This window comes from Streptomyces sp. NPDC012474 (assembly GCF_042955185.1).
In the GTDB taxonomy this organism is placed as follows: Bacteria; Actinomycetota; Actinomycetes; order Streptomycetales; family Streptomycetaceae; genus Streptomyces; species Streptomyces cahuitamycinicus.
The window spans coordinates 874196-989538 of the sequence record NZ_JBIBEP010000001.1 but is presented as its reverse complement, the minus strand read 5'-3'; the positions used below and the strand labels follow the sequence as shown (position 1 = coordinate 989538).

Sequence of the window (115343 nt, the reverse complement as noted above, 5' to 3'; positions counted from 1 at the left end):
GCAAGGTAGGTGCCGGGGTGCTTCGCCGTGCGGTCCGCCACGGAGAAGTCCCGGATGTGCAGCTCCTGGATCTGCGCGTCCCTCAGCGGTACGGCTTTCGGCTTGGTGTAAGCCGACCAGCCGGAGGGCTTGAGCGCCTTGTCGCCCAGGTCGACGACGAGGCTGCTCTTCGAGTCGGCGGTGAGGGCGAGGGCGTAGGGGTCGGTGACCTTGTTGGTGACGACCTTGCGGACGCTGGGCGCCCAGACCTTCACGACGTACCGGTAGGGCTTGCCCTTCCAGGATTTCGGGCCGGTGACGGACCAGACGCCGGTGGTGGCGTCGCGCTTCATCGGGACGGTCCTGGTGCCGAGCTCCAGGGCGACGGACTGCGCGGTCGGCGCCCACACGGACAGGGTGGGGCGGCCCTTGGAGAACGTCGGCCCCAGGTCGGCCTTCGTCGCGCCGGGGTACAGGTCGTCGAGGACACCGGCGATCTGGACACCGGTCGCGGCGAGCACCGCTCCGTTCGCGGCGTGCTGGGTGGCGACGACCTGGCCGCGCAGGGCCTTACGGACCCGGTCGCGGTCGCGCGGGTCGACGGTCCAGGCGTCGTACGCCTTCACATGCGGGAACTTCGCCTTCTGGGCGTCGGTCAGCTCGCTCTTCGACAGGCGCAGCCACTTCGCGTCGCCGGTCAGGGCGCCGTCCTTCACCGCGATCGAGCCGTCGCGGGTGTAGAGCAGCTGGGTGGAGGCGGCGGCGTCGGAGCCGTTCCAGGCGAGGGTGTCCCGGTCGATCCAGACGGCCTTGGAGGTGGTCAGGTCGAGGGCGGCCGCGCTGCCCGCCGGCTGCGGGAGCAGGTACTTCTCCTGCCCGCTCACCAGCCACACCTCGTGGCCGTTCGCCATGAGGTCGAGCGACCGGTCGGTGGGCAGGTCCTTCTCGTCGCCTTTGTGCAGGATGTAGCTGAGGCTGGTGGCTCCGTCGGTGAGCGGTACCTCGAAGACTGCGCCATAGGAATCAGTCTTGACCGGTTCGAGGGGCTTCGACCACTCGGTGGGGTTCGCGGCGCCGGTCCAGACGTGCAGTCCCCAGCCGTCGTAGTGCCTGTCGGCCCGGTGGTAGTGCAGGACGGCCTTGCTCTTGTCGGGAGCCGGGTACGCGGGCCGCTCGGTGGTGACGGTGTCCTTGCCCTGCTCGATCCAGATCTCGCCGGTCTCGGTGACGTCGATCGTGCGGTCGGCGGCGACGTCCTTGGTGCCGTCCTGGTCGATGACGAGGAAGCCGACGTTCGAGGCGCCGGGCTTGAGTTTGACCCAGGCGAAGGCGCCGTAGGCGTCGCGGCCGGTGAAGGGGTGGCTGTCGGGCCACTCGGTGGCCTCACCCTCGGCGAGGTCGCCCCAGGCGTACAGGCCCCAGTCGGCGTAGTCCCCGTCGGCGCGCTTGTAGTGCACGATCGCGTAGTCGCGGGAGGAGGCGGTGGGCGGCTCCGGGGCGGGCGGGGTGCCGGTGGTGGAGGCGGCCAGGGCGCTCGCGGTGCGTCCGGCCGAGTCGATGACGACGGCCTTGTAGCGCAGGGCCGTGCCGGGCGCCACGTTCTTCCCGATGGTGTGGGTGACCTTGAACGGGGCGTGGTCGGCGGAGCCGAGGGTCTGCCACCTGCCGTTGCCGGTCTGCGCGGCGAAGACGACGCGGTTGAGCTGTCCGCCGTCCACGTCGGCGGTGACCTCGACGGTGCCCGTGGCACCCGCGGGCGGGGCCTTCAGGGTGATGGCCGGTTCGGTGGCGGGCTTGGCGAGCCTGCCGGACGCCTTGAGGACGATCGCCGAGCCGGCCGGGACGGTGACGGTGAGCTTCTTGTCGCCGTCGCTCTTCACCGAGGCGCCGGTGCCGTGAATGCCCTTGAAGGTCATACCGGCCGAGCCGGTCGGAAAGGTCGACGTCTTCGCCTCGGCCGCATTGTTGAAGGCGACCACGTACTCGGTGCCGTTCTTCGCGTCGGTGCGGGAGAAGGCGTAGACGCCCGGACCGTCGGCCGCGTACCGCTGCTGCTGGACGCCGTCGGTGAGCGCCGGGTTGGCCTCGCGGAGCTCGGCGAGGGCGCTGATCTGCCGGTAGAGCGGGGCCTTGGTGTCGTAGGCGTCCTCGGCGTGGGTGCGGTCGGTGCCGATGCGGTCGTCGTCGAGGTAGTCGGCGGTGCGCGAGGCGAACATGGTCTGCCGGGCGTCCTTGTCGCCGCCCGGCCCGGTGAAGCCCTGCTCGTCGCCGTAGTAGACGACGGGGTTGCCGCGGCTGAGGAACATCAGCTCGTTGGCGAGCCTGGCCTTCGCGAGCAGTTCGGCGTCGGTGGCCTTCGGGTCGTCCTGCTTCAGGAAGGACCCGATCCGGCCCATGTCGTGGTTGCCGAGGAAGGTGACCTGCTCGTAGGCGTTGGCCTTGCCGGTCGTGTACTTGTAGTCGTCGCCGAAGACGCCGGCGAGCTTCTGCGCGCTCGCGCCCTGCGAGGCGTACTGGCGGGCCGACTCCTGGAAGGGGAAGTCGAGCGTGGCGTCGAGGCGTCCCTGGGTGACGTACGGGGCGGTGACGTCCGTGTCGGCCGAGTACACCTCGCCGAACATGAAGAAGTCGTCACGGCCCTGCTTGGCCGCGTAGGCGTCGAGGGCCGTGGCCCACTGGGTCCAGAACTCCATGTTGACGTGCTTCACGGTGTCGATCCGGAAACCGTCGATGTCGAAGTCCCGCACCCAGCGCTGATAGATCCGCTCCATGCCCCGCACGACCTCGGGCCGCTCGGTCCACAGGTCGTCGAGGCCGGAGAAGTCCCCGTGGGCGGAGCTCTCACCGGCGAAGGTGGAGTCGCCGCGGTTGTGGTACATCGTCGGGTCGTCGAGCCACGACGGGACCTTGTTGTCGCTGGTGACCTTCGGCGTGCGCGGGAAGGAGTCGCTGTCGACCTCCGGGAAGCCCCGTCGTCCGTCCGCGTAGTCCGCGTCGTCGAAGGGCCTGCCGTCCTTCGTCAGGTACGGGAACGCCCCTTTGGAGAGGTAGTCGTAGGACTTCTCCTCGTAGTCGACGACGTCCGCGGTGTGGTTGGTGATGACGTCGAAGAAGACCTTCATGCCCTTGGCGTGGGCCTTGTCGATGAGGGTTTCCAGGTCCTTGTTGGTGCCGAAGTGCGGGTCGACCCGGGTGAAGTCGGTTATCCAGTAACCGTGGTAGCCGGCCGAGGCGTTGGCCCCCGTCCCCTGCACGGGCCGGTTCTTGAAGATCGGGGCCATCCAGAGGGCGGTGGTGCCGAGGCCCTTGATGTAGTCGAGCTTCTTGGTCAGGCCCTTGAGGTCGCCGCCCTGGTAGAAGCCCTTGTCGGTGGGGTCGTAGCCGGTGGCGAGGCGGGTACCGGTGAGTCCGCCCTTGTCGTTGCCGGTGTGGCCGTTGGCGAAACGGTCCGGCAGGACGAAGTAGAACTGCTCACGGGTGGCGTCGTGCCGGGCGGACTCGGCGGCCAGCTTGGCGTCGGACGGGGGCGGGGGCGGGGTGTCCGCCCGCGCCGCGAGGGGTTGGACGAGTGCTGCGGCCAGCGCGGTGGCGGTGACCGCGGCGACCCGTCCGGCACGGGCGGTTCTGCGCCTTGCGGGCGCACGCCATCTCGGTATCACTGACGTGGACTCCTTGCATCGCGGCTCTCTCGGGTCCGACCCCGCGCGACCGTATCGCCGCCGAAACGCTTACAGCAAGAGTCCTGAAAGCATTGGAAAGAACTTTCAACCACCGGAGTCGGCCGGAACCGGAGACCCCCGCCGCACGGGACGTGCCGCAGGGGCCGCTCGCACCGCGAACGGACGTCCGCTCGCACCGCGAAAGGCGTCCGCGTCTAGCAGTCGGCCTTGCCCGCATAGATCGCCAGGGCCGCGTCGGAACCCAGCGTGGCCGTGAACTGCCCGCTGGGGTTCACCGTCACGGTCCTGTTGTTCTGCACATCGCAGTACGTCCCCGCAGCCAGCGACGTCTGATACGTACGGCTCAGCGAACCCGGCTCGTGATTGATGGCCACGAAGCCCTTGGAGCCCCGGCCGAACGCGATGGCGTCGCCGCCGTTGTCCCACCAGTCGGTGACCGTCTGGCCCCGGGCGGCGTTGCGGAAGCCGACCATGGACTTGATCTCCGGCCACTTGTGCTGGCACTTCCAGCCGTCCTGCCAGCAGGCGCCGACCTGACCGCCGTTCGGCGGGCCGGCGTCGTGGTCGGAGAACTCGTAGCCCGAGTTGATGTCCGGGGCGCCGTAGGGCCAGGCCAGCATGAAGACGTTGGCCAGGGTGTAGTTGGCGTTGTCCTTGTAGCTGAGGGTCGAGCCGTTGCGCTCGGTGTCGTGGTTGTCGACGAAGACGCCGGAGACACCGCTGCTCAGGTAGCCCCAGCCCTCGCCGTAGTTCTTCAGGTAGGCGAGGTTCTCGTTGTTGAAGACCCGCTTGAGGTCGTAGGCGTAGCGGAACTCCTGGACGTCACCGTTACTCGTGTATTCAGTGGGCTGGACGGCCTCGCCGGAGCCGTGGATGACCTCCTGCTTCCAGTACGCCGACGGGTTGTCGAGCCGGGACTTGATGTTCGCCAGGTCGGTGGCGTCCATGTGCTTGGCCGCGTCGATGCGGAAGCCGTCGACGCCGAGCGAGAGCAGGTCATTCAGGTACCCGGCGATGGCGCCACGGACGTACGACTCGCTGGTGTCCAGGTCGGCCAGGCCCACCAGTTCGCAGTGCTGGACGTTCCAGCGGTCCTGGTAGTCGCTGATCCGGCCCGTGCAGTCGTCGAAGTCGGGCGCCGAGTAGAGACCCGGGTAGCTGTACTTGCCGTACGACGAGCCGCCGGTGCCGGTGCCGCCGCCCGCCGACATGTGGTTGATGACGGTGTCCACGACGACCTTCACACCGGCCGCGTGACAGGTGTTCACCATGTTCTGGAAGGCCGCGCGGTCGCCGAGCCGGCCGGCGATCCTGTAACTGACCGGCTGGTACGAGGTCCACCACTGCGGGCCCTGTATGTGCTCGGCGGGCGGGGAGACCTGGACGTAGCCGTATCCGGCGGGCCCGAGGGTGGTGGTGCACTCGCGGGCGACCGAGGCGAAGTTCCACTCGAAGAGGACGGCGGTGACGTCCTTGGTGCCAGGTGGGGAGGCCTGCGCACCAGTCGGGTTCATGACAACCGCAGCCGCGGCGAGCGCGACGGCGGTGGCGAGGAATCTGCGTGCCATGTGGGGTTTCCTTCTTCGTTGAAGGTTCTTGCAGCAAGGTTCAGAAACCTTGCGGTGACGCAGATAGTAGAGGCCGCCACCCGAAAGGGCAGCGGGCCGTACGAAATTCAAAGGAAAATCAGGCGCGGGCCCCCGCGGTGGCGGTGGTCCACCACACCGTGGTGTCGGCGGGCACCTTCGCCTCGTCGTCGACCTCGACGATCTCCCCGCTCGCCACCAGCACCCGGCCGTACGCCGGCATCGCCACCGACTCGCCGGTGGTGTTCGCGACGCACACGAACTCCCCGCGCCGGAAGGCCAGCACGCCCTCGGGCGCCCGCAGCCACTCCACGGAGGTGCCGGCGCCGAGGTCGGGCTGCTCGCGGCGCACGCGCAGCGCGGTCCGGTACAGCTCCAGGGTCGAACCGGCCTCGCCGGTCTGCGCCTCGACGCTCAGCTCGCCCCAGCCCTCCGGCTGCGGCAGCCAGCTGCCACCGTCACCGAAACCGTAGGAGGATCCCGTCCGGGTCCACGGGATCGGCACCCGGCAGCCGTCGCGGAACCCGTCCTGGCCCGCGCCCCGGAAGTACGCCGGGTCCTGGCGCACCTCGTCCGGCAGGTCGACGACGTCGGGCAGGCCGAGTTCCTCGCCCTGGTAGACGTAGGCCGAGCCGGGCAGCGCCAGCATCAGCAGGCTCGCGGCCCGGGCCCTGCGCAGCCCCAGTGCGCGGTCGCCGGCCAGGCGGATCTGGGTGCCGAGGCCGGGCGGGTTGGCGAACCGGGTGGCGTGCCGGGTGACGTCGTGGTTGGACAGCACCCAGGTGGCCGGGGCGCCGACCGGGCGCATGGCCTCCAGGGTGCGGTCGATGACCTCGCGCATCTCCTCGGCGTCCCAGTGGGTGCTGAGGTACTGGAAGTTGAAGGCCTGGTGCAGCTCGTCGGGGCGGACGTAGTGGGCGGTGCGCTCGATGGTCGGCGTCCAGGCCTCGGCGACGAAGATCCTCTCTGGGGGTACCCCCTGCACGGAGTGCTTGGGGGAGTACTCGTCGAGGATCAGCCGCCACTGGCGGTAGATCTCGTGCACGCCCTCCTGATCGAAGAAAGGCATGACATCGTTGCCCAGCAGTTTCACCTGGTCGTGGGATCCAAGGTCGGGCAGCCCCTCAGCCTTCACCAGTCCATGGGCGACGTCGATACGGAAGCCGTCGACGCCGATGTCCAGCCAGAAGCGCAGGATGGAGCGGAACTCGTCACCGACCGCCGGGTGCTCCCAGTTGAAGTCGGGTTGCTCGGGGGCGAAGAGGTGCAGGTACCACTCACCGGGCCTGCCGTCCGGCTCGGTGACCCGGGTCCAGGCCGGGCCGCCGAAGATCGACTCCCAGTCGTTGGGCGGCAGTTCGCCGTTCGCGCCCTTTCCGGGGCGGAAGTGGTAGCGGTCCCGCAGCGAGGAACCCGGGCCCTCGGCGACGGCCCGCTTGAACCACTCGTGCTGGTCGGAGGAGTGGTTGGGCACCAGGTCGACGATGATGCGCAGGCCCAGCCGGTGGGCGTCGCGGATCAGCGCGTCGGCGTCCAGGAGGTTGCCGAACATGGGGTCGACGGCACGGTAGTCGGCGACGTCGTAGCCGGCGTCGGCCTGTGGCGAGGCGTAGAAGGGGCTGAGCCACACGGCGTCCACGCCGAGGTCGCGCAGGTACGGCAGCCGGGTGCGGACACCCTCCAGGTCGCCCATGCCGTCGCCGTTGCTGTCGGCGAAGCTGCGCGGGTACACCTGGTAGATCACCGCGTCCCGCCACCAGTCGCGGCGCTTGGCGACGGCCGTGGCGGACGTGGGGGTGGGGGCAGGTGCAGCTGAGTGCTGGCTCATGTCGTCCTTGATGCGTAACAGGATGTCGGTCATGGGAAGCGTGGAGGGGTTCGGGCGGCCGCGGCACAGCGGGGTCGGATGGGCACCGCGGCCGCCCCCACGCGCCCCCGCAGGGGCGCGGGGCTCGATGGATACGCGGCTCCGCCGCGCGGGCGCGACCGGCCACGACGGGGCCGCAGCCGATCGCTCGACGAAGGTCACCCCTTCGTGCCACCGGCGGTGAGGCCCGTCACCAGGTTCTTCTGCACGAGGTAGAAGAACGCGGCGGCCGGTATCGCGATCAGCACAGCCGTCGCGGCCATCAGGTTGCGCTGCGCGTCGTGCTCGCTCACGAACGTCTGCAGACCGACGGCGAACGTGTACTTGTCGTCGCTCAGCAGGAACGTCGAGGCGAACGCGACCTCACCGAAGGCCGTGAGGAAGCTGTAGAAGGCCGCGACCGCGAGTCCCGGCTTGGCGAGCGGCAGGATGAGCCGCGCGAACGTGCCGAAGGGGGTCAGCCCGTCGACGCGCCCGGCCTCGTCGATCTCGAACGGGATGGTGTCGAAATAGCCCTTCATCAGCCAGGCGCAGTACGGCACGATCGTGGTGCAGTTGACAAGGATGAGACCAAGGTAGCTGTCGATGAGCTGCAGATCCGAGAGAATCTGGTACATCGGCACGATCAGTACCGCGATGGGGAACATCTGGGTGACCAGCAGCGCCCACATCAGCTTCCGGTAGCCCGGGAACCGCATGCGGGAGACCGCGTAGCCGGTGGACGCGGCGACGACGACACCGATGAATGTCGTGCCCAGCCCCACGATCAGCGTGCTCTTCAGCCAGTCGAAGAAGCCGGTGTCCTGCAGGACGAACGCGTAGTTGTCGAGGGAGACCTTGCCCCAGATGCGTCCGGGGTGGAGGTAGTCGTCCTTGTCCGGGCCGAGGGACAGGAAGACCAGCCAGGCGATCGGGAAGAGCGCGGTCAGGCTCGCACCGATCAGCACGGCGTGCGAGGCCACGGCGGCCGCGCGGCTCTGCTCGCCGCGTCGGCGCGTCCTGCCGGAGGCGCCCGAGGGGCGTCGCTCGCCCGCAGGGGCGGGGGTCTCGACGGTGGTCTTGCTCATTTTCGGACTCCTGCCTCAGATCGCGAGCTGCTGGTCGTTGCGGTTCAGCCAGCGGCGGTAGAAGGACGTGAAGACGATCAGGATGGACAGGAGCAGGATTCCGTAGGCGGCGGACTGGGCGTAGTCGCGCGGCTGCTGCCCGAAGCCCAGCTGGTAGGCCCAGGTGACGAGGATCTGGGCGTCCGGGGCGGTGTTGCCGAACAGCAGGAAGATGATGGCGAACTGGTTGAACGTCCAGATGACGCCGAGCAGGACGACCGTGGTGCTGACGGACCGGAGGCCGGGCAGGGTGACGTAGCGGAAGCGCTGCCAGGCGTTGGCGCCGTCCATCTCGGAGGCCTCGTACAGGCTCGCGTCGATCGACTGCAGGCCGCCGAGGAGCGAGACCATCATGAACGGCACACCGCACCAGGTGTTGACCATGATCGCTGAGAATCGCTGCCAGAAGGTGTCCTCCAGCCACGACGGCGTCGGCAGGTGCAGGAATTCCAGACCCGAGTTGATGATGCCGCCGTCGGCGAGCATGAACCGCCAGCCGAACACGGTGACGAAGGTCGGCACCGCCCAGGGCAGCACCAGGATCATCCGGTAGAGGGTGCGGCCGCGCAGCTTCTGGTTGAGCAGCAGGGCGAGACCGAGACCGATGCCGTAGTGCAGGGCGACACAGGCCGCCGTCCAGAAGACCGTCCACAGGACGTGCGACCAGAAGCGGTCGTACGCCGTAGAGCCCCACAGGATGTCGGCGTAGTTGTCCAGGCCGATGAACTTGTAGGTGGCGTCGATCTCGTTGACGCCGATCGTGCGGGCGGTGTTCAGGCTGGTGGCGTCGGTGAGGGTCAGGTACAGGCCGTAGCCCAGCGGGTACAGCACGAGGACGCCGAGGACGATCGCCACCGGGGCGATCATCGCGTACGCGTACCAGTGCTTGTGGAGGCCGTTCCTCAGCCGCTGCACCGGTCCGGGCCGTGGTTCCCGCTCACCGCGCCGCTTGCCGGTCGCTCGGTCGATGGCGACTGTCATGGTTCGACACCTTCTGGAAGTTCAAGGAGTTCGGAGGGGAGCTGCCCGGGTCGCAGGCGCAGGCGCGGGCCGGTGGCCGCCGGATCCCCTCCCCCGTGGCAGGGGGACCCGGCGGCCGCCCGGCGGTCACTTGGAGAAGCCGGGCACCAGCTTGGCGATGGCCGTCTCGGCGTCGCCGAGGCCCTTGTCCAGGGACTCCTTGCCACCCGCGATCTCGATCAGCTCGTCGTCGAGGGGGCCCCACAGGGAGCTGTACTCCGGCAGCGCCGGGCGCGGCTGGGCGGCGGACAGCACGCCCTGGTAGCCGGCGATGCCCGGGTCGGCCTTGACCTTGTCGGTGTAGGCGTCCTCGCGCGTGGGAAGCGTGGAGTTCTTCAGCGCGATGGTCTCCTGGGCCTTCGCCGAGGTCATGAACTTCACGAACTTCAGCGAGGCCTCCTGGTGGGCCTTGTCCGAGCCCGCGTACACGGAGAGGTTGTGGCCGCCGGTCGGGGCGCCCGCCTTGCCGGTGGAGCCGGCCGGGACGGTGGCGATGCCGAGGTTGTTCTTGTCCTTGAAGGCCGTGCCCTTGTAGAAGTTCGTGATCTCCCACGGACCCTGGACGATCGAGGCGACCTTGCCGCTGACGAACGCCTCCTGGATGTGGGCGTAGGCGTCTGCCGTGGTGTCGGCCTTGTGCAGGCCCTTGCCCTTGAACAGACCCTGCCAGGTGCCGTAGGCCTTCTTGGCCTCGGGCGAGGTGACGGTGATCTTCTTGGCCTCGGCGTCGACGGTGTCGGTGCCCTCGCCGTAGAGGAAGGACTGCGCGTAGTAGGCCTGGGTGGAGCCCCAGTAGCCGTCGACGCCGGTCTTGTCCTTGATGGTGGCGGCGGCCTTCTTCAGGTCGTTCCAGGTCTTGGGCGCCTCGACGCCGGCCTTCTCGAACAGGGCCTTGTTGTAGACGAGGGCGAGGGTGTCCGTGGTGAAGGGGGCGCCGTAGGTCTTGCCCTCGTACTTGGCCTGCTCGATCAGGCTGGGCTGGAACTTGTCCTGCTCGGCGAGGGCCTCGGTGCCGTCCAGCGGCGCGAAGAAGCCCTTCTTGGCGAAGGCGGGGGTCCAGCCGACCTCGGAGCGCAGCACGTCGGGGGCGCCCTGGGAACCGGCGGCGGTGTCGAACTTGTTCTGCGCCTGGTCGAAGGGGACGTTGACGTAGTTGACCTTGATGTCCTTGTTGGCGGCCTCGAACTCCTTGACCAGGGCCTGGTACGTCGGTGCCTCGTTGGTCGCGTTGGAGGTGTCCCACCAGGTGATGGTGACCGGGCCGCCGGCCTCGTCGCCGCTGTCGCTTCCGCCGCAGGCCGTCGCCGCCAGGGCGAGGGACGCCACCAGCGCGGTGGCCGCTATGCCACGCCGCATGAGTTCTCCTTGAGGGTGAAGCCCGTTGTGCTGCCGACTGCGCCGTTGGCGGCCGGGCGTCGGTGAGATTAGCCGCGCTGGAAGGACTTGCGAAAGACCTTGCAGCAAAATCATGCAAGACGTGCGGATGGTTACCCCGCCGTGACCTCTCCCTGATCGCCCTGAAGCCCGGAGTTACCGCTGTTCGACGGGGAGTCGGACAGCTGTGCAAGACTCTGCAAGCACTTGCCATCCGTCTCCGCCGGGGGAATCATCCGTTGCGGAGCGGACGCCGACACGACTTCGAGGGACCGCGATGACCAAGCAATCCGCAGCGGGCCGTGCGACGGCCCGCACCCGGCGTCCCGTCGGTGTGCAAGGAGATCCCCGGCCGCTACAGTCCGGTGCTGTGACCACACGGCTTGCCGACATCGCTGTGCAGGCGGGGGTGAGCGAAGCGACCGTCAGCCGCGTCCTCAACGGGAAGCCGGGCGTCGCCGCCACCACCCGCCAGTCCGTGCTGGCCGCCCTCGACGTACTCGGCTACGAACGCCCGGTGCGCCTGCGCCAGCGCAGCGAGGGGCTGGTGGGGCTGATCACCCCGGAGCTGGAGAACCCGATCTTCCCGGCCCTGGCGCAGGTCATCGGCCAGGCGCTGACGCGGCAGGGCTACACACCGGTGCTGGCCACCCAGACACCGGGCGGCTCGACGGAGGACGAGCTGACGGAGATGCTCGTGGACCGCGGGGTCGCCGGCATCATCTACGTCTCCGGACTGCACGCGGACACCACCGCCGACATGCAGCGCTACGACCGGCTGCGCGCCCAGGGCGTGCCCTACGTGCTGGTCGACGGCTTCTCGCCGAAGGTGCAGGCGCCGTTCATCTCCCCCGACGACCGCGCCGCGATGAGCCTCGCGGTGACGCACCTGGTGTCCCTGGGCCACACCCGGATCGGCCTGGCCCTCGGGCCCAAGCGGTTCGTGCCGGTGCAGCGCAAGATCGAGGGGTTCGTGCGCACGGTGCAGGACCAGTTGAGCCTGGGCGCCGAGACCGTCGAGAAGGAGCTGGTGCAGCACTCCCTGTACACCCTGGAGGGTGGTCAGGCGGCGGCCACGGCGTTGATCGAGCGGAACTGCACGGCCGTGGTGTGCGCCAGCGACATGATGGCCCTGGGCGCGATCCGGGCGGCCCGGCAGCTCGGTCTGGACGTGCCGAAGGACATCTCCGTGGTCGGCTTCGACGACTCCCCGCTGATCGCCTTCACCGACCCGCCCCTGACCACGGTCCGCAAGCCGGTCCCGGCGATGGGGCAGGCCGCCGTGCGCACGCTGCTGGAGGAGATCGGCGGGACGCCCGCGCCGCACAGCGAATTCGTGTTCATGCCCGAACTGGTGGTGCGCGGTTCGACCGCTTCTGCCCCCGGGGAACGCGCTCGCTCCTGAGGCCCCCGGCCAGGGGTCGCCGTTGAACATGCGGCGCGGACAGCGCCGCGGGATGATCGGTGGGGAAGTCCTTTTCTGGCAAACTCTGTGCCTATGGGTAATACGACCGTGACGACGCAGGAAGGGCGGAAAACGCCCCTTCCGCACCCCGCCACGGCTGTGACCCGGCCGGGTCCGCTGCACCGGCTGCGCACCCCCCACCGGCCCCGGTTCTGGTTCGAGATCCTGCTGATCGCGGTGAGTTACTGGACGTACTCGCTCGTCCGCAACGCCGTGCCCGAGCAGAAGGCCGAGGCCCTGCGCAACGCCGACTGGATCTGTCGGGCCGAGCACCACGTGGGCATCGCCGTCGAGGAGTCCGTCAACCGCGCCGTGAACTCGGTGCATTGGCTCATCGTCGGGATGAACTACTACTACGCGACGCTCCACTTCATCGTCACGCTGGGTGTCCTTGTGTGGCTGTACCGTCGTCATCCCGGCCGCTACGCGGCAACCCGGCTGGTGCTGTTCGCGACCACGGCCGTCGCCCTGGTCGGTTACTACCTGTATCCGCTGGCACCCCCGCGGCTGATGAACGGCGGCGGCTTCATCGACACGGTCATGGTCCACCAGACCTGGGGTTCGATGGCGTCCGGCGACCTGAAACACATGTCCAACCAGTACGCCGCGATGCCGTCGATGCACATCGGCTGGTCCGTGTGGTGCGGGCTGACGATCTTCGCCCTGGCGAGGGTGCCCTGGGTGCGGGTGCTGGGCCTGCTGTACCCGGCGCTGACGCTGGTGGTCATCGTCGCGACGGCCAACCACTTCTGGCTGGACGCGGTCGGTGGCGTGCTGTGCCTGGCCTTCGGGTTCACGGTGGCCCGGCTCTGGTACGGAAGGCAGCCGTACGCACTGCCCCGGACGGTGCCGGCCCGCAGGTGGGGCGCGGTCCGGGAAGACAACGTGCCGGGGGCCCGGACCGGCGGGACTCAGCGCTCGGCGGCCCCGTAGAAGAGTTCCTCCATCACGCCTCGCGCCCTGCGCGCGGTCCGCCGGTAGCCGTCGAGCATGTCGCCGACGTGGCCGGGGCCGTAGCCCAAGTACCGTCCTACGGCGGCCAGCTCCCGGGGATCGGAGGGGAAGGTGTCGCCGGCCCGGCCACGGACCAGCATCACCGCGTTGCGGACACGGGTCGCGAGGACCCAGGCCTCGTCGAGGGTCGCCGCGTCCTCGTCGGTGATCAGCCCGGCGGCGCGGGCCGCGGCCAGGGCCTCGCGGGTGCGGGTGGTGCGCAGGCCCGGCTCCGCCGCGCCGTGCCGCAGCTGCATGAGCTGCACGGTCCACTCCACGTCGGACAGGCCGCCCGGTCCGAGCTTGGCGTGCAGCTTGGGGTCGGCGCCGCGCGGCAGCCGCTCGGACTCCATGCGGGCCTTCAGCCGCCGGATGTCGCGCACGGCCTCGTCGCCGAGCCCGTCCGCCGGGTAGCGCAGCGGGTCGACCAGCTCGATGAAGCGACGGCCCAGCTCCTCGTCGCCGGCCACGGGCTCGGCCCGCAGCAGGGCGTGCGACTCCCACGTCAGGGCCCACCGGCGGTAGTACGCCGCGTAGGACGTGAGGGTGCGCACCATCGGCCCGGACTTGCCCTCCGGGCGCAGGTCGGCGTCGATGAGCAGCGGCGGGTCGGAGCTCGGGATCTGGAGCAGACGGCGCATCTCGGAGACGACCTTGCCGGCCGCCTGGGCCGCTTCCCGCTCGTCGACGCCGTCGCGCGGTTCGTGGACGAACAGCACGTCCGCGTCGGAGCCGTAGGCCAGTTCGTGGCCGCCGAACCGGCCCATGCCGATGATCGCGAACCGGGTGGGCAGGTCGCTCCCCCAGCCGTCCCGCACGACCGCGCGGAGCGTGCCGGCCAGGGTCGCGGCGGTCAGGTCCGACACCGCGCCGCCGACCCGGTCCACCAGGGCACCCTGATCGGCCTCGGCGGGCTGCTCCTCGGTGCCGTAGGAGCCGACGATGTCGGCGGCGGCCGTACGGAACAGCTCGCGGCGGCGCACACCGCGGGCGGCCGTGACCGCCTGGGCGGCGCCGTCGGCGCGTTTCACGGCGGCCAGTATCTCCTGCTCCAGGTGGGCGCGGGGCCGGGGTTCCAGACCACCGCCGTCCCCGTCGCCGAGCAGCGCGACCGCCTCCGGGGCGCGCATCAGCAGGTCGGGCGCGAGGCGGCCGGCGGACAGGACCCGGGCCAGGTTCTGCGCGGCGGCGCCCTCGTCCCGCAGCAGCCGCAGGTACCAGGGCGTCTTGCCGAGGGCGTCGGACACCTTGCGGAAGTTGAGCAGTCCCGCGTCCGGGTCGGCCGAGTCGGCGAACCAGCCGAGCAGGACGGGCAGCAGCGTGCGCTGGATGGCGGCCTTGCGGGTGACGCCGGAGGCCAGTGCCTCCAGATGGCGCAGGGCGGAGGCCGGGTCGGCGTAGCCGAGGGCGACCATGCGCTCCCTGGCCGCCTCGGTGCTGAGCCGGGCCTCACCGGTGGCGAGCTGGGCGACCGCGTCGAGCAGCGGCCGGTAGAAGAGCTTCTCGTGCAGCCGGCGTACGACGCCCGCGTGCCGCCGCCACTCGCGGTGCAGGTCGGCGACCGGGTCCGCGCGCAGGCCGAGGGAGCGGCCGATGCGGCGCAGCTCGGCCTCGTCCTGGGGGACGAGGTGGGTGCGCCGCAGCCGGAACAGCTGGATGCGGTGCTCCATGGACCGCAGGAAGCGGTAGGCCTCGTCGAGCTGGGCCGCGTCGGACCGGCCGACGTAACCGCCGGCGGCGAGGGCCCTCAGCGCGTCCAGCGTCGTACCGCTGCGCAGGGAGGTGTCGGCCCGGCCGTGCACCAGCTGGAGCAGCTGCACGGCGAACTCGACGTCCCTGAGGCCGCCCGGGCCCAGCTTCAGCTGGCGGTCGACCTCGGCGACGGGGATGTTCTCCACGACCCGGCGGCGCATCTTCTGCACGTCGGGGACGAAGTTCTCGCGCTCGGCGGCCTTCCACACCAGGGGCTGGACGGCGGCGACGTACTCCTCGCCGAGGTCGAGGTCGCCCGCCACCGGGCGGGCCTTGAGCAGCGCCTGGAACTCCCAGGTCTTGGCCCAGCGCTGGTAGTAGGCGAGGTGGCTGGAGAGGGTCCGCACGAGGGGACCGTTGCGGCCCTCGGGCCGGAGGTTGGCGTCGACGGGCCAGATGGAACCCTCGACGGTCGTCTCGGAGCAGATCCGCATCATGTGCGAGGCGAGCCGCGTCGCGGCGCGTACGGCCTTGGTCTCGTCGGTGCCCTCGGTGGCCTCCCCGACGAAGATGACGTCCACGTCCGAGACGTAGTTCAGCTCGTGGCCGCCGCACTTGCCCATCGCGATGACCGCGAGCCGGCACAGCCCGGCGTCCTCCGGTGCGGCCGCCTCCGCGAGGGCGAGGGCGGCGCGCAGGGTGGCGGTGGCGAGGTCGGCGAGCTCGGCGGCGGACTCGGCGAGGCCTGTCGTGCCGCAGACGTCCCGGGCGGCGATGGACAGCAGGCAGCGCCGGTAGGCGACCCGCAGGGAGACCGGGTCGGTGGCTTCCGCGAGGCCGGCCTCGAACTCCTCCACCCCGGGGTGCAGGTCGTACGCCTCGTACATGACGAGTGCCTGCCAGTCGTCCGGGTGCCGGGTGAGGTGGTCGGCGAGGGCGGTGGAGGCGCCGAGGACGCCGAGGAGGCGGTCGCGCAGGGGTTTGGCCGCGATCAGGGTGTCGAGCAGTTCCCGGCGGGCGGCGGGGCTCTGCTGGGCCTCCAGCAGCCGGACGAGGCCGAGCAGCGCGAGATCGGGGTCGGCTGTGGCGCCCAGCGCCTCCAGCAGCACCGGGTCGTCGCGCAGGGGCGCGAGCTCCGGGCTGTCCAGGAGCCGTTCGGCGGCGGAGGCGTCGGTGAAACCGTGCCGCAGCAGCCGCGTGAAGGTACTGCTCCTGCGCCCCGGCGCCGCCGTCATCCGGGCCCTCCCTCGCACTGTTCCTCGGACATGCATCGGATCAAGGTCGTACGGCTTCGAGCGTAACGGCACGGGCCGGGAGAAGCGCCGGTGAGGTCGGCAGGCGGACAGGGCCGCGCGCCCGCCCGGCAGGCGCCACGACGACGAGACGACGAGACGACGGCGGCCGTCGCCGGGGTGGGGAGGGCGGGCGGACGGGCACGGCTCACGGCGGCCGTCGCCGGGCTGGGCAGGGCCGGCGGACAGACACGGCTCACAGCGGCCGGACCGCTGTGGATCATGACGGGCAGGGCTGGACGGACGGCCGCCCGTCCAGCCCTTCGTCTGCGGCCGGGGCCCAACGCGCACGGGCCCGGTGGCCCGGGTGTGCGGCGCAACGCCGGGAGCAACGGGACCGCGCGCCCCGGTGTGGCCGCAGACGTGTGGCTACCCGATGTGGGTGTGGCCGCAGACGTGTGGCTACGGAGACTGGCCGGGTGTGGGAGACGGGGTACGACGGTTTCCGGTGCCACGGGGGACGCGAGGGCCATTTCCACCACGGCACGGGTCCGGTCGCCGTCCACTCGGTGGCGCCGCACGCCGTTATCGGCTTCGGTGAGGGGGAACCGTTCAGCCGGCTCCAGTCCGCGTCAGCCGACTTCCGCCGGACCAGGTGATCGGTTCTCATGCGGCCGGACGAAGGAGTCACGCCATGGACATCACCCTCGAAGTCATCCCGCTGCCCGTGAGCGACGTCGACCGCGCCCGGGACTTCTACCGGGACAAGGTCGGCTTCCACGTGGACATCGACCAGGAGGTCATGCCCGGGATGCGGATCGTCCAGCTGACCCCTCCGGGTTCCGGCTGCTCGATCGCCCTGGGCGAGTCCATCTGGCAGATGACGCCCGGCCCCACCCCGGCCCCGGGTTCCTACCAGGGCCTGCAACTGTGCGTCGCCGACATCAAGGCGGCCCACGCGGAGCTGCTCGCCCGCGGCCTCGACGTCTCGGAACCGGTCCAGTACTCCCCGGACGACGGCGCCACGTTCATGCACTTCCAGGATCCGGACGGCAACGGGTGGGCGGTGCAGGAGTACCGGCGCCGGGCCACCGAGCCGCTGCACCAGCTGCTGGCGGATCTGAAACGGCAGCAGGCCTGAGGACCCGGAGACGCCGGAGAACCGGTCAGGAATCGAGAAGCACGGGTGCCGGAGCGCGATTAGCGTCGTTCTCATGACTTCCATCGCATCCGTCACCCTCGAGGTGGCCGACCCCGCCGCCGCCGACCGCTTCTACAACGCCGCCTTCGGTCTGGGCGATCGGCTGCGCCTGCGGGCGTCGGAGGCACCGACCTCCGGCTTCCGCGGATTCACCCTGTCGCTCGTGGTCGCCCAGCCGGCTGATGTGGACGCCCTCCTCGACGCGGCCGTGCAGGCCGGGGCGACGACGCTGAAGCCCGCCGCCAAGTCGCTCTGGGGCTACGGGGGCGTCGTCCAGGCCCCGGACGGGACGATCTGGCAGCTCGCGTCGTCGTCGAAGAAGAACACCGGCCCGGCGACCCGGCGGGTGGACGAGTTCGTCCTGCTGCTCGGCGTCGAGGACGTGAAGGCCAGCAAGCAGTTCTACGTCGAGCACGGCCTGGCCGTGGGGAAGAGCTTCGGCGGCAAGTACGTCGAGTTCGCCACCGAGGGCCCCGTGAAGCTGGCCCTGTACAAGCGCCGCGGCCTCGCCAAGGTCGCCGGCGTCTCCCCCGACGGCACCGGCTCCCACCGCCTCACCATCACCGGCGACGCCGGGCCGTTCACCGACCCGGACGGATTCGCGTGGACGACGGCTTCGGAGAACGCGTCGGTGTGAGCGGCGCCGGCGGACACCCGCCGGCGCCGGCCGAGGGAACCTACAGCGCCGGAAGGTTCTTCCGCAGCTCGAACGCCGTGACCTCCGAGCGGTACTCCTCCCACTCCTGCCGCTTGTTGCGCAGGAAGAAGTCGAAGACGTGCTCGCCGAGGGTCTCGGCGACGAGGTCGCTGCGTTCCATGAGGGTCAGGGCCTCGCCGAGGTTCTGCGGGAGCGGCTCGATGCCCATGGCGCGGCGCTCCGCGTCGGAGAGGGCCCAGACGTCGTCCTCGGCGCCCGGCGGGAGCTCGTAGCCCTCCTCGATGCCCTTGAGGCCGGCGGCCAGCAGCAGCGCGTACGCCAGGTACGGGTTCGCGCCGGAGTCGATGGAGCGGACCTCCACCCGGGCGGAGCCCGTCTTGCCGGGCTTGTACATCGGGACGCGGACGAGCGCCGAGCGGTTGTTGTGGCCCCAGCAGATGTATGAGGGGGCCTCGCCGCCCGCACCGGCCGTGCGCTCCGCGCCGCCCCAGATGCGCTTGTAGGAGTTCACCCACTGGTTGGTGACCGCGGAGATCTCCGCCGCGTGCCGCAGCAGGCCCGCGATGAAGGAGCGGCCCACCTTGGAGAGCTGGTACTCCGAACCCGACTCGTAGAACGCGTTGCGGTCGCCCTCGAAGAGTGACAGGTGCGTGTGCATGCCGCTGCCGGGGTGCTCGGAGAAGGGCTTCGGCATGAACGTGGCGTGCACGCCCTGCTCCAGGGCCACCTGCTTCATGACGAGGCGGAACGTCATGACGTTGTCGGCCGTGGACAGCGCGTCGGCGTAGCGGAGGTCGATCTCCTGCTGGCCCGGCGCGCCCTCGTGGTGGGAGAACTCCACCGAGATGCCCATCGACTCCAGCATGGTGATCGCCTGGCGGCGGAAGTCCATGCCGACGTTGGTGGGGGTGTGGTCGAAGTAGCCGGAGTTGTCGGCCGGGGTGGGGCGGGAGCCGTCCAGCGGGCGGTCCTTCAGCAGGAAGAACTCGATCTCCGGGTGGGTGTAGAAGGTGAAGCCCAGGTCGGAGGTGCGGGCGAGGGCACGCTTGAGCACGTAGCGCGGGTCGGCGAAGGACGGGGAGCCGTCCGGCATGAGGATGTCGCAGAACATGCGGGCCGTGCCCGGGGCCTCCGCTCGCCAGGGCAGGATCTGGAAGGTCGACGGGTCGGGCTTGGCGATCATGTCGGACTCGTAGACCCGGGCGAAGCCCTCGATCGCGGAGCCGTCGAAGCCGATGCCCTCGTCGAAGGCCTGCTCCAGTTCGGCCGGGGCCACGGCGACCGACTTGAGGAAGCCCAGCACGTCCGTGAACCACAGGCGTACGAACCGGATGTCGCGCTCCTCCAACGTCCGGAGCACGAACTCCTGCTGCTTGTCCATCTTCCGCTTCCCCATCCTTGCTGGTCAGGCCGCCTTCTCTTCCGTACCACGGGAGGCGGTCGGGCACCAGAGCATCAGACCACACCACCATTTCGTGCGCGTTGCGGACCATGATCGCCCGGCCGGCCCGGGGTCGTACGCCCCACGTACGGCAGGTGAACTGCTCTTCCGCCCATAGTGCCTGCTCGCACCGGCATCCGTAACGGCCGGTTCCTTTCGCTGCACACCCACTTAATTTGCATCTCAGATGCAACTTTAAATATCGTGCGCACAATCGAGCCTTGAGGAGTTCCGATGCTGTCCGAGCAGTCCGCCGTCACCGTCCGCGCCACACTCCCCGCCGTCGGCGCGGCCCTCGGCACGATCACCGAGCGCTTCTACGCCGGGCTGTTCGCGGCCCACCCGGAGCTGCTGCGGGACCTGTTCAACCGGGGCAACCAGGCCGCCGGCACCCAGCGCCAGGCGCTGGCGGGTTCGGTCGCCGCCTTCGCGACGCACCTGCTGGACCGCCCGGAGCAGCGGCCGGACGCCATGCTCCAGCGCATCGCCCACAAGCACGCCTCGCTCGGCGTCACGCCGGAGCAGTACGGCATCGTCCACGAGCACCTGTTCGCCGCCATCGCCGAGGTGCTGGGCGACGCCGTCACGCCCGAGGTGGCCGCCGCCTGGGACGAGGTGTACTGGCTGATGGCGAACGCGCTGATCGCCGTGGAGCAGCGGCTGCGCGAGGAGCGCGGCGGGCACACCTGGCGGACCTGGGAGGTCGTCGAGCGGGTCACCGAGACCGAGGACGTCGCCACGTTCCGGCTGCGGCCCGCCGACGGCGGCCCGGTGCGGGACTTCCTGGCCGGCCAGTACGTCTCCGTCCGCGTGGCCCTCGCCGACGGCGCCCGGCAGATACGGCAGTACAGCCTCTCCGGGGCGCCGGGCCCGGACCTGCGGCAGATCAGCGTGAAACGCGTGCGCGAGCCCGGCGCTCCCGACGGCGAGGTCTCCAACCACCTGCACGCGCGCGTGCGGGTCGGCGACGTCCTGGAGCTGTCCGAGCCGTACGGCGACCTGGTCCTGGACGCCGGCCCCGACACGCCCCTGCTGCTGGCCTCGGCGGGCATCGGCGTGACCCCGATGACGGCGATGCTGGCGCACCTCGCCCACTCGGGGCACCGCGCCCCGGTCACCGTCGTGCACGCCGACCACTCCCCCGCGACCCACGCCCTGCGCGCCGACCACGAGGCCTGGGCGGCCAAGCTCCCCGACGCGGCCGTCCACCTCTGGTATGAGCAGGACGCCCCCGCGGGCACCCACACCGGCCTGGCCGACCTGAGCGGCGTCGCACTCGCCCCGGCCACGCGCGCGTACCTGTGCGGCCCGCTCCCGTTCATGCGGGCGATGCGGGCCCAGCTGATCGCCAAGGGCGTGGCCCCCGCCGACATCCACTACGAGGTGTTCGGCCCGGACCTGTGGCTGGCGGGGCAGGCCTAGGAGCCCTGTCGGTTCCCGATGACGGGGCCCTGGGCGCCGCGGGGCTCTGGACCCCGCGAGATCCCCAGCAACAGCGCGCCCGTCGGCGCCGCCACGATGTCCTCCACCGTGACCGGGTCCAGTGAGGTGAAGAACGCCTCCTGGGCCCGGCGCAGGGCGGTGCGCAGGCGGCAGGCGGCGTTGAGGGGGCAGGGGGTGGGGCCGTCGCAGTCGACGACGTCGCCGTCGCCCTCGAAGGCGCGGACCACGGCACCGACCGAGGCCGTACGGCCCGCCTCGGTGAGCGTGAGGCCGCCGCCGCGACCGCGGCGGGCCTGGAGCAGGCCCAGGTGCTGGAGCTCGGCGACGACCTTCGCCAGGTGGGTGTACGGCACGTTCATGCCGTCCGCGACGTCCCGGGTCGTCGGACTGGACCCGCCCGCGACGGCGAGCCGCATCAGGACCCGCAGGGCGAGGTCGGTGGAGCGCAGCAGCCGCATGCAGGCAGCGTAGGTAATGGGAATCTCCGGTACAAATTTTCCGGGGGGAGAGCGGCGCCGGGAGCGGGGAAGCTGTCGTCCTGCTGTCGGTGCCGTATCGATTCGGCCCATTCCGGCGGCCGCTCTACGAGGCGCCCCGTCTCCCCCATTACGATCAGCCCACCCGACTGTCACTTTTCCCACGAAGGACACCCCATGGGCTCCGCCAAGAAGGCCAGCACGTCGCGCAAGGCTCGAATAGAGGAGATGCGGCGCGCCGAGCAGTCCCGTGAGCGCCGCAACCGGATCCTCACCATCGCGGCCAGCCTCGTGATCGTGACCGGACTGGTCGTCGGCGGTGTCGTGCTCGTGCGGTCCCAGGACGACGGGGCCAGTGACACCGCGGCGGCGAGCGACTCCTCCGGCAAGGGCACGTTCGTGACGGGCAAGGACGGCGTGCGGACCTGGGAGGGCAAGCTGGCCCGCAACCACGTCACCAAGGCCGTGAAGTACGCCTCCGAACCGCCGGTCGGCGGGGACCACAACCCCGTCTGGATGAACTGCAACGGCGACGTCTACACCGAGCCGGTGAAGAACACCAACGCCGTGCACTCGCTGGAGCACGGCGCGGTGTGGGTGACGTACAACGCCGCCGCGAAGAAGTCCGACGTCGACGCGCTCGCGGCGAAGGTGAAGAAGACGCCGTACACGCTGATGAGCCCGGTGGACGACCAGAAGGACCCGATCATGCTCTCGGCGTGGGGCCACCAGCGCACGGTGACGGGCGCGAGCGACCCGAACGTGGACAAGTTCTTCGAGAAGTTCGTCCAGGGCGAGCAGACCCCCGAGCCGGGTGCCGCCTGCACGAACGGGCTGTCCAAGTGAGGCATGCCGGCCTGGTCGCCGGGGCCGCTGCGACGGCGCTCGTCGCGGCCGGTGCGATCACCTACGCCGTCGCGGGGGACGACGGCGGCGGCAGGACGCCCTCCGCCGAGTCCGCGGACGCCGGGTTCGCGCGGGACATGGCGGTGCACCACCAGCAGGCGGTGGAGATGTCGTACGTCGTGCGCGACCGCACGGGGAACGAGGAGGTCCGGCGCCTGGCGTACGACATCGCCCAGACCCAGGCCAACCAGCGCGGCATGATGCTCGGCTGGCTGGACCTGTGGGGCCTGCCGAAGGTGTCCTCCGAGCCGCCGATGACCTGGATGGACATGGGCGGCATGGCCTCGGCCAAGGACGGCGCGCTGATGCCCGGCATGGCGACCAACTCCGAGATGAAGAAGCTCGGAGAGCTCAGCGGGAAGCAGGCGGAGGTCTTCTACCTGCAGCTGATGACGGACCATCACGAGGGCGGCGTCCACATGGCCCGGGGCTGCGCGGACCGGTGCGTGGTCGGGGTCGAGAAGCGGCTCGCGCAGGGCATGGTGGACGCGCAGCAGTCGGAGATCCTCCTGATGGCGGACATGCTCAAGGAGCGCGGCGCCGCACCGCGTTCCTAGGGGCGGTGGCCAGGTCAGCCTCCGCTCAAGAAGCGCGACCCGCACCGCGTTCCTAGGGGCGGTGGCCAGGTCAGCCTCCGCTCAAGAAGCGCGGCCCGCACCGCGATCCTGGGGACGGCGGGCACGCAAGCCTCCGCTCAAGAAGCGCGGCCCGCACCGCGTTCCTGGGGGCGGTGCGCACGTAAGCCTCAAATCGCCCTGCCTGGCGGCCTCTTGGGCTCTTCTTGGTCTGCGTGGGGCGCTTCTTGGGCTGCGCAATTCCCTTGCATGAACGGTTCATCGCGAGAGTGGCGACCGTCGAGTGATCCACTCGCGACGAACCGCACAGGGGGTTCCATGAGATCCAACCGCGCCTCGGTGCGCGCCGGGGTGAGCATGGCAGCGACACTGCCGATGCTCGTCGGTGCGCTGGCGCTCGGCATACCCGCGGCGCACGCCGCCGACCACCCGCTCCGTGACCTGCTGTCCGGGACCCGCCCCACGTGGGCCACGGCCCACGCGGACAGGGGCGCCACCGCCGACGGCGCCCGGGTCTCGGCCCGGGTCTACCTCGCCGGCAAGGACGCGGCGGGCCTCGCCGCCTACGCGAAGGCCGTCTCCGACCCGGCCTCGGGCTCGTACGGCAAGTACCTGACCGCCCAGCAGGCGCAGGCGCGCTTCGGTGCGACCGAGGCCCAGGTGGCGGCCGTGAAGTCCTGGCTGACGGCGGCGGGCCTGAAGGTCACCGGCGTCACCCGGCACTACGTCTCCGTCAGCGGTGACGTGGCCGCCGCCGAGAAGGCGTTCGGCACCCAGCTGCACGACTTCGCCAAGGGCTCGAAGACCTACCGCGCCCCCGCGGCCACCGCCTCCGCGCCGCAGAGCCTGGCCGACGCCGTCCTGACCGTGACCGGCCTGGACAACGCGCCGCACATGGCCACGCACGACGATCAACTGCCGCCGCCGGACACCGTGTTCCGCAACGCCGGGCCGTTCTCCTCGTACTACGGCTCGAACACCGCGAGCACGCTCCCGGACGCGTACGGCAAGAAGATCCCGTACGCCGTGAAGGGTTACACGGGCAAGCAGTTGCGGGCCGCCTACGGCGCGGGCAAGCGCACCGGCAAGGGCGTCCGGGTCGCCGTCACGGACGCGTACGCCTCCCCGACGATCGCCTACGACGCCGCCACCTACGCCAAGCGCCACGGCGACGCGGCGTGGAAGACCGGCCGGCTGCACCAGGTGCTGCCGAAGAAGTACACCGACACCGAGGACTGCTCGGCCTCCGGCTGGTACGGCGAGGAGACCCTGGACGTCGAGGCCGTGCACGCGGTCGCGCCGGCCGCGGACGTGACGTACGTGGGCGCCGCCTCCTGCGCGGACGGCGATCTGCTCGACGCGCTCGGCAAGGTCGTCGACAGCCACCTGGCCGACATCGTCTCCAACTCCTGGGGCGAGGTCGAGGCCGCGCAGACCCCGGATCTCGCGGCCGCCTACGACCAGGTCTTCCAGCTGGGCGCGGTCGAGGGCATCGGCTTCTACTTCTCCTCCGGTGACAACGGCGACGAGGTCGCGAGCTCCGGGACGAAGCAGGTCGACTCCCCGGCCGACTCGGCGTGGGTCACCGCCGTCGGCGGCACCTCGCTGGCCGTCGGCAAGGGCGACAGGTACCTGTGGGAGACCGGCTGGGGCACCGACAAGGCGACCCTGTCGGCCGACGGCAAGAGCTGGACGGACTTCCCCGGCGCCTTCACCTCCGGCGCGGGCGGCGGCACCAGCAAGACCGTCGCGGAGCCCTCCTACCAGCGGGCCGTGGTGCCGGACGCGCTGGCCGAGGCCAACGGCGCGGACGGCAACCGGGTCGTGCCGGACATCGCGGCTATCGCCGACCCGAACACCGGGTTCCTGGTCGGGCAGACGCAGACCTCGCCGGACGGGAAGACGCAGGCGTACGGCGAGTACCGCATCGGCGGCACCTCGCTGGCGGCCCCGACGATCGCGGCCGTCCAGGCCCTGGCCCAGGAAGCACGCGGCGGCAAGGCGATCGGCTTCGCCAACCCGGCGATCTACGCCAAGGCCGGCTCGAAGGTCTACCACGACGTCACCGACGACCCGACGGGCTCCGGCCTCGCTGTGGCCCGGGTGGACTTCGTGAACGGCTACGACGCCACCGGCGGTCTGTCCACGTCCGTGCGCGGTCTCGGCAAGGACAGCTCGCTGACAGCCGTGAAGGGCTACGACGACGTCACCGGCGTGGGCACACCCGCGAACGGCTACGTCGAGTCGTACCGGCGCGGCTGACCTCCGCAAGGGGACATGGGGTGGTGTGGGGTGACTCACACCACCCCATTGTGTCGCACTGACGATTACACTGGGCGGCGTGCCTCAACTACGTCTCGCCCTGAACCAGATCGACGCCGGCGTCGGCGACCTCGCCGGGAACACCGACTCGATCGTCCGCTGGACCCGGCACTCCGCCGAACAGGGAGCGCATCTCGTGGCGTTCCCCGAGATGGTGCTGACCGGGTATCCCGTCGAGGACCTGGCGCTCAGGTCGTCCTTCGTGGAGGCCTCTCGCGCGGCGCTCAGCGCTCTCGCCGCGCGTCTGGCCGAGGAGGGCTTCGGTGAGCTGCCGGTGATCGTCGGCTACCTGGACCGCAGTGCGACCGCCCAGCCGAAGTACGGCCAGCCGGCCGGCGCGCCGCAGAACGCGGGCGCGGTGCTGTACGGCGGTGAGGTGGTCCTGAACTTCGCCAAGCACCACCTGCCGAACTACGGCGTGTTCGACGAGTTCCGCTACTTCGTGCCCGGCGACAGCATGCCGGTGCTGCGGGTGCACGGCGTGGACATCGCCCTGGCCATCTGCGAGGACCTCTGGCAGGACGGCGGCCGCGTCCCCGCCGCCCGTTCGGCGCGGGCGGGCCTGCTGGTCTCGATCAACGCCTCCCCCTATGAGCGCAACAAGGACGACACGCGCCTGGAGCTGGTCCGCAAGCGGGCCCAGGAGGCCGGCTGCACCACGGCCTACCTGGCGATGATCGGCGGCCAGGACGAGCTCGTGTTCGACGGCGACTCGATCGTCGTCGACAGGGACGGCGAGGTCGTGGCGCGGGCGCCGCAGTTCGCCGAGGGCTGCGTGGTCCTGGACCTGGACCTGCCGGCGGCGTCGGCCGACGCGCCGACGGGCGTGGTCGACGACGGGCTGCGCATCGACCGCGTGGTGCTCTCCGAGGAGCCGCTGCCCGCGTACGAGCCGGAGCTCACGGGCGGTTACGCGGAGCGCCTGGACGACGACGAGGAGGTCTACTCGGCGCTGGTCGTGGGCCTGCGGGCGTACGTCGCGAAGAACGGCTTCTCCTCGGTCCTGATCGGTCTGTCGGGCGGCATCGACTCGGCGCTGGTCGCGGCGATCGCGTGCGACGCGGTGGGCGCGCGGAACGTGTACGGCGTCTCGATGCCGTCGAAGTACTCCTCGGACCACTCCAAGGACGACGCCGCCGATCTGGCCCGCCGCACCGGCCTGAACTACCGCACGGTCGCGATCGAGCCGATGTTCGACGCGTACATGGGCGCGCTGGGTCTGACGGGACTGGCGGAGGAGAACCTCCAGTCGCGTCTGCGCGGCACGCTGCTCATGGCGATCTCCAACCAGGAGGGCCACATCGTCCTGGCCCCCGGCAACAAGTCGGAGCTGGCGGTCGGCTACTCGACGCTCTACGGCGACTCGGTCGGGGCGTACGGCCCCATCAAGGACGTCTACAAGACGTCGGTCTTCCGCCTCGCCGAGTGGCGCAACCGGGCCGCCCGGGAGCGCGGCCAGACCCCGCCGATCCCGGAGAACTCGATCAGCAAGCCCCCGAGCGCGGAGCTGCGCCCGGGCCAGGTCGACACGGACTCGCTGCCCGACTACCCGGTGCTGGACGCGATTCTGGAGCTGTACGTGGACCGGGACCGGGGGGCCGACGAGATCGTGGCGGCCGGATTCGACGCGGAGCTGGTCGCGAAGACGCTGCGCATGGTCGACAGGGCCGAGTACAAGCGGCGCCAGTACCCGCCGGGGACGAAGATCTCCCCGAAGGGTTTCGGGAAGGACCGGCGGCTGCCGATCACGAACGGGTGGCGGGAGTCGCTCTGACGGGCACGCCGGGGAGGGACTTGATAGGCAAGTGAGCACTTGCCTATGCTGGGGTCGTGGCCGACGACCTCTTCAAAGCCTTGGCCGACCCCACCCGTCGCACCATCCTCGACGAGCTCGCGGAGCAGTCCGGGCAGACACTGTTCGAGATCTGCTCGCGGCTGAGCATGAAGCACCGGCTCGGCATCTCGCGCCAGGCGGTCTCCCAGCACCTCGCGGTGCTGGAGACCGCCGGGCTCGTCGAGACGAGGCGGGAGGGCCGCTGCAAGTTCCACGACCTGAACACCGCCCCGCTCCGGCAGATCACCGAGCGATGGCCGGTGCCCGACCCCTCCGGACCGGAAGAGAGCCCGTCATGAAGATCCACCTGACCAGCGTCTTCGTCGACGACCAGGCCAAGGCCCTCCGCTTCTACACCGAGGTCCTCGGCTTCGTGAAGAAGTACGACGTGCCCCTCGGCGAGACGGACCGATGGCTGACCGTCGTCTCTCCCGAGGAGCCCGGCGGCACGGAACTGCTCCTGGAGCCCGCCGGGCACCCGGCCGTCAAGCCCTACCGCGACGCGCTCGCCGCCGACGGCATCCCGCTCGCCCAGTTCGCCGTCACCGACGTCCGGGCCGAGTACGAGCGCCTGAGCGGCCTCGGCGTCCGCTTCACCCAGGAGCCCCTGGAGATGGGTCCCGTCACCACGGCCGTCTTCGACGACACCTGCGGCAACCTGATCCAGATCGCGACCCAGCCGCAGTAGCCTCTGTCACCTCCTTGACCGGTGACGGTGCCCGATGTCACCATCATCACCTGCCCAAGCGGTGACGCATCCGGGGGACGGACACGGGAGAGGCCATGGCGGCGATCCGCGACATCGAGGTCGTCGTCTTCGACGTCCTGGGCACCATGGTCGACGAGCCCGGCGGGCTCCGGTCGGCCGTACGGGAGGCGACCGGCCGGTCCGAGGCGACGGCTGCCGACGAGCTCGTCGCCCTGTGGCGGCGGTACTGCGAGCAGGAACAGGAACGCGTCCGGCGCGGGCACCGCCCGTATGCGGGCACTGAGGTCCTCGACGCCGAGGCCGCCCGGCTGGTGGCCCGGCACGCCGGGGTGAGCGACCCGGAGGCCGTCGCCCGGCTCGCCACCGCGGGCCGGCGCCTGCCCCCGTGGGACGACTCCGTCGCCGGGCTGGAGCGGCTCGCCCGGCGGTTCCCCGTCATCGGGCTGTCCAACGCCGGCCGCACGGCGCTGCTGCACCTCAACGCGCATGCGGGGCTTCGCTGGCATCAGGCCCTGTCCGCCGAGCCGGCCGCCGCCTACAAGCCGGCGCCCGAGGTCTACCGGCTCGCGCTCGACAGCGCCGGATGCCCTCCGCAGCGCGTGCTGATGGTGGCCGCCCACGCCTGGGACCTGCGCGGTGCGCAGTCGGTCGGCATGCGCACCGCCTACGTCCACCGGCCGGCCGGAGATCCGCCCACGGGCTCCGACGACTTCGACCTGCGGTTCGACGGCCTCGGCCGTCTGGTCGATGCGTTGACCGGCGGTCAAGTTGCGTGAGACCTCGGCGAAAGGGGGGCCGGTCGTGCGTGAGCGCGCTGTTCCGGCGCGGGTCGTGGCAGCCGAACGCCTCGCCGCCGAGGCGGGGTTCGAGAAGAGCTGCATCCGCGAAGTAGGAATGCTGCTGAGGGCGGTCGCAGCCGCCAAGCCCGGCGGGGTCGTCGCCGAGAGCGGCACCGGTTCGGGGGTGGGGACGGCCTGGCTGCACAGCGGGCTCGGGGTCGGTGCGCGGCTCGTCACCGTGGAGCGGGACCAGGAGCTGGCCCGTCGCGCGGCCGGGGTCTTCGCCGGTGACAGCCGCGTCAGCGTCCTCACCGGCGACTGGCGGCTGCTCGAACCGCACGCGCCCTTCGACGTGTTCTTCTGCGACGGCGGCGGCAAGCGGGACGATCCCGGCAGGGTCGTCGAACTGCTCGCTCCCGGCGGGATCCTCGTCCTGGACGACTTCACACCGTCGGCGGAGTGGCCGCCCCGGTTCGAGGGCGAGGTGGACGAGCTGCGCCTGTTCTATCTGACCCATCCGGACCTGGACGCGACCGAAGTTTCCACCACGCCCGTCAGTTCGGCGATCGTCGCGGCGCGGCGCCAGGCGCCCCGGTAGACGGAACGGCGGCTCGCGGGACCTGGTCCCACGAGCCGCCGTGTACCGGAAACCGTCAGTGACGCACCGCTTCCGCCTCCCGCGGGACGTGGCTCGCCACGATCCGCTCGCGCCCGGCGACCGGAGCCCGGCGCCGGTCCACCGCGTAGGCCAGTGACGCCACGGCCAGGCCGAGGACGGCCAGGGCCACACCGGCCACGGCCGGGGAGGTGACGCCGAAGCCCGCCGCCAGGGCGAGGCCGCCGATCCAGGCGCCGCCGGCGTTGGCCAGGTTGAAGGCGGCCTGGTTGGCCGAGGAGGCCAGGGACGGGGCCGAGGATGCCTTCTCCATGACCATCAGCTGGAGCGGGGAGCCGGTGGCGAAGGCGGCCATGCCGAGCAGGATCACAGCCGCGGCGGCCGTGAGCTCCGTGCGCATCAGCAGCGGGAACAGCGCCAGGACCGCCACCAGCGAGGCGAGACCGCCGAACAGCGTGCCCCGCAGCGAGTGGTCGGCCAGTCGGCCGCCCAGCAGGTTTCCGGCGGTCGCGCCGACGCCGAACAGCGCCAGCAGCAGGGTGACGCTGGCGTCGGCGAAGCCGGCGGCGTCCGTGAGCATCGGCGTGATGTAGCTGTAGGCCGAGAACAGGGCGCCGAAGCCCGCGACGGTCGTGCCGAGCGACAGCCAGACCGGCAGGGAGCGCAGGGCGGCGAGTTCGCCCCGCAGGCCCTTCGCGGTGGTGTGCTCGTGGTCGTGCGGGATGAGGAACGCGAGCGCGGCGATCGCCGCCAGGCCGATGGCGCTGACACCGAGGAAGGTCGCCCTCCAGCCGAGGTTCTGCCCCATGAGGGTGGCGACCGGGACGCCCAGGACGTTCGCGACCGTCAGGCCGAGGAACATCAGTGAGACCGAGCGGGCCTTGCGTTCGGGGGCGACCATGTTCGTCGCGACGACGGCGCCCACACCGAAGAAGGCGCCGTGCGGCAGACCGCTCAGGAAGCGGGCGGCCAGCAGCCAGCCGTTGTCGGGCGCGAGGGCCGACAGGGCGTTGCCCACGACGAACAGCCCCATCAGGCCGATCAGGACCGTGCGCCGGGACATCTTCGCGGTGACCGCGGCCAGCAGCGGGGCGCCGATGACGACGCCCAGCGCGTACGCCGACACCAGATGGCCGGCGCTGGGTATCGAGATGTTCAGGTCGTCCGCGACGTCGGGCAGCAGCCCCATCATCACGAACTCGGTCGTACCGATGCCGAAGGCGCCCACGGCAAGGGCGAGCAGGGCCAGGGGCATGAAGGAGCCTTTCGAGACTTGCTTGGAGATCCGTACGCTTATGTTCAAGTACGGAACAAAGTCTCGCAGGCGCACTATTCCGCGCGGTGACGCCGAGGCGGCAATTTTCTGTCGGAACTGCCCTGACCAGCGGTTTTCAGGAGCCGCTTGTGGTGACCCTCACACGAGCCGCGACCGGCAGATGGTCGCTGCCCGTCTGCGGGAGGGTCCACGAACTCTCCGGCTTCAGGCCCCGCACCATGATCTGGTCGATGCGCGCCATCGGGAACGACGCGGGCCAGCTGAAGCCGAGGCCGTCGCCGGCCGCGCCCTGCGTGGAGCGCATCTGGGAGGTGACGGCGTTGAGCGCGCGGTCGTTCATCGTGCCGTTCAGGTCGCCGAGCAGGACGACGTTGTTCAGCGGCTCGTTGGCGATGGCCTCGCCGAGGTAGTCGGCGCTCCGGTCGCGCTGGCGGGCCGTGAAGCCGGCCTCCATCTTCACGCGCACCGACGGCAGATGGGCGACGTAGACCGCGACCTGCCCGGACGGTGCGGTCACGGTGGCGCGCATCGCGCGCGTCCAGCCCATGTCGAGGTCGACGTCCCGCACACCGCTCAGCGGGTACTTGCTCCACACGCCGACCGTGCCCTGCACCGAGTGGTAGCGGTACGCCGGCGACAGCGCCTTCTCGTACGTCGGGACCTCGTCCGGCGTCAGCTCCTCCAGGGCCAGCACGTCCGCGCCGGAGGCGGCCACGTCACGGGCGGTGCCGCCCGGGTCGGGGTTGTCGGCGTTGACGTTGTGCGTGACCACCGTGAGGTCGCCGCCGGTGGCGGTCTTGTCGCTGAGCTGGCCGCCGAAGAGGTTCAGCCAGACCACCGATGGCAGCACCAGAGCGATCAGCGCGGTCGCGGACCTGCGGACCAGGGCGAGGACGAGCAGCACCGGGACGAGGAGCCCCAGCCAGGGCAGGAACGTCTCGGTGAGGCTGCCCAGGTTGCCGATCGTGTTGGGGATGCGCGAGTGCAGCCCCATGACCAGGGCCAGCAGGACCGCGCACGCGGCGACGACCAGTCCGCGCCGCCAGATCTTCGGGTCATCCCTCCAGGAGCCCGCCAGCCGGTCGAACAGGCGCCGAAGCCGGGTTCCTTGGTGCTCGGGTCCCGAGCCGCCGTTGTCCGTCTCCGTCATGTACGCCTGCTGCTGCGCCATACCGTCGCCTCACTGCCTGCCGTGCACACCATCGCCCCCCTGTCCTTACGACCCTAGGGGATGATCCGTTCCGTTCCCGCCGTCCTGTGACGGCCGTACGGGGGCGATGACGTTCGAGCCCCCGAGGGAAGTTCCGGACCCGCCCGCCGAAAGCGCCGTCTGTGACGAAACGCGCACACTCACCCGGGCCGGTGGCGCTCGGAACTGACGGGGCGTAGGCCTTCGAGGAGCGTGTCGACGACCTGTTCGGCGAGGTCGCCGGGGAGGTCGGCGTCGGTGCGCAGCACGGCGCGGACGAGCATCGGGCCGACGAATATGTCGTTCAGCAGTTCGAGGTCGAGGTCCGTGCGCAGTTCGCCGTTGTCCTGGCCGCGGCGCAGGACCTCCAGGCCGATCCGGCGGCGGGGGGCGACGACGGTGGCGTGGTACGCCGCCCAGAGTTTCGGGCTGCTCTTCATCTGGGCCTGCACGCTGTGCAGGATCGCCGAGGAGCGGTTGGCCAGGCCGCGCCGGCGCACCTGTTCCAGCAGGACCACGAGGTCGTCGCGCATGGAGGTGCCGGGGAGCGGCGGGTCCGGCGGCTCGGCGGCGCGTACGACGTCGACGAAGAGTTCCTCCTTGCCGCTCCAGCGGCGGTAGATGGTGGCCTTGCCGACGCCCGCGGTGCGCGCGATGCGCTCGATGGACAGCTCCGCGAGGGGCACGCCCTCCTCCAGGAGCCTCATCACGCCCTCGATGATGGCGCGCTCGACGGCCTCGCTTCTGGGGCGGCCCCTCGCGGGACCGTCGGGCGGGGTGTGCCGTTCGGCGAGGCTCACGTCGCTGCGTCCTTCCTGGCGGGGGTGGAGACCGTTCCCGGCTGCGCGAGGAGTGAATGAGGAGGGAATTCTCCCCCAGGTCTACGAACCCGTGTGCGACAACTCCTTGTCTCCCTGCGCCCGCTGGGGCGACGGCGGCCTGCCCGGCAGGAACAGCGCCACGACGACCGCGCCGATCAGGGCGATGCCCGCGCCCCACAGGGCGGTGACGTGCATCGCGTGCAGGAACGCGTCGTAGGCCGGGGCGACGAGGGACTCGCCCCGCCGGCCCAGCCCGTCCGCGACACCGAGCGTGGCCTCGATGGACTCCCCCGCGGTGTGGCGCAGGGCCGGGGGGAGCGCGCCGAGCTTGCCCTCGATGCCCGTGCGGTACGCCGTGGACAGCACCGAACCGAGGACGGCGATGCCCAGGGCGCCGCCGACCTGCCGGAAGGTGTTGCTGAGCGCGGAGGCGGAGCCGGCCTTCTCACGGGGCAGGGCCTGCATGATGACGACGCTGACCGGCGTCATGATGTGCGCCATGCCGGTGCCCATCAGGAAGAAGATCACTTCCAGGATCCAGATGGGCGTGCGGGCGTCCAGGGTGGCGAAGGCGGCCAGCATCGCGGCGATGACGAGCATTCCGGCCGTGGTCGTGACCTTGTTGCCGAAGCGGTCGACGGCCAGCCGGGCGCGCGGCGCGAAGATCAGCTGGGCGGCGGCCAGCGGCAGCATCAGCAGACCGGTCTGCAGCGGCGAGTAGCCGCGCACGCTCTGCGTGTAGAAGACGGAGAAGAAGGTCACGCCCATCAGCGCGAAGAAGACCAGCGCGATGGCGGCGATGGCGGCCGAGAAGACCTTGTTCCTGAAGTACGTGACGTCTATCGACGGATGGTCGCTGCGCTTCTCGAACACGACGAACACGACCAGCACGGCGAGGCCGGCGCCGATGGCCGCCAGCACCGTCACGTCGGTGAAGTCGGCGAGCTGGCCGCCCTCGATGATGCCGTAGACGAGCAGGACCAGTCCGACGACGGACAGCACGACGCCGACGGGGTCGATCCGGCCGGGGTGCGGGTCGCGCGAGTCGGGCACCAGCCAGAGCATCAGCGCGAGCGCGAGCAGCACGATCGGTACGTTGACGAGGAAGACCGAGCCCCACCAGAAGTGGTCGAGCAGCACACCGCCGGTGATGGGGCCGATGGCGATGGCGAGACCGACGCCGCCCGCCCAGATACCGATGGCCTTCGGCTGCTCCTCGCGCTCGAAGACGTTCATGAGGACGGCGAGGGTGGCGGGCATCACGAACGCGGCGCCCAGGCCCATCACGGCCCGGAAGGTGATCAGCTGGCCCGGCGAGCCGGAGAACGCGGCCAGCGCCGAGCCGATGCCGAACACGGCGAGCCCGCCGAGCAGGACCTTCTTGCGGCCCAGCCGGTCGCCGAGCAACCCGGCGGTGAACAGCAGGCCCGCGAAGACGAGGGTGTAGGCGTTGATGGCCCACTCCAGCTCGCTCTGCGTGGCGCCGAGGCCGGTCGGGGCCGGGGTGGAGATCGTCTTGATGGCGACGTTCAGGATCGAGTTGTCGAGCACGACGATCAGCAGGCTCAGCATCAGCACGCCGAGGATCGCCCAGCGGCGCCGGTGCACCGCTTCCGGTACGCGGGGGCCGGTGGGGGCGGCCGGATCGGCAGAAGTAGTCATGCCGTCGAGCCTAGAAGCATTTCGATACGAGACCGTCTCGTATTGGAATTCTCTTACCGGGAACTTACGCAACTTGTGCTTTCGGCCCCCTGCGGGCGGAACTCACAGGGGCTCCCCTAGCCCTCGGTGGCACGAGGTGCCACCATGGACGTGGTCCGGGGACGCCGTCAGGGCGCCTCGAGATGACGTGTTAGGAGCCGTGCAATGACGCAGCTTCCGGCTGCCCAGACTGCTCAGACGAAGCCCTCCGACAGCGGCAGGGCGCTCTACGGGGGCAAGGGCACCCGCCGTATCACCGTGCGCGACATCGCCGTAGCCAAGGAGCGCGGCGAGAAGTGGCCGATGCTCACCGCGTACGACGCCATGACCGCCTCCGTCTTCGACGAGGCCGGGATCCCGGTGATGCTCGTCGGCGACTCGGCGGGCAACTGCCACCTCGGATACGAGACGACCGTGCCCGTCACCCTCGACGAGATGACGATGCTGTCGGCGGCGGTCGTACGGGGCACCTCACGCGCCCTGATCGTCGGCGACCTGCCCTTCGGCTCCTACCAGGAGGGGCCGGTGCAGGCGCTGCGCTCGGCGACCCGGCTGGTCAAGGAGGCGGGCGTGCAGGCGGTGAAGCTGGAGGGGGGCGAGCGGTCGCACGAACAGATCCGGCTGCTCGTCGAGTCCGGCATCCCGGTCATGGCGCACATCGGCCTGACCCCCCAGTCGGTCAACGCGATGGGCTACCGCGTGCAGGGGCGCGGCGAGGAGGCCGCCCAGCAGCTGCTGCGGGACGCGAAGGCCGTGCAGGACGCGGGCGCGTTCGCGGTGGTGCTGGAGCTGGTTCCCGCGGAGCTGGCCGCCGAGGTGACGCGCGTGCTGCACATCCCGACCGTCGGTATCGGGGCCGGCCCCGAGACCGACGCGCAGGTGCTGGTCTGGACCGACATGCTGGGTCTGACCGGCGGGCGGGTGCCGAAGTTCGTGAAGCAGTACGCGAACCTGCGCGAGGTCATGGGCGACGCGGTGAAGGCGTTCGCCGACGAGGTCGTCGGTGGGACGTTCCCGCAGGAGGAGAACTCCGTCCACTAGGACCACTGCCGCACCACCACGGACGGCCCGCCGATCGTCCCCCGCCGGCGGGCCGTCCGCCCCCCTTTTGCGCCTAAGCCGGCGCCGCTCTCGCGGAGGTGGTTGATCGCCGTCGTGGTTCCTCAATTGATGGTTGCGGTGGTCGTCGCTTGATGGTTGCGTGCGGTGGTCGTCGTTTGATGGTCGCGGTGGTCGTCGCTTGATGGTCGCGGTGGTCGTCGCTTGATGGTCGCGGTGGTCGTCGTTGAGGTGTCGGTAGCTTGTCGGTGGTTTGTCGGTGGGCCCTGGGACCGTCTGTGTCATGACGCGAATCGACACACAGACCAGCGGCGCCGCTGTCACCGTGCGGGGGCTGGTGAAGCACTACGGGGAGACCAAGGCACTGGACGGGGTCGACCTGGAAGTGCGGGAGGGCACCGTGATGGGGGTGCTCGGGCCGAACGGGGCCGGGAAGACCACCCTGGTGCGGATCCTTTCCACCCTGCTGCAGGCCGACTCGGGGCAGGCCACCGTGGCCGGGTACGACGTCGCACGGCAGCCGCGGCAGCTGCGTCGGGTGATAGGGCTCACCGGCCAGTACGCCTCCGTGGACGAGAAGCTCTCCGGCTGGGAGAACCTGTACATGATCGGGCGGCTGCTCGATCTGCCCCGCAAGGAGGCCCGTACCCGTGCCGACGGGCTGCTGGAGCGCTTCTCGCTGACCGAGGCGGCCAAGCGGCCCGCGGCGACGTACTCCGGGGGCATGCGGCGGCGGCTGGACCTGGCCGCGTCGATGATCGGCCGGCCGGCCGTGCTCTTCCTCGACGAGCCGACCACCGGCCTCGACCCCCGCACCCGCAACGAGGTGTGGGACGAGGTGAAGCGCATGGTCGGCGACGGGGTCACCGTGCTGCTCACCACCCAGTACATGGAGGAGGCCGAGCAGCTCGCCTCCGAGCTGACGGTCGTCGACCGCGGCCAGGTCATCGCGGGGGGCGCGATCGAGGAGCTGAAGGCGAAGGTCGGCGGCCGCGCGCTGCGGATCCGCCCGGCCGATCCCACCCACCTGCGGCCCCTCGCCGGCGCACTGGACGAGCTGGGGATCACCGGGCTCGCCACCACGACCGTCGACACCGACCGGGGTGACGTCCTCGTGCCGATCCTCAGCGACGAGCAGCTGACGGCCGTGGTCGGCGCGGTCACCGCGCGCGGCATCACGCTCTCCGCCATCACCACCGAACTGCCCAGTCTGGACGAGGTGTTCCTCTCCCTCACCGGCCATCGGGCCAGTGCCCCGCAGGACGCCATGCCCGCCGAAGACCTTCAGGAGGCCGCCGTATGAGCGCCGTCACCGTCAACGACGCCGCCGCGGACGCCCGTATCACGCCGCGCGGCCATCTGCGCCACACCGGCGCCCTGATCCGCCGCAACCTGCTGTGGATCCGCAAGGACCCGGAGTCGATGGCCGACGCGCTGCTGATGCCGGTCATCTTCACCCTGCTGTTCGTGTTCGTCTTCGGCGGCTCGATCGGGCAGGCGCTGGGCGGCGGGCAGGACCGGTACGTGCAGTACGTGATCCCGGGCATGATCGCGATGATGAGCATGACGCTGTCCCAGGGCGTCGGCACGGGCTTCAGCCAGGACTTCAACTCCGGTGTCATGGACCGTTTCCGGTCGCTGCCGATCGGACGCGGTTCGGTGCTGTTCGCGAAGATCTCGGTGGAGCTGCTGCGGATGCTGTTCGCGACCGCGGTGCTGATGATCGTGGCCGTCTCGGTCGGGTTCGAGATCACCAACTGGCCGGGGCTGTTCGCGACCGTGGCCCTGTCCACGGCGTTCGCCTCGTCGATCATGTGGGTGTTCCTCACCCTGGGCGTGATGCTGAAGAACGCGCAGTCCGTGCAGGCGATGGGCTTCCTGGTGCTGTTCCCGCTGCAGTTCGGCTCGTCGATCTTCGCGCCGACCACGTCGATGCCGGGCTGGCTGCAGGCGTTCACCGACTACAACCCGCTGTCGACCCTCGCGGACGCCGCGCGCGGACTGATGGTGGGCGGGCCGGTCGCGCACGACCTGTGGGTGACGCTCGGCTGGTCGGTGGCGATCACGGCCGTGATGGCGCCGGTCGCGATCCACAAGTTCCGGACCAAGAGCTGACGGCGGGACCGGTCCGCGTCAGAGCAGGGCGGCGGCCTCCTCGGGGGAGAGGCTGCCGCCTTCGGCGTAGGCGGTCTCGTACGCCTCGTCGCCGAGCAGTGCCCGGACCTGCCGCTCCGTCCGCTCGCGGGTCTCGCGCTCCTGCCGCTGGGCGTGGTGACCGGGCGGCAGCAGGGCGTCGAAGGCGCCCAGGCAACGGGCCGCGTCCGCGGCGCGCCCTCCGCCGTCCATGCCGGCCAGGGCCCGAGCGCCGATGATCAGGTACCCCGAACGCAAATGGGGCGTGATGGCCTCGGACAGCGGGTCGGCGGCCCGCTGCATCCCCTTGCGGATCCGGCGCACGCACTCCTCGAACCGTCCCTCCGTGGCGTCCAGCCACGCCTCCGCGCCGAGGATGTACGCGTCGAAGACGATGAAGTGGGCGATGCGGAAGTCCTCGCGCAGCCGCCGCAGGTGCTCGCGTGCCTCGGGGACGCGGTCCGTCATGCCCAGCCGGCCGGCCAGGAAGAGGCGGGCGGCGGGCATGGCCTCGCTGTGTGCGTCCTCGTGCTGGGCGATCACCTCGCGCAGCAGCCGTTCGCCGCGTTCGTCCTCGCCCGCCTCCAGCAGCGCGTTGCCCAGCCGGGCGCGCAGGACCGCCGACTGGGCACGGGCGCCGAGGCGTTCGGCGTGCCCGATGGCCGCTTCGTAGTCGGCGGCGGCCATGGCGTAGTCACCCTTGCGCTCATGGGCCTCGGCGCGTGCGGAGAGGGCTTCGGCAGTGCCCCAGTCGTCGCCGAGGCGGCGGAAGATCTCCAGTGCCTCGTCGGCGTCACGGGCGGCGTCGCCCGCCCAGTCGGTGCGGTTGGCGAGGAAGTTGGCCCGCATCTGGAGGCCGGAGGCGAGTTCCCAGTCGAATCCCGGGGTCCGCCGGCAGGTGCGGATGGACGCGTCGATGATGACGCGCAGCCGGTCCATCTCTCCGGTCAGCATCACGGCGAAGAACCAGAGCAGGCCGGGCATCCGGCAGTTCTGCGGCAGACCGGGCTCGTAGGTCCCGGCGATCGCGCGCAGCTTCCGCTGGGGCTCCGGGTTCTGCCAGGCGTCCAACTCGGTGTCCATACAGGCCAGATGGGCGAGGTGAGCGCCGCGCCGCGCCTCCCACAGGACCTCGCCGGTCATCGGGGGCGGGGCGTCGGTACAGCGCTGCCACACCGCGGTGGCGGGGCGGACGGGCTCGGTGAAGGGGTCGGGGCCGAGCGCCATGACCTCGCGGCACCAGTTGCGCGCCTCGATGCGCAGATCGCGCATCTGCCAGTACCAGACGAGGGACAGCGCCAGGCACAGCGCCTCCTGCTCGTCGCGCAGGACGACGGCGTGCCGCAGCGCGGTACGCAGGTTCTCGTACTCGCGCTCCAGCCGCTGGATGGCCTCGAGTTGGCCGGGGCCGCGCAGTAACGGGTCGGTGACGCGGGCCAGTTCACGGAAGTACGTCAGATGGGCCCGCTCGGCTTCGGACCGCCGCCCGGACTCGTCCAGCCGTTCGGCGGCGTACTCGGCGACCGTCTCCAGGAGCCGGTAGCGCATCTCCCCGTCGGCCGAGGAGCCGGGCGGGGCGGCCACGACCAGGGAGCGGTCGACGAGGGAACCGAGCGCCTCCAGGGCGGCCGGTCCGCACACCGCCTCGGCGGCCGGCAGGTCGCAGCCGCCGGCGAACACCGACAGCCGGCGCAGGACGTCACGTTCCTCCTCGTCGAGCAGGTCCCATGACCAGTCGACGACCGCTCTGAGGGTCTGCTGGCGGGGCAGGACGGTGCGGCTGCCGGAGGTGAGGAGACGGAAGCGGTCGTCCAGCCGGTCGGCGATCTGGCGGGGTGTGAGCATCCGCAGCCGGGCGGCGGCCAGTTCGATGGCCAGCGGCAGGCCGTCGAGGCGGCGGCAGATCTCGGCGCACGCCCCCGGGTCGTCCTCGATCCGGAAACCGGGCCGGGCCGCCGCACCCCGGTCGGCCAGCAGCCGCAGCGCGACCGGCTCGGGCAACGGCTCCACCGGCCGCAGCAACTCGCCCGGGACACCGAGGGGTTCACGGCTGGTGGCCAGGACGGTGAGGTGCGGGCAGCGCGCCAGCAGCTCCTCGGTGAGCCGGGCGGCGGCGTCGGCGACGTGCTCGCAGTTGTCGAGGATCAGCAGCATGCGGGGCCGGGAGCAGTGTTCGGCGAGCCGCTCGACGGGGTCGTCGATCCGGTCGGCGACGGCGGCGCGGATGCCCTCGGCGCCGGCACCGTACAGCACGGTCTCTCGGGCGCCGACGGCGGTGAGCACGGCCTCCGGTACGGCGTCCGGGTCGTCGACGGGGGCGAGTTCGGCCAGCCACACGCCGCCGGGCATCGCCTCGCGCACGGTCTCCGCGGTCTCCTGCGACAGCCGGGTCTTCCCTGCTCCGCCGGGGCCTAGCAGGGTGACCAGCCGGGCCTGAGCGAGATCCCCGCGGATGGTCTCGATGTCGGTCTCCCGGCCGATGAAGGAGGTGAGGCGGGCACGGAGGTTGCCGGCGGGCCGGGGCGGCGCCCCCTCCTCCGGCGCGGGTGCGGGTGTGTCCCCCAGCCGAAGCAACTCCGCGTGCAGGGCACGCAGTTCCGGCCCCGGGTCGGCGCCGAGGCGATCGGCGAGCGACCGCCGGACGTCTTCGTAGGCCTCCAGCGCCTCCGCCGCACGGCCGACGTCTCGCAGGGCCCGCAGACGCAGGGCCTGAAGAGGCTCGTCCAGGGGATGGCTGTCGCACAGGGCGGTCAGCTCCGGCAGGGACTGCACGGCCTGGCCCAGGGCGAGGGCGGCGGAGTGTCGGGCCCGGAGCGCGTCCAGGCGGCGGGTGTCCCGGCGGGCCGCCTCGGCGGTGCGGTCGGGCAGGTCGGCGAGAGCGGGGCCGCGCCACAGGGCGAGGGCGTCGTCGAGGACCACGGCGGCCTTTGCGGGGTCGCCGTCGGCCAGCGCCCGCAGTCCCTCACCGGCCAGCCGCTCGAACCGGTGCAGGTCGACGTCGTCGGGCGCGGCCGTGAGCCGGTACCCGCCCTCGACGGAGGCGACCGCGTCCGCCCCGAGCGCCCGCCGCAGCCGCCCGACCAGGGCCTGCAGCGCCCCCGGCGCGTCGGCGGGCGGCTGCCCGCCCCACACCTCGTCGACGAGCAGCCCCGCGGGCACGGTCCGTCCGGCCCGCAGCGCGAGCACGGTCAGCAACGCGCGCAGCCGCGCCCCGCCGACCGGAACGACCGACCCGTCGCTGCGGAGCGCCTGAGTGGTGCCGAGGATGCGGTAGTGCACGGGCTCATTGTCTCCGGTGATACGGGGGCGGGTCACGGCGGTTGACGGCGCGGCGGGCCGTGGAGGGGCCGGCACGAGGGTGTCGGGGTCGTCGGCGGCGCCACACGACCGCCCGGGGCGCCCGGACACCGACGAGGTCACCGGAGCCACCGGGCGACACCGGGCACGCCCGACCGGAACGCCCGAAGCCCGACACGAAACCCCCGGGCCATCGAGCGGCACCCGGCACGACCAGCCAGGCACCCGAAGCCCGACACGACGACACCAAAGCCACCGGGCAACACCCGGCACCCCGACCAGGGCCCGGAGCCCGGCACGGAACCCCCGGAGGCCATCGAGCGGCACCCGGCGCGGCCGGCCGAGGCACCCGGTGCGGCCGGCCGAGGCGGCTGGCGGGCCCGGTCGGGGCGGCGGGCCCCGAGCGGGACCACGGTTGTGGAGCAGGGACTCGTCACGGACCTTCGTCCGCTCCGCGTCGCGCGACGGGCCCCGGGTCCGTCGGCCATCCGGCTGTGCCGGGCCGGCCTCGTCGCCGCGGGGTGCTCAGGCTCTCCAGCAGAACCGCCAGATCCGCCGCCGGGATGCCCCGTGTCTCCGCGCCCGGCTCAGCCCCCTGCCGGGGGATGCCCCGGGCCTCACGGACGGCGTGGGAGAGCCGGGAGTCCGTGCCCGGCACCTCCAGGGTCACCACCACGCCCGACTCGCGCGAGCGCCGCCACCGCCCGTCGGCCGCCCGTTCCGCCTCGGTCTCCTTGAACCACTCGGGGCACCGGTCCACCGGCCGCAGCCGGCGCTCCGCCGCCACCGGCTCGTAGGAGCGCGATCCGGGTGCGGTCTCGGTCCAGGCCTGGGTCAGCACCTGCACGGCCCGCACCAGCCCGCCGGCCTCGGGCCACCGCGCGCCGTGCCGCTCGACGGACAGCAGCCCGGCCGACCGCATCCGGCCTCCCGGCTCGCGGCGCCGGTCCTCCTCGGCGTCCGGGTCCGCCCCCAGGGCCACCGCGAGGCCCGTCTCCTCCCGCACCATCCGCACCCCGCCCACCTCTTCCACGGGCCCGGCGACCTCGGTGAGCTGGTCGAGCCAGCCGCCGCCCAGCACGGTGCCGGGGTCCAGGAGCAGCAGCGGCCAGCTGACCTCGTCGCCCACCGCGAAGGGCGTGCCGCAGCACTCCATCTGCCAGTCCTCGTAGAACACGTGCCACAGCCCCATGCCCCCAGCCTCCTGGAACCGACCGCCCCGCGCGAGACGTTTTTCACCTGCGCCCGGTACCGTCGGGCCGTCCCACCCCGTGTTGATGAGTGCAGGGAGCCCCATGACCACCGCCACCACCCGCCACAGCGAGCGGCGGATCAGTCCCGTCTTCGTCGGGATCGTCGCTGTGACGGCGGTCACGGGATGGGCGACCTGGACCGGGTTCGCCGAGCAGCCCGGCGTCGCCGTGTTCCTCTTCGTGACGGCGGCATGGATCGTCTCGCTGTGTCTGCACGAGTACGCGCACGCGCGCACCGCCCTGCACAGCGGCGACATCTCCATCGGCGCGAAGGGCTATCTGACCCTGAACCCGTTGAAGTACACGCACGCGCTGCTCAGCATCGTGCTCCCGGTGATCTTCGTGATCATGGGCGGCATCGGGCTGCCCGGCGGCGCCGTGTTCATCGAGCGGGGGCGGATCCAGGGGCGCTGGAAGCACAGTCTGATCTCGGCGGCGGGCCCGCTGACGAACGTGCTGTTCGCCGTCGTCTGCACCGCCCCGTTCTGGCTGGACGCGCTGGACGGCGTGCCGAACGACTTCCGGTTCGCCCTCGCCTTCCTCGCGCTGCTCCAGGTGACGGCGGCGCTGCTGAACTTCCTGCCGGTGCCGGGCCTGGACGGCTACGGCGTCATCGAGCCCTGGCTGTCGTACGGCATCCGGCGCCAGGTGGAGCCGTTCGCGCCGTTCGGTCTGCTCTTCGTGTTCGCCCTGCTGTGGCTGCCGGCGGTGAACGGCGTCTTCTTCGACGTGATCGACACGATCCTGAAGTCCCTGGGGATCAGCGACTTCGAGACGTACTGCGGGCAGGCGCTGTATCGCTTCTGGCAGGGCTCGAACGAGTTCTGTTCGGCGGCTCCGTGACGGGCGCGGGTCAGCCGGCGACGGACTTCCGCTGCTTGGCGCGCTTGGCGTAGTACCAGCACATGTTGGACGACAGGCCCGCCAGCAGTACCCACACGATCCCCAGGAAGCTGCCCCGCGTGAAGGAGACCACGGCGGCGGCCACGGAGAGGACGCAGACGATCAGGGCGTAGAGGGCGAGGCGGGGCATGGGGTCGACTCCTGTCGGGGGACACTGCGGCACTGCTGGTGCCGTCCAGTGTCCCCCATGTACGTCACCGGCTCACACGTCGGTGACCCGCAGGCCCGCGTGCGCCTTGTACCGGCGGTTCACGGAGATCAGGTTCGCCACCAGCGACTCCACCTGGTGGGCGTTGCGCAGCCGTCCGGCGAAGATGCCGCGCATGCCGGGGATGCGGCCGGCGAGGGCCTGGACGATCTCGACGTCGGCGCGGACCTCGCCGAGCACCATCACGTCGGTGTCGATCTCGTCGATCTCCGGGTCCTGGAGCAGCACGGCCGACAGGTGGTGGAAGGCCGCCGTGACCCGGGAGTCCGGCAGCAGGGCGGCGGCCTGCTCGGCGGCGCTGCCCTCCTCGGGCTTGAGGGCGTAGGCGCCCTTCTTGTCGAAGCCGAGCGGGTTGACGCAGTCGACGACGAGCTTGCCGGCCAGTTCCTCGCGCAGGGATTCGAGGGTCTTGCCATGGCCGTCCCAGGGCACGGCGACGATCACGATGTCGCTGCGGCGGGCGGTCTCGGCGTTGTCGGCGCCCTCGACGCCGTGGCCGAGTTCCTCGGCTGCTGCCCGGGCGCGGTCGGCGGCACGCGAGCCGATGATCACCTTCTGGCCGGCCTGGGCGAGCCGGTAGGCCAGGCCCTTGCCCTGCGGCCCGGTCCCGCCGAGCACCCCCACCACGAGTCCGGAGACGTCGGGCAGGTCCCAGGGGTCCTTGGCGGGGGCCTTCTGGGCGTTGTCGGTGGCAGCACTGTCGGTAGAGGTCATGGCCCCGACTCTACGACCGTGCCATCGCCCCGACTCCACGGCTGTGCCATCGCCCCAGGACGCGGCCGGTGGGCGAGGACGACCGGCGCGGGTTTCCGGCGAGGGCGGCGCCGTTGCGTGCGACGACCCGTCGTTCGACGGTGGTACGGGTGACCGGTCGGCCTACCCAGCCCGGGCGAACACGAGGTGAACCGCACCTGGCGAGTGACCGCTCGGGGCAGGATGCGCTCCCATGGATGCGGTTCGGGTCGCTTTGCTGCGGGAAGTGCTCGCCGGGACGGAGTGGCTGGGGGCGACGCGGCGGTTCGCCGGGGCGCTGCGCGGCTCGGTGGTGTCGCACGGAGGTGGGCTGCTGCTGGTCGGCACGCCGTCGTACGAGCCGTGGCATCTGGCCGCGCACCTGGTGGACGAGGCCGCCTGGTCGGGTACTCCGGAGCTGGCCCCGATCCTGGTGCGGCACAACGCGCGCCCTTCTGATCCGGCGCACCTGGCGGTCGGTCTGGGCCGGCTGGAGGCGGCCAGGCGGGGCGAGACACTGCTGGTGGTCGCCCCCGGCGAGCCCGCGGCACCACTCGTGGAACGGGTGTCCGATGCCCGTCGCGCCGGAGCGACGGTTCTTGCCCTCGGCCCCGGGCAGGGCGAGTTGCCGTCCATGGCGCACGAGACCCTGGCCGTGCCCGACGGCTCGGAACTGGACCTCGACACGGTGCAGCACCTGGTCAGCGCGGCGGCCGGGGAGAACGCCCTGCCGACGCCGCGTGGGCGGCGGCGCTTCCGGGACCGGGTGGCCCGACTGGCTGAGCACCTGACGGCACCGCCGCCGGCCCGCTGGTGACATCCGCGCGTCCTGCTGCGGGCTCGGTGCCCCGCCCTCGCGAACGCCCGGGGTCCGAGGCCATAGCGAACGCCCGGGTCCGTGACTGTCGCGGACCCGGGCGCCGTTGGGGGCTCAGCTCTCGTCGTCCCTGCCGCCCGCCGGGGCGTCGTGCCACTTGGGGTCGTTCTCCCACTGGAGGTTGCGCTCGCGGGCGGTCGCCATCGCGTGTTCGGCCTCCGTGCGGGAGGCGTACGGCCCGAACCGGTCCTTGTTGGGGCACTCCGGCCCCTCTTCGACCTTCTTGTGCTCCAGGCAGTAGTACCACTCACCCGGCTTGCCGACCGTGCGCTTCTTGAACAGGGCCATGACCAGCTCCTCTCGCCACCGTCATGTTCCCCCATGGCCGCTGGTTAGACTCGCTGGCATGTCTGGCCAGTCGCTGCTCGTACCAGGGGAGCTGTCCCCCACCCGTCCCGTGCCCGGAAACATCCGCCGCCCCGAGTACGTCGGCAAGCCCGCGCCGACGCCGTACACCGGACCGGAGGTGCAGACGCCCGAGACCATCGAGGCGATGCGCGTGGCCGGCCGTGTCGCGGCCCGGGCGATGGCGGAGGCCGCGAAGCTGATCGCCCCCGGGGTGACCACGGACGAGCTGGACAGGGTCGCGCACGAGTACATGTGCGACCACGGCGCCTACCCCTCGACGCTGGGCTACCGCGGCTTCCCGAAGTCCCTGTGCTCGTCGGTCAACGAGGTCATCTGCCACGGCATCCCGGACTCGACGGTCCTGCGCGACGGCGACATCGTCAACCTCGACGTGACGGCGTACATCGGCGGTGTGCACGGCGACAACAACGCCACCTACCTGGTGGGTGACGTCGACGAGGAGTCGCGGCTGCTGGTGGAGCGGACCCGGGAGTCCCTGGAGCGGGCGATCAAGGCGGTGAAGCCGGGCCGGCAGATCAACATCATCGGCCGGGTCATCGAGTCGTACGCCAAGCGCTTCGGCTACGGGGTCGTCCGCGACTTCACCGGGCACGGCATCAACTCGTCGTTCCACTCGGGCCTGATCATCCCGCACTACGACAGCCCGCACGCGACGACGGTCATCCAGCCCGGCATGACGTTCACGATCGAGCCGATGCTGACGCTCGGGACGCACGAGTACGACATGTGGGACGACGGCTGGACCGTCGTCACGAAGGACCGGAAGCGGACGGCCCAGTTCGAGCACACGCTGGTGGTGACGGACTCGGGCGCGGAGATCCTCACACTGCCGTAGCCCGCACGTCACCGCACGGCCCGCACCCCCGCACTCACCGCACCCCCGCACGCCACCTCACGGCCCGCCCTCCTCCAGGGGCGGGCCGCTTCTTTCGGTGCCGGGGTTTTTACCGACAGCCCGTCGGGAAAAGTAGGCCCATGGAATCCTTCTCGACGCTCCTTCGGACCGCTTCTCGCGAGCAGCACGAAGAGGTCAGGGGTTCGACCTTCATCGGCGACCTGCTGGGGCGCAAGCTGGGGGTCGACGCCTTCGCGCGCTACACGGAGCAGCTGTGGTTCGTGTACGGCGCGCTGGAGTCCGGCGCCCGGCGGCTCGCCGCCGACCCGGTGGCCGGCCCCTTCGTCCGGCCCGAGCTGTTCCGCATGGCGGCGCTGGAGCGGGACCTGGAGTACCTGCGCGGCCCCGGCTGGCGGAGGACGGTCAGCGCGCTGCCGGCCACCCTGGAGTACGCCGAACGGATCACGTCGTGCGCCCGCAGCCGGCCGGCCGGCTACGTCGCCCACCACTACACCCGCTACCTCGGCGACCTCTCCGGCGGGCAGATCATCCGCGACACGGCCGAGAGGAACTGGGGTTTCGCGAAGAAGGGCGACGGCGTCCGCTTCTACGTCTTCGAGGAGATCCCCAATCCGGCCGCCTTCAAGCGGACTTACGCGGAGCTGCTGGACGCGGTGCCCGGTGGCGAGCTGGAGCGGCAGCGGATCGTGGCCGAGTGCAAGCGGGCGTACGGGTTGAACAACGCGATGTTCGAGGCGCTGGGCGAGGAGTTTCCGCTGACGGCGTGAACGCGCGGGGCCCCCTCGCCGCGCGCGGTGAGGGGGTCCCGGTGCCGGCTCGGCCGATGCCGGGCCTGTCCTGCTCAGATGTCGAACGGACCGTTGTGGCAGACGGCCCCGCCCCACTCGATCTCGGCGGTCTCGGCCTCGAGCTCACCGAAGTACGGGCTGCACGCCACGTGGTGGTCGTCGCGGTATTCCGCGTCGTCGTTTGCGGAGGCCGCCGCCGCACCGGTGGCGGACAGGGCGGCGGTCAGGGCGACGACGGCCAGAGCGGATCGGATGCGCATGAGATTCCTCTCGCGGTGTTGCTTGGTCACGCCCAGAGGTCCCCGTTCACCGCCACTCACACACGCTGTTCCACCCGTACGGACGCGCTCCGTCCGGGTCAGCGTTCCAGATGGACCCGGCCGCCGACCTCGGTCCATCCGCCCGGCTGGGGCGCGGTGAGGATCTGGGAGCCCGCGCCCTGGGTGATGTTCAGGGCCCGGCCCAGCCGGTCGGTGAGCAGCAGGGCAGCGGCCCCGGTCGCCTCGTCCTCGTCGATGCCGTCGCCCCGGCCGGGGAAGGCCCGGGCCCGGATCCGTCCGGCGGGCTCGTCCTCCCACGCCCAGGCGTACACCCACTCCCCCGGTGGCGGCACGGCCAGGTCGTCGACCTCGGCGGCGCTGCCGTACCGGCGCAGGGTCCGCGGCGGCACCCACTCCGCCCGGGCCTCGATCCAGCAGAACTCCCCGTCCTGCCGGGTGCCGACCACGCCCGCGGACGTGACCAGTTCGGGCACGTCGAGCAGCCATGCCGTGCCGACGCAGGGGTGCCCGGCGAAGGGCAGCCGCAGCGTCGGGGTGTAGATGTCGATCACTCCGCGCTCGGGATCGTCGACGAACACGGTCTCGCTGAATCCGACCTTCGCGGCGAACGCCTGCCGTTCGTCCCGCTCGGGCATAACGGACCCCTCGCGCACGACCCCGAGCTCGTTGCCGTACCCACCGTTCGGCCCGCAGAAGACGCGGAGCACGTCGTAGTCAGTCACGAGGGGCATTCTCGCCGGTCAAGGGCATGTCGGTGACCCAGGGGTCGTGATGCGACCTTTGACCGTCCCTTGACGCAACCATGGGGGCGATTTTGAGCCACTTAGGTAATCCTTATGTGCCGTCTTAGGTGAGCCTCACCTTCTCTCTCCTGGAGCCCTCATGCGACCCGTCCGTCCAGCTTCCGTCGTCATCGCCGCCGCGGCGGCCCTGGCCGCCGTCACCGGCTGCACCGAGAAGAGCGGCGCGAAGGACGGCGACCACGTGATCAACGTGACGGCGACGGACGACGAGTGCCGGGTGTCGAAGAAGGAGTTCCCGGCCGGACACGTCGAACTGGCCATCGAGAACAAGGGCTCCAAGGTCACCGAGGTCTACGTCCTCTTCCCCGACGACCGCGTGGTCACCGAGCGGGAGAACATAGGCCCCGGCACCAAGCAGCGGGTCACCGCCGAGGTGAAGGCCGGTGACTACCGGATCGCCTGCAAGCCCGGCATGAAGGGCGACGGCATCCGCCAGGCCGTCAAGGCCACCGGCGGCAAGGCCGTCCAGCGCGACCCCCGTCTGGACAAGGCCGTCGCGGCCTATCGCGCCTACGCGCAGCAGCAGGCCGACGAGACGCTGCCGAAGGCCGAGGCGTTCGCGAAGGCCGTCAAGGACGGCGACATCGAGGCGGCGAAGAAGGCCTACGCCCCCTCCCGCATCGGCTGGGAGCGCACCGAGCCGGTCGCCGAGTCGTTCGGCGACATCGACCCCAAGGTCGACGTCCGCGAGGACGGTCTGGAGGACGGCCAGGATCCGGCCACCGACTGGACGGGCTGGCACCGCCTGGAGAAGGCCCTCTGGCAGGACAAGAAGATCGGCACCCGCGAGAAGGACCTCGCCGACCTGCTGATCAAGGACCTGAAGGACTGGCAGAACCGGGTCGGCAAGGCCGAGATCACCCCCACCTCCATGGCCAACGGCGCCAAGGAACTCCTCGACGAGGTCGCCACCGGCAAGGTCACCGGCGAGGAGGAGCGCTACTCGCACACCGACCTGGTCGACTTCAAGGCCAATGTCGAGGGCGCGCAGAGGTCGTACGACCTGCTGAAGCCGGTCGCGAAGGAGAACGACGCGGCCCTCGTCACCGAACTCGACGAGCAGTTCGCGGCCCTGGACAAGCTGCTGGACAAGTACCGCCCCGACACCACGTCGTACGACTTCACCTCCTACGACAAGGTCGGCAAGGCCGACCGCAAGGAACTCTCGGACGCGGTCAACGCCCTGGCGGAGCCGCTGTCGAAGCTCGCCGCGGCCGTGGTGAAGTAGCGGTGGCCCCGATGACGGACACCGACTCCCCCTCCCCCAGCCGCCGTTCGCTGCTGGGCTGGGGCGGCGCGGGCCTGGCGCTCGGCGCGGCCGCGGCGGGCGGCGCGGTGGCGCTGGCCCGCCCCGAGGACGCCACCGAGGACGGCACCGGGCCGGCCGGCTCGGCGATCGCCTTCCACGGCCCCCACCAGGCGGGCATCGACACCCCGGTGCAGGACCGCCTGCACTTCGCCGCGTTCGACGTGACGACCGAGGACCGGGACGCCTTCGTCCGGTTGCTGAAGGACTGGACGACGGCCGCCCGGCGTATGACGGCCGGCCACGCCGTCGGCGAGGGCGCCTACGGCGGCCTGGCCGAGGCGCCCCCGGACGACACCGGCGAGGCACTGGGCCTGAAGCCCTCCCGCCTGACCCTCACGATCGGCTTCGGCCCGTCCCTGTTCCGGGAGTTCGGCCTCACGGACCGCCGTCCGGAAGCCCTGGTCGACCTGCCGAAGTTCGCGGGCGACAACCTGGACAGGAACCGCAGCGGCGGCGACCTGTGCGTCCAGGCCTGCGCCGACGACCCCCAGGTCGCGGTCCACGCCGTCCGCAACCTGGCCCGCATCGGCTTCGGCAAGGTCGTCATCCGCTGGTCGCAGCTCGGCTTCGGCAAGACCTCCTCCACCACGCCCGAGGCGCAGACGCCGCGCAACCTGATGGGCTTCAAGGACGGCACCCGCAACATCGCGGGCACCGAAACGGACCGCCTGAAGAAGTTCGTCTGGGTCGACGACAAGGACGGACCGGCCTGGATGGCGGGCGGCAGCTACCTCGTGGCGCGGCGCATCCGCATGCACATCGAAACCTGGGACCGCACCTCGCTGCAGGAGCAGGAGGACATCTTCGGCCGCGACAAGGGCGAGGGTGCCCCGGTCGGCAAGGCCAAGGAGCACGACGAGCCGTTCCTGAAGGCGATGAAACCCGACGCGCACGTCCGGCTCGCGCACCCCGACACCAACCACGGGGCGACGATTCTGCGCCGCGGCTACTCCTTCACCGACGGCACGGACGGCCTCGGCCGCCTGGACGCGGGCCTGTTCTTCCTGGCCTACCAGCGCGACGTCCGCGAGGGGTTCATCCCCATCCAGCGCAGCCTGGCCGCGGACGCGCTCAACGAGTACATCCAGCACGTGGGTTCGGCGCTCTTCGCGATCCCGCCGGGCGTCCGCGACAAGGGCGACTGGTGGGGCCGGACGCTGTTCTCCGGGGAGGCGTAGACCCGATGTTCTCCAACTACCTGATCGGTCTGCGCGAGGGCCTGGAGGCGAGCCTCGTCGTCTGCATCATCATCGCCTACCTGGTCAAGACGGACCGCAGGGACGCACTGAAGCCGGTCTGGACCGGGATCGGCGTGGCGGTGGCCCTCGCGCTGGGCTTCGGCTGCGCGCTCGAATTCGGCTCCCAGCAGCTGACGTTCCAGGCGCAGGAGGCGCTCGGCGGCTCGCTGTCGATCCTGGCCGTGTGCCTGGTGACCTGGATGGTGTTCTGGATGCGGCGCACCGCCCGCCACCTCAAGTCGGAGCTGCACGGCAGGCTGGACGCGGCGCTGGCGATGGGCACGGGCGCGCTGGTCGCCACGGCCTTCCTCGCGGTGGGCCGGGAGGGCCTGGAAACGGCCCTGTTCGTCTGGGCCTCGGTGCACGCGGCGAGCGACGGCACACCGCGTCCCCTGCTCGGCGTCGCCCTGGGCCTGACGACGGCGATCCTCCTGGGCCTGCTGTTCTACCGGGGGGCGCTGCGCATCGACCTGGCCAGGTTCTTCACGTACACCGGCGGCATGCTGGTGGTCGTCGCGGCCGGCGTCCTGGCGTACGGCTTCCACGACCTCCAGGAGGCCGACTTCCTGCCCGGCCTCACCGACAAGGCCTTCGACATCTCGGGCACGATCCCCCCGGACAGCTGGTACGGCACGCTCCTCAAGGGCGTCCTCAACTTCCAGCCCGACCCCACCACACTCCAGGTCACGGTGTGGCTCCTGTACTTGATCCCGACCCTGGCCCTGTTCCTGGCGCCGACCCGGCGGACGGCCCCGACTCGGGTACGCGACAAGGCATGACAACGCACCACCGCCGACGCCTGAGGCCGGGTGGGTGCGCAACCCGGCGGAACGGTGTCCCGCCTGCGCAACCGCACCCCACCCGCGGCCCAGCCGCCGGAGGCACCCGGTAGGGTTCGCCTCCGGAAAGGGGAAGGTGAAGGTACCCGATGAGCAGGGATCGCGACCGTCGTACGCTCCGCAGGCCCGTCCGGAGCGCCCTCATAGCAACCTCGGCGACCGCTTTGTCGCTGTCGGCCAGTGGATGCGTCGTCGTGCACGGCGAACGTGAGATCCTCCCGTCCTCGACCCGCGCCGAAGCCGCCGAGGCCCTCCAGAAGTTCACGGCCGCGTACAACGAGGCCGACAAGGCCTACGACGGCACCCTGGACGCCGACCACACCACCGGCGCTCTAGCCGACATCGACTCGGCCCGCCTGAAGGCCGGGAGGGCGAACAACCCGGACGGCAACCCGAACCACACCCCGCTGAAGCTGACGGACGCGAAGTTCACGATCCCCAAGAAGGCGGGCTGGCCCCGCTGGTTCGTCGTCGACGCGGCCGGCAACAAGGGCGGCACCGCCCGCTGGCTGCTGGTGTTCACCCGCAGCAGCCTGGACGACCCGTTCCAGGTGGCGTACCTGACGCTCGTCGCCCCGGGCAAGGTCCCGCAGTTCAAGAAGGACGCCGACGGCTGGGCCGAGTCCGTCCCCGTGAACTCCACCGACCTGGCCGCGGACCCCGGCGAGCTGAGCCGGACGTACACGACGTATCTGCAGGGCGGCGGAGAGACCTTCGCGGACGGCCCCCACACCGACCAGTGGCGTGCCCTGCGGCAGAAGAACTCCAAGAAGCCGGGCATGGTCACCCAGTACATCGACGAGCCGCTGACGAACGGCGACTACGCACCCCTGGCGCTGCGCACGGCGGACGGCGGGGCGCTGGTGTTCTTCACCACACGCCATTTCGAGAAGCAGACCGCCTACGCCGGCACGTCCGGTCCCAGTCCCGGCAAGGACGTCCTCGCCCTGACGAAGGGTGAGATCAAGCAGTCCCTCACCATGGAGTTCGTCTCCAACGAGGTGGCGCTGGACCCCAAGGGCCAGGGCAAGGTGACGATCCTGGGCAGGATCCAGGGCCTGACCTCGGCGGAGGGCTCGTAGCCAAGACCCGCCCTCACGGCACGGTCGCCGGGGGCAGGCAGGCTTCAGTGCCGCGGTGTGGGCCAGGCCGCCCCGGCGGCGTGCCCGGTGTCCTCACCGACGTACCGTCCGCCGACCTCCGTGAGCACCTCCAGCAGGCTCAGCGGATCCGGCAGCGCGTGCTCCGGCCCGCGCACCCACCGCACCGCCTGGTCCTCACCGGGCAGTCGAGCCGGGGGTACGAGGACGTAGGAGCCCCGGCAGTGCCAGCGCAGCCCGGGGTGTTCGTCCGCGGTCTCGGGGTGGCAGTCCAGTTCGCACGGCCACCACTCGTCCTCGTCCTCGGGTGTGCCGCGGGTGAGGGTGAAGAAGAGGAGGCGGCCGTCGTCGCTCTCGGCGACCGGCCCGACCTCGACGCCGGCGGCGAGCAGCCGCTCCAAAGCGTCGCGACCGGCATCGAGGGGCACGTCGAGGACGTCGTGCACCATGCCGGTCGCGGTGATGAAGTTGGCCTGCGGCTGATGGCGGGCCCAGCGCTCGATCTGGGCGGGGTCGGTGGTCGACTGCGTCTGCCAGGCGAAGGACACCGGGTGCCGGGCGGGGGTGGGACAGCCGACGCGGTCGCAGGAGCAGCGGTACCCGGCCGGGTGGGCCGCGGGCGCCAGGGGCAGTCCCGCGCCGGCGGCGGCGAGCAGCAGGGCCTCACGGCCGCCGTCCCCGGCGGTCTCCTTCGGCCGGCGCCCGGCGCGCAGCCACTGGGTGAGTTTGCCCTGCAGGCCGGTCCGGCCGCCGAACTCCGCGCTCATCTATCCCCTCGCCTCGCCGTCGTGCGGAACAGCATGCCTCATGGTCCCATCTTCCCGCGCACCGGGGGGCCAGTGCCCACCATCCAGGACAGGAAGGGCGCAACGTACAGCGGGCATCCGAAGGGAGGAGAAACGGCGAACGCCGCTTCCCCCAAGATCGGGTGTCATTGCCTGCTTTGCCATGACATGGCGTCCTACCGTGGTCGCCATGGTCACAAGGATCGCGCTGACGGGTCTGGCCTCCGCGGCTTCCGTGGTCTCGCTGGCCCTCACGGGACCCGGCGGCCGTGCCCCGGCTCCGCTGGAGTGGGGCGCGGGTCCGCTGACCGTGGCGGCCCTGCCCCGGATCACGTACGTCGCGCACCGCGGCGGCGCCCGCGAGGTCCCCGAGAACAGCATGGCGGGGCTGACGACCGCCTATGAGCGCGGGACGGCGCAGGTGCTGGACTTCGACACGCGGCTGCTGCGCGACGGCACGCCGGTGGTGTTCCACGACGAGACCCTGAACCGCACGACCTACCTGGGCGGCGCGGTGCACGGCCTGGACGCCCGGGAGTGGCGGGGCGTACGGCTGCACCCGAAGGACAGGCTCCCGGGGAGCTGGCGCTCGGAGCGGCCGCCGACGGTCGCCGAGGTGCTGGATCGTTTCGGCGGTCGGATCGTGCTGATGCTGGAGGCGAAGGACCCGCGGAGCCTGGAGCGGCTGGCCGCGCTGATCCGGTCCCGCGGCCTGACCCGCTCGGTGTTCGTGAACTCCAACGACCCGGAGGTGGCCCGGCGCGTCCACCGCCTCGGGCTCCTTACGCAGCTGTGGCGCTCGGCGCGGCAGCTGCGCACGGACCGCCCGGAGCGCTGGCGGTCGTTCGTGGATCTGCTGGACGTGGACCACCGGGCACGCGACGCGGATCTGGTGCGGGCGGTGAACTCGGGGATCGCCCGGGTGTGGGCGCACACCGTGGTGACGGACGCGCAGCGGGACCGGGTGCTGGCGCTGGGCTGCGGCGGCGTGATCACGGACGCTCCGGGGCGTCTGGCCCGGTCCGCTCAGCGCGGGGCCAGGCCGTGAAGGGCGTAGTCGACGAGGGTGTCGGTGTACTCGTAGGAGATCGGGCCGGTGTGCTGGAGCCAGCGCTGGGCGAGCGGGGAGATGAAGAACTCCAGGGCGATGCGCGGGTCGATCTCGGGCCGCACCTGGCCGGCCTCCTGCGCGGCGCGCAGGCGGGCGACGTAGAGGTCCAGTGAGGGCTGCATCAGCTTGGCCACGAGCTCGCGCCCGAGCTGCTCGTTGACGACGCCCTCGGCGGCCAGCGCGCGGGACGGCACGTCGAACCTTGGGTCGCACATCTGGTCGACGGTGGCGCGCAGGACGGCCTTGACGTCGGCGGCGAGATCGCCGGTGTCCGGGAAGACGTACGGCTCCGGCCCGGTGTCCGGCACGGACTGCTGGGCCAGGTCGAGGAACGCCTCCATCAGGACGTCCGCCTTGGACGACCACCATCGGTAGATCGTCTGCTTGCCGACCCCCGCGCGGGCGGCGATCCCCTCGATGGTGGTCTTCGGGTAGCCGGCCTCGACGACGAGCGCGAGGGCGGCGTCGTAGATCGCTCGGCGGGACTTCTCACTGCGCCGGGTGGAGTCGGGGGCGGGCTTCCCGGGGGCGGGCTGGGTGGATTTCTGAGCGGCCATGAGTCGAAGTTATCAGATTGACAAGACGGAGCGTCTCGCGGACAGTGGAGCCGTATGCACGAGACGAACCGTCTCGTCACGATGGGAGTCAGGGAAGGAGCCCGAGATGGCCCGAGGCGGAGCCGGAAACATGCTGGGGGTCGGCGGATCGCGCAGGACCCTCGGCCGCGAGGAGCTGCGCGGCGGCGGCCGGGGCGGCCGGATCGGCGGCGGTCTCGACCCGCGGGCGCAGAAGCGCGAACTGCTGCGCAAGCTCCAGGAGAAACGACAGCAGCGGGAGGGACGGGAGGAGGGCACGGCCGGCGGGGTGTCGTGACCCTCCCCCGCGCGAGGGAGAGCGGACCCCCGCGCGCGGGATCCTCCCGGGATGTCCGGCGGATGTACTGAGGCGGTCGCGGACCGCGATCGGCGCACACCCGCCGCACGGACACCCTGGGAGGACCCGGCTCATGACCGCATGGACCAGACGACGGCTGCTCACCTCGGCCGCCAGGGCCCTCCCCGCGGCGGGCCTCGCCACCGCGGCGGCCCCGTCCGCGCGGGCGGCGGCAGCGACGGCCCGCTCCCGGGACGCCGACATGGCCGACGCCTTACGGGCCCTGCCCGGACTGCGTCTGATCGAGGAGCGGCAGGACGCCGAGCCCGGGTACCGGCACTTCGTCCTGGGCCTGCGCCAGCCGGTCGACCACACGAACCCCGCCGCAGGCACCTTCGAGCAGCGCCTCACCCTGCTCCACACCGCCGCCGACCGCCCCACCGTGCTGTTCAGCACGGGCTACCACGCGGTCCTCACCCCACGACGGACCGAACCGGCCGTTCTGCTCGGCGCCAACCAACTCCAGGTCGAGCACCGCTACTTCGGCCCCTCACGCCCCGCGGACCCCGGCTACGCCCACCTCACCATCCGCCAGGCGGCCGACGACCACCACCGCGTCGTCCGGCTCTTCCGCCGTCTCTACCCCGGCGCGTGGATCTCCACCGGCGGCAGCAAGGGCGGCATGGCGAGCCTCTACCACCGCCGCTTCCATCCCCACGACGTGAAGGGCACGGTGGTCTACTCGGCCCCGAACAACGTCGACGACCGCGACGACTCCGCGTACCTCCGCTTCCTGGAGACGGTCGGCGCCCCCGCCGCCCGACAGGCCCTGAAGGCGGCCCAGCGGGCGATCCTGCTGCGCCGGACCGAGATGGCCGCCCGCTACGAGGCCTGGGCGGCCGCCACCGGCGACACCTTCCGGCTCGTCGGCAGCGCCGACAAGGCGCTCGAAATCGCCGTCCTGCGCGTGCCGTTCATGTTCTGGCAGCGCGGCACACCGGCCGACGTCGCGGCGATCCCCGGCCCCGGGGCGACGGACGGCGAGCTGTACACCTGGCTGGACGACACCGCGGGCCTGGCGCTGTACGCCGACACGACCGCCCGGAACTACATCCCGTACTGGTACCAGATCGGCACCCAGCTGGGGTACGGCAGCTTCCCCACCGCCCACTTGGCGGATCTGCTCCGCCACCCGGGCGCCGCCGAGCCGCGCAGTTTCGTCCCCCGGGACGTCCCCCTGCGCTTCGACCGGGCCGCCATGCCCGACATCGACCGCTGGGTCCGGCGGCGCGGCAGCGGGCTGCTGTTCGTCTACGGCACCCAGGACCCGGCGGTGGCCGAGCACTTCCGCCCCGGGGGCCCGGACTCACGGGTGCTGTGGGTGCCGGGCGGGAATCACGGGGCCGACTTCGCGGACCTGTCCCCCGCCGACCGGACGGCGGCGGAGGACACACTGGTCCGCTGGGCGGGTCAGGAGTACGCGGGTCAGGAGTACTTCACGCACACGTTGGGCACGTAGCCCACGGTGCCGCGGTAGTTGACCTTGCGCCAGTAGTGGTAGCTGTCGATCCCGCAGGTGTTCTTGTACGAGCCGCCGTCGACGCCCTTGATGTCGCAGCCCTTGGTGCCCTTGTACCAGAGGCGCAGGCTGGTGGACCGGGTGCTGGCCGACTTGCGGACGTGAACGGTCGACAGGGCCGTGAGGCTCTTGCACTTCGCCGTCGCGGCGACGGTGGCCATGTCGTCGCCCTTGACGGTCGCCGTGCCGGAGGCGCTCGGCACGAGCCCGGTCACGGCCAGGGCCGCCGCCGCCAGCGGGGCGATCAGCAGTTTCTTCAAGGTTCCTCCCGTTTCGGTGGTACGCGTTGCTCACGCCCGAGGGCGCGAGTTGATCTTACGCGTACCTGACAGAAGCTCAGGAGGGCGGCCAGGCGTCTCCCCAGTCGGCGTCCCGCGCGGCCTTGTACAGGTCGCCGTGGCGTTTGGTGACGGTGACGCGGCGCAGGGACGGTTCGCTCTCGCACAGGTCGAGGAGGACCTGGCCCTTGCGGATCTGGGGGCGCCGGACGACCCGGTTGGCAGCCGGTTCGACGGGGAAGCGGGCGGCGGCGACGTAGGCGAACTTCTCGTCCTCGTAGGCGAGGGAGCCGCCCTTGACCTGACGGTGCAGGGAGGAGCGGCTGACCCGGGCTGAGAAGTGGCACCAGTCCGTGCCGGGGGCGATGGGGCAGGCGGCGCTGTGCGGGCAGGGGGCGGCGATGCGGAAACCGGCCGTGATCAGCCGGTCGCGGGCCTCGATGAGGCGGGCGTAGCCGTCGGGGGTGCCGGGCTCGACGATCACCACGGCCTGCGCGGCGGCCGCGGCGGCGTCGACGAGGGCGGTGCGGTCGGCGGCTGTCAGCTCGTTGAGGACGTAGGACACGGTGACGAGGTCCGTGCTGTCGAGGGTGAGTGCCGCTCCGATCCGGGAGCGCTGCCAGCGTACGTCGCGAAGCTCAGGGCCGGCCGCGGCGATCTCCCGCCCCAGGGCGAGCGCGGGCTCGGCCCAGTCGAGCACGGTGACGGGCCGCTCCCCGCCCCAGACCGCGTTCACGGCCCAGGCCGCGGCGCCCGTGCCTCCGCCGAGGTCGGTGTGCCCGCCCGGCATCCACTCGGGCGCCGCGTCGGCGAACGCCTCCAGCGCGGAGCGCACCGCCTCGAAGGTCGCGGGCATCCGGTAGGCGGCGTAGGCGACGACGTCGGCCCGGTCCCGGAGGATGGGAGCGTCGGTCGGGGTGGCCCCCCGATAGCTGGCGATCAGCCGCTCGACCGCCTGCGAGGCCTGCCGGGGCGGCAGCCCGTCGAGCAGACCGGCGAGCGCGGCGCGGAGATTTTCGGCCGGGGGTGCGGGGGCGTTCACCCGACGATTCTACGAGGCCGGCCGGGGCGCGGGCCGCGGCGCCGGGGAGACCGGGTGAGACCCCCGCCCGGCCTCCCGGGCCACAAGCCGACCGCGCTGACCCACCCCCGGCCCAGGACCGGCCGAACTCCCCGGGCCGTCCACACCGACCACCGCGAAAGGACGCGAACGCCCGCGCCGGAGCCCGAAGAGACCGCCGGGCCCCCGCCGCACCCGCCCGGGGAACCCTCCACCCAACCTCCCCGGCCACAAGCCGACCGCGCTGCCCCGCCCCCGGCCCGGGACGGCCCGCCCATGCGGCCGCCGCGAGAGGACGCGAGCACCCGCGCCACAGCCCGTAGAGACTGCCGGGCCCGCCCGCCGGAGGAAGCCTCCACCCGGCCTCCCCGGAAAAAGGCCGACCGCGCAGACCCACCCCCGGCCCAGGATTGGCCGTCCATGTCGGCCGCCGCGAGAGGGCGCGGCCGTCCACCCGTGGGGCCGTCGAGGCGGTCCGGTTCAGACGTCATCCTCGCCCGGACGCCACCGGCCGATTCCCTCGCCGGCGCCCCCGGAGGGATCACCGCACCGCCCGGGCCACCCGTGACGCCGCTGCCGCTCTCGGCGCGCTGTCGGGGTGGCGGCGGCGTGGGTGGACCGCGTTGGTGAGGAGGATCAGGAACGTGTCCGTGGCCGGGTCGAGGACGAGGGACGTGCCCGTGAAGCCCGTGTGGCCCGCCGCGCCGCGGCCCGCCAGGTCGCCCATGAACCAGGGCTGGTCGAGGGAGAAGCCGAGGCCCGGCGGAGTGAAGAGGAGCTCGACGAAGTCGGGGCCGAGGATGCGGGCGGGGCCGTAGGAGCCGCCGGCGAGGAGGGTGCGGCAGAACACCGCGAGGTCCCGGCCGGTGGAGAACAGACCCGCGTGGCCGGCCACGCCCCCGAGGGCCCAGGCGTTCTCGTCGTGGACCTCGCCCCGCAGCATCCCCCGGTCCGCCTTGGCCCACGGCCGCCGCTGGTCCTCCGTCGCCGCGGCGCCGGGGCAGGGCCCGAAGTCCGTCGCCGTCATGCCCAGCGGCCGGGTGATGCCGTCGTGGACGAGGACGTCGAGGGTGCGGCCCGTGACGCGCTCCAGGACGTACTGGAGGAGGAGCATGTTCAGGTCGGAGTAGCCGTACGTGCCCGGCGCCCCGACCGGCTCCTCCGCCTGGAGCGCGGCCAGCCGCTGCGCGTCGTCGGCACAGTCGTACAGCGGGAGTTCGGGCCGCAGCCCGGAGGTGTGGGTGAGCAGCTGCCGCACGGTGATCCCGTGCCGGGCGGCCGCCGTGAAGTCGGGCAGGTAGGCCCCGACCCTCGCGTCGATGCCGAGCGTGCCGCGCTCGATCTGCTGCACGGCGGCCACCGACGTGAACAGTTTGGTCAGCGACGCCAGGTCGAAGGGTGTGGCCACGGTCATCGGGACCCGGTCCTCGGGGGCCAGTTCCACCCCGGCGTCGGCCTCGGGGTCGTAGGCCGCGTAGCGCACGGCCCAGCCCGCGGCCTCCTCCACCGCGATCACCGGGCCGCGCCCGACGACCAGGACCGCTCCGGGCGCCCAGGGGCGCTGCCCGGTGGTCAGGACGTGGACCTCCCGGACGAGGTGACGCAGCTCCGCTGGGTCGAGTCCGGCCCGTTCCGGCGTGCCGTCGCGCAGTCTGGGTGCGCTCAGCTGACTGCTCCCTCCACGCTCGGGCGGCTGCTCTCCTTCTTCCAGGGTCGGCACATTCCCATGAAGCAGGCAAGTGCCACCAGTGCGGCGGCCAGTTGGACGACGGCCATCGGGAGGGCGGTGTCCTCCCCGGCGATGCCGACGAGGGGCGAGGCGATCGCGCCGATGAGGAAGGAGGACGTGCCGAGCAGGGCGGACGCCGACCCGGCGGCCTGCTTGGTGCGCATCAGGGCGAGCGCCTGAGTGTTGGGCAGGGTGATGCCCATCGCGGACATCAGCACGAACAGCGCGGCGGCGACCGGCACGAGACCGACCTCGCCGAAGACGCCCAGGGACATCAGCAGCAGCGCGGTCGCGGCGGTGATGACGATCGCGAGGCCGATGCCCAGCACCCGGTCCAGGCTGACCCGGCCGACCAGGATCTTGCCGTTGATCTGGCCGACGAGGACCAGCCCGACGGAGTTGACGCCGAACAGCAGGCTGAACGTCTGCGGGGAGGCGCCGTAGATCTCCTGGATGACGAACGGGGAGGCCGAGATGTAGGCGAAGAGGGAGGCGAAGGCGAAGCCGCCGGCGAGGGTGTAGCCGGCGAAGGAGCGGTCGGCGAGCAGGCCGCGCATCGAGCGCAGGGCCTCGCCGACGCCGCCGCTGTGCCGCTCGGCGGGCGCCAGGGTCTCGGGCAGCCGCGCCCAGACCAGGACCCCGATCAGCACGCCGATGACCGTGAGGACGGCGAACACGCCCCGCCAGTCCGTGACGCGCAGGACCTGCCCGCCGATCAGCGGCGCCACGACCGGGGCGACGCCGGAGATCAGCATGAGGGTGGAGAAGAAGCGGGCCATGGCCATGCCGTCGTAGAGGTCGCGGACGACGGCCCGGGCGATCACGATGGCGGCTGCGCCCGCGAGGCCCTGGGCCAGCCGGAAGGCCACCAGCAGCTCGACGGTGGGGGCGAGCGCGCACAGGACGGTGGCGACGACGAAGACGGCGAGCCCGGCGAGGAGGGGGCGACGGCGTCCCCAGCGGTCGCTCATCGGTCCGACCACGAGCTGGCCGAGCGCCATGCCGGCCAGGCAGGTGGTGAGGGTGAGCTGGACGGTCGCGGCCGGGGCGTGCAGGGCGCGGGTGACCTCCGGCAGAGCCGGGAGGTACATGTCCATCGCCAGCGGCGGCACGGCGGTCAGGCTTCCGAGGAGGAAGGTGACCAGGAGCCCGGTGCGGCGGTGCGGTGTGCGGTCGGGCCGCTCCGTCCCGGCTGCGGCCTCCCGCGCGGGGTCCGATGCCTCCCGCGCGGGGTCCGATGCCCCGTGCGCCGTGTCCGATACCTCGTGCGCGGTCTTCGATATGGACGCCCCACCCTCGGGCATGAGTCCCTCCCTCTGCATGTCGATCGCCACCTATGCTCTCAGCTCGTACGCAGTGCTCAGGGTCACGAGGTGAAGGCGGGGCGGCAATGACGGCGGACACGGTGCGGTGGGGGATCCTGGCGACCGGCGGAATAGCGGGCGCGTTCACCGCGGATCTGATCGACCTGCCGGACGCGGAGGTCGTGGCGGTGGCGTCGCGGTCGGAGGCGTCGGCGAAGACGTTCGCGGAGCGGTTCGGGATCCCCCGGGCCTACGGCGACTGGAACGCGCTCGCGCAGGACGAGGACATCGATGTCGTCTACGTCGCCACCCCGCACACGGCGCACCGGACCGCCGCCGGGCTGTGTCTGGCGGCCGGGCGGCACGTGCTGTGCGAGAAGCCCTTCACGCTGAACGTGCGCGAGGCGGAGGAACTCGTCGCGCTGGCGCGGGAGCACGGCCGCTTCCTGATGGAGGCGATGTGGATGTACTGCAACCCGCTGGTACGGCGGCTCAAGGCGCTCGTCGACGACGGGGCGATCGGCGAGGTGCGCAGCGTCCAGGCCGACTTCGGGCTGGCGGGCCCGTTCCCGCCCTCGCACCGGCTGCGCAACCCGGAGCTGGGCGGCGGCGCGCTGCTCGATCTGGGCGTGTATCCGGTGTCGTTCGCGCAGCTGCTGCTCGGGGAGCCGTCGGACGTCGCGGCGCGGGCGGTGCTCTCCGAGGAGGGCGTCGACCTCCAGACGGCGGCGGTGCTCTCCTTCGACAGCGGCGCCCTCGGCTCGGTGCACTGCTCCATCGTGGGCGGTACGGCGACCTCCGCCTCGGTGACCGGGTCCGGGGGCCGGATCGACATCCCGCACGGGTTCTTCTTCCCGGACCGTTTCGTCCTGCACCGGGACGGCCGTGACGCGGAGGAGTTCACGGCCGACCCGGCGGACGGGCCCCGCAACAGCATGCGGCACGAGGCGGCCGAGGTGATGCGGGCCGTACGCGCCGGCGAGACGGAGTCCCCGCTGGTGCCACTGGACGGCACACTCGCCGTGATGCGGACGCTCGACGCGATCCGCGACCGCGTCGGCGTCCGCTACCCCGACGAGACGGGCGAGCCGGAGCTCACCCCCGTCTGACGCCGTCGTATCCGGGCGTGGCCGCGGGGGTGCTCCCGTACGCTGCGGGGCCATGAATGCCAAGGGAAAAGCGATCGCGGTGGTGACCGGGGCGGGCTCCGGCATCGGCCGGGCGGTCGCCGTGGAACTGTTGCGTACGGGCTGGTCGGTGGCGCTGGCGGGCCGGCGCGCCGAGACGCTGGAGGAGACGGCGGCCCTGGCGCGTGCGGCCACTCCGGCCTCCGAAGGCGTGACTCCGGAGGCCGGGGGCGTGCCTCCGGCATGGAGGGCCGCGTCTCTGGCGGTACGGACGGACGTCTCACGCCCCGAGGACGTGAACGCCCTCTTCGCCGCGACCGTCGAGCGCTTCGGCCGGGTCGACCTGCTGTTCAACAACGCGGGTACGTTCGGCCCCGGTGGCGTCCCGGTCGAGGAGCTGCCCTACGAGGCCTGGCGGCATGTGGTGGACACCAACCTCAACGGGGCGTTCCTGTGCGCGCAGGCGGCGTACCGGCAGATGAAGGAGCAGGACCCTCCCCCAAGCTCTCAACTACGTTCGAGCAGGGAGGTGCCCCCACGGCGGCCGGATCATCAACAACGGCTCGATCTCCGCGCACACGCCCCGCCCGCTGTCGGTGGCCTACACGGCGACCAAGCACGCGCTGACCGGCCTGACGAAGTCCCTCTCCCTGGACGGGCGGCCGTACGGGATCGCCGTCGGCCAGATCGACATCGGCAACGCGGCCACGGACATGACGTCCCGTATGCAGACAGGAGCCCTGCAGGCGAACGGGGAAGTCGCCCCGGAACCGGTGATGGACGTCGCGGACGTGGCCCGCACGGTGCGGCACATGGCGGAGCTGCCGCTGGAGGCGAACGTGCAGTTCGCGACCGTACTGGCGACGGCGATGCCGTACGTCGGACGCGGCTGAGCGCGCGACCGAGTTCGTCAACTCGTCAACCTGCACAAACGGAATAGCAACGTCCGCCCCATTGCGGCCGGTAGGGGACTTATGCTCAACTCTCCTACACCAAAGCTTCACAGTTGGAGCAGATCGCTTCCCCATCGGCCACATTCAAGGGGGGTGGCGGCAGTCGTTCCACCGCACCGGGTGGGGGTGGATTCCGCGAGGGACCGCGGAGTACGCACCGGTGCGTGTGGAACGGCTGCCGCACAGCTGCAGGAGAGGACGGTCCAGACCCTGCGGGGGTCAGGCCTGGCCGGTCTCGAAGCGACTGATCCTGCCGTCCTCGTCCACGGTGAAGCTCCACCGGGTGCGCATCTCGCCCCAGGTGTCGTTGCTGTAGCGGGCCAGGAGGGAACGGCCGCCGTTGGACTCGTTGTCGACCTCCATGTGACCGTGCGAGGCGAAGATCTCCCGGTCGACCCAGTCGGCGAGGTCCCGGTCGGAGCCGTCGTCCGTCATGGTCGCGCCCGGCGCGAGGAGCGCCATGAAGCTCTCGCGGTCGTGGTTGTTCACAGCGGCCACGAAGGCCCGGACGGCCGGATCGCTGAGGCGCGTGGTCTGAATCGTCATGCGAGCCAGCCTCGTACCGGCCGCCTTCGCACGCCACCCGTGCCACCCGAACGGCGTCCCGGACGGGTCCGCCGGGTGTCGCGGGGTGTGAGGGGTGCGACGGTGGAGACGCCAAGAGGAGAGCCCCTCTGTTCCTGCTGTCTGCTCCGGGAGTCGACGTGAGGCGTAACGACCGACGTGATCTGGGCCTGCTGCTGCTCCGGCTGGGGACGGGCGGTGCGCTGGCCGCCCACGGCGCGCAGAAGCTGTTCGGCTGGTTCGGCGGGCACGGCATCGAGGGGACCGGCCAGTTCATGGAGTCCGTCGGCTATGTCCCCGGCAAGGCGAGCGCGACGGCGGCGGGCCTCGCGGAGACCGGCGGCGGCACGCTGCTGGCCCTGGGCCTGGCCACCCCGGCCGCGGGCGCGGCGGCGGCCGGCGCGATGGCGGGCGCCGCGGCGGTGCACGCCCCGAACGGCTTCTTCAACCAGGGCGGCGGCTACGAGTACGCGGCGACCCTGGGCCTGACGGCCGCGGGCCTGGCCGTCACCGGCCCGGGCCGCCTCTCCCTCGACCACCTGCTCGGCCACGCGGTGAACCGCGGCTGGATGATCCCGGCGGCCTTCGCGGCGACGGCGGCGGGCACGGCGGTGGTGGTGGGAGCCCGGGCGAGGCGCCTGCGGAAGGCGAAGGAGGGGGAGCAGGAGGCGTTGTTCGAGGAGGAGTACATGGAGTAGGGGGCCGGGGGCCGGAACCCGGGGCGTTGTCAGTCCCGCATGGCAGGCTGCGCCCCCATGAACGAACAATCCCCCGCCCCTGAACTCTGGTCCACCATCGACGCCTTGCACGAGTGGCTCGACACCAACCGTCCCGTCGAGGGCCGCGAGGGCCTCCTCCTGCGCATCCTGAAACTGTCTGAGGAGGTCGGCGAGGTCTCGGCGGCGGTGATCGGGGCGACGGGCCAGAACCCGCGCAAGGGAGTCACACATACGTGGGAGGACGTGGAGGCGGAGTTGTGTGATGTCGCCATCACGGCGTTGATGGCGTTGCGGACGCTTACGCCGGAGGCTCGGGGGGTGTTCGGGGGGCATCTGCAGCGGGTCGCGCAGCGGTCGTCGGGGGCGGCTTCTCCCTCCCTGGCGGCATCCCGTCTCCCCGAGAACCGGCAGGCCGACGGGGGTGAGACATCCCAGCCTCCCACAGGGGCCCTCGGCGGTTGATCGGTCACTCAGTGGCGTGAGAGACCTCTTCGTGGCTCGGCGCGGAAGACGGAGGCGCTGAGTTCCGATCCGACGAAGGGGGAAACACATGAGCGTGTTCAAGGGGGTACGCGCCAAGGCGGGGATCGCCTCGGGCGCCGTGCTGCTGGCCGGTCTGGGCATCGGCGCGACGAGCGGCACCGCGGCCGCCGCGTCGGGCGACTGCCCGAAGGGCTGGTTCTGCGTCTGGTCCGGCGAGAACTACAGCGGCCGCATGCAGAAGGTCCAGTACGACAACGCGGACCTGTCCATGCACACCGTCTTCGCCAACGGCTTCCGCTCCGCCTTCAACAACGGCAACAGCTGCGATGTGCAGGTGTACGGCGGCAAGAACTACACCAACTCCCTCGGCACGCTCAAGCGCGGCCAGAAGGGCAGCTCCGACGAAGTGACGCTCAAGGTCCTCTCCAACAAGTGGGTCAACTGCCGCTGACCGGCGCCCGATTCGCCGACGCACCTGGCCGGCCGAGGGGCGGTGACGCGCTGACCCGAGCCGGTCAGGGGGCGTCGCCGCCCTCGCCCGGCGGGGGGTCCTCGGCGGCGGCGGCGCAGTGGGGCCAGTCGGAGAAGTCCTCGTCCTGAGCCCACAGCCGGTGCGCCGCCCGGATGTTCCAGTCCGGGTCCATGGCCTTCTCCGGCGTGCCCCGCAGATCGCGCAGCCGGGCGTCGGAGATCTGGAAGACGCCCCAGTTCCGGGTGCCGTTGGTGTTGGGTGTGATGTAGAGCGGGTCGAGGAACGACTGGCAGCGGGCGATCCGCACGGCCGTGTCCGCCTGCTCCCCGAAGACCTCGTGGATACGGTCGGCCACCTGCTTCTTGCTCCAGGTCTTCAGGGACACGTCCGCGTCGTACAGCGCCCGCTTGGTGTCGTCGTCGACGATGCCGTCCACGTTCAGTCCGACCCGCAGCTGGAACGCCTCGACCCGGCGCAGGGTCTCGGGACCGAAGATGCCGTCGATCCCAATGGTCACTCCGGTTCTGGACAGCAGCAGCTGGACTTCCCGGACGCACTTGTCGCTCTGGCCGTCGCGTACCGGCTCCTGGCATTCACCGGTGAACAGAGGACGGTTGTCGGCCACTGTCCCGGACGGTTCGTCACCGCCGAGCTGCCACAGCAGGACGGCAGCGAGTGCGGCGGCACCGAGCAGGGCGGCGACGGCCCACGGCCACCGGCGCGTCCGGGAGCCCACGGCCCCCACGGCCTCTCCGCCCTCCTCGGCGGGAGTTGCGGCGAGGCTCAGGACCTCGGCTTCGCCGCCGACCGGCCCGTCTTCGACAGGCACCGGCACCGGGGCCCCGGCGGCAGCGGGTTCCGGCACCGGAGAAGGCGTACGCGGCTCGCTCGCCAGCACCCACAGCCGGTGCAGCTCCGTCACCTCGTCCCGGTCGGCCTTGGCCTGCCGGGCCAGCCGCCTGACCACATCGAAGTCGGCGGGTACGGCCCTGCCCGAGCAGTACCGGTGCAGCGCGGACCGGCTGATGTCCAGCCGGGCGGCGAGCGTCTCGTAACTGTGCGGCGTACGTTCCTTCAGCGCGAGAAGCGCCTCGGCGAACTCCCTGACACGGGCCTCGGCCCGATCGCCCTGCATCTCTCCGGACCTCCGCAGCATGATCCCCCGCTACACGCGGTGTCCATGCTACGGAGAAGCGGGCGTTTCGGCATCAACCACGGCCTCACGCAGACGAGTTCACAGCTGATCCACTGGTTCCACCGTGACGTTGCAGTGCGGCCACGCACGGAAGTCCTGGTGCCGTGACCACAGCCGGTGGGCGGCCCGGATGTTCCACTCCGGGTCCAGCGCGTCCACGGGTGTTCCGTCCAGTTCCCGCAGTTGGGACTCGGAGAGCTGGAAGACGCCCCAGGTACGGGTGGAATCGGCCTGGGACGTCGTGGCGAGCGGCTCCAGCAGCGACTGGCACTCGGCCGTGCGCACCGCCTGCCCGGCGTCCCGGTCGAAGACCTCGCGGATGCGGTCCGCCACGCGCTCCTTGCTCCAGGTCTTCAGGGACACGTCCACGTCCCCGTCGTACAGCGCCTGCTTGGTCTCCGTGTCGACGACGCCGTTGTCGTGCAGCCCGGCGAACGTCTGGAAGGCCACGACCAGGCTGCGCGTGTCCCCGATGAAACGCCCGGTGACGTCGAGGTCCCCGCCGGCCCCCACCAGCAGGCGCTGGACCTCCCGGACGCATTCGCCCCTCTCCCCCATGCCGACCGGCCCCTTGCAGGCCTCCGAGAGCAGCAGTCGCCCGTCGTCGGACGCCCCCGCGGTGCCCCGTACGACACCCAGCACCCCCGCGCCGAGGACGACGGCGACCGCGACGCCGACCAGGTTCCTGGACCTCCGGACGGGCCTTGCGGCCACGGTCGGCCGCGCCGGCGGCCGAGGCACCTGCGGCTCGACCGGTTTCGGTGCCCGTCCCGAAGAATCCGGTTCGTCCGGCTCCGGTGCCCGTGCCGAGGCATCCCGTTCGTCCGGCCCCGGATCCCTCCCCGGGGCATCCGGTTCGGTCGCCCGGACCCACAGCCGGTGCAGCCCGACCAGTTCCTCCCGGTCCGCCCCGCACCGCTTGGCGAACCGCTCCACGGTCGCGAAGTCGGCCGGAACCGACTTGCCCGAGCAGTAACGGTGCAGCGCGGACCGGCTGATACCGGTCCGCGCTGCCAACGTCTCAAAACTGTACGGTGTACGTTCCTTCAACTCCCGCAGCGCCGCCGCGAAGTCCGTCCCCCCGCCGTGCCCCATCCCGGTCCTCCCCCGATGACACGGTTTGCGTGCCGACGGAGTGATGGTATCGGGACGGAGACGGGGCAAGGAGGCTCAGCCGCACCTCACCTTCTCAGGCACCGTCCCGGAGTTCGCCGCAGTACCAGAGGTTGCGGTTCTCGTACCAACGCCACTTGAGATTGGTGCGCGACTTCTCGCCGTACTTGCCGTCCTTGCCGATCTTTTCCTCGTTCTGCGCGAACTCGAGCGCCTCCTTGGTGTCCTTGCCGAAGATTCCGTCGACTTCGAGGTTGCGCTTGTAGCACCAGTTCAGGTTCTTCTGCAGCGCCTTGACGGCTTTGCTCTCCGCACCCTGGTTCATGTAGCAGTCGATATTGCCGCCGTGGGCGGGGAGGTACGCCTTGTAGGAGCCGCCGGAAGCGGCCGCCCTCTTCTTGGTCACCTCGGCATTGCAGTAGCCCGCATAGGCGGCGGCCGGTGTCGCGGTGGCCAGGCCGATCCCGGCGCAGGACAGCAGAACGGCGGCGGCGGAGACGGCCGACTTGGAGCGCAGTGCGCGGGTCTTGTTCACGTGGTTGTCCCCCATGGGCTGGTGAGTGTGCGTGGGCTGCGGACCCGGCGCTCGTCCGAGGGCGCCGAGTCGACGGGTGGATGGTCGTCATGGGCGGGCAGGGGGCGTCAACCGGATGCGGACGGCACGGGAGGCAGGGATGTCCCACCCGGCCTGAACTGCTCATTCTCCGCGCGATGGGACGGCCGGCGGGACGGCTGCGAGCAGGGCGACATCCCGCACGGGGCCCGCAAGGGGTCGACGTTCGGGGCTGGGGTGAACGGGTGGAACTCCGAGAACCCCGGATCTCGCACTGAGGCGCTTGAGTCTCCAGCGGCTGGAAGGTCCAGTATCTGGCTCATGGACGACGAACACCCCGACGTGCTCACCATCGGCCGGCTCGCGCACCGCACCGGACTTCCGGTGCGTACCCTGCGCTTCTGGTCGGACGAGGGGGCGGTGCCGCCTGTGGCCCGCTCCGCGAGCGGCTACCGGCTGTACGACGCCGAGTCCGTGGCCCGCGTCGAGCTGGTCCGCACCCTGCGGGAGCTCGGCCTCGGACTCGACGACGTGTGCCTCGTGCTGAGCGGCCGCACCACGGTCGCCGAGGTCGCCGACGCGCATGTGGCCGCGCTCGACGCGCAGATCCGCTCACTCAAGGTGAGCCGGGCCGTCCTTTCCACCGTCGCGAAGCGGGGTTCGACCGCTGAGGAGACCGCACTGATGAACCGGTTGGCGCGGCTTTCCGCCGCCGAACGCAAGCAGATCATCGACGAGTTCAAGGAGGAGGTGTTCGGCGGTCTCGACGTCGACCCGCGCCTGCGCGACCGCATGCGCAACCTCAGCATCGAGTTGCCCGACGATCCCGCACCGGAACAGGTCGACGCCTGGATCGAACTGGCCGAACTGGTGCGGGACCCCGGCTTTCGTGCCCTGTTGCGCACATGGCTGAGGCTCAACACGCCCGCGCCGGGGCAGCGCCGTCCCCCCGGGGCGTCCATCTGGTGGGCCAGGCACATCGTGCAGACCGTCGCGGAGGTCAGGAAACGCGGGGTCGCTCCCGAGGGGCCGGCAGCGGCCGAGGTGCTGTCCGATCTGTTCGGTGACGCCGATCGGGCCGCTGTGCTGCGCAGCCTGGAGGCCGGGATCGAGGCAGGGGCGGAGCGCTACCGCAGGCTCGTCGCCCGTGTGCGCGGACAGTATGCGTCGCCCGACGCGACCGAGGAGCTGGAGTGGCTGGCGCGGGCACTGCGCGCCGGGGAACAGACCTGACCCCGGCCGCTTCTGGGCGCGGCTCGACGTGACTCCGGACTCGGCCGACAGCCCGGCCTGCCGGGTACCGCACGTCCTGGCGGAAGTCGCCGCCGCCTCAATTGCATCCACCAGGTGCGGGCCGGCACCCCGGCTGCGGTGAGCAATACGGGGTGCTGCCACCGCACCCCCACTCGTGGGTTGTCTGATTTCCGCCCACTGACGTATGCGGTTGCCGACCAGTGCGTCCCAGACTCAAGCACCCGTACCCTGCGCCCTCAGTGGGCGCAGGAAGCGGCTCGGTTCCCCGTTCCAGGTGATGGCCAGGGCGTCGCGGGCTCTGGTCGCCGCGACGAAGAGGAGAGACCGTGCCCGTTGCAGTTCGCGCTGGTGGCGGGTCCGGTCGCTCTTCTCCCAGGCGTCCACGGAGGAGCGCGGGACCTTTCCCTCACTGACCCCTGCGATGATCATGCGCCGGTACTCCAGCCCCTTGAAGCGGTACATGGTGCCGACGTGCACGCCCTCGTCCCGTCGCGGCCCGTCACCGGTGATCTTCGCGGACATGATGCCTCGTTTGGCGAGCCGGGCCACCACGTCGTCGGCCATGTCATTCGTCGGGACGCAGATCGCAACCGACTCGCGTGCTACGTCGTGCCACGCCTGCACCTGATCCGCCACCAGGTCGAGTTCCTGCTCCCAGTTTTCGGCACGGCGCAGCAGCGGCCGCGGTCCATGCAGCACCGACCGGTAGCCCGCCAGGTCGTCGGTCTCGCCATCGAGGTCGTCGTACTCCGTCCCGTCCAGCAGATGGATCGCCGACTTCAGGATCTCGCGCGTCGTGCGGTAGCTGAGTGTCAGCTTCGAGGATCGGCCCCGGATATGGACGCCCAGGCTGCCGAGAGTGACCTGGTTGTCGTAGATCCGCTGGTGGGTGTCGCCGACAAGGAAGAGGTCGTTCGGCTCCTGCGGCGCCATGGCGCGCAGCATCTTCCAGTGCGCGGGGCTGAGGTCCTGGGCCTCGTCGACGACGATGTGACGGTAGCGATAGCGCAGCCAGGCTCCGGTGCCCGACTCGGCGTGGATGTTGCCGGGGCCGCCGCGCCCCTCCTCGTCCCGTCGGCGCTCCTCGATCTTGTGCTTGCGGGCGATCTCCAACTGGGCGGCACGCTCGGCGACTTGGCGGTGGGTTTCCAGGCCCTTGACGTCGAGCCGCTGGGTGAAGCGCTCGGCGAGCTGCCAGACCTCGGCGCGGTCGGCTCGGGTGATGCTGCGGCCCCGGCCCGCCCGCCGGACCTTGAAGTAGTCGACGCGGGAGGCGACGGCCTGCCCCAGGATCACCTGGTTCCACTCGTCGCTCAGGAATTCCGCGTCCCAACGGTTGTCGCCCGCCTCCACCAGGAGCTGCCGCCATTCACGCAGGGCCTGGGTGTCGTCGATCCTGCGCTTGCTGCTGCCGGGGTCGGACTCGCTGACGACACGCGTAGCCAGTTGGTCGACATGCGTGATGTCGACTCGGGCCAGCGTCTCGGGGCCGCCCAGCGACATCAGACGGGTACGCAGGTCGGCGGCCAGGTTCTTGTTGAACGTGGTGAGCAGCACGGGCTTGGTGTGGCCCGGGGGCAACTGGTCGACGAGATGCTTCACCCGGTGCAGGGCGACGATCGTCTTCCCGGTGCCGGGGCCGCCACCCACCCTGGCCGGCCCCGAGTAGGTGCGATGCACCAGTTTCTCCTGCGTGGGGTGCAGGAAGACCTTCCACCGGCCGAAGTCGCTTTCCTCGATGATGCTCCGCAGCGATGCGTCGTCCGTGATCACCACGGCCCCCGAACGGTCGACGGCCGCCTGCCAGTCGTCGGTGAGGGGCCCGTCCGGGCCGTCGTCGCCCTTGACGGAGACCGGCGCTGTGACCTGCTCCTTCACCAGCTCGTACGGGATCCCGTCGCGCAGCCGGAGCAGAACTTCACCGGTGTGCCGCGGCGCGTACTCGGCGAGGCCGAGCAGCTCGTCGTCCGTGGTCAGTTTCAGGACGATGGGGATGAGCGGCTCGGCCACGCCCAGGTCGGCCAGTTGCTGGGCGCTGAACCGGGCGAAGAGCGTCGTCGCGTCCTCCGTCCCCGCGCCCGGGGCCTCGGGACGGGTGGACGGGGGCGCCGGTGCCGTGGGGGCCGATCGGCGCAGGACGTCCTCCTCGACGACCTGGAGATCCACGTACTCGATCGCACCGGTGACCTGGTTGATGCCGTAGGCGAGGCGGTCCAGGTTCCGGTGGACGTGTCCGCGGTGCTTGACCGAGACCAGGAGCCAGTCGTCGCCGCCGAGGCGGAGCAGCAGGGCCCGGTATTCGCGGTTGACGCGAGCGGACCACAGCCGCTCGTGTCCCTTGAGCTGCTTGAGGTCGAAGGCGCCCGCGTCGGGGTTCTTGCGGAACTCGTGCTGGAACTTGTAGACCGCGCCGACGATCGCCCGGTCCAGCTTGACGATCTCCTTGTCCGCCTTGTCGAGCAGGCGGAGCGTCACGCCCTTGGTCGACGTGCCGGTGCCGGTCATCGTGCTCGCTCCTCGTCGTCGGTGTCGTCGTCGTTGTCCGGACGGTCGTCCGTCGCGGCCGGTCCTGCCAGTGCGTCCGCCAGTTCCCGGACATCCCACTCGGCCGCGGGGCGCACCAGCCAGCCCGCTCGCGCGTACGCCCGGTCGCGGTCCTCCGCATCGCGGTCCGGGGTGCCGTCGGCGTCCTGGGCGGGGGCCAGGACGACGCCCATGCGGTGCGCGGGCCAGGCCAGTTCGGTGGGCCAGGCCGCGTCGCCCAGTTCGAAGCCGGCTTCCGGTGCGGGGACTCCGAGGGCGGCCAGGCCCTCGGCGAGTTCGGCCAGACCCGGCTCCTCGACGAGGTAGGCGATGACCTCGTCCCAGGCGGGGTCGCGCACCGCTTCGGCGCGCACGGCCGTGACCTCACTCGTCTGCTCGGCGCCGTCCGCTTCCCGCTCGTGTCCGCGTCGCCGCGATTCCAGCCACCCGGCGCCGCCGGTCACCGCCAGTTCGACCGGGTCGAAGCCGGGTACCTGGCTGGCCGCGAGCTGTACGCCGTCGCCGTCGCCCTCGTTGAGGAACTGGAGCAGGTTGGACCAGTACAGCCAGGCCTGCCAGCGTCTGCGGTGTGCGTTCTCGTCGCCGCTGATCGTCTCCGGGCTGTCGTCCAGGACGGTGAGCCCGGTCCAGGCCGCGCCGGCCTGCCCCTTGCGCAGGTCGAGGGCGATGGTGAGGGGGCAGCCGCTGCTGTCCTTCGTCGCCATGACCTGTACGGCGCCGCGCCCGCCGGACAGCCGCTTCCCGGCGAGTGCCTCGACGAGGCGTTCCCTGATCTCCGGGCCGTCCGCCAGGGCTCTGCTCGTCGCCGAGACCGCCGCGAACCCGGCCAGCGCGCTCTGTGTGCGCCGCCGCCACACATCGGCGTCCGGGCTGGTGAGGTAGCCGATCAGGGTCTCCACGGGGTTGGCCCAGACGAAATTCGGCAGGTCGCGGGGGTCGCTGCCGTGCATCCTCCGGTGAATGTCCGAAGCGGTCTTCTGCGCCGTGTTCTGGTAGGGCACCCAGGCGGGGTCGGCGGCCGGCTTCGACTGTCCGGTCCAGGCCCTCACGTCGTCCCAGGTCAACTGGAAGACCTGCCAGCCGTGTTCGGAGCGCAGCCGGGTGCGTTTCGTCGCGTCGTCCGCGATCCGGTTGTGGTGGGGGCTCGCGTGGTAGCGGTAGCCGTCGAGGTAGACGGCGACGCGCCGCCGGTCGTCGTCCAGGCTGCGGAAGACGACGTCGGGCACGGTGAAGCCGAGGTCGGTCTGTGTCTCCATGCGCCAGCCGCAGACCGTGCCGTCGGGTGCGGTGAACCGCAGCGTGGTGTCGCGTTCCCCGTCCGGGGTGAGCGCGGTGCGCACGCTGACCTCGTCGTCACGTTCCGCCCAGGCCAGCAGGCCCCGCCGGAACAGGGCCTCCAGTTCACTCTCGACCTGCTGCACCAGGGAGATGTCCCTGGTGGTGGCGGCCTCTTCGACGTGCCAGCCGTCGCCGGCCCGGCCGAGCAGTTCGCCGAGCATGTCCAGGGCGTGCTCGCGGGAGACCAGTTCGTACTCGCTGTTGCCGACGTGCCGCAGCAGGCAGCGGTGGCAGGCGGGCCGCCCCTCGGCGACGCAGACGCAGGCTTCGATGACCTGCCTGGCCCGGGTGAGCACGTCGTGCAGCCCGTCCGGACCCGCGAGCCGGTGCAGATAGCCGGTGCCGCCGGGCAGGGTGTCGTACAGCACGAGGAAGTGTCTGCGGACGTCCCCGTCGCCGCCGGGTTCGGGCATCGAGTCGGTGACCACGGCCAGGTGGTCGGGGTCGCCGCCGTAGCTGCGGGCGATGCCCGCGAGGAGCACCGCTTTGAAGGATGCGAGCCGTTCCGCGGTGTGGGCGGTGACGGCGGGGATGAGGATGCGCAGTGCCTCGCTGCGCAGTTCGTGCGCGAGGAGCAGTTTCACGCCCTGCTGTGCGGCTCTGCTCTCGTCGAGCCCGTCCCGCAGTCTCGGGCACCACGGCCGGTGGTACTTGGCGGCCCGGACCGGAACGAGCGTCTCCTGTTGCTGGGCGGGCCCGCCGTCGGGGTCGGCGTAGCCACAGGAGTCGCAGACCCAGAAGGGGTTGAGCCGCACCCGGCGCCCCGCGAAGGCTTCGTCCGCCCCGCCGTCCACGCGGGACGCGCCCACGTTGATGTGCCGGATCACCGCCTGCCGGGTGAACTCCCAGCCGAAGGTGGCCTTTTGGTGCTTCCACCCCGACTCGACGTGTTCCTTGGGGATGTCCACGGCCGGTACGACGGTGTAGTGGCGGCGCTCCCGTTCGTCGGTGTCGTCCCGTACGCGTACGTCGTCGCGCTCGTCCCGGGCCAGGACGCGGTGGGGCACGAGGACCTTGTGCAGGCAGCCGACGTCGCCGATAGCGGCCGAGCGGCAGCGCGGGCAGGCGGAGGAGTCCTGCCGTGCCTGGTGGGTGCGGACGTGTCCGCAGTCGGGGCAGATCCGCCACCACAGCCAGGACGGGCGGCCGGGGCTGCCGATGTCGAGGCCGGTGATGCGGTGCTTGTAGCCCTGTACGTAGTAGTGGTTGCCGGGCGCGAAGTCCTCCAGGGCCAGGCGCGCCGAACGGTCGTACTTGAGTACCTTGCTCCGGTGCTCGCCGCGGGCACCCGCACCCGTCTCCGCACGCGCACGCGCGCCCCTCTGCTCCTCCCGCCAGGTGAGCGTGGCCTCCAGCTCGGTCACGGAGTCGACGAGGCTGTAGTTGGGCAGCAGGCCGAGGTCGACGAGCGTGCCATGCGCCGTACCGCGGCTGATGTCGCCCGCCCGGTAGGCGACGGCACGCCGCTCGGCCCTCAACTCCCTTCCCTGCCGGTCGTGTTCGGGGTCACCGGCGACCAGGGCCCGGTGTGCCGCGTCGATGGCTTCCATCCGGCGCCGCATCTCGTCACGTCGGCTGTCCCACTGGGTTCGGGCGCCATCCAGGGCGTCGGCCAGGCCGCCGGTGGCGTAGGCGCGCAGTTCGTCGGCGGCCTGCGGGCTGACGCCGGTGCCCTTCTTCTCGTCGTACGGCGGGAAGAGCCCGAGGAAGGTCTCGACGAGGCGAGCTCCGTCGGCGAGCGCGGCCCGCCGGAACTCGGCCAGCCAGCCGGACGGTCCGAACAGGGCGGTGGCCAGGTGCGGCATCGGGTGGATCGGGGCGCCGCCGTCCTCCGGTGCCGAGGGCAGGCGTCCGGCGCCCGCGAGGTCGAGGAGGTGCGCGAGGTACTGGCGGCGCAGGATCTCGATTGCGGACAGGTAGCAGCCGGGCGGCTGGATGTCACCGGCGATCATCTGCCGGGGGTCGTCCAGGTAGTAGCGGTCTCTGGGACCCCGGTCGACCATGGTCAGCAGATACGCGTTGCCGGTGGCGCGGCCCGCGCGGCCGACGCGTTGGACGTAGTTGGCCGGCCCCTTGGGCAGCGAGGCGAGGACGACCGCGGACAGGTCGCCGATGTCGATGCCCAGTTCCAGCGTGGGGGTGCAGGAGAGGACCTGCGGGTTGGCGTAGTGCGCTTCGGTGCCCGCCCGGAACGCCTTCTCGACGGCTTCGCGCTTGGGGCGGCTGAGGGTGCTGGTGTGCTCGGCGGTGTTGATGGTGAACACTCCGGCGTCGCGGTACATCCGCCGGTAGAAGTCCTCGGTGAAGTCCCGTCGCCGTACGCCGCTTTCGAGGTCCTGTCCGGTGCGCAGCCGGCCGCCGCAGCGGTAGCGCGGGCAGGGCCGGCCGTGCCACTGGTCGGCGAGGTCGGGGTGGATGGTCTGCTGCCAGGAGCAGTCCGGGCAGTGCGCGGAGGCCTCGGCCACGAGGTCGTCCGCCAGTTTGCGGACCTGGATGTGGCCGGGCTGGAGCCCGAACACGCGGGTCGTGCCGTCCCTGGCGGTGCGGGCCGAGAGCACACCGGCGTCGACGAGGGCGGGCAGCAGCCGGACGAGGAAGGCGTTCGCCGCGTCGGGGCGCAGGCCCAGGCTGCGCCGTGTCCAGTCCTGGTACCAGCCGAGGCGTCCCGTCACCACGTCGAAGTCGGCGCTGCCCTGCTTGGGGCTGCCGAGGAGGAAGCCCGGGGCGGAGACGCCGGGCGGGAAGGCGGGCATGCCGGTCCTTCGCCCGCCCCAGATCAGCCAGCGCCGCACTCCGGCCTCGTTGATCCAGTCGTCGAGCCAGGCGTGCCGGACGGCGCCACGGGTCCGCAACCGCTCCAGGAGGCCCCGGACGTGACCGATCCAGTCGTCGGGTCCCGGCAGGGAGCCGTCCGGCAGAGCGATGTCTCCGGGCGTCGTGTGCAGCAGTTCGCGGACGATCTCGGCGACGGCATCGGGGTCGGAGAGGGGGACGTCCGCCGCGACCGTGCGGGTGAGTTCCAGGGTGCGGCCCCGCCGGGAGCGGAGCCCGAACTCCAGGACGGCCGAGAACGCGAGGCGCTGGGCGATGAGTTCCCAGGTGGACTCGGTGCCGTGGCCGCGCCCGGACAGGAGGGCGTCCACGCCGCGCACGACGTGCAGGTCGGGCGGGATGACGGCGGCCTGTACGGCCCTGCTGTCGACGACGTCCGCGATGAGGTCGGCCGCCAGATCGCTGAGCGCGACCGGTTCGTCCTCGTCGATGCGGCTGGCGAGCAGCGAGCGGAAGGAGAAGGTGTACGAGCGGCTGGCGACGTAACCGGCGCGGTGGGCGGCGTCCTGCACCGAGTCGTTGAACAGGAGGGTCTTGTCCTCACGGAGGTTCTTGTCGAGCTCGCCGCCGGTGAACAGCTGGGTGATCGAGGCCGCGGCGAGCGCGGCGAGGCCGGTACCGAGGTAGCGGATGGAGTTGAACGTGCGGCAGGCCGGGCACTGGTCGCCCTGCGCCGCCCGGTCGTCGGCCAGGTCGGTGAGCACGAACGCGCTGTCGTGCAGCGCCTTCGGCCCGCGCGGTGCGCCGTCACCCCGGTCCGCCTCGAAGTCCGCTTCGGGCGAGACGGGCCGCAATCGTCCGCTCGTCCCGTCGAGCACCATCACGATCGGCCCGCTGCGGGGTTTCTCGGTGGCGAAGGCCGCGTCGTGGGCCTGGGTCGGGGTGGCGGCGATCATGTTGCGTACGCGGCGCTTGTCCCGGCTCATCGAGGCGCGGCGGATCTTCGTGGCGGTCATGTCCAGCTCGGCCGGGTCCGCTTCCGGGGAGAGCGCCGCCCAGCCGGAGCGCCCGCATTCGCGGCAGAAGACGGCGGGCAGGAACACCTGGGCGGGCGGCACGGCACTGTCGCCCGCGGGCACCGCGTCCGCCGCGTCCGCGGCCTGGCCCGGCCCGGAGGCGCCGCCGTCCGGCTTCGGCTCACCGCCACTTGAGCTCCGGGCCAGTTTCCCGCCCGACGTCACCCGCTCGTCGTCCCAGCGGAACTCTGCGCGCGCGGCGCTGATTCCGCGCAGCACCCGCGACACGGACCGCACCCAGTGGTGGATCTCGATGGACAGCAGCGGCCTGCCCGGATTCTTCGGGTCGCGCGCGGTCGACAGCAGTGCCACGTATCTGGCCAGGGCGCGGGCCGCGACGGCCGGGTTCTGCTGCACGGCCATGCCCCAGTGGTAGGCGTAGCGCGGCAGGACCTCCAGCACCTCGGCCATGGTGCGCGGGCTGCCGTCCAGGATCTCCAGGACGGCTGCGGTCAGCCGGTGACGGCGCAGTTGCCGGCCGAGCTGCTCCGGGCTCAGTCCGCTTTTGCCGGTGAAGGCCGCCGCGAGCTGGTCCAGCGCCTCTCGGTCCCGGGTGGGGTCGCCGAGCGCGGCCACCTCGTGCGGCGGTGGGAACGGCAGTGTGAAGTCGCTGTCCCCGGCGAAGTCCTGAACACCGCGTCGGCTCTCGCCCACCACGGCGTCCGGCGGGAACGGCACTCCGAAGACCTGCTCCGCGACGTCCAGCATGGAGCTGCTGCCGATGCCGGGCGCGCCCTCGCCCAGGGTGGCCGAGGTGGCGACGGGGCACACCTTGCCGAGCGGCCGGCCCGGCTCGGCAAGGCCGGTGATGGCGCCGAGCCGGCGCAGCAGCATCGCCACGTCGGTGCCCTGAGCCCCGTCGTAGGTGTGGAACTCGTCCAGGACCACGTAGGCCAGGGCCGATCCGCCGGGTGCGCCGCCTTCCGACTGCCACAGCCGCTGGTCCTCGGGCCGCTGGAGCAGCAGGTCTAGCATCTTGTAGTTGGTGATCAGGATGTCGGGGCGGGTGCGGCGGATCTCGTCGCGGTCGACGGCCACGCGCGGGTTGGCCTGTTTGAACTCCTTGGACGCCTTGTCGCCGATGTAGAGGCCCGCCCGTACGCCCGCGTCCCTGAGTCGCGCGTCCCTGGGGTCGTCGAGGCGGTTGTTGATGCGATGGGCCTGGTCGGTGGCCAGGGCGTTCATCGGGTACAGCAGAACGGCCTTGACCCCGTCCCGCCCGGCCTCGCGCTCGCGGCGGCAGTGGTCGAGGATCGGCACCAGGAAGGACTCCGTCTTGCCGGAGCCGGTGCCGGTGGTCACCAGGGTGGGCCTCGCCGGCCCCTGCAATGTGGACAGCCGCTCCCAGGCCGCCTCCTGGTGGCGGTGCGGGTGGAAGGGGGGGCGCGGCCACCAGGTCAGGTGCCGCTGCCAGTCGTCGCCCTCGGCGGCCCTGAAAGGCGTACGGATCCGCAGATAGGGCCCGCGGAAGATCCCGTCCTCGGCGTCGCCGAGGAACCGCTCCAGGGCGCCGCGGGTGCTTTCGTCCGCCAGGGCGTACGTCGTCGACAGGTACTGGCTCAGGCTGTCGCGTACCTGTTCGGCGGCGAGGGTCGGTCGCACCCCGGCTCCTCCTTCGTTCCGTCTGCTTCTTCCTCGCACCAAAGGTAATGGGCGGGGCTGGCACTCCGGTCCCTCCGGGAGGGCCACGACCAGCGTCGACGGCTCTCCTGGGGTCAGATGCCGATCTTGAGGCCGACGTGGGCGACGTGCAGAGTCTTCGGCTCGGCCACGACACGGAAGTACACGCGCCCCGGCCCGGGAGTGAAACGGGCATGCGTGTCGAAGTATCGCGACCTGCCGTCGAAGTCCTCGAACACGCACAGCTTCTTGCGGTTCTGGCCCTCCGGCGTGATCTTCGACCGCCACTGTGGACCGTCGGGCTCGGTCGCCGGATTCCAGGCGGCCACCGTCTGATCCAGCTCGGCCAGCCGGATGGCGAGCGGCCTCACCCATGCCTCACGCAGCTGCCGCAGATCCGCCTCGACCCTGGGCAGGAACCGAAGGTGCGGGAAGAGGGACGCCCGCCCCTCCCACAACTCCTCGCCCCGCCGTACGGCGTTCAACCCACCCCTGCGGACCGCCTCTACACCGTCCTTGATCCAGGCCCGGTGCGCTTCGAAGTGATCCTTCTCCGCCATGTGCCGGACGGAGACCTCGCTGGTCTCGGACTCGTCCCACTCCCTGTCGTCGTTCTCCACCAACTGCTCGCGTTCCAGCGTCAGTTGGTGCTCACTCCAGCAGGCGTCCACCAATAAGGAGACGCCGAGTCCGTCCATCAGGTGGGCCGCGCCGAGCCCGTCGACCGTCTCGCCCCCGTGGCGGTACTCGACGTCGAAGTAGCTCTCCCCCTCCGGGAAGACGGTCCGGTGCGGCCACTTGCTCTGCATCAGGAGCAGCCGCTGCCACAGTTCCTTGTTGCGCGGCGCCCCGTGCCACTTGCCGATCGGATGACCGTCGGCGATCTGAAGCCCGGTGATGGGCTCCCGGCTCACCAGGACCGTGCCGGACCGGTCGGCGCGGACCACCGCGAGGACCGCCTCAGCAAGTCCGGTCATGGCACGCTCGGCGCGCGCCGGGTCACATCCGGTTCCGCAGGATCTCTCGTTCAGGAACAGCAGCGGCACATCTCCCCCTCGTGATGGCGTACGCGCGCTTTCGTGGCCGGCGGGATCCCGGCAGTTCGATGACCGGGCGGTCAGCTGAGCAGCTGGTCGAGCGTGTTCTCCAGCTCGTCGAAGAACCCTTGGGGCCACTGGTCGAGCCGGCCCTCCCGGTCGATGCTCGGGCTGACGACGTCCACGCCCTCGCCGTCGCCCCGGAAGTAGTGCAGGACGGCCTGCTCAGGCGCGAGCACCCCTCGCTTCACCGCGAGGCGCACACCGTTCAGCACATGGTCGCTGTGTGTCTCGACGACGAGCTGCGCGCCCTGTGCGGCGGCAGCGGCGGCGAGCCCCGCCATGCGGGTCTGCCCCTGCGGGTGCAGATGCGCCTCGGGGTTCTCCAGGAGGACGAGCGAGCCGGGCCGCGCGGTGAGGCAGGCCACGACGATCGGCAGGGCGTACGTCAGCCCGAAACCTACGTTGGTCGGGCGCCGGCGCGTTCCGTTCGGGCCCGAGAAGCCGTACGACAGCCGCACCACGTCCGTGCCGTCGATGGCGGCGGCCTGGATGTCGACCCCCGGGCACAGCTCCCCCACCCAGGCGGCGGCCTGCGCGAGCAGCCCCTTCGCGGCGGTGCTCCGGTGCCGCAGCGGCCCCTCGGGGACCTCGTCGGTGGCGTGGTGGCGAAGAAAGTTGACGGTGTGTTCGCCGCGTACGCCGAGGAAGCCGCGGCCGATGGCCGTGTGGTGGTCGCGTGGGTAGAACTCGGCCGGGGAGATCCGGTCGGCGTGCAGGTACTGGAAGCCCGCGGTGAAGTAGCCGGGGATGACGGCGGCGTCTCCTACCGGCGGGGTAGCACCCTCGCTGGTGAGCGGCAGGTCGACGGCGCTCAGCGGCAGCAGGTTCTGTTCGGGCTCGTAGGCGACGGTCCACGAGTAGCGGTACGCGCCCTCGCTCACGGCGAGCGTGATCTCCGGCTCGTCCTCGGTGAAGTTCTCGTGCAGGACGTCCCGACCGGTGCCGAGGCCGACGAGTTCGCCGTTGAGCAGGAAGCCGTTGCCGGGGACGGTCCCGACCTTCAGCTGTCCCTCGCGGGCCGCCTCGCCCGCCCGGTCGAGATCCCCAGCCGTGTACGACTGGTGCAGCATGGCTAACGCCTGCAGGACGCTGCTCTTTCCGGAGGAGTTCAGACCGGTCAGCAGAGTGAGCGGCCCCAACTTCAGGTCCGCGTGCTGGAACGCCTTGAAGTTCGTCAGCGTCAGCCGGTCAATCATCGCTCGCCACCCCCGAGAAGAGCTCGTTCAGCATGCCGAACCGGGTCCGTACCTTCTTCGGGTCGCCGGTGGCGACGGAGATGGCGCGGTCGAAGTCCCAGTCCTTCATCAGCTCGAAGAAGCCTTCGAGCACCCTGTTACGGAACGCTACCAAAGCCTCACGCCGGTGATCGTCCAGGGTGGAGAGATTGACCGCCACAGCCTCGAACAAGGCTTTGTTGATGGGCGACTTGCCCTTGCCGCCCTTCCATTTCCGGAACGCGTGGTCGCCGAAGAGATCGGCGGCGCACCACATCGCCTTCCTGAACTCCACCGCCAGGTCGTGGCGTTGAGCGTCGGTGAGACGGTTGATGCGATGCATGGAGTCGACGAGGAACTGGTCGAAGTCCCGTTCCCTGTACTCGGTCGGGTCCGCCAGCCGGAACGCCATGAAGCGCAGGACCATCTCGCGGTCGGCCATCCGCTCGTTCGACACGCTCTCGCCGGTCGCGGTGATGAACGCAGGGTCCTCCGCCAGGTCGGCGAGGTACATCCTGGCGGGCCCCTTGATCATGGCGTGCCGGATCTCCTGCGGCTTCAGGGGCATGCCGCCGGTGTTGATCCGCGAGAAGACGTTGAACTTGACGGTCTCCGGCGTCCCCTGCTGGATGATGTGCACCACGAGCTGGGTCTCACGCAGCCGGATCTTCAGCCTCCCGGTCAGCTCCTCGTACCCGCAGCCGTGGAACTGGTGGAGATAGTCGAGCCCGCGCAGGGTCAGCGGACGCATTCCGACAGCCTCGGGGGCCATGAAGCGGGCGATCGCGGTGAGCCGCTGGATGCCGTCCACGACCGCCCAGTTGTCGTCGGCGTCCTGCGCCATGTGGAACGACGAGATGGGGATGCGCAGCAGCAGCGACTCGATGAGACGGCTCTGCGCGACATCGCTCCAGATCCCGGCGCGGCGCTGGAAGTCGGGAGCCAGGTCGATCATCTTCTCCCGCAACCGGGACAGCAGCAGGTCGACGGTGGTCGCCTGCGTCTCGATCTTGATGCTCTCGGGCCGGAAGGGGGCGGAGATCGCGTCGGGCTCGTCGTCCTGGTCCCCGTCGTCGGGGTCGGCCTCGTCGGCGGGCTCCTCAAGCTCGACTCCGGTCGGCCGCCCGTCGTCACCGACCTCGACAGGGGCGAACAGCGACGGGAAGAGCCCGGACAGCTCCGGGTCGTCACTCTCGTCGAGCGGCAGATACCGCTGGAACCTGCTGGGGCGCTCGCCCCCGCCGGTCCGCCGCCTGCTGCCGCTGTCCTCCAGGCCCGCCATGTCTCCGCGTCGCCGCCCCTCACTCGTGACCTCGCAACTCCTCCCGTCACCTTATAGACGGCGTACGCGCCCGTCAGCGCGGCAGGTTCAGCTCGGCGCGTACGGTCTTGCCGACCGGTACGTGGCGCTGTCTTGACAGTTGATCAGCCACCTCGGAAGGCTGGCCGGGATGGACTCCCACCAAGCCCGTGAAGGGTTAACCGAGGACAACGCGCGGCGGGCCATGCTTGCCGCGTGCAACTCTGCCGGACTGCCCCAGTTCCCGGACGCGGATCTCCTGCGGCTCGGAGAGAACGCCTTGTTCGCTCTCCCCGAGGTCGGCGTCGTTGTCAGGGTCGCCCGCTCGACGGAGATGGCCGACAAAGTAGCCAAGGAACTGGCTGTAGCCCACTGGCTCGCAGGGCACGCATTCCCGTCCGTGCACCCGACGGGAGCCCCACAGCCCATTGAGGCCGACGGCCGACTGGTGACGTTCTGGGAATACGTGCCGGACAGCTCTCCCGCCGCCTCCTTCACTGTTCTGGCCGCGCTTCTCCGTGACCTGCACGCTCTGCCGGATCCAGGTTTCCCGCTGCCCGTCCTTGATCCGTTCCCCATCATGCGGCGTCGTCTTGAGGTCGTTTCCGGGATCAGACGCGAGGACGTCCACTTCCTCGCCGAAGCCTGCGACAACGCGGAAGACAACTTCCGCGCCCTCGTCGACTCCTCACCCCGGCACTTGGTGCACGGCGACGCCCATCGCGGCAACGTCCTGTGCGACGGCGACCGCGCCCTGCTCATCGACTACGAGGCGGTGGCGATCGGTCCACGGGCCTGGGACCTGGTCCCCACTGCCATGGCCGTGGACCGGTTCGGCCTGCCTGCAGACGACTATGCGGACTTCGTCCGCACCTACGGCACCGATGTCACCGAATGGCACGGCTATCCGGTGCTCCGCACGACGCGGGAACTGGGTATGACGACCTGGCTCATGCAGAACGCCCAGTCCGGTCCGGCAGCGGACGAGTTCGCTGTCCGTATGGAGTCTCTGCGAAAGGGTGACCTTGAACGGCGCTGGCACGCGCTCTGACGGCTCGGCCGGCGACCTCTTCGCCCCCTACGCCTCCCGACCTCATCTCCGTATCACGACGGTCTACTCGACGTCCTGGGTCTGCGACCCGGCCCAGCTACCTCCAAATGGCCATGCTCCGACGGACGCGCTCGCCTTCGGCCGTCTGGCACCGTTCTACGAGATGGCCAGAAACCAGTTACCAAGGGTTCTTCGGAAGGAATCTCTCGACTGCTCGTCTCTCGTATGCCAACGCTGGCAACCAGGCGCACCCACGGCCGCCACGCTCTGGCATTTCCTGCATCCTTCGGGCCAGGTTCTGGTCGCCCTGACGATGGACGTCCCGCTGAGCCTCGTCGAATCCGTTCCGCTGATGGAAGATCTCTACTACGCGAGCATCCAATGCTCGGGCGTGCCGCTGGAGCGGCTCGCGGGTGAGCGCGTCGGCTACCACCCGGAGCGTACGGAGGGGCAAACCCCCGGCTTTCTCCCCGAGCGGCACCAGCTGGTCTTCCGCAGCGTCGCGTCCCCAGAAGACGCCCCTGACGACGACACCATCCAGCGGGTCATCTACCGTTCCGACCTCCCGTACCGACCGGAGCACAGCTCCATCGCCTATCCGGCCGAACTCAACAGACGGCCCACCACCGTGGGTGCTCTCGGGCCGTACGCGAGCCTCATCTGCGGCCATCAGGACTACATAGAGAACTGCGTCCTGCTCTCCGCAGTGCAGACCGTGGGATCAGCGGCACGTCTGCGGGAGATCCGAGATGTCGCCTACGCCTACGGGCACCGTTTCCGAGCCCGGTCTGGCGACGGACGCGACATGCACCGCCGCCGCACCATGCTGGAGTCCATCTCCGAAGGACTGAGCCATCTCGAACTGGAGCTCAGTTACAGCGTGGAGGCCGGCGGCGACATCGGAACTCTCGTACCGGCGCTACGAGTGGAGAGCTTCCACAACGCCCTCTACGCCGCGATGGGACTCACCGAGCGCTCCACCACCATCGGACAGATGCTGAGCCGACTGAGCAACGCCATCGCCGCCGAACTGACCTCGGTCGAGAGCGCCGAACAGCGAGCCGGTGACCGCCGTCGGATTCGGACGGTCGTGGCGGTCACCTTCGTCACCACGGTCACCGGTACCCTCAGCCTGCTTTTCGGCTTCTTCGGCGTCAACGCTCGACAGGTGGACGAACACCGGTCGATGTTCGATGACAGCTACACGCCGATCTACGCGCTCATCGCCCTCATACTGGCCTGCGCCGTGGCGATCTTCGGCGGGATGCGACTGCACGAACGCTGGACCGAACGGCGTGAGCGCAGCCGTATCCGCACCTGGGAGACCATCCACGGTCTTCTGGCCCGCGAGTTCGGCGCCGTCATTCTCGACCCGGCGCGCATGGTGACTTCTCCGCCAACCCCAACGGTCCCCGGCACCAGGACCCGCGCGCCGGATGAGGAACCACAGCCTTCCGGCACACCCACCCAGTAATTCACCAGTCCTTCGCGGTGTCCGGACCTGTCCGGGCGCCGCAAATGGATCGCTTCGCGTGAGGCGTCGGCGCAGCGGACGACCCGGCTGAGCTGTTCTCCGACCACCGCGGCCGACGGGCGAACACGTCAGTGCGGCAGGTCCACTTCGACGCGGACGGTCTTGCCGACCGGTACACGGTCCAGGACAGCCCAGCGGTCGGCCAGTTCCGCGACGAGCAGCAACCCTCGCCCGTCCTCGGAGCCTGCCTCCGGGACGGCGATCTCGTCGGGCCGGAGAGGCCTGCGCTCACCGCGCGCGTCGGAGACGTCGATGCGCAGGGTGCGCGAGGACGCGTACGTGCCGAGGCTGAGCCGGAGTTCGAAGTCCCGGCCTGGTACGCGCCCGTGCGTGACGGCGTTGCTGGCGAGTTCGGCAACGAGGAGGGCGGCGGTGTCGGAGGTGCCCGAGCCGTACGGGATGCCCCAGTCGTGCAGCCGGTGCACCGCGAGGTGGCGGGCCAGGCGGGCGCCCAGCGGGGTGGAGCTGAAACGTTGAGCGAACACACGTACGGTGACGGGGCTTTGGAGAGTGGAGATGGGCCTCATGGCCCCAATCTGGCTTGGTCAGCGCCCTGTTCACCAGGTCAGCGACTCGTACGCCGCGTCAGCGTACGGGTACGGAGAGTGGACAGTATGGGTAACCGAGCGTGACTATGGCCCAGTTGGGCGTGAGCGACGAGGCGGGCGTGCGGGAGGTGTCCTGGCATGGCGGACGGTACGGGTGGGACGGGTGCCCTGGCGGGTGGCGGCGAGCCCGAGGTGTCGGACAGTCTCAGGACGTTCGGCGAGGTCGTCAAGGGGTTCCGTAAGCGGGCGGGCCTGACCCAGGAGGAGTTCGCACTGAGGGTGCAGTACTCGGTGCCGACGGTCGCCTCCATCGAACAGGGCCGCCGCTTCCCTCCAGCGGCTTTCGTGGACAGGGCGGAGGAGGTCCTGGACGCGTTCGGCATCCTGCGGGCCGCGGCACGACGCCTGTCACGTCAGCCGGGGCTGGCGAGTTGGTTCAGGCAGTGGGCTCGGCTGGAGGCGGAGGCGATCACTTTGTGGACGTACGAATGCCGAGTGATCCCGGGCCTGTTGCAGACGGAGGCGTACGCGCGCTCGGTGACCGAGAGCGTCCCTCCGGTCAAGGACGAGGAGCAGGTCGACCGGCAAGTGGCTTCCCGGCTGGAGCGCCAGGAACTGTTCCGGCGCAGGCCGCCGATCGCATTCAGCTTCATCGTCGAGCAGGCACTCATCGAGCGTGGTACGGGTGGCGTGGAGGCGACTCGAGATCTGATCGACCATCTGCTGGAGCGGGCGGCCGAGTTCAACATCGAGCTTCAGATCATGCCGCTGCGGCAGCCGGATCATGCGGGGTTCGACGGACCCATGCAGCTTCTGGAAACCGCCGACAACAAGTGGCTCGGCTATGCCGAAGGGCAGCGCGGCGGGATGCTGGTCTCCGACTCGAAGGAGGTCAGCATCATGCTCCAGCGGTATGCCAGGATGCGCTCACAGGCTCTGACCCCTGAGGACTCTCGGAGCCTGCTGAAGCGATTGCGAGGAGCGCTATGAGCACGTACGAACTGGCCTGGTTCAAGAGCAGCTACAGCGGCTCCGACGGCGACAGCTGCGTCGAGGTGGCGCTGTCCTGGCACAAGTCCAGCCACAGCAGCGACTTCGAGGATGCCTGCGTCGAGGTGGCGTCCTGCCCCGATACCGTCCATGTCCGGGACTCCAAGGTGCGGCAGGGCCCGCAACTCGCCATCACCTCGGCTACTTGGGCCAGCTTTCTCTCGTACGCGGCCCAGGCCTGAACCCTCCGTAACGCAGGCGCCCCCGCTCCGGACCCACCCGGAACGGGGCGTTTTGCTTACGAGTTGAGGTTCCGCTCCCGCTTCTCGACCGCCTGCCGGAGCCGCTCCGAGAAGTAGGCGTGCGCGACTCGCATCTCCTCTTCACGGTTGGCCTTGTAGAAGGGGGCGGTGTAACCCTCGGGGGGCGTGGAGCGCTCGCGCTTCTGGTAGGCGAGGAGCTGGTCGTAGTGCTCCTTGGTCTGGCCGAAGCCGAAGGTGTGCCGGGCCCCTGCGATCTTGCGTTCCTTCGCGTCGAACCATGTGACGGCGTCGAAGTCCTGCATGATCGGAAAACGGGACTTGTACATGGCCACAAGAGCGTCGGCCTCCACACCCAGCCAGACTGCTACTAGGGCATCAATCTCCACCAAGGCTGCTCGGCGTGCTTGCTCGGTACGCAGCGGCGTCAGCCGCTCCCAAGTCGGGCCGACATCATGGAGGGCGGCAACTCCGGGCCAGTCGACGGCCCAAGGTTCATAGCCAGGCCACGTTACGTCGTAGAGGTCCTGCCACAGGTCAGCGTAGGCACTGGTGAGGCAGTTGAGCCTCAGCGTGCGCAACAGCAGAGCTGCCGCGAGAGGGTGGTCGGCGGAGGGCGCGGGCAGTCGGCTCGCGGGCGCCACATCGAGGTTCCTCACCCGCACCGTACGAAGCAAGTAGTCCACCGGAATCGACGACCAGAACCCCGCTGTCAACACCGTGGCTCGCGTGTCGGCTACGACGCCGCTGCGCACAGCATCAATATGTGAAGGCCCCGGAGGCAGCAGTGCTACGTACAGGGCGCGTTCTGTGTCGGGCGCGATCATTTTTCGCCACGCCATCCGATAGAACTCCGTATAGGGCCGCCGCAACCGCCCCACCAACTGCCCCTCGACCTCCTCCTCCGTAACTTCCTCCGGCGCGATCTCCCGAGCGACGGCGACAGCAAGCCGCGCCTTCGCCACCTCGCGCTCCGAAGCCTTCAGCTGGTCCAGGGTCCGACCGTCGCTCCACTTGTCCTGCGCCGCGCGGTAGACGGCCTTCTCCGCCACGTAGACATACTCGGACTCGGGCACCGCGTCATCCGCAAGCGTCATCGGGTTGAGGCCCAGGACTTCGCCCGCGCCCTGACTCGGCTGCTTGAACATCGGGTTCGCCAGGCCGAGTTGAGGCCCCTTGAGGATTACCTCGGACCAGTCGGACGGGTGATGCACGGCACCAGTCGCGTCCGGCACGTTGTAATCGATGAGGTCGATCGCCTTGGCACCGCTCTCGTGGTAGCCACTGGTGATCTGCGGGTCGAGGTCCGCGAGCCGCAGCGAGTAATCCGCCAGCGCCTCAATTGCCTGCGCCTCGGCCGTGCTCACTGGCGACAGCAACCGCCCCTGCCGTACCGGCTGGCCCTCGTCCCCTGTCAGGCGCTGCCAGCGGGCCAGCGTCTCTTCGTCCACGTGGACGATCCGCTTGCGGTGCGGCCGTTCATCCCAGCTACCGCCGTACCTGATACCGGGGTCGGGAGCCGTGCCGTCATCGTGCTCCGACTGCCTCAGCGCGTCCACGGAAACCAGCCACGACAGGTGGTCGAAGCCGATCTCGCTCTCTTGGCCATAGATGTGCACGCCGAAATGACTGGCGTGGCCAACGGGCGGTGGGAAGAAGCGGTTTCCCTGATTCACGAAGTCACCATGGACCCGCAACCTCGTGTACGCGGCCTCGCGCAGCCGCGCTTCCCTGTCGCCGCTGAAGTGCGAGCCAGGGTGGATCAGTCCCACGGTTCCGTTGCCCGCCACATGCTCCCAAGTGCGGCACATGAACGCCCGGTAGAGGTCCGGCTGGGTACCCCTGAGCAACGGATACATCTGCCCCGAACCGAGCATCGCGCCTAGGCCGCTGTGGGCGGCCAGTTCGGCCAGCACGGTACGCCGTACCGGCTCCGCCTCCAGCAGCCCGCCGCGCCGCCGCGACCTTTCGGCCTGGGTCGGCTTCTCCGTGAGCATGAACCACGGTTCGTACTCGGCGAGGAGCGGGTTCTCCTCCCAGCGCGGCCTGACCCAAGGCGGATTCCCCACCTGAAGGTCGAACCCCCCACCAGGCCCCCGAAAAACGTGCGCGAAGTGCAGCTCCCAGTGAAAGAACCCGTGCCCGTCCTCCGCCTTTATGTCCTTCTCGGTGGTGCCCGCGATGTCCTCCACCACGTGGAGCCACGGGAACCGCGACCGGAGGTTGAACGCGCGGTCCATCCCCAGCGCACCGTCCATGTCGCGCTCGAAGTCCTCCAGGATGGGCAGCGCCTCGTCCACGGGGAGGTCGTCGAGGCCGTCCAGGAAGGACCCGTCCGCGTCGTTCGTGCCGAGCGTCGCCTCCAGGAAGTCCAGCCAGTCAGCGAACGTCTTCAGCGGGATGACCTCACGCCATCTGTCCCCGCCGATCTGCGACTTGCGCCCGCCCGACTCGCCGGCCCGGCGCACACGGTTCTCCAGGCCCTTCCCCCCCTCGGCGGCGAGGGCGTTCAGCTCCCCCAACTCCCCCTGCTCACCGTCCGGATCGTCGAAGAGCCCCGCCGCCTGCCAGGCGAGGTCCCCCGGTGCGGGCCCGGTCGGCACAGGTGCCTCCGTGGGCGCGACCGGCGCCGCCCCCGACAGCAGCGCCGGCACCTGCTCCTCGCGGACGACAACGCCGCCCACCGGATAGCCCGGACTCGTACCGTCCAGGTCGGCCACCTTGTCCAGCGGCCAGAACCAGAGCGCACACCAGGCGTCCATGACGGTCTTCAGCCGCCAGTACGGTGTGCCGAGGGCGGTCAGGTCGTCGAGGACCTTCTGCTTGTCGGTCGCCTCGGCGGACGGTTCGAGCCAGTCGGCGCCCCAGACGTCGATGCGCCGGGACACCTTCCGCTCCGAGAGTTCCAGGCGCTTGGCGACCAGGCTCCAGAGGAACTCGGCCCGGCGGGCGACGCGTTGGACGCGCCACATCTCCGTCTTCTCCGCCGCCTTGGCCCAGCGGTCGTACCGTTTCTGCCGCTTCTCCCTCGGCTCCTCTTCCTGCTCCTCGAAGGGCTTGTAGGCCTTCGGTGCCCGCTGGATGCCTCTGCGCCACCGCCCCAGCGCCTTCGCCTGCTCCTCCGCGAGCTTCTTCGCCTCCGGTTCGGCGGCGACCGCGCCCCAGCCGATCGCCGGGAGGAGGAAGTGGTGGACGGAGCCTTCGGGCAACGGCCCCGCGCGGAAGGGGAGTTCGGTGGGCGGCAGCGGCGCCTTCTTGGACAGCCAGTCGCCGTCCGGCAGCGCCCCCGCCCCGTACACCTTCCGCCCGGCCCCGATGAGCGAGTTGCCGCGCCGCAGGTGCAGACCGAACCAGGGGGCCCGCATGCCGGGGTGCATGGAGTTGAGCCAGAGGGACACCTCCGCCAGCTCCACGGCGGTGGCGTTCAGGTCGACGCCGTACGCGTTGTGGAGGGCGATGTACGCCTTGACCTTCTGGAGTTCGATCTGGCGCTGCTCGGCGTCGACACGGCGAGGCGCCAACTCGGTCTCGCGGCGCCGCAGGTACTCCGCCGCCACCTGGTCGATGGCCTCGTTGAGAAACGCGCCCGAGCCGAGCGCCGGCTCGCAGATCTTCCACTCCAGGAGCTCGCGCGCCGGGGTGGTGGTGCCGTCCTGGTCCAGGCGGTGCTTGAGGGCCAGTTCGACGGTGACCTCGGTGAGGGACTTCGGGGTGTAGTACGAGGCCGAGGTCTGGCGGTCGCGGCCCGCCAGGCGGTAGACGAACGAGCCCTTCGGGTGGACCACCCGGACCGGCCGGCCGGTCTCCTCGTGGGCGCGCTCGACGAACACCGACTCCGAATAGTCCTGGACCCGCGAGGCCGGGATCATCCAGCTGCCGCCGGACGCGTCCCCGCCCTTGGCGACCTCGTACAGGTCCTCCTCGGCGATGAAGCCGGAGTACGACATCAACCCCTCGTAGACGGCGCCCAGTTGGTTGATGCCGAGCTGGGCGTACGAGATGAAGCCGCCGCGCTCGCGCCCCTTGCCCTTGGTGAGCATCAGGCGGCGCAGCACCTTGTGCAGGGTCTCGTTGCGCAGCCGCGTGTCCAGGAACTCGCCGCGCTTCGGGCCCCCGCTCTCACCCTCGTCCGCACCCTCGGCTTCCCCCTCGTAGGAGGGGTTCTCGATGAGGCCCGACGAGATGAGGCGTACGGCGTCCTTCTGGAACAGTTCCGACTTCAGCGGCTCGAAGCGCAGGCCCACGTCGGCGCTGCGGGCGGCGGCGCGGCGGGCGCGGTCGGCCTCGCGGATCAGGTCGGTGTACTCGGCCTGGGTGACGGCTCCGGCGGCGAGCTGTGCGGCGGCCTCCTGCTCCGCCTTCGTCGCGGCCCGGTCGGCCTCCTCCGCGATCAGGTCCTCGGGCTCGCTGCCGTACTCCCGGTGGCCCTCCTCGACCTTCCGGAAGAGGAGGTCGAGGGACTCGTACAGGTGGAAGCCACGGCGGGAGCGCTCGCCGACCAGGTCGCGTACGACGAGGTCGCCGAGGCGCTGGAGGCCGTAGCCGCGCGCGTACTCCGGATAGTCGGCGGGCAGGATGCCGAGCGCGGGCTGGGCCTCCGCGTACAGCAGGAACAGGATGCGGTAGAGGTAGCGCAGCGACTCGCGGCTGAGTTCCTTGGCGAGGCGCGCCGGGTCGTCGAGCTGCTGCGGGGTGACGCCGTTCTCGGGCGAGCGGAGGCGGGCCAGGACCTCGTTGGCGATCCACTCGACGGACAGCCGCAACCCCTCCCGCAGCTCGGTGGAGACGCCGACGGCGTGCTTGCCGGACTTGTCGACGAATCCGGCGAGCGGCGCGGCGCCACCCTCCTCGGGCACGCGCAGCGAGTCCGCGCCGAACAGGGCGGCCAGAGTGTCGAGTTCGCCTCCGTTGCGGTCGTCGCGGCGGTTGAGCGCGGCGTCCAGGTCGGCGGCGAGATAGCGGCCCTCGTGCCAGGCGAGCCGGTCCGCGAGGACGATGACACCACCGGCGAGGAGAAGGACATAACGCGGCGGCTCCTCGCCCTCGAAGAGGAAGTCGGTGACCGCCTTGGCGTCGGTGAGGCGGCCGGACGCCTCCAGCGCCACCGGGTGCAGCAGGCGGCCCGCGCCGTCCGGGTCGAGGGCGGCGTCGGGTTCGGCGGTCCAGCCGCAGGAGACCGCGATCAGGCCCGGCTCGGCGTGCGCGGCCTGGACGCTGTACTCGTGCCCGGCGCGGTGGACGGTCACGGTCTGCTCGTGGGCGTCGCCGTAACCGAGAGCGCGGAGAGTGGCCAGGTGGAGGTCGGTGAGGCGCTTGGGCCAGTCGGCGGGGACGGGCGCGTCCGGTTCGGCGAGGGCGGCGGCGTCCTGCGCGAAGTCGGCGCGGCCCGCGAAGTAGGGGCCGTGCAGGGCGCGCAGGCCCTCGCGGGGCGTGCGGGCGCGGGGCGGGACGGTGGCCGGGTCGGCGCCCGCCGCCTTCGCCGCGGCCACGGCGGCGGAGTGGGCGCGGCGCGCGGCGTCCTCGGCCGTCGCCCAGCGCGCGAGGAGACCGTCCTTGGCCTTCAGGTCCTTCGGCAGGACCTCGGCGAGGTAGTGCGCCGAGAGGTAGTCGCCGTGGTTGACCAGCGAGTCGTACGTCACGTCGGTTCTCCCTCTCCGCACTCTTCGCCACCGGGTGCCTCCGGCAGCGCGCCGTCGGGCGCCGGTTTGTCCAGGACCGCCAGGACCCGCAGCAGCGGCAGGCCCGTGGTGTTCAACTGCTCCAGCAGATGCGCCTGTTCGTCGGCGGTCTCCTCGATCTGCCGCTCCCGCCGGGCACTCGCGCCGGGCAGGGAATCCTGACGCCACTCCTTAAGCCGGTCGCGGTACTCGGTGAGCGGGCCGCTGATCTGCTCCGCCCACTCGGCCTTGTACTTCTCCAGGTGGTCGCGTGCCGCCGCCACCGCCGCCGGGACCAGCGACTGGAGGTGGGCGAGATCGCGGGGGCCGCCGGTACGGGCGAGCGCGGGACCCACACGGGCCGCTGCCAGGGCGTCGGTCATCGGCTCGACGGGGGCGCCGGGCTCGGAGCTGACGGCCATCCAGCGCACGACGGTGGGGCGGCCCAGCGCGTTGGAGTAGATGCCCTGGATGAGGAAGGTGGGGCGGGTGACATGGGGCGAGGTGATGACCGGGGCCTCCTGCCGCCCGAACTGCACCAGGACCTTGTCGGTGAGCCACTCCACCACCGGGTGGATGTCGCTCAGGTGTGAGACGGTGGGCCACATGGAGTCCGTGGCCTCACGCGCCTCTGTCAGCTTGTCCTGCGCCAGTTCCCGGTCGAAGGTGAGGATCATGCGCTCGGCGACGCCCTGCTCCTTGAGGTAGGACGGCGGGAGCGCCTTGAGTCGGCGCAGCAGGTCGGGCGCCTTGTCCGGGGAGAGGGAGAATGAGGGGCGCCGCTTCGCGTCCTCGGCGTACGAGAGGCCGATGGCGTCCTCCGCCCGGTCCGCGTACAGCTCCGCGAACGCGGTGTTCACGAACGCCGCCGTGTCACCGCCGAACAGCGAGGGGACCTCCGCGCGCGGCGGCAGCTCCTCCTCGGTGATGGTGTCGACCTGTCCGAAGAGCCCGGCGAGGTCGGTGTCGTCGGCGGCGGGCGCGGAGGCGAGGAAGTCCTCGACGGTGCCTCCCTCGACCAGCTCCCGGATCAGGCGCCGCTCCTCCTCGTCGGCCCGGTAGTAGCCGGTCTCCGCCTCGGCGGTGCCGTTCAGCTTGTGGGCCTCCTCCTCGCGCGCGAGGAGCTTCTCGGCGACGGTCCGGTCGTCCTTCGCGCCAGGCTGGGAGGAGGTGAGGATCAGCGCCCGGAACTGCGGCTCGTGGCGCTGCCCGTATCGGTCGATACGGCCGTTGCGCTGCTCGATGCGGATCAGGGACCACGGGATGTCGTAGTGGATGAGCTGGTGGCACTGGCGGTGCAGGTTGACGCCCTCGGAGGCGACGTCGCCGGTGAACAGCAGCCGCACCGGGTCGCCCGCGAGGCCGAACGCCTCCCGGCACAGCCGCTGCTCCTCCTCGCTCAGGCCGCCGTGCATGACCCGTACGGCCTTCACGTCCCCGTCCTTGTCGGCGCGGAAGCCGAGCCGTGGGGGCACCACCTTCGCCAGCCACTTGAGGGTGGGCACCCGCTCGGAGAAGACGACGACGCGGGTGGCGCTGCGCGGGCCCACCCCGATCTCCCTCAACTGCTCGATCAGCGTGTCCAGTTTGGCGGAGTCGCCCTGCGCCGTGCCGTCGCCCATGGAAGCGGTGAGGGCGCGCAGGCGGGCCAGGGCGGCCTGTTCCGGGCCGATCGCCGGGTCAGGGCGCAGGCCCTTCTCCCCGGCCTTGCGCACCCGCTCCTCCAGTGCGGCGATACGGCGGGTGACCGTCTCGGCGAGAGCGACATGGGACGACAGGAACGTCTTCAGGACGTTGTACGCGAACAGCGGGTCGGTGCTCACCGAGCCGCCCGGGTCCTGGTCCGCCGTGCCGAACTCGGTGCTGCCGGACGGCGCGGGCAGCCAGTGCTCGGTCAGCTCCGCGAAGATCCTCTCCTCGGCCTCGGTGGCGGCGCAGTGCAGGGACCTGGTGGGGGCCCGGTCCGCCCACTCGGTGCCGATGCCGTTGCGGACCTCGGGGCTGATCTTCGTTCGGCGGATGAAGAGATGGCCGAGGTCGGCGGCCGGGTCGTAGTGGTCCGGGTCGGCGATCGCCGCCGGGTCGAGGAGGGTGATGAGATCGGCGAAGGACCGCTTGTCACCGTTGTGCGGGGTGGCGCTGGCCAGCAGCAGGGCGTCCGTGCGCGGGGCGAGGGTCTCGGCGAGGGCGCGGCGCTGACTGCCCTGGTTGATCAGGTTGTGCGACTCGTCGATGACGACCGCGTCCCACTGGATGCGCTCCAGGTGGTGCCGGTACTGGCCGATGTTCTTCAGCGTGTCGACGGAGATGATGACGCGCTTGTAGTGCGTGAAGGGGTTGCGGCCGGCGGGGATCTCCCGCTGGATGCGCTGGATGCCCAGGGAGTCGAGCCGCACCAGCGGAATCGAGAACCGGGTCCACAGCTCGTGCTGGAACTGTTCGAGAACGCTCTGCGGGGTGACCACCAGGATGCGCTCGCCCCGGCCGCGCCGGATCAGCTCGGCGAGGGTCAGCCCGATCTCCAGCGTCTTGCCCAGGCCGACGACGTCGGCGATCAGGATGCGCGGACGGAGGTTGCGCATCGAGAGGGCGAGTTCCGCCGGGCGCTGCTGGTAGGGAAGAGGGTCCAGCAGGAAACTGTCGGTCAGGGCGAGACCGCGCTCGGACTGCGGCAGCGGCGTCTTGCGCAGAACCGCTTCGAGGAACAGCCGGCCCCGGCGGAAGTAGGAGGAGGTGTCGGGCACCAGAAGCGTCTTCTCCGGCTCCAGAAGCTCGACCTTGTCGATCCCGGTGAAGAAGACGGCCTCCTCGTCCCGGACGAACTCCGAGACACCGATCGCCTCGATCTGGTCGCCGTCGTCCGGGTGCCCGGCCCGGACAGCGGTCCTGACCAGCCACTCCTCGTCCCGTACGAGAATCTGCGCGCCGGGCGGATACCGGGTCTCCCCCTGCTGTGCCACCGGTGGCCCCTCCATCGTCCCTGCCGTCGTCATGCCGTACGCCCCGCCTTTTTACCGCCCGCCGCGCTGCCGGTCCCGCCGTCGTCGGCTGGGTCACCCCGCATGCACATGCCTTGTGCGTGCCGTTGGGTACGTGGAGAACGCGTCGCGATCAGTGCGCCGCAAGTGTTTCACGCGGCGCGCGAGGGCTGTGCCGATATGCCAGGTCACGTGTGGGACGGGCCTGCCGGAGCCGTTCGGGGACGGGCCCGTTCAGAAACGCGCCTCCCGCGCGTAGGCCGCCCGCAGCTGCTCGGCGATCCGCAGCGGTGCGGAGGGACGGACGCCGGTGCGCGCGGAGGCGGCGTCTCCCGGCGCCGCAGCGGCCGACGGCACCGGAACCTCGGCAGGCGGGGCATCGGACGGGGCAGCGGACCAGTAGTCGTCCGGTTCGGCATCGTGCTCGGCGTCGGACCGCTCGCCCCACGGCGCCTCGTCGTCCTCCCGCGATGCCACGTCCACGACGGTCGGTGTGTAGCCGGTCCACCCCTCCGGGAGGTCATTCGTCGTGGACGGCTCGGGCAGTTCGACAGCGGGGGTGCGGTCGGTCAGCCGGCGCTTGGCCTGGGCAGCGGTCAGGCCACGGTCGGCGATGACGGCCACCAACCGCTGGGTGACCTGCTCCAGCGTCGGTCGGTCGGCCGGGTCGAGCGCGAGCATCGCGGAGACCAGCGGCACGAGCTCGGACGGCAGGCCACTCAGGTCGGGCGGGGTGGCCGGGTCCTCGATCTTGAGCGCGACCGCCTGCCAACTGGGCCCGGTGTAGGGGTAGTGGCCGGTGGCGGTATACAGCAGGACGGCGCCGAGAGCGTAGACGTCGGCCGGGTGGTCGAGCTGGTGCTCGCCCCGAGCCTGCTCGGGCGGCATGCACAGGACCGAGCCGACGACCACGCCGGTCGCTGTCAGCGTGGAGCGCCGCTCCGCGAGCACGGCCAGACCGAAGTCGATCACCTTGGGGCCGTACGAGGACAGGAGGATGTTCTGCGGCTTGAGGTCACGGTGCAGCAGTCCGGCCTCGTGCACCGTGCCGAGCCCCTCGGCGAGCAGCGCGCCGAGGCTGGCGGTCTCGACGAGCGGCAGCGGCCCGTGCCCGCTCACGTACGTCAGCAGGTCGGGACCGGCGACGAACTCGACCGCCAGCCAGGGCCTGTCCGCGTGGGCGTCCGCCGCGACGAACGACGCGATGAACGGCCCGTACACCGTCTTGAGGCTGTCCACTTCGAGCAGGAAACGCGCCCTGCCGTCCTCATCGAGCACCGACGCCTTGATGACCTTGACGGCGACCTGGAAACCGGCGGCCGACTCACCGAGATAGACCTGGCCCATCCCGCCCGCGCCGAGCCGGCACACCAGGGTGTATCCGCCGATGCTCCGCGGGTCGTCTTCCCTCAGTGGCTCCACGGGCTGTGGGCCTCCCCCTGTGTGGTCCCGGCTGCCTAGCCCCCCGGCCGGACGTCCGCTCCGCCGCCCGGGACACGCACCGGAAGTGTAAGCGAGGGCCGGTGCGAGCCGCGTGGCGCTCACACCGGACGGAGCCCCCGCCCTAGCGCCTCAGGCGGGGTCTCGGTCCTGCCAGCGATCCCGGAACCAGGTGAGTGTCCCAATCAGCAACTCGCGGTTGCCGCTCTCCGCCAGGTGCGCGAGGCGGAAGCTCGGCCGCAGTTCGAGCTTGCCCTCGGAGATGCCGACGTCCTCCAGCGCGTTGAGCCGCGCGACCCTGCGGGAACTGTGCGGGGACGGCCTGGAAGATCCTGTTCAGGTTGTTCGGCGGCACCCGGCAGATCGTCCGGCGCACGAGGAAGCTCTCGACGTCCGAGGTGGGTCCCAGGGTATGGATGGGATCGTCATGGCGTGCCTCGGGAGATGTGCCCCAACTGCAGGGTTGTTCTCTTCACCTACCTGCTGCACGTCGACGACTGATCCGTCATCCCGGAAAGGAGCGTCCAGTGAGATTGACAGCAGAGTCCGTCCGATTCCTGAACGAGGAAGTACGTGCCCCTCGCGGGCTTCCCGAGGTCGACTCGATCGAATTCCAGTCAGAGGCGGGGGACCTGGTCGAGCTGCTCATGGAGGAAGGGGAGGGATGCACCCTTCCTTGCTACGGAGGGAACTACTACGGATGGACCCTGCTCTCGGTCTCCCGAAACGGCTGGACGTCGTCCCCTGATGGGGACGAGTTCATCCACATCGCGGAAAACCAGGACGCTCCCTGCGCGATCGTTCTGCGTCGTGACCGGAGGGTGGGGGTCTCGTGGACCGGCGAATATCTGGACATGTTCGCCGACTTCGCGGAATGCGTGGAGCCGGTGACGCTGTGGTCGACGATGCAGGGGGCCCGAACTCCCGCCCCGCTGAGTCTGAGACCTGCTCCTGAACGCATGACCCGCCAGGCCGGTCCCGAAAGGTGAACGGGCAGCCCTGGCTTCCGGCATGAGGTGACCGGCGAGCTGATGCAGCCGAGAAGCACCCCCACGACGCCCGCCTGCGGCCCCACAGGCACGGCTGCTTTCATGGCTGCGTACGTAGCCGCGCGGTCCTGTTCGAACCGGTATGGACCGGGGTCCGGCGAAGCCCGTCGACCTACGAGAAAAGGCCCCTGACCCGCAATTTCGCTGGAAGGGCCCTGAGCGGCAGACGAATCGGGCTGTGCGCCGGGTTCTGTCCCCGGCGCTCCGGGCGACGGCCATCCACGTACGAGATCAAGCCAGTTCAGACTCATCTGCGTTGCGCCTGCAACGCGAGGTGCGGAAAGATGTTCGACGAACTGTGTGTCACACGTGCCGCATGAGTACGCTGCAGTGATCGCGTAGCGCCACTGCGCAACACGCTTACGGGGGTAGGGGTATGAAGTTCGACATGGGTTCGACGACCCTGTCGGAGCTCGGGAAGAGCACCGTCGGGTCGAGTGAGGATCTGGGCACGCTGATCAAGTGGCTGATCCAAGCGGCGGAGCCGCTGGAGGGGAAGTTCAACGGGGCGGGCAAGGCCGCGTTCGACACCTTCAAGCTGAACGCCGACGAGATCACGGCTGCGCTGAACGGTTCGCTGAGCGCGATCCTGGGCGGCCAGTCCGGCATGGACACCGCGTTCGGGACCGGTGACGTGGAGCTGGAGGACAACGCCCATCAGAACATGGGTGCCGCCAACTTCGACGCGGCTCGCTTCGGCGCGCGCTGACCACTGGGCAGCGCAGGAGCCGCGCTTTCGTCGGCCGTTCGCCGTCGGCCGTTCGCCGTCCGCTGTCCGCTGTCCGCTGTCCGCTGTCCGCTGTCCGCCGTAGCCACCTTCACCGTCACCGTTGTCACCGTTTCCGAGGGGGAATCCGACCATGGGCCAGAATCTGGACCGCCGTTCGTACGACACCGGCGCCTCCGGCGAGGTGCAGATCAGCCTGCACTCTGTCATCGGGCAGTTGGAGCGCGTTCTGACCGACCGCGACCGCGCCGTGAAGGCCGCGATGGCCGACTTCACCGCGGACGGCGTCGCCGACGAGTACCACGGCAAGGAGGCCCGCTGGCACCGTGCCGCCGGTGAGGTCCGCGAGATCATCCGGCTGGTGCGCACGACGATGGAGCAGAACGACGGGACCGCGCAGACGACCTTGGCCAAGGCACGGGCCGCCGTCGACAACATCGGCTGACACCGGGCAGTAACAGGGGGAAGGGAACGGGGGGCTGACACATGCCTGCGTGGGACATCTCGCCGTCCGGGGTTCAGAGTGTGGTCTCGAACGTGAGTGACGTCATGAAGGTCCTGGACGAGATTGTCCAGGCGTACTCGGGTGACGTGCAGGGCGCGGCCACCTCGGCGGGGACCCTCGCTCCGGGTGGGGCGAGCGGTGGACACAAGGGGCAGACCGGGTTGGTGGCCGCAGCGCTCGCGGAGTTCATGGAAGGCACGGCTGACGAGCTGAAGTTCATCGGCGAGCGCGTCGGCAAGTCGGTGGGCGGCGCAGTGGAGGCCACCGTCGCGTACCGGGACGGCGACCTGGAGATGGCCGCGGAAGTGCAGCGGCGGGCGGCCGGCCTGATCAGGCCCGACATGCCGGGCGGTTGGAAGGCCGGCCGCCTGTGATCAAGCCGGAGTCCATTCCGCTGTTCACCGGTGACCTCGGCCGGCTGGAGCAGCACACAGACGCCCTGCGGAAAGAAGCGGACGGCATCCGCCAGGCCGGCGGGGAGGCGCATCGGCAGTTCCAGCGCCTGTCGGCCTTCTACCAGGCGCCGGAGGCGGAGGACCTCTTCGCGTCCACCACGCCCGTGCGCGACACCTCCGACAGGTTCGGCGACAAAGTCGCCACGGTGGCCGACGCGCTGCGGACGTACGCGGCGGAAGTCGCGCCGATCGCGAAGCGGTTGGAGGCACTGCAGAGCCAGGCATCCGCCTTTGTGGCGGGGCTGAAGACCAGCGACGGCGCCTTTGACGAGAACTGGACCGATGACGCGGACAAGGTCTCGGAGCATCAGGCTCTGATGCATGACGTGGCCGTCGCGCAAGCTGCGTTCGCCGCTGCCGAGATCGCCTGCAACAACAAGATCACCGCGCTGGTCGGCGGCACCCAGTACGTGATGAACACCGGGGCCAAGCAGCTCATACCCCGTGGTGCCGAGCTCTACGGCTACAGCGCCGAGGTACTGGACCAGGCGAAGGAACTCCCCTGGGGCACACCGGTCACCCAGTCGCACGACTGGTGGGACCCGGACGACCTCGGCTACTACGCCAAAAGCTTCTTCTGGGACGGCATCATCGTCGACAACGTCTGGGGCACCATCGACGGCCTCGCGACCCTCGTCGGCTTCCACGGCTCCGACAGTGCCGGGCAGGCCTGGGAAGGCTTGGTCCGGGCGGTGGTCGGGGCCGAGACCTACCTCATGGAGTCCGGCGGCCAGAAACCCACCGGGATCTTCGCGTCCGACTTCGCCCAGGAGAGCAAGGGATACGCCAAAGAGTTCGCCAAGGGCTTCGTCGCCTGGGACATGTGGGAAGAGAACCCCTCCCGCGCCGCAGCCACCGTCGTCTTCAACGGACTCACCCTCGGTGTCGGCCCGCTCAAGGCCGCCTCGGCAGGCAAGGCCGGCGCGGCGGCCAAGACCGCTGCCACGGTCGCGAAGGTCGGCGAGGTCATCGACCCGCTCGGCGCCGCGGTCAAGGTGACAGGGCATGCCGTTCCGAGAATCGCCCAGGTGACCGAGAGCCTGCGTGGCATCAACAACGTGCCCGCACTGCGCACCCCGCACAGCGTTCTGGAGTTCTCCGACAACACCGGGCGCTCCGTGCTCGTCCTCAAGGACGGTGAATTCATCGTCCTCAAGGACGGCAAGATCGTCACCGATAGTCCGATGCCGAAACGCACCACCACCGCCCAGGGCACACCGGAGCAGGTGCCTGCGGGGGAACGGGAGCTCGCCGGGGTCAGCGCGTCGTCGCAGGTCCCTGGAGCGACCTCCCACACGGGACACAACCTTCCGCCCCAGGCCGGTGCCCATGCCGACAGCACAAACGGTGCAGCGGGAGACGCTACGCACGAAACGCCCGGTCACTCCGGCGAATCCGGCGGCGGACACACGACCGAGCATGGCGGCGCCGATGGCCGACTCGGCGACACCGGAGACAATGGCTCCGGCGGCCAGAGCCACGGCAACGGACCTGTCGGCAACCATGGCGGGACTGACAGCAATCCTGCTGCTGCACCGCACGGGTCGTCGCCCGTTGGTGATAGTCGGCCCATGCTTCGAGGCGGTGAGGCTGAGCAACGGGTCCGTGACGCGGTCAAGGGCATCCCGGGCAAGAAGAGGCCCAAGCCGAACGTCCTTGACAGAGTGCTGGAAAGGCTCGCCACGGAACCCGACGGGCAACGGATCGCCGAGATCATCGGTTCCGGGCAGTTCAATCTGAGCGACGAGTACGGGCAAGTCGTATCCTCCTTGGGGGCGAACAGAGCGCAAATGTTCCAGCCGGGAGCCGACCAGCTCGTCTTCGCGGATGACCTCGTCAAGAGCGGCGTTCCTGCGCACACCATCGACTTCGAGCAGAAGTACCCACCCGGCGCCGATATGGACATTCGCATCGCCGACGAGTCCGGGGACGTCTACGCGTACCAAATGAAGCATCTCAACGACCCACAGGACCCGGTGAGCGAAATCACGAGGGGCAAGTACTTGCTTCAGCTGGCGAAATCCGAAGCGGACCATCACATCCTCCTCGTGGACGGGGGCCGGGGGACACGCGCGGAGTGGATGTCCAACGGCTCCTACGATGCCCTCATGGACATCCACCATGGTGGACGCGGGCCGAAAGGCGAAGGCATCACGTTCGTCATTCGCCTTGCGGACGGAACCCTCGTCGTCCCGCCAGGAAGCAAGCTCGACCCCAAGGACATGCTGTGATCACGTCTGTACCAATCGGTGACTGGACGTGGGAAGTCACGCCAGGCACCGGCGAGATCCGGACCGTGCGGGCCGCAGAGACCGCACTGGCGGTCTGGTCCGTCCTGGCCGGGCACGAACTGGCGACCCCAGTGGGCAAGGTCAGCGTCTCGGTCCGGTCGCTGAACGACACACGGGATGTGCGTGTCCGGGCCGATGGCCTGGAGCTGGAACCGGAGCCGTTGGCACCTGGAACGCCCCTGTCGCGTGCTGTGACCGAGGCGGATTCTCTCGAAGGAGATTTCGTCGTGGGCATTCGCATCGAATGCCCCGGCTACTGGCTGGAACCAGGAGCCAAACACCGGGCGGAGAAATTGTTCGTCATCCAGGTGGATATCTGGAAGAGCAGTCTGCTCGTGGTGACGCTGGAAACGTACGCCGACGCATGGTTGACGACGGACACTCGCGACCGGGAGCAGCCCGGCGTCTACGCGGAGAACGCACCCCGGCTCACCGCTGCGTTGGGGGGAATCTCAAGCCTGCTGGGCATGGCTCCGACGGCGGGCGATCCGAACCGCCACGCGACGCCCACGGAGACGGGCTTCGAGGATCCGAGGATCGAGGGACCTGCTTACGACGACTCCTGGGGTACGTTCGAGGTCCCGGCACGATCACGTCTGCTCCGGTCCAGAATTCCGGCGTCCGAGGACGAGTACCAGGAGATCACGGACCACCCAGTGCGTTACTTCACGGTCCAACGCGCAGGACAGACCATGGGATATGTCTGGGCCTCAGTGGGGGACGAAGCTGCCGGCTACGAGCCTCGGACCGCTGCCGGAGTGGGAGCATTCGAAGTGGGTGCCGAGTGGCTACTGCGCCTGCGGGCCGCCCGTGGGCAGGGGCTCAGCGCTCTCGAGGCGCTGACTTGGGTAGCGCAGCGCCCACCGCATCCGGAGACCGGACTTGTTCTTGAGGACATCCCTCAAGTAGCACCGTCCTTGGATGCCCTCGAAGAACTCTCAGGCCGGTACTGACCCTCATGGCTCCGCTGGCTTTGTCAGAAGCAAGCGCCCGATGAGGACCAACATCGAGCCGATCGAGATCGTCCGGGTGCTTGCGGGCGCGGAACTCGCCCTGTGCCTCCCCTCGCAGGGCGGTGACGGCACATGACTCGGCGGCCCACCAGAAAGAGCGTGAAACGTCACTTGGACGTGAAGCGAAACGTCCGAACGATGCCGCCCGATGCGGAAGCCGCTGCCGTTCTGCGGGAGTGGGTCGATGAAGAGGACTCCCTTCTTGACGCTTCGGCGCTGGATCTGTCCCGGGCGGACCTGTCAGGTGCGGACCTCGGCATGGCACTTCTGGCCCAGACGGTCCTCCGAAGCGCCACACTCGTCGGCACAGACCTGTACAGGGCCCATCTGGAAGGCGCTGTCCTCGATGAAGCCGACCTCTCCCGCGCGTCGCTGGTCAAGGCTGAACTCGATGATGCCTCCCTGCGTGGTGCCACTCTGGATGAAACAGACCTGGGGAGCACCAGCCTCTACGCAGTCGATGCCCGGTCGGCCCGCTTCCGGGCGGCGAAGCTCCATGGCGCTTCACTGATCGACGTCAGGCTGGAGGGTGCTGATCTCACCAACGCGTCAGTGCGTGAGACGTCCTTGAAGGCGGTGCTCGACGAGCACACCGTCGTACGAGGGCTCTCCGGCACACTCTTCGGCCCGGCGGTCATCGACCATGCCGGCGAGCAATACGAGTTGAGCGGGCCGGACCTTGAGCAGTGGCTGAACAGCCGCGGGGCGACAGTACGCGTTCTCGGCCCACGCTCTGGTGACATCGCCTACTACGCCAAGTTCAGTGAGGGTTACTCTCGCAGCAACCCTCAGGGCATCGTCAGACGCCGCTTGGTGAACGGCGTAGCACACGACGAGGCATTCACCAGAAACCTGCGCTGGGAACCGACCGAGTACTTTCGGCTCTACGCACTGGGGCACAACGAAGACGACCATGTGCAGATCACCGAAGCGGAAGCAGTCGCCTTCATCGAAGGACTCAAGGACGGCAATACATAGTCGGCCCAGCAGACACGGGTCACGACAAACTGAAAGCGAAAGGCGGGCAGCGGGCAGCCGTGGCAGCGCAGGATTACGACAGTCAGCTCCTCGAATCGGTCTCCGTCCGCCGCCGTCGCCTCCGCGACGCCCTCCTCTTCGGTGCCCAGCGGCAGCGGCGGTCGCTCGATGAGCGGGTGGGGAAGATGTTCGCCGGGGTGGTGATCGCGGCGGTGGTGTGTGCCGGGTGTGTGGGGTGGTCGTTCGTGTCGCACAGGGTCATCGGGAAGAGCCCGTACGGCACGTCTGTGCCGTCCTCAGGCCACAACTCCCCCAGCACTGCCGCACCTTCCGCCTCTTCCTCTCGGTGATAGGTTCGAACGCGTGATGTCCACGGGGTCCTTGAGTCGTTCGGCGACCAGCAGCCGTACGGCGCTCAGCCGGGTCACCCTGGTCGGGGAGCGGCGTCGGGTCGATCTCGTGCTGCCTTCGCGGGAGCCCGTCGGGGTTCTGCTGCCGGAGGTCATGCGACTTCTGGACGACCGCGTAGGGGACCGGCCCGAGTTGCGGCATCTGGTCACACCGGACGGCTCCGCGCTCGCGCACGACAGCACCCTGGAGTCGGCGGGCGTGGCCGACGGGGCCGTGTTGCGGCTCGTGCGGGCGGAGGACGCCCCCTCCGCGCCCGTCGTCCATGACGTCACCGACGAAGTCGCCGACGACCTCGGCGTGCGGGCCTGGCGGTGGCAGCCCTCGGCGCGGCGTGTCGTCGCCGGGTGCGCGACCGTCCTGTGGGCCTTGGCCGCGGGGTTCCTGGCCCGCGGCTCCTTCGCCCTGTCCTCGGTCGGCGCCGGGCTTCTCGTCATTGCCGCGGCAGGCGCCCTGGCAGGTGCCCTCCTCGGGCGGGTCCGGCGGCACGCGCTCGCCGCCACCCTGATCGTCACGGCCGCGGCCCTGGCCGTGCTGGGCGCCTGGACCTGCGCCGACGCCTACGACTGGGGCGGCGCAGTGCGGCTGGCGTGTGTCGCGGGTGCCGTGACGCTCGCGCTGCTGCTCGCCGGGTGGTTCACGCCCTTCGGACGTGGGGCGCTGATCGGTGCCGGGGCTGTTGCCGGTTGTCTTGTGGCGTGGGAAGCGGCTCTCGGGCTGCAGGGTGGGGCAGAAAGTGCCGCACAGCAGGCTCGGGTGGGTGCGCTGCTCGCCGTCGTCTCCGTCGTCATCCTCGGGATGCTGCCGCGGCTGGCGCTGATGGCGTCAGGACTGACCGGCCTGGACGACCGTCGCACAGGCGGGGTGTCGGTCAGCCGGTACCGAGTGGGCACGGCACTCGCGGCCACCCACCGCGGGCTGATGCTGGCCACCGTCGTACTCGCGGCCTCCGCGGGTGCGGCCGGCGTGCTCGTCCTGGGCACCGTGTCGGTGTGGAGCGTGCCGCTCGGCATCACCGTCATGGTGGTGCTCGCCCTGCGGGCGCGGGCCTTTCCGCTCACCGCCGAAGTCGTGGTGCTGCTCGCGGCGGCCGCCATGGTCGCGGTGCGGCTCGCCGTGGTGTGGGGTGACCGGGCCTCGGCCGCCTCAGGCCCTGTCGCCGTGCTCGGGCTCCTCGCCGTCGTACCTCTGGTGGTGCTGGCCGTGGAGCCGGCCGAGCATGTGCGGGTGCGGCTGCGGCGCGCCGGTGACCTGCTGGAGTCCGTGGCCGTGATCACCCTGTTCCCGCTGGTGATCGGGGTGTTCGGGGTGTACGGGCGGCTGCTCGGCACCTTCGCGTAGGACAGGGTGACCGGCGTGGCAGGAGGCGGGGACTGGCAGCGCGACGTGCTGCGCGAGCTCACCGACCCGGAGATGAGGGCCGTGCCCGAGTCCCCGGCGGTCCAGGCTCCTGCCTCCGACCTCCCTGACTCCACACCTCCCCCGGCCCCGGCCTCCCGCCGGCCCCACGCCCCTCAAGTCCCGGTCCCGGCCCCCGAATCCCACCCCACCGTCGACCCCCGCCTCGCCATCGCCCTCGGCAACCCGCAGCACGGTGACTCGGCCGCACGACGCGCCGGGGCCTCCCTGCGCCGCCTCACCACCTCCGCCACCCAGGAGGTGACCGAACAGACCCGGTTCGCCGAGGAATTGCAGTATCCCGTCACCACCGGCCGCGTCATCGCCGTCACCTCGATCCGAGGCGGCGTCGGCAAGTCCACCGTCGCCGCACTGCTCGGCCGTACCTTCAACCACTACCGGCACGATCCGGTGCTCACGCTGGAGGCCGACGCGGCCCTCGGCACCCTGCCGGTACGGATGGGCGCGGACACCGTGCGCTGGTGCTGCGCCGACCTGGCCCGGATCCTGACGCCCGCGATGCAGCTCACGGACATCACCGGCTACCTGGTGCCCGTGACGGACGGCGGCTGGCTGCTGCCCGCGAGTCAGGGACGGGTCGGCGCCCCCATGGACATGCGCACCTACCGGACGGTGACGCTGGCCCTGCGCCGGTACTTCGCGGTGACGGTGGTGGACTGCGAGACACTGCCCGGCGAGGTGGCACGTACGGCGATGGACACCGCCCACGCACGCGTCGTCGTCGCTCCGATGACCGCCGAGGGCATCCACGGCACCCGCCAGGTCCTCGACTGGCTGGGTCAGTTGCCGCACTCCGCGCTCGCCACCACCGTGGTCGCCCTCAGCGCGAACTCTCCCGACACCACCCTCGACCCGAAGACGGCCGCCGCGCACCTGCGCGAGCCGGGCGTGCCCGTCGTCCTGCTCCCCTACGACCGTCATCTCGCCCAAGGAGGCCCCATCCACACCGCCATGCTGGGCCGGAGCACCCGGGACGCGGCCGTCCGTCTGGCGGCCGAGGCGATGCAGCGGGCGGTGAGGGTGCGATGACGCAGCAGGTGATCCACCGGCCCGCGCGCAGCACCCGCCCCCTCGATCCTCCGCCGGCCCGCACGATCGAGGCGCCCCCGAACCTCCCGGAGGGCAAGGTCGGCAACGCCGCCACCGCGCTGCTGCCCATGGCCGGTGTCGTCAGCTCGGTCGTGCTGATGACGGTCATCCGTAACAGCCAGTTCGCCGCGATCGGCGCGATCGTGCTGGTCGTCGCCCTGCTCGGAGCCGTGGCACTGTTCTTGTCCCAGCGCGGCAAGGCACAGCGCACCCGACGCGTGCAGCGTGAGCGGTATCTGGAGTACCTGGAGGAACTGCGCGAGGAACTGGGCGCCGCCGAGCGGGAACGGCGGCAGGCGGCCCGCGAGCTGAACCCGCCGCCCGAGGCCCTGTACGACCTCGTCCGGGACCCGGCCAGGCTGTGGGAGCGGCGGCGCCGGGACGCCGACTTCCTCTCGGTGCGGGCCGGCACCGGCGACGCTCCGGCGCATGAGCTGACCATCGCCCAGAACAGCACCGGCGGCGTCCTCACCCCACCGGACCCGTTCATGCTGAACGAAGCTCGCGCCCTGCAGGGCCGCTTCGGCACGGCCACCGACTGCCCGCTCACTGTGCCGCTGGACCGGGCCGGGAACGTCAGCATCATCGGCGACCGGGACGGAGTCCTCAGGGTCGCCCGCGCGCTGTTGCTGCAGACCGCCGTGACCCACGCGCCGGACGACGTCGCCGTCGCCCTCGGTGCGAGCGACGAGCCGGAGTGGACCTGGGCCAAGTGGCTGCCCCACGTTCTCGATCCGCAGACCTACGACGGACCGGTCGCCGCCCGCCGCATCGCGTCCGACCTGGCCGAGCTGGCCCGGCTGTGCGGCCCCGACCTGCGGCGGCGCGCCGCCTATGCGGCCGAGGTGCGCCGCGGACTGTCCGGCAGGACCAAGGACGCGTTGCGGCTGACCTCCCGGATGCTCGTGATCAGCGACTTCTACGGCGACACCGCGGCCGAACTGCCTCGCCCCGACTCGGCGATCGGGCTCCCGGAGATGGGAGTCACCGTGCTGCACCTGCTCCAGCAGCAGGTGCACGAGCCCGATCAGGTCAGCGTGCGCATCACCGTCGACGGCGACCGCGTCACCGTGGACGACCTGCGCGCTCCTGATCTTCCCCCCGCCCACGGCACGGTCGACGCGGTGGCCACCTCCGGCGCCGAGGGCTTCGCCCGCATGCTCGCCCCCCTGCGGCTGTCGGCCGAGTCGGCGGCCGAGGGCACGCCCGTGTCCGGCCCGGTCGACTTCCCATCGCTCCTGGGCATCGACGACCCGGCCGCCCTCGACCTGCGCCGCCTGTGGGCGCCCCGCGGCGAGAGGGACTTCCTGCGCGTCCCCATCGGCGTCACCGACCGCCACGAGCCGGTGCTGCTGGATCTGAAGGAGTCCTCACAGCTCGGCATGGGTCCGCACGGACTGTGCGTGGGCGCCACCGGCTCCGGCAAGAGCGAGCTGCTGCGCACCCTCGTGCTCGCGCTCGCCGCCACACACTCCCCGGAAGATCTGGCCCTCGTCCTGGTCGACTACAAGGGCGGCGCGACGTTCGCCCCCTTCGCCGAACTCCCACACGTGGCGGGCGTGATCACCAACCTGGAGAACCAGGCAGGCCTTGTAGAACGCGTCCATTCCAGCCTGGCCGGCGAGGTCAAGCGCCGTCAGCAGGTCCTCAAGGACGCCGGGAACATCGCCGACATCGGCCACTACGCCGCCCTGCACGCCACGGCCCGCCCCGACCTGGAACCCCTCCCCCATCTCTTCGTCGTCATCGACGAGTTCGGCGAACTCATCACCGCCAAGCCGGACTTCATCGACCTGTTCCTGTCCATCGGCCGCATCGGCCGCTCCATCGGCGTCCATCTGCTGCTGTCGAGCCAGCGCATCGAGGGCGGGAAACTGAAGGGTCTGGACACCTACCTCTCCTACCGGCTCGGCCTGCGCACCTTCTCCGCCGACGAGTCCCGCACCGTCCTCGACACCACCGACGCCTTCCACCTCCCGCCCCTGCCGGGCTTCGGCTACCTCAAGGTCGACACCTCCACCTACCAGCGCTTCAAGGCCGGATACGTCTCCCGGGCCTACCAGGGACCGGCGCGGCGCGACCAACACGACGCCGAGCCGCTCGCCCGCCCCTATCCGGCGTACAACACCCCTCAGGAGACCGAGGCGGTGGAGGAGCCCCTCGCCACCCAGCGGGAGACCGGCCCGACCGTCCTTTCCGTCATGGTCGGCCAACTCGCCACGGCAGCACCGCCGGTACGACGCATCTGGCTGCCCCCACTGCCCGACGTCACCACCCTCGACACGGCCGCAGGCCCCCTCCGAGCCGACGCAGACGGTGTGCGTCTCACCGGCGCGAGCGGCCCGATGAGCGTCCCGCTCGGCGTCCTGGACGACCCGGCCCGGCAGTGGCAGCAGCCGTGGCGGCTGGACCTCACCGTCGCCGGCGGGCACGTGGCCGTCATCGGCGGCCCGCAGTCCGGCAAGACCACGCTCCTGCGCACCCTCGCCCTCTCCCTGTCCCTCACCCACACTCCGCACGACGTCGCCGTGTACGGCCTCGATCTGTCCGGCGGCGGCCTGTCCGCCCTCGCCGGACTGCCGCACGTGGGCGGCGTCGCCTCCCGCGCCGACCACGAGCGCGCCGCCCGCACGGTCGCCGAGGTGCGCGGCATGCTGGCAGCCCGCGAGGCACTGTTCCGCGAGCACGGCATCGACTCCGTCGGCCAACTGCGTCACCTGCGCTCCGAGGGACGGCTGCCCGGCCTGGCCGCCACCGACATCGTGCTGATCATCGACGGCTTCGGTGCGTTGCGCGAGGAGTTCGCCGACCTCGACGACGCGGTGGCCGACCTGCTCAAGCGCGGCGGCGGCTACGGCATTCACGTCGTCGCCGGCATGCTGCGCTGGAACGACGTCCGCATCGCCACCCAGTCGATGTTCGGCACCCGCGTCGAGCTGCGCCTGAACGATCCGGCCGACTCCTCCATCGACCGCAAACTGTCCGAGACCCTCGCCCCGGACACCCCCGGCCGCGTCCTGACCGACGGCAAGCTGTTCGCGCAGGTCGCGCTGCCCCGCATCGACAACCGGCCGGAGACCGGTGACCTGGGCCCGGCTCTCGAGCGTGCCGCCCGCACGATCCGCGCGTCCTGGCACGGTGAACTCGCCCCGCCCGTACGCGTACTGCCCACCCGCCTGCCCGTGGCCAAGTTGCCGTCACCGGCCACCGAACCGGCGACGATTCCCGTGGGCGTCGACCAGGAGAGCCTCGCGCCGGTCCTGCTCGACCTGTTCGGCATGGACCAGCACCTGTTGATCCTCGGCGACAACGAATGCGGCAAGACCAACCTGCTCAAGCTCATCGCCACCCAACTCGTCGAGCGCTACGGCGACAAGGAACTCGTCTTCGGCGTCTACGACCCCCGCCGCGGCCTGCGCGGCGTGGTCCCGGAGCCCTACCGCGGCGGCTACGCCCACAACGCCAAGCTCGCGAACGCACTGTCGACGGGCATCTCCACCGAGCTGGAGAAACGCCTGCCGGAGACGGCGGACCCCGACGCTCCCGAGACCGGCGAACCCGCCTTCACCGGGCCGCGCATCGTGATCCTCGTCGACGACTACGACGTCCTCACCACGGCCGGCCAGCAGCCCCTGGCGCCCTTCCTGCCCTACGTCTCCTCCGCGCAGGACATCGGTCTGCACTTCGTCATCGCCCGCCGCGCCGCCGGATCCTCCCGCGCGCTTTACGAACCCCTCCTCACCACCCTGCGCGAAACCGGCACCACCGCCCTCGTCATGACCGGCGACCGCAGCGAAGGACAGCTCTTCCCCGGCCTGTACGCGTCCCAGCAACCGCCCGGCCGGGGCACACTCGTGCGCCGCGGACGCCCCCACCAGCTCATCCAGACCGCCCTCGCAGACGAAGAAGGCCCGTGACCAAGGACGTCATCGCCCTCACCCCCGAGATGCCGGACCTGCCCACCCTGCTCGCGGGCCTGTACGCCGGCGGCCCCGACCTCGGCGTGAACACCACGGCCGACGGCGCAGTCGTGCAGCTCTGCGCCCGCGACGGCCGCCCCCTGGTCTCGGTCGAGGCGCCCATCCTCGTCCAGGTCCCCGGCGAGACCACTCGCCTGCTGGACCACGCGGTCGCGGACGGGCCGGTGTGGTGGACCGAGGCCCGCGCCTCGACCGCCGTCGCCGAGGCGGCTCGCCTCGCGGGCTCCTTCGCCGGCCGCCTGGCCACCGCGCTGGGCGGGACGGTATGGCCGCCGGAGGCCGCCACCACCGACGTCGTCCCCCTCACCAGCGACGTCTCCGCGGCCCCGGCCACCGGCAGCCCTGCCGTGGATGTCCTCACGGCCACCACCGCCGTGGTCATCCAGGACCGTCCCCTGATCGCCATGACCAGCTGGCTCTCCGACGCCCTGCGCAGCGCCGCCGGCGCCGAGCGCGCCCTCCAGATCGTCACCCCGCCCACAGCACGCCTCACCCTCCCCACTCGCACGGCGCTACGCGGCCTGCCCAACCGCTGGGTCGTCCAAGACCCCGACCACGGCTACTACGACGGCCTGTCCGGCGCCGTACTCCACTGGAAGAACGGCACCTTCACCCCCGTACACGACGAGCAGGGCGCCACCAGGGCCGCCGAGGCCTTCACACCCGCCCCCGACACCGGGGACCGCCAGCTGATCCTCACCCTGCGCACCCGCCACCCCGCCGGCGAGAACCTGGTCCTCGGCCACGCCCTCGAAACCGCGTTCCGTCACCTGACCGGCGCACCACCCGCGGGCTGGAGCACCGCCGAACCGGTCAACCTCCCATGGTCCACGCGCCAGTTGACCGACCTGGCCCGTACCCGTGCGCCCCGGCCCAGCTGGCTCGTCGCCGTCGGGCACCCCACCCGGCCCGCTCTCGCCACCGTCCGTGTGCTCCGCACACCGGGGGGAGTCGAGGAGGACATCACCCTCGCGCTCGGCTACGGCAGTGACGAGACACCACCCCTGGACGCCATCGAGGAACTCGCGACCGTGCTCGACACCGAGCACGGTCTCTTCACCCTGCTCACGACCGTCCGTGCGGCCCGCCGCGACCTCACCGTCCCGCCGTCCCTCGAAGCCCCGCCCGTTCCCGTCGCATTCACGCTCGGCAGTGCGGAAGCTGAGGCTATCGGTCAGGCCCGTGCCGGGCATCCGCCCCTCGGCCTCATGCCCACGCGCCTCGGTCTCGCAGGCAAGCCCTCCCTTCACTACCCCCTGGGCGACGGAACCGACCCCGACGCCTGGAGCACGTTCCAGCACCTCATCCGCCACCTGTTCATCCCCCGGCAGACTCAACGGAACTGATCGCCAGGCTCCTCTCCAGCGGAGAGTCAGGTGAGGGCGGGATGTACCCCGACACACAAGAGGTCCTTACGACTTCGGACTGCCGGATTGAGTGCCCCCACTCTCCTGCTCAGGAATCAGTGTCGGGGCCGCTACCGGAGTACACGTCGAAGCATACGGCTCGAACGGTTTCCAGTTCACTCAGCACAGAAGCACCGGAATCACCGAACCGGGAAATGCCGCATTCATACCCAACCAGAAAAGGGGTGGCTGACGAGAGCAGTGAAACGAAGCTAACTCCCGCCAACCTGACTCACTTGACACATAGGAACAGGACCCAGCCGTGACCAACGCCCTCACGCGTCTGCTTGAGATCGCGCCAGCGCCGAGCGAGCCCCGCCAGAAGGACTGGGACGAGGTCGAGCGCAGCCTTGAGGTCGAACTGCCCGCCGACTACAAGGAGTTCATCCACATCTACGGAGGATGCAACTGGGACGACTACCTGTACGTCCTGGAGCCTGGCTGCCCAAATGAGAACTACGACCTCATCGAATGGGCAGAGAACCAGGCCGAAGACCTGGAAGACCTGTGGGAGTTCGAAAAGAAGCCCGCGGAACTGGAAGTCGAGGGATCCAGAGTCATCCCATGGGCGACCACGGACAACGGAGAATGCCTCTATTGGCTTGTTCGGCCTGGCCGCGAGCCGGACCAGTGGACTGTCATGGTGAACGAGGCGCGCGGCGACCGCTGGGAGCATTTCCCCGTATCCTGCACGCAATTCCTCGCCTCTTCCCTCGACCGAGAGCTGCATTCGAGCATCCTCTCGTCCATGTTCCCCCGCGCATCACATGAATTCCGACAGCTGCGTGCGGTATGACGAAGCGGCGCGCAAGTGAAGCTGACAAACGCGCTGGGGGCTGACGGACAAGGAGTATTCCTCCGGGCGAGCATGCCGTCCGTCTGGCACGCGAGACTGGCAACGACGGCCGTTAAGCCCGTACTCGACAGTCAGCCCAGGCCGCGCAAGCCGCCGGGCCAAGACCGCCCCGATGCCTGCGGCTCCAGCACCATGCTCCCCGACGGGGCGGCTCTCGCGAGCGCCCAGCCCAGAAGCCTCGCGTTCCCCTCCGCTCCAGGGACTCTTCAGAGACTTTCAGCTCTGTCCGAGGGACTTCCGGGGGACTTCGTGCCGCCTGACCCGGCAAGCTCCTGAAAGATCAGAAAGAACCTCCGTCGCAGAACGGAGGTCCTCTCCAAGGCGAAGCCGCAGGTGGCGGCAGACGAGTCGGGCTGTACGCCGGGTTCTGTACCCCGGGACCTCGCGGTCGTCGGGGCGACGGCCATCCATCTAGGGCCGGCGTTGCCACCGGCCTCGTGCGGTCTACCCGCGGACTCGGGCGGGCAGCCCTCGATCGTCCGCGCAGGGTCACCTCCGAAAAGGCGGCCCCTCTTGACCTTGCTCCGGGTGGGGTTTACCTAGCTGCCCAGGTCACCCTGGGCACTGGTGGTCTCTTACACCACCGTTTCACCCTTACCGAGGACCGAGGTCCCCGGCGGTCTGCTTTCTGTGGCACTGTCCCGCGGGTCACCCCGGGTGGCCGTTAGCCACCACCCTGCCCTGTGGAGCCCGGACGTTCCTCGGGAAGCTCCCCGTCAGGGGGACTCCACGCGGCCGTCCGCCCGGCTCGTCTGCCGTGTCGACCATGGTACCCGCCGGATGTCCCGCTTCGACGCCGCGGCCGTGGCCAGCACCGAGCCCGCCAGGATCAGGGCGAAGGCGACACCGATGCCGAGGGTCAGCTCCTCGTCCAGGAGCAGCGCGCCCGCGGCGACCGCTACCGCCGGGTTGACGTACGTGATCACGCCGGCCCGGGTCGGGCCGACCTCCTTGATCAGCTCCAGGAAGGCCACGAACGCGATCGCGGTGCAGATCACGCCCAGGCCGGCGAGGGCGGCCAGGACCTCGCCCGACGGCATGGTGGCGGGCCTGGTCAGGAACGCCGCGGGGGCGTAGACGACGGCGGCCAGCGTGAGGCAGGGGGTGATCAGCTGGAGGGTCGGGACGTCCTTGAGGTACCGGGCGGCGATCAGGGGGGCCGTGGCGTAGCCGACGACCGTCACCAGCACCTCGGCCATCGAAAGTGCGTCACCGCCGGTGAGATGCGGCAGAGTGAGGACCGTGACGCCCGCGAGGCCGAGGGCCAGGCCCGCGATGCGGCGGCTCCCCACCCGCTCCCCCGCGCCGAAGAACCGCGCCAGGAGGAGGGCGACGATCGGCACGCCCGCGATGAGGAGTCCGGCGGTGGAGCTGGACAGGTGGCGTTCGGCGTCGGTCAGGGTCCACCAGGGGCCGACGATCTCGATGACGGCGAAGGCCAGCATCGGCTTCCAGTGCGCCCGCACGGTAGGGCCGAAGCCGCCCTGGCGCAGGGCGAAGGGGAGCAGGAGTGCGGCGCCGAGGGCGCAGCGCGCGAACACCACCATGGACGGGGACAGCTCGTCCACCGCCACCTTGATCATCAGGTAGGGGACGCCCCAGATCAGTCCCATCAGGGAGAACAGGAACCAGCCGCGTGCAGTCATGCGGTGAGTCTCGGGCGTCTCACCCCCGGGTGTCTTGAACGCTGTTGCGGTACGCCGCCGGGGTCACTCCCAGCACCCGCCGGAACCAGCGGGTGAGGTGCGCCTGGTCGGCGAAGCCGACGAGGCCCGCGACCTCGGCGGGGCGCAGTCCGGTGTCCAGGAGGGCGCGGGCCCTGGCCACCCGGTGCTGGGCGAGCCAGGCGTAGGGCGGTACGCCCATCGTCGTGCGGAAGGCGCGCAGGAGCTGGTAGCGGGACAGGCCCAGTTCGGTGGCGAGGGCGGCCAGGGAAGGGGGTTCCAGCACTTCGTCGGCGAGGCGGTCGCGTACGGACCTGGCGATGTGGTCGGCGCCGGGCACCGTGTCGCTCGCCGACCGGGCCGTGGAGTGGCGGCGGGCCAGGGCCGTGAGCAGCCACGGCAGCCGGGACTCGGCCTCCAGGGGGTCGGGGCAGGCGCTGATGTCGGTGTGGGCGGCGCGCAGGGCTGACGCCAGCTCCGGGTCGTGCAGGACGGGGTCGCGGAAGTGCGGGAGGCCGCCGCCGAGAGTGCCGTCCGTGAGGAGGGCCGGTTCCGCGTAGAGGGCCTGGTAGGCGTAGCCGTCGGCCGCTGCCGGGCCGCCGGTGTGCATCTCGCCGGGTTCCAGGACGACGATCGAGCCGGGGTAGGAGTGGATGTGCCCGCCCCGGTAGGCGATGACCTCCGAGCCGCCGACGGTGACGCCGACGGTGAACTCGGTGTGGGCGTGGGGCGCGTAGACGTGGCTGTCGAAGTGGGCGGTGAGGAGGTCGAGGGGCGGGCCGGACCGGCCGAGTCGTGCCCTGGTCCATCTCGCCTGTTCCCGTGTCCCCATGTCGCCCACCCCCGCCCACAGGGGATCAGAGGAGATCCGCGGTGTCCAGGTCGAAGGCGAAGGGTTCGGGGAGAGTGAGCGGTCCGCCGAAAGTCGTGGTGGAGAGCAGAC

General features: G+C 70.8%; 90 protein-coding genes, 1 other RNA gene and 2 pseudogenes (2 of these 93 running past the window's edge). 50 read left to right on the top strand and 43 right to left on the bottom strand.

Translation table 11 applies throughout. The annotated features are described in order from the left end of the window. From pulA to ACFY9S_RS04355, 6 genes are all read right to left on the bottom strand, one after another. Nucleotides 1–3638 carry the 5' portion of a pullulanase-type alpha-1,6-glucosidase gene (gene pulA / locus ACFY9S_RS04380; RefSeq protein ID WP_391122687.1) on the bottom strand. The gene continues 1759 nt to the left of window position 1, outside the view, so the window shows 3638 of its 5397 coding nt (coding positions 1–3638); its start codon is at nucleotides 3636–3638; its stop codon lies beyond the left edge, outside the window. A gap of 215 nt (nucleotides 3639–3853) precedes the next feature. Then, nucleotides 3854–5227, bottom strand: coding sequence for an alpha-amylase family glycosyl hydrolase (locus tag ACFY9S_RS04375; protein ID WP_391122684.1), 1374 nt, complete (start codon nucleotides 5225–5227; stop codon nucleotides 3854–3856). Between the two features lie 118 nt (nucleotides 5228–5345). Continuing rightward, nucleotides 5346–7106 (bottom strand): alpha-amylase family glycosyl hydrolase, encoded by a 1761-nt coding sequence (locus ACFY9S_RS04370; protein WP_391122681.1) that lies wholly within the window; start codon nucleotides 7104–7106, stop codon nucleotides 5346–5348. Between the two features lie 164 nt (nucleotides 7107–7270). Further along, nucleotides 7271–8179 (bottom strand): ABC transporter permease subunit, encoded by a 909-nt coding sequence (locus tag ACFY9S_RS04365; protein ID WP_391122678.1) that lies wholly within the window; start codon nucleotides 8177–8179, stop codon nucleotides 7271–7273. 15 nt (nucleotides 8180–8194) lie between these two features. Then, nucleotides 8195–9199, bottom strand: coding sequence for an ABC transporter permease subunit (locus ACFY9S_RS04360; RefSeq protein ID WP_391122675.1), 1005 nt, complete (start codon nucleotides 9197–9199; stop codon nucleotides 8195–8197). A 126-nt stretch (nucleotides 9200–9325) separates the two neighbouring features. Then, complete coding sequence (locus ACFY9S_RS04355; protein ID WP_391122672.1) at nucleotides 9326–10594, bottom strand: extracellular solute-binding protein; 1269 nt, start codon at nucleotides 10592–10594, stop codon at nucleotides 9326–9328. 388 nt (nucleotides 10595–10982) lie between these two features. Here ACFY9S_RS04355 and ACFY9S_RS04350 point away from each other — a divergent pair, with 388 nt between their 5' ends. After that, complete coding sequence (locus ACFY9S_RS04350; protein WP_391122669.1) at nucleotides 10983–12017, top strand: substrate-binding domain-containing protein; 1035 nt, start codon at nucleotides 10983–10985, stop codon at nucleotides 12015–12017. A gap of 93 nt (nucleotides 12018–12110) precedes the next feature. Further along, nucleotides 12111–13010 (top strand): phosphatase PAP2 family protein, encoded by a 900-nt coding sequence (locus ACFY9S_RS04345; RefSeq protein ID WP_391122666.1) that lies wholly within the window; start codon nucleotides 12111–12113, stop codon nucleotides 13008–13010. Here ACFY9S_RS04345 and ACFY9S_RS04340 read toward each other — a convergent pair. Then, the gene (locus ACFY9S_RS04340; protein WP_391122664.1) at nucleotides 12989–15997 is read right to left on the bottom strand and encodes a bifunctional [glutamine synthetase] adenylyltransferase/[glutamine synthetase]-adenylyl-L-tyrosine phosphorylase; all 3009 of its coding nucleotides are present in this window, start codon (nucleotides 15995–15997) and stop codon (nucleotides 12989–12991) included. The genes ACFY9S_RS04345 and ACFY9S_RS04340 overlap by 22 nt on opposite strands. A gap of 691 nt (nucleotides 15998–16688) precedes the next feature. Between ACFY9S_RS04340 and ACFY9S_RS04335 the strand changes: the two genes are divergently transcribed. Both ACFY9S_RS04335 and ACFY9S_RS04330 read left to right on the top strand, forming a co-directional pair. Further along, nucleotides 16689–17135: a VOC family protein gene (locus ACFY9S_RS04335; RefSeq protein WP_391122661.1), complete on the top strand. Its 447-nt coding sequence runs from the start codon at nucleotides 16689–16691 to the stop codon at nucleotides 17133–17135. Between the two features lie 73 nt (nucleotides 17136–17208). Next, nucleotides 17209–17832: a glyoxalase gene (locus tag ACFY9S_RS04330; protein WP_391122658.1), complete on the top strand. Its 624-nt coding sequence runs from the start codon at nucleotides 17209–17211 to the stop codon at nucleotides 17830–17832. Nucleotides 17833–17872: 40 nt separating this feature from the next. On the opposite strand, the gene glnA is transcribed toward ACFY9S_RS04330, so the two are convergent. Beyond that, nucleotides 17873–19234: a type I glutamate--ammonia ligase gene (gene glnA, locus ACFY9S_RS04325; protein WP_031131671.1), complete on the bottom strand. Its 1362-nt coding sequence runs from the start codon at nucleotides 19232–19234 to the stop codon at nucleotides 17873–17875. A gap of 294 nt (nucleotides 19235–19528) precedes the next feature. Here glnA and ACFY9S_RS04320 point away from each other — a divergent pair, with 294 nt between their 5' ends. Continuing rightward, complete coding sequence (locus ACFY9S_RS04320) at nucleotides 19529–20716, top strand: globin domain-containing protein (protein WP_391122654.1); 1188 nt, start codon at nucleotides 19529–19531, stop codon at nucleotides 20714–20716. Here ACFY9S_RS04320 and ACFY9S_RS04315 read toward each other — a convergent pair. Continuing rightward, complete coding sequence (locus ACFY9S_RS04315; RefSeq protein WP_391122652.1) at nucleotides 20713–21195, bottom strand: Rrf2 family transcriptional regulator; 483 nt, start codon at nucleotides 21193–21195, stop codon at nucleotides 20713–20715. The two genes, ACFY9S_RS04320 and ACFY9S_RS04315, sit on opposite strands and share 4 nt — an antisense overlap. Before the next feature lie 195 nt (nucleotides 21196–21390). On the opposite strand from ACFY9S_RS04315, the gene ACFY9S_RS04310 reads away from it, so the two are divergent. The 8 genes from ACFY9S_RS04310 to ACFY9S_RS04275 all read left to right on the top strand — a co-directional run bounded on the left by ACFY9S_RS04310 (nucleotide 21391) and on the right by ACFY9S_RS04275 (nucleotide 28936). Then, nucleotides 21391–22059, top strand: coding sequence for a DUF3105 domain-containing protein (locus tag ACFY9S_RS04310; RefSeq protein WP_102909073.1), 669 nt, complete (start codon nucleotides 21391–21393; stop codon nucleotides 22057–22059). After that, nucleotides 22056–22676 (top strand): DUF305 domain-containing protein, encoded by a 621-nt coding sequence (locus tag ACFY9S_RS04305; protein WP_391122648.1) that lies wholly within the window; start codon nucleotides 22056–22058, stop codon nucleotides 22674–22676. The genes ACFY9S_RS04310 and ACFY9S_RS04305 overlap by 4 nt, the downstream gene beginning before the upstream one ends. Nucleotides 22677–23012: 336 nt before the next feature. Then, nucleotides 23013–24956, top strand: a complete 1944-nt coding sequence (locus ACFY9S_RS04300) for a protease pro-enzyme activation domain-containing protein (protein WP_391122645.1) — start codon at nucleotides 23013–23015, stop codon at nucleotides 24954–24956. 79 nt (nucleotides 24957–25035) lie between these two features. Continuing rightward, the gene (locus ACFY9S_RS04295; RefSeq protein WP_391122642.1) at nucleotides 25036–26790 is read left to right on the top strand and encodes an NAD+ synthase; all 1755 of its coding nucleotides are present in this window, start codon (nucleotides 25036–25038) and stop codon (nucleotides 26788–26790) included. Between the two features lie 56 nt (nucleotides 26791–26846). Further along, nucleotides 26847–27149, top strand: a complete 303-nt coding sequence (locus tag ACFY9S_RS04290) for a metalloregulator ArsR/SmtB family transcription factor (protein WP_391122639.1) — start codon at nucleotides 26847–26849, stop codon at nucleotides 27147–27149. Next, on the top strand, nucleotides 27146–27538 hold the full coding sequence (locus tag ACFY9S_RS04285) for a VOC family protein (RefSeq protein ID WP_102909078.1): 393 nt from the start codon (nucleotides 27146–27148) through the stop codon (nucleotides 27536–27538). Before ACFY9S_RS04290 ends, ACFY9S_RS04285 begins: the two co-directional genes overlap by 4 nt. 95 nt (nucleotides 27539–27633) lie before the next feature. Continuing rightward, nucleotides 27634–28335 carry a haloacid dehalogenase type II gene (locus ACFY9S_RS04280; protein ID WP_391122636.1) on the top strand — a complete coding sequence of 234 codons (702 nt, stop codon included), beginning with the start codon at nucleotides 27634–27636 and terminating at the stop codon, nucleotides 28333–28335. A 25-nt stretch (nucleotides 28336–28360) separates the two neighbouring features. Beyond that, nucleotides 28361–28936, top strand: coding sequence for an O-methyltransferase (locus tag ACFY9S_RS04275; RefSeq protein ID WP_391122633.1), 576 nt, complete (start codon nucleotides 28361–28363; stop codon nucleotides 28934–28936). A 55-nt stretch (nucleotides 28937–28991) separates the two neighbouring features. On the opposite strand, the gene ACFY9S_RS04270 is transcribed toward ACFY9S_RS04275, so the two are convergent. The 4 genes from ACFY9S_RS04270 to ACFY9S_RS04255 all read right to left on the bottom strand — a co-directional run bounded on the left by ACFY9S_RS04270 (nucleotide 28992) and on the right by ACFY9S_RS04255 (nucleotide 33902). Then, nucleotides 28992–30209, bottom strand: a complete 1218-nt coding sequence (locus tag ACFY9S_RS04270) for an MFS transporter (RefSeq protein ID WP_391122630.1) — start codon at nucleotides 30207–30209, stop codon at nucleotides 28992–28994. 136 nt (nucleotides 30210–30345) lie between these two features. Next, nucleotides 30346–31401, bottom strand: coding sequence for an endonuclease/exonuclease/phosphatase family protein (locus tag ACFY9S_RS04265; RefSeq protein ID WP_391122627.1), 1056 nt, complete (start codon nucleotides 31399–31401; stop codon nucleotides 30346–30348). Between the two features lie 179 nt (nucleotides 31402–31580). Further along, entirely contained in the window at nucleotides 31581–32219 is a 639-nt protein-coding gene (locus tag ACFY9S_RS04260) for a TetR/AcrR family transcriptional regulator C-terminal ligand-binding domain-containing protein (protein WP_391122624.1), read from the bottom strand. Between the two features lie 81 nt (nucleotides 32220–32300). Beyond that, nucleotides 32301–33902: a DHA2 family efflux MFS transporter permease subunit gene (locus tag ACFY9S_RS04255; RefSeq protein WP_391122621.1), complete on the bottom strand. Its 1602-nt coding sequence runs from the start codon at nucleotides 33900–33902 to the stop codon at nucleotides 32301–32303. Between the two features lie 204 nt (nucleotides 33903–34106). On the opposite strand from ACFY9S_RS04255, the gene panB reads away from it, so the two are divergent. The 3 genes from panB to ACFY9S_RS04240 all read left to right on the top strand — a co-directional run bounded on the left by panB (nucleotide 34107) and on the right by ACFY9S_RS04240 (nucleotide 37115). Beyond that, a complete protein-coding gene (gene panB / locus ACFY9S_RS04250) occupies nucleotides 34107–34982 on the top strand; it encodes a 3-methyl-2-oxobutanoate hydroxymethyltransferase (protein ID WP_391122618.1) in 876 nt (291 codons plus the stop codon). Nucleotides 34983–35283: 301 nt separating this feature from the next. Next, entirely contained in the window at nucleotides 35284–36303 is a 1020-nt protein-coding gene (locus ACFY9S_RS04245) for an ATP-binding cassette domain-containing protein (RefSeq protein WP_391122615.1), read from the top strand. Beyond that, nucleotides 36300–37115 carry an ABC transporter permease gene (locus tag ACFY9S_RS04240; RefSeq protein ID WP_391122612.1) on the top strand — a complete coding sequence of 272 codons (816 nt, stop codon included), beginning with the start codon at nucleotides 36300–36302 and terminating at the stop codon, nucleotides 37113–37115. Before ACFY9S_RS04245 ends, ACFY9S_RS04240 begins: the two co-directional genes overlap by 4 nt. Nucleotides 37116–37133: 18 nt before the next feature. Here ACFY9S_RS04240 and ACFY9S_RS04235 read toward each other — a convergent pair whose 3' ends face one another. After that, nucleotides 37134–40412 carry a BTAD domain-containing putative transcriptional regulator gene (locus ACFY9S_RS04235; RefSeq protein ID WP_391122609.1) on the bottom strand — a complete coding sequence of 1093 codons (3279 nt, stop codon included), beginning with the start codon at nucleotides 40410–40412 and terminating at the stop codon, nucleotides 37134–37136. A gap of 451 nt (nucleotides 40413–40863) precedes the next feature. After that, nucleotides 40864–41622 carry a DUF6578 domain-containing protein gene (locus ACFY9S_RS04230; RefSeq protein WP_391122606.1) on the bottom strand — a complete coding sequence of 253 codons (759 nt, stop codon included), beginning with the start codon at nucleotides 41620–41622 and terminating at the stop codon, nucleotides 40864–40866. A 103-nt stretch (nucleotides 41623–41725) separates the two neighbouring features. Between ACFY9S_RS04230 and ACFY9S_RS04225 the strand changes: the two genes are divergently transcribed. Beyond that, nucleotides 41726–42526, top strand: coding sequence for a site-2 protease family protein (locus tag ACFY9S_RS04225; protein WP_102913471.1), 801 nt, complete (start codon nucleotides 41726–41728; stop codon nucleotides 42524–42526). A gap of 10 nt (nucleotides 42527–42536) precedes the next feature. Here the strand turns inward: ACFY9S_RS04225 and ACFY9S_RS04220 are convergent, their stop codons facing one another. Further along, a complete protein-coding gene (locus ACFY9S_RS04220; RefSeq protein ID WP_033305983.1) occupies nucleotides 42537–42716 on the bottom strand; it encodes a hypothetical protein in 180 nt (59 codons plus the stop codon). A 72-nt stretch (nucleotides 42717–42788) separates the two neighbouring features. Then, a complete protein-coding gene (npdG, locus tag ACFY9S_RS04215; protein ID WP_391122602.1) occupies nucleotides 42789–43508 on the bottom strand; it encodes an NADPH-dependent F420 reductase in 720 nt (239 codons plus the stop codon). A gap of 232 nt (nucleotides 43509–43740) precedes the next feature. On the opposite strand from npdG, the gene ACFY9S_RS04210 reads away from it, so the two are divergent. Continuing rightward, on the top strand, nucleotides 43741–44343 hold the full coding sequence (locus ACFY9S_RS04210; RefSeq protein WP_391122599.1) for a hypothetical protein: 603 nt from the start codon (nucleotides 43741–43743) through the stop codon (nucleotides 44341–44343). Nucleotides 44344–44457: 114 nt separating this feature from the next. Here ACFY9S_RS04210 and ACFY9S_RS04205 read toward each other — a convergent pair whose 3' ends face one another. Continuing rightward, nucleotides 44458–44691, bottom strand: a complete 234-nt coding sequence (locus ACFY9S_RS04205) for a hypothetical protein (protein ID WP_102913475.1) — start codon at nucleotides 44689–44691, stop codon at nucleotides 44458–44460. Between the two features lie 58 nt (nucleotides 44692–44749). Between ACFY9S_RS04205 and map the strand changes: the two genes are divergently transcribed. Both map and ACFY9S_RS04195 read left to right on the top strand, forming a co-directional pair. Then, nucleotides 44750–45607, top strand: a complete 858-nt coding sequence (gene map, locus ACFY9S_RS04200; RefSeq protein ID WP_102913476.1) for a type I methionyl aminopeptidase — start codon at nucleotides 44750–44752, stop codon at nucleotides 45605–45607. A 140-nt stretch (nucleotides 45608–45747) separates the two neighbouring features. Further along, complete coding sequence (locus ACFY9S_RS04195) at nucleotides 45748–46395, top strand: biliverdin-producing heme oxygenase (protein WP_391122595.1); 648 nt, start codon at nucleotides 45748–45750, stop codon at nucleotides 46393–46395. A 74-nt stretch (nucleotides 46396–46469) separates the two neighbouring features. Here the strand turns inward: ACFY9S_RS04195 and ACFY9S_RS04190 are convergent, their stop codons facing one another. Beyond that, the gene (locus tag ACFY9S_RS04190; RefSeq protein WP_161362584.1) at nucleotides 46470–46676 is read right to left on the bottom strand and encodes a hypothetical protein; all 207 of its coding nucleotides are present in this window, start codon (nucleotides 46674–46676) and stop codon (nucleotides 46470–46472) included. A 98-nt stretch (nucleotides 46677–46774) separates the two neighbouring features. Next, nucleotides 46775–47419 (bottom strand): PhzF family phenazine biosynthesis protein, encoded by a 645-nt coding sequence (locus tag ACFY9S_RS04185; RefSeq protein WP_391122591.1) that lies wholly within the window; start codon nucleotides 47417–47419, stop codon nucleotides 46775–46777. 160 nt (nucleotides 47420–47579) lie between these two features. Between ACFY9S_RS04185 and efeO the strand changes: the two genes are divergently transcribed. From efeO to ACFY9S_RS04165, 4 genes are all read left to right on the top strand, one after another. Next, nucleotides 47580–48728, top strand: a complete 1149-nt coding sequence (efeO, locus tag ACFY9S_RS04180; RefSeq protein WP_391122588.1) for an iron uptake system protein EfeO — start codon at nucleotides 47580–47582, stop codon at nucleotides 48726–48728. Between the two features lie 11 nt (nucleotides 48729–48739). Continuing rightward, entirely contained in the window at nucleotides 48740–49987 is a 1248-nt protein-coding gene (efeB, locus tag ACFY9S_RS04175; protein WP_391122585.1) for an iron uptake transporter deferrochelatase/peroxidase subunit, read from the top strand. Nucleotides 49988–49992: 5 nt separating this feature from the next. Next, nucleotides 49993–50826, top strand: a complete 834-nt coding sequence (gene efeU, locus ACFY9S_RS04170) for an iron uptake transporter permease EfeU (RefSeq protein WP_391122582.1) — start codon at nucleotides 49993–49995, stop codon at nucleotides 50824–50826. Nucleotides 50827–50975: 149 nt separating this feature from the next. Continuing rightward, entirely contained in the window at nucleotides 50976–51968 is a 993-nt protein-coding gene (locus ACFY9S_RS04165; RefSeq protein ID WP_391122579.1) for a hypothetical protein, read from the top strand. A 44-nt stretch (nucleotides 51969–52012) separates the two neighbouring features. On the opposite strand, the gene ACFY9S_RS04160 is transcribed toward ACFY9S_RS04165, so the two are convergent. Beyond that, complete coding sequence (locus ACFY9S_RS04160) at nucleotides 52013–52753, bottom strand: bifunctional DNA primase/polymerase (protein WP_391122577.1); 741 nt, start codon at nucleotides 52751–52753, stop codon at nucleotides 52013–52015. A 208-nt stretch (nucleotides 52754–52961) separates the two neighbouring features. Between ACFY9S_RS04160 and ACFY9S_RS04155 the strand changes: the two genes are divergently transcribed. Further along, nucleotides 52962–53819, top strand: a complete 858-nt coding sequence (locus ACFY9S_RS04155; RefSeq protein WP_391122574.1) for a glycerophosphodiester phosphodiesterase family protein — start codon at nucleotides 52962–52964, stop codon at nucleotides 53817–53819. On the opposite strand, the gene ACFY9S_RS04150 is transcribed toward ACFY9S_RS04155, so the two are convergent. Further along, on the bottom strand, nucleotides 53798–54439 hold the full coding sequence (locus tag ACFY9S_RS04150) for a TetR/AcrR family transcriptional regulator C-terminal ligand-binding domain-containing protein (protein ID WP_391122571.1): 642 nt from the start codon (nucleotides 54437–54439) through the stop codon (nucleotides 53798–53800). The genes ACFY9S_RS04155 and ACFY9S_RS04150 overlap by 22 nt on opposite strands. Before the next feature lie 106 nt (nucleotides 54440–54545). Between ACFY9S_RS04150 and ACFY9S_RS04145 the strand changes: the two genes are divergently transcribed. Then, nucleotides 54546–54755, top strand: a complete 210-nt coding sequence (locus ACFY9S_RS04145; protein WP_391122568.1) for a DUF6243 family protein — start codon at nucleotides 54546–54548, stop codon at nucleotides 54753–54755. A 133-nt stretch (nucleotides 54756–54888) separates the two neighbouring features. Then, nucleotides 54889–56274, top strand: a complete 1386-nt coding sequence (locus ACFY9S_RS04140) for a S28 family serine protease (RefSeq protein ID WP_391122565.1) — start codon at nucleotides 54889–54891, stop codon at nucleotides 56272–56274. Here ACFY9S_RS04140 and ACFY9S_RS04135 read toward each other — a convergent pair. The 4 genes from ACFY9S_RS04135 to ACFY9S_RS04120 form a co-directional block, all read right to left on the bottom strand. After that, nucleotides 56241–56594: a hypothetical protein gene (locus tag ACFY9S_RS04135; RefSeq protein ID WP_391122562.1), complete on the bottom strand. Its 354-nt coding sequence runs from the start codon at nucleotides 56592–56594 to the stop codon at nucleotides 56241–56243. The two genes, ACFY9S_RS04140 and ACFY9S_RS04135, sit on opposite strands and share 34 nt — an antisense overlap. Nucleotides 56595–56670: 76 nt before the next feature. After that, nucleotides 56671–57654 carry a small ribosomal subunit Rsm22 family protein gene (locus ACFY9S_RS04130; RefSeq protein WP_391122559.1) on the bottom strand — a complete coding sequence of 328 codons (984 nt, stop codon included), beginning with the start codon at nucleotides 57652–57654 and terminating at the stop codon, nucleotides 56671–56673. Between the two features lie 559 nt (nucleotides 57655–58213). After that, nucleotides 58214–59392, bottom strand: coding sequence for a serine hydrolase (locus ACFY9S_RS04125; protein ID WP_102911432.1), 1179 nt, complete (start codon nucleotides 59390–59392; stop codon nucleotides 58214–58216). Next, entirely contained in the window at nucleotides 59335–60705 is a 1371-nt protein-coding gene (locus tag ACFY9S_RS04120; RefSeq protein WP_391122556.1) for a Bcr/CflA family efflux MFS transporter, read from the bottom strand. The genes ACFY9S_RS04125 and ACFY9S_RS04120 overlap by 58 nt, the downstream gene beginning before the upstream one ends. Nucleotides 60706–60791: 86 nt before the next feature. On the opposite strand from ACFY9S_RS04120, the gene ACFY9S_RS04115 reads away from it, so the two are divergent. Beyond that, complete coding sequence (locus ACFY9S_RS04115) at nucleotides 60792–61814, top strand: Gfo/Idh/MocA family oxidoreductase (RefSeq protein WP_391122553.1); 1023 nt, start codon at nucleotides 60792–60794, stop codon at nucleotides 61812–61814. Nucleotides 61815–61866: 52 nt separating this feature from the next. Further along, nucleotides 61867–62725, top strand: a pseudogene (locus ACFY9S_RS04110) (SDR family oxidoreductase). Nucleotides 62726–63004: 279 nt separating this feature from the next. Here ACFY9S_RS04110 and ACFY9S_RS04105 read toward each other — a convergent pair. Then, nucleotides 63005–63331: a nuclear transport factor 2 family protein gene (locus ACFY9S_RS04105; protein ID WP_391122550.1), complete on the bottom strand. Its 327-nt coding sequence runs from the start codon at nucleotides 63329–63331 to the stop codon at nucleotides 63005–63007. A gap of 158 nt (nucleotides 63332–63489) precedes the next feature. Here ACFY9S_RS04105 and ACFY9S_RS04100 point away from each other — a divergent pair, with 158 nt between their 5' ends. From ACFY9S_RS04100 to ACFY9S_RS04090, 3 genes are all read left to right on the top strand, one after another. Continuing rightward, nucleotides 63490–64047, top strand: a complete 558-nt coding sequence (locus ACFY9S_RS04100; RefSeq protein ID WP_102911437.1) for a DoxX family protein — start codon at nucleotides 63490–63492, stop codon at nucleotides 64045–64047. Nucleotides 64048–64086: 39 nt separating this feature from the next. Further along, the gene (locus ACFY9S_RS04095; protein ID WP_391122547.1) at nucleotides 64087–64530 is read left to right on the top strand and encodes a MazG-like family protein; all 444 of its coding nucleotides are present in this window, start codon (nucleotides 64087–64089) and stop codon (nucleotides 64528–64530) included. An 88-nt stretch (nucleotides 64531–64618) separates the two neighbouring features. Further along, complete coding sequence (locus ACFY9S_RS04090; RefSeq protein WP_391122544.1) at nucleotides 64619–65002, top strand: peptidase inhibitor family I36 protein; 384 nt, start codon at nucleotides 64619–64621, stop codon at nucleotides 65000–65002. Nucleotides 65003–65066: 64 nt separating this feature from the next. On the opposite strand, the gene ACFY9S_RS04085 is transcribed toward ACFY9S_RS04090, so the two are convergent. From ACFY9S_RS04085 to ACFY9S_RS04075, 3 genes are all read right to left on the bottom strand, one after another. After that, a complete protein-coding gene (locus ACFY9S_RS04085) occupies nucleotides 65067–66158 on the bottom strand; it encodes a peptidoglycan-binding protein (protein ID WP_391122541.1) in 1092 nt (363 codons plus the stop codon). 99 nt (nucleotides 66159–66257) lie between these two features. Continuing rightward, the gene (locus ACFY9S_RS04080) at nucleotides 66258–67313 is read right to left on the bottom strand and encodes a helix-turn-helix domain-containing protein (RefSeq protein ID WP_391122538.1); all 1056 of its coding nucleotides are present in this window, start codon (nucleotides 67311–67313) and stop codon (nucleotides 66258–66260) included. 94 nt (nucleotides 67314–67407) lie between these two features. After that, nucleotides 67408–67881: a peptidoglycan-binding protein gene (locus ACFY9S_RS04075; RefSeq protein WP_391122535.1), complete on the bottom strand. Its 474-nt coding sequence runs from the start codon at nucleotides 67879–67881 to the stop codon at nucleotides 67408–67410. 324 nt (nucleotides 67882–68205) lie between these two features. Between ACFY9S_RS04075 and ACFY9S_RS04070 the strand changes: the two genes are divergently transcribed. Beyond that, nucleotides 68206–69117 (top strand): MerR family transcriptional regulator, encoded by a 912-nt coding sequence (locus tag ACFY9S_RS04070; RefSeq protein ID WP_391122532.1) that lies wholly within the window; start codon nucleotides 68206–68208, stop codon nucleotides 69115–69117. Between the two features lie 234 nt (nucleotides 69118–69351). On the opposite strand, the gene ACFY9S_RS04065 is transcribed toward ACFY9S_RS04070, so the two are convergent. The 5 genes from ACFY9S_RS04065 to ACFY9S_RS04045 form a co-directional block, all read right to left on the bottom strand. Next, entirely contained in the window at nucleotides 69352–71643 is a 2292-nt protein-coding gene (locus ACFY9S_RS04065) for a UvrD-helicase domain-containing protein (protein ID WP_391122529.1), read from the bottom strand. Then, nucleotides 71640–78470: a DEAD/DEAH box helicase gene (locus ACFY9S_RS04060; RefSeq protein ID WP_391122526.1), complete on the bottom strand. Its 6831-nt coding sequence runs from the start codon at nucleotides 78468–78470 to the stop codon at nucleotides 71640–71642. Before ACFY9S_RS04060 ends, ACFY9S_RS04065 begins: the two co-directional genes overlap by 4 nt. A gap of 113 nt (nucleotides 78471–78583) precedes the next feature. Beyond that, on the bottom strand, nucleotides 78584–79465 hold the full coding sequence (locus tag ACFY9S_RS04055; RefSeq protein ID WP_391122523.1) for a hypothetical protein: 882 nt from the start codon (nucleotides 79463–79465) through the stop codon (nucleotides 78584–78586). Between the two features lie 140 nt (nucleotides 79466–79605). Further along, nucleotides 79606–80784, bottom strand: a complete 1179-nt coding sequence (locus ACFY9S_RS04050; protein ID WP_391122520.1) for a DUF3696 domain-containing protein — start codon at nucleotides 80782–80784, stop codon at nucleotides 79606–79608. Next, nucleotides 80777–82084, bottom strand: coding sequence for a DUF262 domain-containing protein (locus ACFY9S_RS04045; protein ID WP_391122517.1), 1308 nt, complete (start codon nucleotides 82082–82084; stop codon nucleotides 80777–80779). The genes ACFY9S_RS04050 and ACFY9S_RS04045 overlap by 8 nt, the downstream gene beginning before the upstream one ends. A gap of 169 nt (nucleotides 82085–82253) precedes the next feature. Between ACFY9S_RS04045 and ACFY9S_RS04040 the strand changes: the two genes are divergently transcribed. Beyond that, nucleotides 82254–83153, top strand: a complete 900-nt coding sequence (locus tag ACFY9S_RS04040; protein ID WP_391122514.1) for a phosphotransferase — start codon at nucleotides 82254–82256, stop codon at nucleotides 83151–83153. Then, complete coding sequence (locus ACFY9S_RS04035) at nucleotides 83122–84627, top strand: hypothetical protein (RefSeq protein WP_391122511.1); 1506 nt, start codon at nucleotides 83122–83124, stop codon at nucleotides 84625–84627. The genes ACFY9S_RS04040 and ACFY9S_RS04035 overlap by 32 nt, the downstream gene beginning before the upstream one ends. Nucleotides 84628–84755: 128 nt before the next feature. On the opposite strand, the gene ACFY9S_RS04030 is transcribed toward ACFY9S_RS04035, so the two are convergent. Further along, nucleotides 84756–85214, bottom strand: coding sequence for an ATP-binding protein (locus ACFY9S_RS04030; protein WP_391122508.1), 459 nt, complete (start codon nucleotides 85212–85214; stop codon nucleotides 84756–84758). Between the two features lie 159 nt (nucleotides 85215–85373). On the opposite strand from ACFY9S_RS04030, the gene ACFY9S_RS04025 reads away from it, so the two are divergent. Further along, entirely contained in the window at nucleotides 85374–86225 is an 852-nt protein-coding gene (locus ACFY9S_RS04025; RefSeq protein WP_391122505.1) for a Scr1 family TA system antitoxin-like transcriptional regulator, read from the top strand. Next, complete coding sequence (locus tag ACFY9S_RS04020) at nucleotides 86222–86467, top strand: DUF397 domain-containing protein (RefSeq protein ID WP_391122502.1); 246 nt, start codon at nucleotides 86222–86224, stop codon at nucleotides 86465–86467. Before ACFY9S_RS04025 ends, ACFY9S_RS04020 begins: the two co-directional genes overlap by 4 nt. A gap of 56 nt (nucleotides 86468–86523) precedes the next feature. Here the strand turns inward: ACFY9S_RS04020 and ACFY9S_RS04015 are convergent, their stop codons facing one another. The 3 genes from ACFY9S_RS04015 to ACFY9S_RS04005 form a co-directional block, all read right to left on the bottom strand. Then, the gene (locus tag ACFY9S_RS04015; protein ID WP_391122498.1) at nucleotides 86524–92124 is read right to left on the bottom strand and encodes a hypothetical protein; all 5601 of its coding nucleotides are present in this window, start codon (nucleotides 92122–92124) and stop codon (nucleotides 86524–86526) included. Beyond that, a complete protein-coding gene (locus tag ACFY9S_RS04010; protein ID WP_391122495.1) occupies nucleotides 92121–95135 on the bottom strand; it encodes an SNF2-related protein in 3015 nt (1004 codons plus the stop codon). Before ACFY9S_RS04010 ends, ACFY9S_RS04015 begins: the two co-directional genes overlap by 4 nt. A gap of 219 nt (nucleotides 95136–95354) precedes the next feature. Then, nucleotides 95355–96542 (bottom strand): protein kinase, encoded by a 1188-nt coding sequence (locus ACFY9S_RS04005; protein ID WP_391122492.1) that lies wholly within the window; start codon nucleotides 96540–96542, stop codon nucleotides 95355–95357. A gap of 551 nt (nucleotides 96543–97093) precedes the next feature. Between ACFY9S_RS04005 and ACFY9S_RS04000 the strand changes: the two genes are divergently transcribed. From ACFY9S_RS04000 to ACFY9S_RS03940, 13 genes are all read left to right on the top strand, one after another. Then, complete coding sequence (locus ACFY9S_RS04000; RefSeq protein WP_391122489.1) at nucleotides 97094–97549, top strand: hypothetical protein; 456 nt, start codon at nucleotides 97094–97096, stop codon at nucleotides 97547–97549. Between the two features lie 436 nt (nucleotides 97550–97985). Beyond that, nucleotides 97986–98318, top strand: a complete 333-nt coding sequence (locus tag ACFY9S_RS03995) for a hypothetical protein (RefSeq protein WP_142164291.1) — start codon at nucleotides 97986–97988, stop codon at nucleotides 98316–98318. Between the two features lie 151 nt (nucleotides 98319–98469). Further along, nucleotides 98470–98781, top strand: a complete 312-nt coding sequence (locus ACFY9S_RS03990; RefSeq protein ID WP_391122485.1) for a pore-forming ESAT-6 family protein — start codon at nucleotides 98470–98472, stop codon at nucleotides 98779–98781. 41 nt (nucleotides 98782–98822) lie between these two features. Further along, a complete protein-coding gene (locus ACFY9S_RS03985) occupies nucleotides 98823–99215 on the top strand; it encodes a DUF6507 family protein (protein WP_391122482.1) in 393 nt (130 codons plus the stop codon). Further along, on the top strand, nucleotides 99212–101527 hold the full coding sequence (locus ACFY9S_RS03980; protein ID WP_391122479.1) for a hypothetical protein: 2316 nt from the start codon (nucleotides 99212–99214) through the stop codon (nucleotides 101525–101527). The genes ACFY9S_RS03985 and ACFY9S_RS03980 overlap by 4 nt, the downstream gene beginning before the upstream one ends. After that, nucleotides 101524–102540, top strand: a complete 1017-nt coding sequence (locus ACFY9S_RS03975) for a hypothetical protein (protein WP_391122476.1) — start codon at nucleotides 101524–101526, stop codon at nucleotides 102538–102540. Before ACFY9S_RS03980 ends, ACFY9S_RS03975 begins: the two co-directional genes overlap by 4 nt. Before the next feature lie 198 nt (nucleotides 102541–102738). After that, nucleotides 102739–103578, top strand: coding sequence for a pentapeptide repeat-containing protein (locus ACFY9S_RS03970; RefSeq protein ID WP_391122473.1), 840 nt, complete (start codon nucleotides 102739–102741; stop codon nucleotides 103576–103578). Between the two features lie 59 nt (nucleotides 103579–103637). After that, complete coding sequence (locus ACFY9S_RS03965; protein ID WP_391122470.1) at nucleotides 103638–103928, top strand: hypothetical protein; 291 nt, start codon at nucleotides 103638–103640, stop codon at nucleotides 103926–103928. A gap of 16 nt (nucleotides 103929–103944) precedes the next feature. Next, entirely contained in the window at nucleotides 103945–105327 is a 1383-nt protein-coding gene (gene eccD / locus ACFY9S_RS03960) for a type VII secretion integral membrane protein EccD (RefSeq protein ID WP_391122467.1), read from the top strand. A gap of 72 nt (nucleotides 105328–105399) precedes the next feature. Further along, nucleotides 105400–106434, top strand: coding sequence for a type VII secretion protein (locus ACFY9S_RS03955; protein ID WP_391122966.1), 1035 nt, complete (start codon nucleotides 105400–105402; stop codon nucleotides 106432–106434). Then, nucleotides 106431–110411: a type VII secretion protein EccCa gene (eccCa, locus tag ACFY9S_RS03950; RefSeq protein WP_391122464.1), complete on the top strand. Its 3981-nt coding sequence runs from the start codon at nucleotides 106431–106433 to the stop codon at nucleotides 110409–110411. Before ACFY9S_RS03955 ends, eccCa begins: the two co-directional genes overlap by 4 nt. Next, nucleotides 110408–111820, top strand: a complete 1413-nt coding sequence (locus ACFY9S_RS03945) for a DUF6177 family protein (RefSeq protein WP_391122461.1) — start codon at nucleotides 110408–110410, stop codon at nucleotides 111818–111820. The genes eccCa and ACFY9S_RS03945 overlap by 4 nt, the downstream gene beginning before the upstream one ends. 322 nt (nucleotides 111821–112142) lie before the next feature. Further along, a complete protein-coding gene (locus ACFY9S_RS03940; protein WP_391122458.1) occupies nucleotides 112143–112676 on the top strand; it encodes an SMI1/KNR4 family protein in 534 nt (177 codons plus the stop codon). Nucleotides 112677–113076: 400 nt separating this feature from the next. Here the strand turns inward: ACFY9S_RS03940 and rnpB are convergent. The 4 genes and pseudogenes from rnpB to ACFY9S_RS03920 all read right to left on the bottom strand — a co-directional run. Then, nucleotides 113077–113487: RNase P RNA component class A (gene rnpB, locus ACFY9S_RS03935), an RNA gene on the bottom strand. 115 nt (nucleotides 113488–113602) lie between these two features. Continuing rightward, nucleotides 113603–114319, bottom strand: a pseudogene (locus tag ACFY9S_RS03930) (DMT family transporter); the annotation flags it as partial. Between the two features lie 82 nt (nucleotides 114320–114401). Beyond that, nucleotides 114402–115232, bottom strand: coding sequence for an AraC family ligand binding domain-containing protein (locus tag ACFY9S_RS03925; protein ID WP_391122455.1), 831 nt, complete (start codon nucleotides 115230–115232; stop codon nucleotides 114402–114404). A gap of 25 nt (nucleotides 115233–115257) precedes the next feature. Beyond that, nucleotides 115258–115343 carry the end of a Uma2 family endonuclease gene (locus ACFY9S_RS03920; protein ID WP_391122452.1) on the bottom strand. It continues 481 nt past the right edge of the window, so the window shows 86 of its 567 coding nt (coding positions 482–567); the start codon falls outside the window, past its right edge — the gene reads right to left on this strand; the stop codon is at nucleotides 115258–115260.

Coding starts and splice junctions, on each gene's coding strand:
- ACFY9S_RS04375 (WP_391122684.1), bottom strand. CDS start 5,227: ATGGCACGCAGATTCCTCGCCACCGCCGTCGCGCTCGCCGCGGCTGCG.
- ACFY9S_RS04370 (WP_391122681.1), bottom strand. CDS start 7,106: ATGACCGACATCCTGTTACGCATCAAGGACGACATGAGCCAGCACTCA.
- ACFY9S_RS04365 (WP_391122678.1), bottom strand. CDS start 8,179: ATGAGCAAGACCACCGTCGAGACCCCCGCCCCTGCGGGCGAGCGACGC.
- ACFY9S_RS04360 (WP_391122675.1), bottom strand. CDS start 9,199: ATGACAGTCGCCATCGACCGAGCGACCGGCAAGCGGCGCGGTGAGCGG.
- ACFY9S_RS04355 (WP_391122672.1), bottom strand. CDS start 10,594: ATGCGGCGTGGCATAGCGGCCACCGCGCTGGTGGCGTCCCTCGCCCTG.
- ACFY9S_RS04345 (WP_391122666.1), top strand. CDS start 12,111: ATGGGTAATACGACCGTGACGACGCAGGAAGGGCGGAAAACGCCCCTT.
- ACFY9S_RS04340 (WP_391122664.1), bottom strand. CDS start 15,997: ATGACGGCGGCGCCGGGGCGCAGGAGCAGTACCTTCACGCGGCTGCTG.
- ACFY9S_RS04335 (WP_391122661.1), top strand. CDS start 16,689: ATGGACATCACCCTCGAAGTCATCCCGCTGCCCGTGAGCGACGTCGAC.
- ACFY9S_RS04330 (WP_391122658.1), top strand. CDS start 17,209: ATGACTTCCATCGCATCCGTCACCCTCGAGGTGGCCGACCCCGCCGCC.
- glnA (WP_031131671.1), bottom strand. CDS start 19,234: ATGGACAAGCAGCAGGAGTTCGTGCTCCGGACGTTGGAGGAGCGCGAC.
- ACFY9S_RS04320 (WP_391122654.1), top strand. CDS start 19,529: ATGCTGTCCGAGCAGTCCGCCGTCACCGTCCGCGCCACACTCCCCGCC.
- ACFY9S_RS04315 (WP_391122652.1), bottom strand. CDS start 21,195: ATGCGGCTGCTGCGCTCCACCGACCTCGCCCTGCGGGTCCTGATGCGG.
- ACFY9S_RS04310 (WP_102909073.1), top strand. CDS start 21,391: ATGGGCTCCGCCAAGAAGGCCAGCACGTCGCGCAAGGCTCGAATAGAG.
- ACFY9S_RS04300 (WP_391122645.1), top strand. CDS start 23,013: ATGAGATCCAACCGCGCCTCGGTGCGCGCCGGGGTGAGCATGGCAGCG.
- ACFY9S_RS04285 (WP_102909078.1), top strand. CDS start 27,146: ATGAAGATCCACCTGACCAGCGTCTTCGTCGACGACCAGGCCAAGGCC.
- ACFY9S_RS04280 (WP_391122636.1), top strand. CDS start 27,634: ATGGCGGCGATCCGCGACATCGAGGTCGTCGTCTTCGACGTCCTGGGC.
- ACFY9S_RS04270 (WP_391122630.1), bottom strand. CDS start 30,209: ATGCCCCTGGCCCTGCTCGCCCTTGCCGTGGGCGCCTTCGGCATCGGT.
- ACFY9S_RS04265 (WP_391122627.1), bottom strand. CDS start 31,401: ATGGCGCAGCAGCAGGCGTACATGACGGAGACGGACAACGGCGGCTCG.
- ACFY9S_RS04255 (WP_391122621.1), bottom strand. CDS start 33,902: ATGACTACTTCTGCCGATCCGGCCGCCCCCACCGGCCCCCGCGTACCG.
- panB (WP_391122618.1), top strand. CDS start 34,107: ATGACGCAGCTTCCGGCTGCCCAGACTGCTCAGACGAAGCCCTCCGAC.
- ACFY9S_RS04245 (WP_391122615.1), top strand. CDS start 35,284: ATGACGCGAATCGACACACAGACCAGCGGCGCCGCTGTCACCGTGCGG.
- ACFY9S_RS04240 (WP_391122612.1), top strand. CDS start 36,300: ATGAGCGCCGTCACCGTCAACGACGCCGCCGCGGACGCCCGTATCACG.
- ACFY9S_RS04230 (WP_391122606.1), bottom strand. CDS start 41,622: ATGGGGCTGTGGCACGTGTTCTACGAGGACTGGCAGATGGAGTGCTGC.
- ACFY9S_RS04225 (WP_102913471.1), top strand. CDS start 41,726: ATGACCACCGCCACCACCCGCCACAGCGAGCGGCGGATCAGTCCCGTC.
- ACFY9S_RS04220 (WP_033305983.1), bottom strand. CDS start 42,716: ATGCCCCGCCTCGCCCTCTACGCCCTGATCGTCTGCGTCCTCTCCGTG.
- npdG (WP_391122602.1), bottom strand. CDS start 43,508: ATGACCTCTACCGACAGTGCTGCCACCGACAACGCCCAGAAGGCCCCC.
- ACFY9S_RS04210 (WP_391122599.1), top strand. CDS start 43,741: ATGGATGCGGTTCGGGTCGCTTTGCTGCGGGAAGTGCTCGCCGGGACG.
- ACFY9S_RS04205 (WP_102913475.1), bottom strand. CDS start 44,691: ATGGCCCTGTTCAAGAAGCGCACGGTCGGCAAGCCGGGTGAGTGGTAC.
- map (WP_102913476.1), top strand. CDS start 44,750: ATGTCTGGCCAGTCGCTGCTCGTACCAGGGGAGCTGTCCCCCACCCGT.
- ACFY9S_RS04195 (WP_391122595.1), top strand. CDS start 45,748: ATGGAATCCTTCTCGACGCTCCTTCGGACCGCTTCTCGCGAGCAGCAC.
- ACFY9S_RS04190 (WP_161362584.1), bottom strand. CDS start 46,676: ATGCGCATCCGATCCGCTCTGGCCGTCGTCGCCCTGACCGCCGCCCTG.
- efeO (WP_391122588.1), top strand. CDS start 47,580: ATGCGACCCGTCCGTCCAGCTTCCGTCGTCATCGCCGCCGCGGCGGCC.
- efeB (WP_391122585.1), top strand. CDS start 48,740: ATGACGGACACCGACTCCCCCTCCCCCAGCCGCCGTTCGCTGCTGGGC.
- efeU (WP_391122582.1), top strand. CDS start 49,993: ATGTTCTCCAACTACCTGATCGGTCTGCGCGAGGGCCTGGAGGCGAGC.
- ACFY9S_RS04165 (WP_391122579.1), top strand. CDS start 50,976: ATGAGCAGGGATCGCGACCGTCGTACGCTCCGCAGGCCCGTCCGGAGC.
- ACFY9S_RS04160 (WP_391122577.1), bottom strand. CDS start 52,753: ATGAGCGCGGAGTTCGGCGGCCGGACCGGCCTGCAGGGCAAACTCACC.
- ACFY9S_RS04155 (WP_391122574.1), top strand. CDS start 52,962: ATGGTCACAAGGATCGCGCTGACGGGTCTGGCCTCCGCGGCTTCCGTG.
- ACFY9S_RS04150 (WP_391122571.1), bottom strand. CDS start 54,439: ATGGCCGCTCAGAAATCCACCCAGCCCGCCCCCGGGAAGCCCGCCCCC.
- ACFY9S_RS04145 (WP_391122568.1), top strand. CDS start 54,546: ATGGCCCGAGGCGGAGCCGGAAACATGCTGGGGGTCGGCGGATCGCGC.
- ACFY9S_RS04140 (WP_391122565.1), top strand. CDS start 54,889: ATGACCGCATGGACCAGACGACGGCTGCTCACCTCGGCCGCCAGGGCC.
- ACFY9S_RS04120 (WP_391122556.1), bottom strand. CDS start 60,705: ATGCCCGAGGGTGGGGCGTCCATATCGAAGACCGCGCACGAGGTATCG.
- ACFY9S_RS04115 (WP_391122553.1), top strand. CDS start 60,792: ATGACGGCGGACACGGTGCGGTGGGGGATCCTGGCGACCGGCGGAATA.
- ACFY9S_RS04105 (WP_391122550.1), bottom strand. CDS start 63,331: ATGACGATTCAGACCACGCGCCTCAGCGATCCGGCCGTCCGGGCCTTC.
- ACFY9S_RS04095 (WP_391122547.1), top strand. CDS start 64,087: ATGGCAGGCTGCGCCCCCATGAACGAACAATCCCCCGCCCCTGAACTC.
- ACFY9S_RS04090 (WP_391122544.1), top strand. CDS start 64,619: ATGAGCGTGTTCAAGGGGGTACGCGCCAAGGCGGGGATCGCCTCGGGC.
- ACFY9S_RS04085 (WP_391122541.1), bottom strand. CDS start 66,158: ATGCAGGGCGATCGGGCCGAGGCCCGTGTCAGGGAGTTCGCCGAGGCG.
- ACFY9S_RS04080 (WP_391122538.1), bottom strand. CDS start 67,313: ATGGGGCACGGCGGGGGGACGGACTTCGCGGCGGCGCTGCGGGAGTTG.
- ACFY9S_RS04075 (WP_391122535.1), bottom strand. CDS start 67,881: ATGGGGGACAACCACGTGAACAAGACCCGCGCACTGCGCTCCAAGTCG.
- ACFY9S_RS04070 (WP_391122532.1), top strand. CDS start 68,206: ATGGACGACGAACACCCCGACGTGCTCACCATCGGCCGGCTCGCGCAC.
- ACFY9S_RS04065 (WP_391122529.1), bottom strand. CDS start 71,643: ATGACCGGCACCGGCACGTCGACCAAGGGCGTGACGCTCCGCCTGCTC.
- ACFY9S_RS04055 (WP_391122523.1), bottom strand. CDS start 79,465: ATGACCGGACTTGCTGAGGCGGTCCTCGCGGTGGTCCGCGCCGACCGG.
- ACFY9S_RS04050 (WP_391122520.1), bottom strand. CDS start 80,784: ATGATTGACCGGCTGACGCTGACGAACTTCAAGGCGTTCCAGCACGCG.
- ACFY9S_RS04045 (WP_391122517.1), bottom strand. CDS start 82,084: ATGGCGGGCCTGGAGGACAGCGGCAGCAGGCGGCGGACCGGCGGGGGC.
- ACFY9S_RS04040 (WP_391122514.1), top strand. CDS start 82,254: ATGGACTCCCACCAAGCCCGTGAAGGGTTAACCGAGGACAACGCGCGG.
- ACFY9S_RS04030 (WP_391122508.1), bottom strand. CDS start 85,214: ATGAGGCCCATCTCCACTCTCCAAAGCCCCGTCACCGTACGTGTGTTC.
- ACFY9S_RS04025 (WP_391122505.1), top strand. CDS start 85,374: ATGGCGGACGGTACGGGTGGGACGGGTGCCCTGGCGGGTGGCGGCGAG.
- ACFY9S_RS04020 (WP_391122502.1), top strand. CDS start 86,222: ATGAGCACGTACGAACTGGCCTGGTTCAAGAGCAGCTACAGCGGCTCC.
- ACFY9S_RS04010 (WP_391122495.1), bottom strand. CDS start 95,135: ATGACGACGGCAGGGACGATGGAGGGGCCACCGGTGGCACAGCAGGGG.
- ACFY9S_RS03995 (WP_142164291.1), top strand. CDS start 97,986: ATGAAGTTCGACATGGGTTCGACGACCCTGTCGGAGCTCGGGAAGAGC.
- ACFY9S_RS03990 (WP_391122485.1), top strand. CDS start 98,470: ATGGGCCAGAATCTGGACCGCCGTTCGTACGACACCGGCGCCTCCGGC.
- ACFY9S_RS03985 (WP_391122482.1), top strand. CDS start 98,823: ATGCCTGCGTGGGACATCTCGCCGTCCGGGGTTCAGAGTGTGGTCTCG.
- ACFY9S_RS03970 (WP_391122473.1), top strand. CDS start 102,739: ATGCCGCCCGATGCGGAAGCCGCTGCCGTTCTGCGGGAGTGGGTCGAT.
- eccD (WP_391122467.1), top strand. CDS start 103,945: ATGTCCACGGGGTCCTTGAGTCGTTCGGCGACCAGCAGCCGTACGGCG.
- ACFY9S_RS03955 (WP_391122966.1), top strand. CDS start 105,400: ATGAGGGCCGTGCCCGAGTCCCCGGCGGTCCAGGCTCCTGCCTCCGAC.
- eccCa (WP_391122464.1), top strand. CDS start 106,431: ATGACGCAGCAGGTGATCCACCGGCCCGCGCGCAGCACCCGCCCCCTC.
- ACFY9S_RS03925 (WP_391122455.1), bottom strand. CDS start 115,232: ATGGGGACACGGGAACAGGCGAGATGGACCAGGGCACGACTCGGCCGG.